A 98381-nucleotide genomic window follows, 5' to 3' on the forward strand; every position below is an offset into this window, starting at 1 on the left:
TACTCATCGGGCCGGCGTTCGCGGATCATCACGGAACCATAGATACCTGACTTAGGTGAGCGCTTGATAGCGAAGCTAAGGCGATAAGTGCGCAGATCGGCCTCTTCAAATTCACGTACCAATTGTTGTTTCAATTCCAGGCATGGAGTACACAGATCTTCCACCTGCCAGTTTAACTCGTTGGAGGCGTGCCTTACATTTATGCGGTATTTATTGAGCAGATCGCCCCAAGTAGGCCGGTGTTTCAGTTCGATATTTTTAACCAACAACGATTTCCAAGGACTAACATACAACTGCCCTACCCTTGTTTGCAGGCAGATATTACAGATCTCTTTTAAAAATTCGATATCAAAAAGTTCATTGCGCCGGTAAATGCCCAGCCAATATTTATTGCCCTGCTGCCTGTTGAAGCCCTCATAATAAGGCAGCTGAAATTCGGGAATAACCAGTGATTGCTCGATGGATTGAATAACAAATTTATTGTCGGCCGTTACCAACTCATAAAGCAAGCTGCCATCTGCTTCTGGCTGATCATAAAAAAGCTTGCGGTTATTCAATATAACCTCCTGTACAGCTTTGCCCATAGCAGGAATATCATCCGAATAAACCAACACCGGCCAGCAATACAAGTTATTGGTTTTAGGGAAGCGGATATACAGGTACCAGTAATTACTCACCCCCGAAGAGATGAAATTGAGATTACCCGTAAAAAACGGCGCGAACGTTTGGCTGCTATCTACAATATTGATCTTAAGTTGAGGCTTGTAATTAAACAGATCGAAAATATCTTTATACACCCCTTCCTTCAGCCAGTTATCGTGGTTAAAGATACCATCGGCGATGTACGAGCTGGTGATGTTAGGATACTCATCGGCGGCAATTTCGTAATCTATCCCCGCGCCAAGCACATCAAACTCCAATGATTCAAGATTATCATCATCAGCTTCAAAAAACAACTGCTGTCGGTTGCCGAAACGCACATTTTTTGCGCCCGAGTTTTGAGCGATGATGAGCATCTCGTACAAGTCACCCGCCGAGATTACGCCGCCGGGTAAGTTTATTTTGATCACTTTGCCGCTCATACTATGCTTTTATTAATTGTTGTTGCAAAACTTCATCTAACAGGCGCTTAACCTCCGGCTTACACGATCCGCAACCGGTTCCGGCACCGGTCTGGCTGCAAACATCGGCCAGTTGGGTACAGCCCGAGGCTACTTTATTACGGATATTATCGGCCCCTACGTTATTGCAGCTGCAAACCAGCTTGCCCAATACAGGTTCGGCGGTCTTGCCACTGCGAAGTAGTTTGAGGCGCTTTTCGCTTAGCTCAGTTTTGTTGGCTATCAGCTCCCTGAACTCCTGGAACTCGCCTTTATCACCTATCAGGATGGTGCCCACCAGCCGATCCTGGTGAATGATACATTTTTTATAGTAGCGCTTGGCTTTATCGATGAACACCACTTCTTCATAATCCTTATCGTCCGGGCATTCGGACAGGCCGATGCTGCACAGATCAAAACCATGAATTTTGATGATGTTCATAAACAGGCTGCCTTTATAATAGCTGGCAATATCGCCGTTCATGTAACCTGCAACTACTGCGGCTTGTTGCTCGGCAGCGGCGGTGATGCCGTAAAGTGTGCCTTTAAATTCGGCAATCTCGCCAATGGCGTAAATGTTCGGGTCGCTGGTGAGCAAGTGTTCGTTTACGATTACACCGCGTTTGCATTCCAGTCCGCATTCTTTGGCAATTTCGAGGTTAGGTGTTGTACCTATGGCCAGGATCATGGCATCGCAATCAATTTTGCGACCGCTTTTCAGCCCGATGCCGGTTAGTTTTGAGCGACCATAAAACAGCTGCACCTCATCATCATAAAAAATATCGCAGCCCTGGTCAACCATTTCCTCGTGCAAAAGCCGGCTGCCCAGTTCATCCAACTGCCGGTTTAAAAACCTTGATGTACGCTGAATAACGGTAACCGTATTACCAATTTCCCGCAACGACGCAGCCATTTCAAGCCCCAACAAACCGCCACCCACAATAACTACATGACCGCCTTTAGGCACATGCTTTTTAAAATTATCGGCATCGTTCCGACTGCGCATGCTGAAAATACCGGGCAGCGTGGGTACATTTTTAGGTACAGCGGCGCGGCTACCTGTGGCCAGTAATAGCACATCGTAATAAGTTTTTACGCCACGGCTATCCAACACGTATTTATTGTCGCGATCTATCTTTTCGATGCTTACACCGCGGTGCAGTTTGATGTTCAGTTCGGGTTCTTCTTCGTCGGTCATTTTAACCAATTCCTCCCAGCGTTGTTCGCCGCTGATGTAGTCGGGTAGCATTACCCGGTTATAAAACGGGTGGTTTTCTTTATTGAAGATGATGATCTCATCATCTTTATTCAGCTCCCTATATGAGCGTACAAAACCATGCGCTCCGGCTCCTGCCCCTACCACCACAATCCGTTGAAAAGGCTTTTTAAACTTTACTACGTTAACGGCGCAGTATTTAAAATCAGGTTCTTTCGATATCGGGTCAACCTTATCGTTGGTGATATTATTTACCCGGTGCAGATCGCTGTTCAGTATCTTGCCCCAGTGCATCGGCACAAAAACAACACCTTTTTTTATTTCGGGAGATAGTTTGGCTTTTACCCTGATCTCTCCCCTGCGCGAGGTGATGATGGTAATATCTCCCTCTTTGAGGCCCAACGCTTCGGCATCAAAAGGATTGATCTCCATAAATGATTGCCTGATGTGTTGGTTAAGTTTATTCACCTTACCCGTTTTGCTCATGGTATGCCATTGATCGCGGATGCGGCCTGTGGTGAGGATAAATGGAAAATCATCATCAGGCATTTCGCTGGTGAGGGTATCCGGTACCGCGCTGATTCGGGCGTTGCCGCTTTCGGTATAAAATTTTTTGTCGGTAAACAGGCGTTGCGTGCCCGGTGCAGGGCTACGTTTTTTATACGGCCATTGCACGGAGCGCTGCTGTTTGATGATCTCGTAACTTAAGCCGCTGATATCGATATTAGTTTTGGCGGTAAGTTTAGCATGTTCGGCATAAATTTCAGAAGCATCTTTAAAATCGAACCCTTTATAACCCATTTTTTGGGCGAAACGGCAAATGATCTCGCTATCGGGCAAAGCCTCGCCCGGTGGATCGAGAATTTTATCGAGATAGCTGATGCGCCGCTCGGAGTTGGTCATGGTTCCCTCCTTTTCGGCCCAGGCAGCGGCGGGGAGTATCACATCTGCATAAGCCAACGTTTCAGGTTTGTTGCTGATCTCCTGTACCACCACAAATTTAGCTTTTTTCAAAGCCTCCTCGGCCATGCGCACATTAGGCAAACTGGTGAGCGGATTGGTACACATGATCCAGATGGCTTTTAACCTGCCATCATTCAGCGCCTCGAACATTTCGGTAGCGGTAAGGCCTGGTTTTTCGGCAATTTCAGCACCTCCCCAAAACTTCTGAACCTCGGCACGGTGAACCGGATTATTCAGGTTACGATGCGCCGGCAACAAATTAGCTAAGCCACCCACCTCGCGACCGCCCATGGCATTAGGCTGCCCGGTTAATGATAGCGGACCAGAGCCGGGTTTACCTATATGTCCGGTAATTAAATTAAGGTTGATGAGACTTAAGTTTTTATTCACCCCCACCGCACTTTGGTTAAGCCCCATTGTCCACATCGAAATAAAACCTTTGGCCTCGCCAATATAAAGTGCGGCCAAACGGATCTCGCTTTCGCTCACACCGCATATCAATGCAGCCTCGGCAACCGTGCGCTCGAAAACAATTTTACTGTATTGTTCAAAACCATCGGCATGATGCGTAACAAAATCGGCATCGATATCGCCGTTCTCTATCAGTACCCGCCCAATAGCATGGTTAAGTGTGATATCAGTTCCAGGATTGATTTGCAAGTGCAGATCGGCAATGCTACAGGTATCCGTAGCCCGCGGATCAACCACAATGATTTTCACATTGGGGTTGGCAGCTTTGTGCGCCTCCACCCTTCGCCATAAAATAGGATGGCACCATGCCGGGTTGGCACCGGTAACATAAAAGCAATCGGCCAGTTCAATATCTTCATAACAAAGCGGTACGGTATCCTCGCCCAAAGCAATTTTATAAGCGGCAACCGCGCTGCTCATGCAAAGTCGCGAATTGGTATCGATGTTATTGCTGCCGATGAAACCTTTAATGAGCTTGTTCACCACGTAATACTCTTCGGTAAGGCATTGCCCAGAGGCATAAAACGCCACCGAATCGGGACCGTATTTGTTGATAAAAGTTTTAAAAACGGCGGCTGTACGCTCCAGGGCCTCGTTCCAGCTTACCCTTTGCATGGGCATGCTTTTATTGTAGCGCATTTGAGGGTACAGCAGCCTGTCGCTTTTATCGTTGGCGGTATGGTGCAGATTAAGCCCCTTGCTGCAAAGCATGCCTTTGTTTACGGGGTAATCCTTATCGCCCTCAAGCGTGATACTGCCGTTTTTTTCTTTATTAATTACAACGCCACAACCCACCCCGCAATAACAGCAGGTGCTTGTAAAAGTATTTTGTTGTGAGCGCTTCATTTTTTGAGCTTTAAGCTAATTCTCCGGCTAAAACAACTTCTTTAGCAGGTTCGGTAACTGTTTGTTTCTGAAAACGGGTTACAAACACAATAAGCGATACCACCATCACTGTGATACCGATATAAGTAAATGCCTGCACATAAGTGATCGATTCTGATTTGAATAGGAAGCCAAACAGCATCCCGCCAAGGTTACCGCCCGCGCCAACTATGCCGCTTACCATACCTACATTTTTTGAGTTGATAAATGGCACTATACCATAAGTAGCCCCGTTAGACATTTTGAGGAACAGCGCGAACGACAGCATCGAAACAATAGCCGCCGTTAAGTTGCCCGAGCTGGCAAACAGTATCAAGCCGATACCTTCTAATAATAACACACCTGCCAGCAACAATCCTTTGCCTCGCATACCAAATTTGCCACCTACCTTATCAGATACCATACCCCCCAAAGCCCTTGCAAACAGGTTCATGAACCCGAAAATGCCAGCCCAAAAGCCAGCCGAACTTTGTGACAAGTGGAAAGTATCAACAAAATGCAGGGAGGCTACGTTATCAAAAGTGATCTCCATACCAAAGCACATGGCGTAGGCCATGGTAAGCGCCCAGATACGCCAATCGGTTAATATCGACCAATCGGTTTTTGATTTGGTGGCCGAGCGGCCTATCTCGTCGTAGTTACCATCCGGGGTATCTTTAGTAAACTTTTGGTACAACAACGCGATGAGCAGCATCATTACGCCGGGTACGATCATGGCATAGCGCCAGGCTTCGGCTTTGGTATAGCCAAAGCCTACTATGGCCGCGAATATCAGGGGCATTACCATATTGGTTACGCCGCCGCCCAGGTTGCCCCAGCCGCCGGTTACCGCATTGGCCGTACCTTTTATGTTGGGCGCAAACATCATTGAGGTATGGAACTGGGTAATTACAAACGATGAACCTATTACGCCAATAGCCAGCCTGAACAATAAAAACGACGTATAATCGTGCGCTAAACCAACAAAAAATACCGGTAACGAGCCAACGAGGAGTAACCTTACGGCGGTTTTACGAGGCCCCCAGCTATCGCAAAGCTTACCTATTATAAGGCGGGCCAAAATTGTTGCCGCTACCGAGGCAATGATGGTATTACCCACCTGGGCTTTGGTTAAATGCAGTTCGGCACGGATGGTTGGCATCAGCGGTGCCAGGCCAAACCAGCCGAAAAAGCACACAAAGAACATTAACCAGGTGATATGGAAGGTGCGCATCTGCACACCTTTTAATGAAAATATGTTGAGTTTGGTAAGTTGTTTCATTTTTTTAAGCTTAAAGCTCAAAGCCGAAGGCTGAAAGCTTTTGTTTTACAATTAATTCTCTTCATTTACCAGCTTAGCCTTTGACTTTGAGCTGTCTGCTTATACTCTTGCTTTCGGCTTTGAGCCTTAAGCTTTCAGCTCAATTCAAAAACTCGGGTTTGATATTGAGTTGCAGGTATGCCCACACGGGGTTCAGCTTATTGTTGCCCGGTGTTAAAGCCTTAGCATATTCCATACTATGCGTTGCAGCCATGTAGGATAAGCCCAAATCAACATTGGTAAATTTGTTAAGCTTGTAGCCGGTGGAGAGGTCGAACTCCGTACCGAGATATTTGCCTATGGCTTGCCCGTCTGTCCCCTTTTGATCTTTAGCTAACAGGAAATAATGGTTAGCCAGTTCGGTGCTGAAACGTTTGTTGTCTGAGGTATATTTTATTTTAAGATAAGGATTGCTTAAACCTCCGGTTGGCGATCCGCTGCCTGCATAAAAATAATCCATGTAGCCCCAAAACTTGTGTGGCGTGCCATAAAGCGGATCAAATCTGTGATTGGTTTTTGAGGTAGAAAACGCATCATTACCTGATAAATAATCCCAGCCACCGGTGTAACACACATTGCTGTTTTTGTAGGATAGAGATAGGGTGTAAGTATAGGCGCTTAAGTCGGCACCATCGCGGTCATGCCCGCCTTGATAGTAAAAACCGCCGGTCGCGGCCCACTGATCTTTGCTGCCCCAAACTGGGTTTAATAACAGGCCTGTTGTGTAGCGGGTATTTACGCCCGGCTGATTATACCTGCGGCCATAAATGTAACCCACATCCTCTCCCGCGGTATTCTTTACCGAGTCGAGCTTGTATTTGGCAAACTGATCACTCAAAACAAGACCGGTCAGCTTGGTTTTATTAATTTTTTTGGCGAAGTAGAGATATTCAAGTGCTTTATAGTTTTGGTTTTGCCCGTTGGTGCCGGGCGGGTTTAAAAATGAAGGGCTTCCTGTTTTTGAGCTTACGCCTGATGCATTAACCAGCGGTATAAACCCGGCAGGCGTATTGGCCAAATTACCTTTGCTATCTTTTATGGTAGCGGGTACGTTGGCTGGTGTGTAATAGGTACCATTATAATTAATAGCATCCGAACTTTGGTTAAAAGCCGCACCAACATCAACCTGCCAGCCCGATTGAACAAGTTTCAGCACAATGGCATCATGGCGGCGGGCCTGCTGGATCCAGTCGGTAGCGCCAAGGAGGCGTTCATCGTCATAACTAATCTCTTGTCGACCGGCCTTGATGGCGAAATAATCAACAGGCGAAATTTTGAAGGAAGTATCTTTTTTGTTGGAGAGGATGAGCTCGGCCCAGGCTTCATGAAGGCTTAAACGACTACCATCATTAATGGTAATGGTTGAGGCATCCTGCCCCCAAAGCCTTACATCCTGTACCGATGTTTGAAAAATAAGCTTGCTGCTTTTGTAATTGAAGGTGAGCCGCGTTCGTTGCGATACGAAAGCCGCGTTTTTGTTACCTATTGGTTCTAAAGTTCCATAACCATCACGTAATTCGCCCCTTGTTTTGATCTGCCCGGTTAAACTGAGCTGTGCTGAGGCGTTATAGGATACAAAACATGATATAATTAATAGAATTTTTCCAATAGTGTATTGATTACATACATTTTTGTACATTTGAATTGGTTTTTTATTTGTTAAAGCGATTAAAAACTATCTAACCTCGTCTGGGAATGCGACCTCCCGACGGGGCTTTTTATTTATATACTTTTCAGTTTCACCATAGGCTCTCTGTTTTGATCAATTAAATGCATTTAATTATCATAAATATATCTCAATTAACAAACAGATACAAATTTTTTAGTTTTTAAAGTGAATTTTTGTGATTAAAATCATAAATAAGTTAATTTTTTATAGAAAATTCAATTTTAACACGGTCAAAAATTACCAAAATATCGATTTCACAATTACTTAACAGAAATTTCAATAATATCAATCATAAAAAATCGCAATAAAATCAAAAAACACCAATCAAAAACATGATTAATATCAAAAAATAGACACAAAAATCAAAAATCAACACAAAAACATCTACATAAAAAACAAAAAGCATTTAATTTTTACACCAAATGCTTTTTATTGGAACATATTACCAGAAAATTTACATTTAAAAATCAGGGCGTTGCCTGCGGCCGGGCTATCCATTCCAAGTCCTCGCCTTGCCAGCGCACAATCCCCACTTGCGCTCCGGGCTTTCCATTCCTATCCCTAACGCTTTTGTCTGAACCGAAATTTTAGGGAATTAAAGAATTACCAGAATACTAAGCAAATTCAAAAAATTCTAATAATTCCCCCAAATTCGAGTTCAGACAAAACTATCCAACCAACGTGCTGCAATACCCTACGCTACCCAATCCCCACAAAAACTTTCCCTTCAGATACCATAACCGGATATGTTTTAATAACCAACTCTTCTTCACCCAAACACTCGCCAGTTAACAACGAAAATGCTTTTTTATGAAACGGACAAGCCACCTTTGGCTCACAATTTTCGCCCGAACTACCGATCATGCCGCGCGATATAGCCATTTGCTGTTTATGCGGACAAAGATTTTGCGTTGCATACCACTCACCCCGGCGGGTAAAATTAAAAATAGCTATCTGCTCATCGCCATGCTTGATGCATGAACCACCATTTTCAGGCACATCATCTACATAACAAGCCAATACCCAGTTTATTGCTACTGTTGCTTCCATTGTAATTTCTTTAAAATACTTTCGATTAAAAACTTACTTGAGACTACCGACTTAAAACTTCAGGCTTAAAAATCTACCACTCCTTAGCCCGCACCTGGTCGCGCATAGGCACAAATTCAGCATGCGGATCTTTTTCTTCGGGGGCGTTAATAAAATGCGCGAAGCGTTTGCGCATAGCCGGGCTTTCAATTACTTCCTTCCACTCGCAGTGATAGGTATTTACCAGCGCCTGCATTTCCTCTTCTAACTGAGCGGCCAAACCCAAGCTATCGTTCACTATTACGTTTTTGAGGTAACTCATGCCGCCGTCCAGTTTATTTAACCAGGTAGCGGTACGGGTAAGCTGATCGGCAGTTTTAATGTAAAACATCAAAAACCTGTCGAGGTATTTTATCACCGTTTCTTTATCAATGTCCGTAGCCAGCAGCTGTGCGTGCTGCGGTTTGGAGCCGCCGTTGCCGCATACATATAAATTCCAGCCTTTTTCGGTGGCTATTATTCCAAAATCTTTCGATTGCGCTTCGGCACACTCGCGCACGCAACCACTCACACCACCTTTAATTTTATGCGGAGCGCGGATACCTTTATACCTATCTTCTACCTCAATGGCAAAGCTCACACTATCGTGCAAACCAAACCTGCACCAGGTACTCCCCACGCAACTTTTCACGGTACGCAAAGCTTTACCATAAGCATGCCCGCTTTCAAAACCGGCATCGATAAGCTCTTCCCAAATTATGGGCAGATCACTCAAATGCGCGCCGAACATATCAATCCGCTGACCGCCGGTAATTTTTGTGTATAGTCCGTATTTTTTAGCTACCTGACCAATCACGATCAGTTTATCCGGTGTAATTTCACCGCCCGGAATCCGTGGCACTACTGAGTAAGTGCCGCCTTTTTGAATATTTGCCAAAAAACGATCGTTACTATCCTGTATGGTTTCCTGCTTTACAATTACATCGTTCCATAAACTGGAGAGGATACTGGCAACTATCGGTTTGCAAACCTCGCAACCATCGCCTTTGCCGTAATGATCAAGCACCAGGTCGTAGTTTTTAAGTTGATTGATTTTTACCAGGTCAAAAAGTTCCTGGCGCGAATAATCAAAGTGCTCGCAGATCACATTTTTAATGTATTGCCCGTTCGCCTTCATGGTCCCAGCAATCAGGTCTTTTACCATCGGCACGCAGCCACCGCAACCGGTACCGGCTTTGGTACATTTTTTCATCCCATCAATACCTGTAACACTCTGCTCATTCACTGCTGAGCAGATCGCCGCCTTGGTAACCGCCTCACACGAGCAGATCAACGCATCATCGGGCAAATTCATTACGCCTGCACCTTCGGCAGCCGCGCCACCGCGCGAGCCGAGGATCAGATCTTCAGGATCGGGCGGCAATACAATTTTATTATTTACCGTTTGCAGCAGCATATTGTAAGCATCGGCATCGCCAATTAAAATACCGCCCAAAAGCTGTTTGCCATCGTTACTGATATTTATGCGTTTATATATCCCCTTATGCGTATCCTCAAATAAAATAGTACGACAATCCGGTTCGGTTATAAAAGCATCGCCAAAGCTGGCTACATCCACACCAATCAACTTAAGCTTGGTACTCATATCATAGCCGTAGAAAGATTTCGCACCGCTTGTTAGGTGCGAGGCCACAATATCGGCCATTTCATAGCCCGGAGCTACCAGGCCGTAAATCATACCCTCGTAAAGCGCACACTCGCCAATAGCATAAATATTTTCATCGCTGGTTTGCATTTGCGGGTTCACTATAATGCCGCCACGGGTGCCTACATGCAGGTCAGCCAAACGGGCCAGCTCATCGCGCGGACGGATCCCGGCCGAGATCACCAGCATGTCAACCGCCAGCTTACTCTCATCATTAAAACGAAGGGATTCTATTTTACCATGACCAACAATTTCGGCCGTACTTTTATTTAAATGGATATGCAAGCCCAACTGACTCAATTTCATCTGCAGCATACTACTACCTGCCGAATCAATTTGCCTCGGCATTAACCTCGGTGCAAATTCAATTACATGTGTTTCATGAATGCCGAGATCGATAAGGGCTTTAGCCGCTTCCAAACCCAGCAAACCGCCACCTAATACTGCACCCGATTTAGCATTAGCCGCGCAGGCCTTGATCAATTCCAGATCTTCAATAGTGCGATATACAAAAACACCTTCCTTTTCAATCCCAGGCACATCGGGCACAAAAGCCGATGAGCCGGTAGCCAAAACAAGATAATCGTATTTAAGGGTGATACCTTTTAAAGAATGGATAGTTTTTTCGGCGCGGTTTATTTCCTGGATAGCATCGCCGAGGTGAAGTTGAATATCATTTTCATGATACCATGATAACGTAGAAAGCGAAAGATCATCGGCAGTTTTGCCATTAAAGTATTCGCTCAGGTGAACCCTATCGTAGGCATGACGCGGCTCTTCGCCAAAAACAATAACCTGAAATTGTGATGATTTGGCTAAAAGTTTCTCGCAAAACTTATAACCCACCATTCCGTTGCCCGCTACAATGACAATTGGTTTCGACATACCGTAATTTTTTAAGTGTTAAAGCAATTTCAAACTAAAAACAAACCCAAATGCGACCTCGAATCCGTTTTACATCACAATAATAACATTAAAAACTATCAAATGAAAGTTTTTATTCAATTTTTTATTAAATAAATCATGTTAAATAGATTTTAAATTCATAAATTAGACATATTAATATAATTTAAGTCATTTTTATTCGATATAAAATTTAATTTTTTAGATATTTTACAAAATCAATCAAAATAAAAAGACTTAAACAGACATTTTTCAACATTTAAATTGAAATAATGATAAAAAACAATACCAAACCGCAATTATTTGTACTTGGAGCAGGGCCAGGAGACCCGGAATTGATAACAGTGAAGGGTTTTAAGGCATTACAACATGCAAAAGTTATACTATATGATAATTTAGCTAACAAAGAACTGTTAGACATTGCCGGCGATGATTGCGAAAAGGTATACGTTGGCAAACAACCTTACGGCGATTATACCCCGCAGGAAACCATTCACGAACTGATAAAACAATACGCCTTTGAAAAGGGCAATGTAGTAAGGCTGAAAGGCGGCGATCCTTTTATATTCGGCAGAGGGTTTGAGGAGATCATTTACGCGCGCGAACATGGTATCGAAACTCATTATATCCCTGGCGTTACCAGCGCCCAGGCTTGCGGACTGGAAGATATCCCCCTAACCCACCGCACTGCCAGCGAAAGCGTATGGATGGTAACCGGCACCAAAAAAGACGGCCGCCTAAGTGCCGACCTTACCTGCGCCATGCATAGCAACGCCACCGTAGTTATATATATGGGCATGAAAAAACTGGCCGAAATCGCCAAAGCATACATAGACAACGGCAAAGGTGATACCCCGGCCGCTATTATTCAACATGCATCGCTCCCCAATCAAAAATCGGCAAAAGGCAGGGTTCAGGATCTGGTAGCCATAGCCGAAACAAATAAACTCACCTATCCAGCCATTATTATTATAGGCGATGTGGTTAACGTTAAAAACTAAACAAATATGAAGATCAGGATAAAAGGCAATTCGATACGTTACAGGCTCACTAAAACCGATGTAGCCAATTTTGACAGAGATGGATATTTGGAAGAGACAACCAGTTTTGGTACTCAGGTTTTTAAATATGCCCTGCAACGCTCGGCAAATTCGGAACTAACAGCAGGCTTTAACAACAACTGCATTACCATATACATGCCGCTGGATATGGCTTATGAATGGACAAATACCGAACGCATTGGCTTTGAAAGTAACGATCCACAGCTTTATTTACTTATTGAAAAGGATTTTGTGTGTTTGGATAATGTTATAGAAGATCAAAGTGATAATTATCCGCATCCGGCGGGAGTGTGCTAAAAAGCCTATAAAACAGCAAAGCCCCGATATTGCTATCGGGGCTTTGTACTCCCGGACTTAGTCAGGTCGAATCAATTTATTGAAGATTTAAAGCGAATAGCCAACATCCCAATAAAAACCAATGCAATAATTATGGATAATTAAAATTCTGTTTTATCAAGCACTTTAATTATGGAGTCAAAAAGCACAGTGTGTTTTTTCTCATCAACATCTTTAAATTGATATTTCAGATTTGGAAGCATGTGACTGAACATATTTTGGTAAATATCAATTACATGCTTTTTTATTATATCATAATCTTCCAAATCTATATCTAACAGATTATTATACTTTATTTCTAAAAGCTGATAATCTAATTTCCAATCCTTGAATAATATTAGTTTTTTGTTGGGATTTACAAGCGAATGCAAATAAGCTTCATGAACGAGATTATGTTGAGGAAACCCATATAAAGATCTAAAAAGAAAATTATGAGCATTTTCGGTGTTGTTGTCATCCGGAAAAACCTCCTTGTATATTCTTTTAAAGTTATCAGCAACTTTGTTTCTTGTCAAAGTGTACGCAGGTAAGCGTTCGTGTAGTAGACTGTTAAATTTAACTTCTAAGTCTTTAACTTTTGGTTTCCATTCATCTTTTGAAGTCTTTTCGATCATCTTGTAAGAGTAATTAGTATAGGTTATGCTACCGTCACTACATCTTTCAGATTCGAACTCACCAGTCCAGATTTCTAATTCGCTTGACGAAATTAAATCAACGTATATCCAATCATCAATATAATACTCGATAATTTTTAAGGGATTATTTGATTGAATGTGTAATTCGTAATGTAAATCTTCATTGAAATCGTATTGTGGAAATCCATTCAAAATGTAATATCCTTCATTTATTTCAACGATATCATTTAAGTAGAATGGTTTATAATCCTCATCCTTCATTTGAAATACTCAATTAGAATAGTAAAACTATGAATTTATCAAATTAATGTGAGTTGGAGTCGAACCAAAATATCATGTTATAGAAGAGAAACAAGATTAAAAAATCGGCTAAATTAAAAACCCTCTCTAAAGTACTTTAGAGAGGGTTGTACCCAGAGCCGGAGTCGAACCGGCACGGTTTCCCACAGGTGTTTGAGACCAGCGCGTCTACCAATTCCGCCATCTGGGCATTTTGTAAGTTGATTCCCTTACAAGCGGGCTGCAAATGTAGATAAATACTTTACAAGTGCAAACGTAGATGCATGAATTATCAAAAAAGTTTTTTTGTATCTGCTATTTCAACTCATCCCGTTCGCTATCAACAATCGTCCTGATCTCATCCGCGGTTAAAGGTTCTTTATAAACTTTCACCTTATCTATGTCTCCATGAAAAATACGTTCGGATGGAAATTCTTCATTACGGCCTAAAGTCCATTTATTATTGATGGAGAGATTGGCTAAGGTTTCAACCACGGTTGTACCGGCAAGCACTCCGTCGATGTATAGATAAAGCGTTTTGCCGCTGCAAACACCTGCTATATGGTGCCACTTATCGTTCCAGTCGGCAGGAAGGTTAACGGTGCAATCGCCGCGGCCCCAGCCTCCGGCAAAAAAAGTGAGGGTTTTATGGTCGCTTACCTGCAAAACATGGCTGTCGCCCTTGGTGATCATATCAACCAATCCGCGTTCATTTCCGGTTGGGTAAACCCAGCCCATCATGGTGATGGTTTCACCCATATTATCCAGTGATGGGGCGTTGGGCACTTCAATAAAGGTATTTTCGTTGAAACTCAGCTTACCTGCAGGGTTCGACGAGGTGATGATATGGCCATTATTTTGATAGCCCGATGCATCTTTTATTATCTTATCTGTAGTATAATTTACGGGGGAAAGATCGAGCAGCAACGAAGCTTTATTATCCCGGTAAACCTTATAAGTAAAATGAGCTTCACCAACCGAAAGTTTTTGAAAACCTGCTGAAGCAGCATTGGCTGAATGTTTAATCAGTTGCTTTTCGCCTGGCAGTAATTCAACCGTATCGGTAAAAAGCAGCGTATCGTTTTTGGTAACCGGGATTTGAAAGGATCGTTTTACACCGCCAATGTTTTGCACCAGGTAACTGATCTGCTGTTGCTCATTTAGCCTTATCATGGGCACAGCGGCCAGTTCTGTAATTTTAAAGGGTTGGGCCGGAGCATTTGCCGATGGTTTTACCTCAACTACTGTAACGGGCATGCCTTCCAAAGTCAACGTTGTTTTACCTAAAGGATAAAGGCGGCAAACTATCGAATCTTTTTTCACCTCACCCGAAGCCACCATGCAATTTTTATAAGCGTACGGCTTACCGTTTACCAATAATCGTACAATTTTAACACCGGAAGCTCCGGCATTGCTTATTGAAAAGCGAACTGTAAAAGGCTGGTTAACCCTGATATTTTTAGTTGATAAAGTATAATCGAGAACCTTAAACTTTGGATCCCGCATGGTTTCGGATAGCACAACCGGATTTTTATCTAACGGCCATTGGCTGGCTTTATTAGTCATATCGAAAGTCATTGAGCCGCCAGATACCAACACCGCGTGCGGCAAGGTTAATTGCTGCAAGGATTTGCCGTTGATAGCTACGCTTTTTACATAATTGTTTTCTAACGATGAACCATTAGCATTAATGGTAAAATTTTTACCGTTAGGCAGGTGGAGGGTTACCGATTTAAACAATGGCGTGCCGATAGCGTAATATGGTCTGCCGGGACAAACCGGGTAAATGCCCATGGCACTAAACAAATACCAGCTTGAAGTTGAACCCAAATCATCATTACCCGGCAAACCACCGGGGCTGTTGCCAAAGCGCTGCAGCATAATTTCGCGCAGCCATTTTTGGGTTAATGATGGTCTGCCTGCCTGGTTAAACAGGTAAGGCACGTGAAATACGGTTTCGTTATCAAAGGGGATAGCATCCGAGAGAGCTGAATCTAAACGGGATGAAAACTGCGTGTTTCCCCCAGTAATATTGATCAGATCTTTAGTATTATGCGGAACGAAATAGGAATACACCCACTTGTCGCCTTCTTTATAACCCGACATCCCCGGATCATGTTTAAACTCATCGTTATTCCGGGGCAGCATTAGTAACTGATCTGTATTGAGCAGATTGCGGTAGTTGAAACCGCGCTGTTGCAATAACTTATAGTCTTTATCATTATGGATCACCTGCTTTGCAAACTGCGATAGTGCCCAATCATCATAAGCATACTCAACCGTGCGGGTAACCGACTCGGAGCGGGTGAAAGGAATGTATCCCTGCTTGTTATAGATCTCCATATCGGTTTGTACAAATGGAGGTTCTAAAATGCTTTTTTTCATAGCAGTGTAGATCAGCTGCTTATCAAAACCGGTAACACCTTTCAAGTAGCTATCAACAATAATAGGAATAGCGTGGTTGCCCGTCATCGATTCGGTTGGTAAGTGACCAGTTTGCTTGTAGATATCAAGCATGGATAATATTACGTCTTTCTGCTTATCAGGATAAAGAAGTGTTAACAATGGATGCAAGGACCGAAAAGTATCCCATGGCGAAAATGCCCCATACTGGTTAGTACCAGATTTTTGATGAACCTTACCGTCTGCGCCTTTGTACCTGCCATCAGCATCGTCAGTAACCCATGGTATTAAAAGCGCATGGTACAGTGCGGTGTAAAAAACAGTTTTGTTTTGTTCGTTGCTATCGTTAACATCCACCACCGCTAATTTATGAAGCCATTCACGCTCTGCACGGCTATGAATTTCATCAAATGATGCTGTGCCAACTTCCTTGTCAATATTGTTTTGTGCACCATCGTGATCGATAGATGAGGCGCTTATTTTAAGGCCGATAGTAGTACCGTTGCTTGATTTGAAAGTGAAGAGCCAGCCACCTTCAACCTGTTTTTTATCGGTATAAGCTTCGGTGAAATTGATTACAGCATTGTTATTGGAAGCCTTTAATTGCCTGTTGTTTATTACGGTAAGTTCTCCGGCATCTGAAATATAGATCTGCGGGGTTACCTCTACTGGGAAAGCGAAGCGGAACAGACCGGTTCTTGTGGTTGCGGTAGCTTCAACCGTTGTGCCATCGTCATTAAACTTTACTTTGTAATATCCGGGTGTGGCGGTTTCATTGGCATGCGAGAATTTTCTGCTAAATGTACCATGCTCCATTTTATCTGTAGCATTAACCGGCATGATATGAAAACTGCCCGCCGAGCCTTCGGGAAAACCACTCATGTGCCTGAAGCAGCTGAAATAGCAAATACCGGTATCGGCATAATTGTAACCTTTACCGTTGCGGGTTTCAGGACTTAATTGGATATATCCCGAGGGTACAACCGCACCGGGGTAAGTACCGCCCTCGCTACCCCATTTGGTAAATACATTGCTTTTGCCTGTGCCTATAAATGGATTTACGTGTTGCAGATGGTTTGCCAGCTGGGCAACAGTCTTATTGCTTAGTATAAGCGATAGAACGGTGAATAAAATTAGTGGGAGATGCTTTTTCAAATCAGTTTTCTTTTAAAAAACAATAATTGCAGGAAACCCCACAACAATTTTATCTTCAGCGAGGCAGAGTTTCCTCTTAATAAAAGCCAGGGGCTGTGCGATTCCCCTCTTGAGAGGGGCGGCGGGGTGTGTTTCTGCTTTGACAAATCAATCGTATAACACACCCCAGCTACCGCTCTTTCCCCTTGCGCCCCCTCTCAAGAGGGGAACTTAAAAAGTCTTAATAATTATATCTTAATATAAATCTTCCGCTTATCCAACACATAAGCCACCGCCCAGCACAACATCATATAACAAATGGCAAAAACCAGCGTACCCAGCGGCCCGGGGAATATCCGCTGATAAAACACCTGGTTTATCCAATCGTAAAAACTCAGCTGTGGTGCCACCCAAATGGTTTGCAACACGGTAAGCAGTAATTCGGATAGCAGATAAATTGCCAACGAGTTACGGCCGAGGATGAGGAAGAAATTAGTGCCGTTTTTAACTTTCTCAATTTCGATAACAAAGATCAACAAGCCCAAAATAGCAAGGTCAATACCTATGGTTAGCAACGAGAAAGTGCTTGTCCACAGTTTTTTGGCTACAGGGAAAAACTGACCGAAGAACAAGGCCAATACAATCAGCAATCCACCGAAGATGAATAGCTTGGCCACAGTTTCGTAAGTTTTGCCTTTGCGTTGGATGAAAGCACCAGCTAAAAAGCCGCCTATTACGTTTACAATACCGGTAAGTGTACTCAACAAACCTTCGGGATCGAAGGCTATCGGGCCGCCTTTATCGTGGTATAAATGATCATTACCCATTATAACAATATCAAGCTTTGTACCTGCATTGCCCAGCATGGTAAACTCTTTTCCCAGTTCGCCAAACATCACCAGGAATAACCAATAACCTAATAATAATACCACCGAGATCATCACCGCCGTTTTCTGACTGCAATAATGAACTATCAGCGCACCGAAAAAGTAACACAGCGCTATGCGTTGCAGCACGCCCATAATACGGGTATGGTTTAGCGGGTTAAATGCCCAGCCATCGGCAGTACGATGGAAAAACGGGAACCAGTACATCAGGTAGCCCAACAAAAAAATGATCACCGTGCGTTTCAGGATCTTGCTGATGAACGCAGCATCGGTTTCAAATTTCTTTTTAGAGAAACTCAGCGCATTACCCACCGCGAATAAAAACGATGGAAAAACGAGATCGGTAGGTGTAAAGCCAAACCAGGCGGCATGATCAAGCGGTGCCCATACCGTGGCACCCGAGCCGGGGGCATTAACAATGATCATGAAACAGATGGTCATCCCCCTGAAAATATCTAAAGCAGTAAAGCGTTCGGTTGCTATTGCCATTTTGTATTAATTAAGATCTGCGTTTTGTTGTGTTATTGTGCGACCGGCAGCTTGTTCGGCCACAATGGTTGATTGGGTAGGTTGCTTACCGTCCTCATCATAAATCACTAATTGATTTAAGCCGTTATTAAGCCAGCACTCCGGAATATATAAACTTGATACCGGGATTTTTTCAGGATAGCGGCCAATATTATGCCCGTTAACCCAAACGGTACCATGTCCTAAACCTTTAGGGTCAAACCTCCATATTAGCGTTTTACCTTTTACCTGCGAAGTAGTGAATGATGAACGATAGAAATGCGGGCCACTGATTGTATCTTTCTTCACAACCATCTTTTGCCAGCCGTTTTTATCCGCCGGATTGCCGGAACCGCCTTTCATTTGCCAGTTGGTTATTGCCGGCGCATCGCCAATTGCATTGATTTTTACAGGTTGATCAATGCCGCCTTCGTTCGAGTAGTTTTCGATAAATACACTTAGGGTTATCGGAGCTTTTAATGTAGCTGCATCTGTTAACTCTACCTGGAAAGGTTGGTTCCAGCCCACATGATGAAATACTTTTTTGCCGTTAATAAACACCGTTGCATTTTCATCAACACTTTTAAATAACAAGGTGAGTTTATTGGTACCGGCGGGTTGTTGCGGAATAACGGTGAGGAACCAGGCATACCCTTCTTTGGTGTTGAATACATCGGTGCCGATTTTGTACTTTTTGAACTTAGCGGTATCAAATACCGGTGGCCCCTGGCTTACATCGCCTTTTTGAGCTGGCGCATAATACCAGTTGCCTAACTCGCTAATAAACGGCCCGCCTTTTTTAATAAGCGCTTTGCCGAAAATGCCTTTATTGTCAACCTGATCAACCGGACCAATGTAAGCTGCAAGCTTATCCCGGCCATCATGCCCCGCGAACACTGCCAAAGTATGCTTGCCCTTCTTCAGATCTAAAGTAAGTTCGCCGTTGTTTAATTTCCATTTTGCAGCTGGTTTACCGTCGATAAACGCTTGTCCCCTGCCCCCAACGTTTACCTGTAATGTGTATTTACCTGTTTCGGGGATGTCGAGCGATGCCCTGTACCATGCATCCGGACTGATATCGCCATCTGCACCCATTGGCTGTGGATTGGCAGATTTAATCCAATTGATAGCCTTGTAATTTGTATTTGCAAAAACGGTGGCATCCTTAGCCATCCAATTATTTAACGCTATTGATGATGCTTGCTTAAAGGTATTTTGTCCACCTGACTTTAAAAGCTCTGATTTTTTATCAGAGTAAAGCCAAATGGCAGTGCTTTCTGTTGATAGCAGCGGGCTTTCAATTTGAGCAGATAGTTGATTGTTTTTTATTGTTGAGTTACTGATATAACCCGCACCACTTAAAATATAATTCTGGCCATTAACTTCGGTAACAAAGGTTTTATCAGTCCACCGCCTGTTCATAGCCAGTACGCGGATGGTTTGGTCGCCAGCCTTGAAAAGATATTCTGTCGGCTTTTCGATGGCAGGCATCGTTTCGCTAATATTTACCAACGAGCCGTTAACTTTTACTGCCGAATTGCTTGCAGACGGCGAGCTTTTGGTATTGAAATGCAGATCGATCGCTTGTCCCTGTTCAGCATCAACTATAATGGTTGTGGTGTTGCCTTGTTTTACAATGGTAAATACTCTTGTTAATGCCCAATCAAGCGTAACTTCATCATTAAGTTTAAAGTTATGGATGAGCGGGTAGATCTCGCCGGGCAAAACGGTAAGTGATTTTTTGCTATCGCCGATATTTAATTGAGCAGAGATGGTCTTCTTCCCAGAGTTATCAATAAACATAATATCACCCGCCGGGCTTTTACGAGCTGTTACTTTTAAAGCTGTATCAGCAATCCGTTTATTATAAGATGAATCGGCAGCGCTGTTTTCTAAAATATCCTGAAAACTGCGGGCAAATAAGGCTGCGCGTTTAAAGGCATAGTAAATCGGCCTTAAGTCACCAGCCTGACCAATGGCGGCACCGTAATCATAAGAAGCCGCGTCTTCATCGTTATTGGTATAGCCAAAATTCGATCCTCCGTGAACCATGTAATAGTTATAACCGTTGCCACCATGAGCAATGATTTTCCAGGTGCGGCGATCGTACAAGGTATCGTCGCCGGGTTTAGCGCCGTATTGAGAGTACCATACGCTCCAGAATTCGGTAGAGAACCATGGGTTAGGGCGCTTTGCATCGTCCAGTTTTCCATCGCCGGCTGGGTCACTTGCATGATGCAAGCCGCTGAAAAAATAAGGTACCTGGATGCCTGCGTCCAGCGCTTTGGTTTGTAAATGTTTAAAATAGCTATCCGGCATCGCGGTTCCCCAGCCGTTAGGGTGTTCGTTTTCCAGCTGTACCAGTATTACCGAGCCACCTTTATTAATTTGGTTGGTTGTTACGATAGGCAGCAGGTGATCAAAAAAGCGATCAACATATTTTTCAAACTGCGGGTTGGGTTCCCTTACCTTCAGCCCCGGTTTAAATTTAAGCCAGATTGGATAGCCGCCAAAATCCCACTCGGCGCAATAGTACGGGCCTACACGAACGATGGAATACATACCCAGATCTTTCACCATTTTAAGGAAAGCGTTCAGGTCACGGTCGCCGGTAAAATCAAATTTACCTTCTGTTGGTTCGTGAAAATTCCAGATGGTGTAGATCTCGATGCAATTAAAGCCGGCACGTTTTATCTTCAGTAACCTATCATACCAAAGCTGATGCGGGATACGGGCATACTCTAAACCTGCCGAAACGATGAATGTGCGTTTGCCGTTTACGAGGAAACCTTTGCTATCAAAATCGATGTAGGGTTTGGCTACCGCTGATGCAGGGAAAATATGATCGTTAGAGGATTGACTGTACGTGGTTGTACAGATGGATAAAAGTATTCCTGTTAAAAACAGGTGTAAGATTTTCTTCATAACTGTTGCAAATTCGTCATTGCGATTATGTAAAAGCCTGTGCCTCTGAAGGAGTATATGATATATCCCCTCACCGTCATGCCGAATTTATTTCGGCATCCCACAGGACAGGTCGCCGCTTTGCATAGCATGGTTGCTTAGCGAGTGGGATGCTGAAACAAGTTCAGCACGACCTTAATTTTTTATTATGTCATTGCGAGGTACGAAGCAATCGCGAACTATACAAGGCGGATCTGCTAATTGGGGATTGCTTCGTACCTCGCAATGACGAATTTTATATTTTTTATCGGATTAATAAGCATGCTTAACAACATCATTATACTTAGCAAACAAAGCCTTAGCCTGCTCAACCGGGTTGCCCTTCACAGCATCAGTATAAGCATTATCATGGCGGTTAACCCAGCTCCACTCCCAATCTTTTACCTGCTTATCAAACGCCTTTTCATCAAAAGCTGTTCCGGTTGATAGCGATTTATTCAACTGCGTAAAGTATAACTCCCAGCGTGGTTTGTAATAGCCTTTTATTAAACCAGCCCATTGCCTGTTGGAGTATTCGCGCAGGCCGCTTTCTTTATCGCCCCAAAGGGTTACCAGGTCGCGGGCATTAAATTCGTACAGGTTCTTTTCTTTATCGGTGATGCCATTGGCGCGGGCTTCATTGATCCATTTACCCAGCAGGAAATCTTTGCGGGTGGCCAGCAGCGCGTCCATATCATCCATTAGCTGCAAAAAGGCTGTGCTGTACTTTTTAAAATCTTCCTTATTGCCGCTTTTGTAAGCAGCAGCCATTTTTTGCTGCAGCGGACTTGCGTAGTTTGCCAATACCTGGCGGGTTACATCTACCAGATCGTATTGAAAACCATCGCTCTGTTTCAGGCTATCGGCAGATGCGATGAGCAATTCCCATGCTTTATTTAGTTTTTTCGGATCATAGTCCAGATGAGTTAAAACACGATCTATTTTAGGAAGCATGGTTGGCCTTGCTACTATGATAGATTCCGGACCGCCTTCTGTAAGTCCGCTTGCATAAACTGAATTTAGCAAAATGTGCCAGGCTTCAGAGGCGTTGGTATTTACCCGACCGTACCTGCGTTTTGCATAATCCTGGATCCAGGCATCGGCATCAATCGGGGTATCGCGCCAAACGTTTTCCAGCATCAGGGCAAAAAGAGCGGGGTTTTGTTCAATACCCTCGGGAGTAATCCCTATCCCCTGCATATTTTTTGATTCAGGATCATGCAAGGCAATGGCAGGGTCAGCAGCCACATGGCGCATTCTACCGAACAAACTAATGTTACCACCAAAGTTTTGCAGCATGCTCCAGATCCAGGGTTTGCCATAGTAAGCTTCGGTACGGTTCCATACCGGGTGGGCATCGCTGTATAAGTCTAACACAATCATGTGTTCATCTGGCACCGCGTTCAATAAAGCTTTGATCTGCGGCTGGCCCCAGAATTTACCGTTGTAGTGGAACATCCAACCCTGCATTACCCAAACGGCTTTAGGATCGGCAGCGGCCATCGAGTTGAATACCTTTTTGCTCATGCCATCCAGGTAGGTTGAATCGTTGGTTGGCGGCACATTCTCATTAAATGTATCGGCCGAGTAAAGGTGATCTGTTCCAAACTCTTTGGTTTGGGCTTCAATGTATTTTTTGCCGATAGTTTCAAACAACTCATCGTCCGGATCAAGGATAAATACATCCGGGAAACCGGCATCCCAATTGGTGCGCTTCACTTTGGCCTTCGGAAACCTGTCTTTAAACGACGGCGGCACATGACCTGTAAATGATGACAACACCGGTTTCATCCCAAATGAACGTTCACGCTCCAGGATCTTTTTCTGCAATTCTTTATGCGAATCCTTCCAATGCTGTGGCAGCGGACCGCCCCATGCATCGATGTTACCCATCCAAAACCACGAAAAATATGCCGGACCGCTAAAAAAGGCATCAAGCTCCTTATCGGTAAAACCCATGCCTTTGTAAACATCCTGCCAAACAGCTTCTTCGCCGGTAATGGCAAGCGGCATGTTGATACCATTCAAAGCCATCCAATCAATTTCTTTTTGCCAGCGTGCCCAATCCCACCAGGCCATGGTGTAATTGAATGTGCAATAGTTAAGATAGTACCTGTATTGATATGGTGTGTTTTTATGAATAAAACCTTTTACCATCGGTAAACTGGCAGGCAGGTTTAAGTTGGTACCATTCCAGCCGATATCGGCATTGCAATAATTTTTGAGGTAGTAATTTAATGCCGAAGCAATGGAAAGGCCGTTATTGCCTTTCAAAACGATCTTCCCATCGTGGCTGCTTAACTCAAAAACATCTTTACCATTTTCTTGCGGAATAGCTTCAACAACAAACGAAACCGAACGGCCAGGGATCACCCTTTCAATAAAATCATGACTGGCCTTTTGGTCAACCTGGGCCTGGGCGCTAAAACCCAATGCAATAACAAAAGCTGTAAGTATGCCTTTTTTCATCAATATTACCGGTATAAATTAAGGGATGTAAAATTCAATAAAAAATGCCGGTAACAGCATAAACTGTGTACCGGCATTTTATCATTATAGCTTATTTAAAGTTAGGGTTCTGGATCAGAACGCCTTTACTTTTATCAATTTCCTGCTGTGGTAGCGGGAAATAATAATTTTTAGGGCGGATAAAAGTTATCGTTTTTGATTGATCAAGAGGCGCTTTTGAAACCGGGAGGTTATAAATAGCTGCAATATCAACAATGTTCTTTTTATCCCAACGCATTAAATCCTGGTGACGCTCGCCTTCGCCGGCAAGTTCTACACGGCGCTCGTGAATAAGCTCTTTCATGCCTGCACCCGAAACCGGAGGAAGCGATGCTGATGCCCTGCGCCTGATCTGGTTAATCAGCGCGTCTCCAGCACCTGCACCTTGCGTACGAATCAATGCCTCGGCAACTAAAAGATAAATATCTGCAGAGCGCAACAAAGGCACCGCATAACTATGATCTACACCTCCATCATTTGTTCCGTTTGGTGGGTTAAATACCGCGTATTTCCTGAAAGCAAAGCCTGTAGCCGAAAGATCGGCCGTAAATACGCTTTGGCGGGTGCTAACTAAACCTATATCTATAATATCACCAACGGCTAATAACGTAGCTTTTTTTCGTGGATCATTAGCCTCAAATTCATTGGCAAGTCCTTGTAGCGGCTGGCTAAAACCATACCCGCCCCACGGCCTTGGAATGTAATAAACGGTAAAGTCGTTTTGAACTACATTTTGTAAAGCCTGAATTGAGAAAAGCAATTCTGTGCTGTTTTCATTGGCGCGGGTAAAGTTATCAGTGTAATTGGCCGCCAACGCGTAATGGGCGTTGTTGATCACCTTTTGCCCCGTAGTAATAGCCTCAGGCAATTTTTCCCAGTACATGTACAGTTTGGTTAATAATCCCAACGCGGTACCTTTGCTTACGCGTCCCCGGTCTGATGGGCCATAGCTTTCCGGCAAGAGGTCAACAGCTTTCAGCAAATCGCTTTCTATTTGTTTCCTAACCTCTTCAATAGGCGATTTTGGTACGTTAAACAACTGCTTGGCGTAGTCCTCATCGGTGATGATCGGCACATCACCGTGGATCAACATTGCACGCCAGTAGCCAAAAGCCCTCAAAAAGTAAGCCTCACCCATACTACGATTTTTAACATCGGCAGAAATTGCTGTAATTTTTGGGATATTAATGATACAGTTAGTAGAGCGGTTTATCTCTTCATAGCGCCATTTATAGGGGTACCTGATAGCAGGGTTTGAAGCATCGTATGTTAAATTCTCAATGGCCTCATCTTCACCATGGTCACCTGAGCGCCAGTAATCATCAGATGGTGTATCAAAAGTTGATTCGGCGTGGCCTATATAATCTTCCTCTTCTAAAAGGCTGTAGATCCCGCTTACCGCGTTAACTGCGTCAACCTCGTTCCTGAAATAATTGTCAGAAGTATAAACCCCCTGCTGCTTCAAATCCAACGCCTTTTTACAGCCGCTGTTAAATAAAGCCAATCCTATCGCTATATATAATATGTTGTTCGATTTCATGATTTTATAATTTAACTGTTACACCGAAAGTAATTGTGCGTACCGAAGGGTATTGGGCAACGTCAACACCGCGCTGTAGGTTACCATCGGTATAACCTAATTCAGGTGTATAACCTTTGTATTTGGTTATATAAAAGATATTTTGACCCGATGCATAAAACCTTACACTTTTCAACGCTGCCTTTTTTGACCATGTCATTGGCAAAGTATAACCGAAGGTTGCATTTTTAAGACTCACGTAGTTTCCGCTTTCTACAAACAGATCAGACGTGCGGTAGTTGTCGTTAGGGCGATCAAGCGATAACCTTGGGATAGTGTTGCTTGTTCCAGGGCCAGTCCAACGGCCTAAAGTTTCGGCATAAAGGTTAAATGGATAAGTTGGGTCGATACCTTGCATCCTGTCCGCGTTGTACAGGCTTACACCAAATACACCGGTAATATTAGCCGAGAAATCGAAACCTTTATAAGATAAGCTACCCTGTATACCTGCTGTAACATTAGGATTAGGGTTGCCAAGGTAAGTACGATCGTTACCATCAATAACACCGTCATTATTGATATCTACAAAACGTACATCGCCGGGGCGAATGCTACCTTTTCTTGAGTCATTTTTTAGCGCCGGATCATTATCAATATCGGCCTGTGTTTGGTATAAGCCATTGGTTTTCCAACCGTAAAACGAAGCGATTGGCTGACCTTCATAAGTACGGGAAATTTCCTGACTTGAGCGACCGTAAACCACAGATCCGATGAAAGCACCTGGACCATAAAGCTTGGTAACTTTATTTTTAATAAATGAAGCATTCGCACCAATAGTGTATTTCAATTTATTACCGCCCTGATAGTTAACATCAACCTCAATACCATGGTTATTCATGTTAGCTATGTTTTTATCCGGAATATTTACGCTACCCACCGTAGAAACCTCAGATGATGGAACCAACATTTTTTTGGTTTCCTTATTGAAATAGGTTACCGTTGTATTTAATTGGTTATTTAAAAAACCGGCTTCGAGCGTGATGTTTGTCATCGCTGTGCGTTCCCAGGTAATATCGGGGTTGGCAATACTGGTAACAGCGGCGCCGCTTACTCCCTGACCGCCAAAAACATAGCCTCCGTTTTCATAAGTGCTGCCAATTTTTATTAAACTAAGATATTGGTAAGGATCAACGTTCTGGTTACCCAACTCGCCGTAACCACCTGTTAATTTCAAGTTGCTAAGCCATGTTATGTTTTTGATAAACTGCTCGTTTGATAATCTCCAACCCAATGAAAACGCAGGAAAGTAACCCCATTGTTTGCCCGGAGCAAATTTGGATGATCCGTCTGCACGGAAGGTAACTGTTGCCAGGAACCTGCTATCGTAATCGTAAAACAACCTCGCAAAACCCGATTGAAGTGAAGATGGCTGAACTGGCAAACTTGAATTAAACTGTGCGTTACCGGTGCTAAGCACACGTTGATCAAAAGCAGTATCGTCATAACCAACTCTTTGAGCATTAAAACCATAGTCGTTAAAGTTTTGGTATGAATAACCACCGGTAAACGTTACGTGGCTTTTACCAAACACCTTATCATAAGTAAGAAACGATTCAAGTAACTGTGATGATACTTCCTCTTCACTTTGTGTTAAGGTAGAAAAATTATTAGGCCTTACCTGGTTTACATCAGCTATGCTAAAATTATAATTACGGATAAGTGCGCCATCAAAAGCGTAGTTAACGCGTAATTTAAAATCTTTTAAAAATGATACTTCGGCAAAAGCGTTAGCAAGCATGCGATATTTTTTGGTGTATTTATCCGTTTCTTGAATGGTAGCATACGGGCTGTTGATATCGCCCAACTGGCCGTTAGCTTTGGCTGTACCAAAAGTACCATCAGGATTAACCAGCGGTATTGCCGGATTAAAACGTAAAGCCGAAAAAATTAAACCTGTTTGCGAACTCCTGTTATCAAAGCCGTTTTGGTTGCCGTAGGTTAACTGGATGTTTTCGCCCAGTTTTAACCATGATGATACTTTATGCTCTGAATTAACACGGGTGCTGTAACGCTTAAAGTTGGCTTTATCAATAATACCATCCTCATTGTAAATAGACTGCGAAAAGTAATAGTTCGACACATCATTACCACCTTGTATATTAACATCGCCGTTGGTTACATGCCCTGTACCCATAATAGCGCGTTGCCAGTCGGTACGTTGAGTAGCATAATAAGTATCGTTCCAAAGTGGATCTATAGTTTGCCCGTCGTTGGTGTAGCGTTCCCTTTTTAGGGTATACAGATCGGGCGCGGTCAATACTTTAAGATATTTGGTAGTGTTAGAGAAACCGTTGTAAAAGTTTACCGTAGTAGCTAATTTTTGATTGTAAGTACCTTTTTTAGTAGTTACCAAAACTACGCCATTGGCAGCCCTTGTACCGTAAATAGCGCTTGAAGAAGCATCTTTCAAAATGTCGACCGAAGCGATGTCATTAGGGTTGATATCACTCAATGCATCCGGGTTACTGGTAGGTACACCGTCAATTACAATAAGCGGGTTAGCATCATTAATAGTACCGGTACCGCGAATACGGATGCTTGGCGCAGCCCCTGGCGAACCATCATTACGCACAATGCTTACGCCACTTGCACGGCCATCTAAAGCCTGAGCAGCCGAAGCTACAGGCAGGTTCTGAATATCGCCACCTTTTACACTTGCAACCGAGCCGGTAACATCTACTTTTTTACTGGTACCATAACCAACTACAACAACCTCGGTTAAAGCTGCAGGCAGTGGAGCAAGTGTAATGTTTAATGATTGCGCACCGTTAACAACTACGGTCTTTTTCTCATAGCCAATGTAGCTTATCTCCAACACAGCCTTATCAGGCGCATTCAGGCTAAAATTACCGTTAACATCAGTCGTTGTACCCTGGTTTGTTCCCTGCACTTTTACGTTTACGCCGATCAGTGGCTCCCCCTTGGCATCGGTAACTTTACCTTTCACAATGATAGGATTGTTGCCTGCCTCGGGGGTTGAAATGATAACCACATGATCATCAGCTATTTTATAGGGGAGTTTATCGTCAATTAGCGAGCCTAATATCTCGCTGATGGAAGCGTTTTTAACATCCAGATCAACCTTGCCTAAACCTTTAATGGCGGCATAGTTGTAAAAGAAACGGTAATCGCTTTGTTTTTGAATTTTAGTAAGTATGGTACTTACATCGGTTTGCTTAACACTGAGCGTAAACTTTTGCTGCGAGTAAACACTTGCAGAAGCTTGCATGCAGGTAGCCAATATCACAAAGAAAACTGCTTTCATTAGCAAGATAACTTTAAGGCATACGGGGGCACCCGGAATAGCAAATGCCCTTCTTGTTTTTTTCATTACATTTGTTTTGAAAATTAATGGATAGAGTAAGCTCGGTTCCAACTCGCTTACTCACAATGATAAATCCCAGATTTTTGCGGGGAAGAGTTGCACCTCTTCCCTTGTTTCTTATTGGATTTTCAGGAATCTGATAAGTAAATATTTTTCCTCATGCGTTTTGTTTAAGTTAGTATTGATGGTTTATTATCTCTTTGTTTTATAAGCCAGGTAAACTGTATCGCCCTCCATTTTGGTTTGCAGGGCTACTATCTGTTTTAAATAATTAATAGCCGTTTCCAGGCTTTCATTTTCAAGCACACCGCTTAGCTGCTCTTTTTTTAAGGCCTCATCAGTAAATACGATATGCACATTGTATTTGCGTTCTATTTGCAGGGCTACATCTTCAAAGGCACTGTTGGCAAACATGATCTTATTTTCTATCCAGGCGTTTTCAGGAAAAGTATCGCCCGTACCTACAGGTAGGGTTGATACCTCATATTTTACCTTAGCCGCTATTACCGGTGCCTGCTGCTTACCTGCATATTGGCGATTGTTAATGGTCAGCTTTTCGTGCGGCGACAGGATCACTTTCTTTTCCGGATCGTCGGCAAACTCCACTTGTACTTTTCCTTTTAACAGCGTGGTTTCAGTTTCTTTATCATCCCTATAGGCCTTTACATTAAATACTGTACCCAATACTTTTACCGTAAAACCTTCGGTATGTACCAAAAAGGGTTTCTTAGCATTTTTAGTTACCTCAAAAAAGCCCTCTCCTTCCAGATCCACCTCGCGTTGCGCACCTATAAAAGCCGATGGATAACTGAAGTGGCTACCGGCATTCAGTTTAACTGTACTGCCATCGGGCAAAGTAACCTGGGCCATATTCCCTAAAGGCACATCTACCTTTTTTATAACCACGGCCTCTAATGGTTGCGGCGCGCGCTTATTATAAAACCAAAATCCAACCAAAGCGAATACAATTACTGCCGCTGCCCATCCTATCCATTTACGGTAACCTATCGGCCTTACATTATCTTGCAGATGGTTGGCATCGGTTTCATCGTACTGTTTAATTTTAGACCATAGTTCATCAAGGTTATTGTTTATTGATGCGTCGGATAAAACGGTTTTGTTATTTTTAAACGTGCCTGTTAAAGCATCGGTAACCTGCTCATTTTTTTTATATCCGGGATGCTGATCTAAAAACACGTTCAGCTCGTTTAGCTCCTCGCGGGTAGCCGAACCATCCATCTTTTTAGCCATAAGTTCATTAAACCTCGATTTCCCCATTTTTATATTGTTCTGCTGTAAGGACACATCAGCATTCGCTTTTTCCTAAAAGAATTTAAAATTTTTTTTGGGGGAGATATCTTCGGAGTAAAGGCTGTAGTTTTTGTACTCAAACAGATTTAAAAACAGATTTGATAATGTGTGTAATTAGATGGAAATTGCTTTAAAACTTCTGCACTATAACAATAACCTTCTACTTATATAACTATCCATTTTTAACCATACAAATATTAAACTATGAAAAAGGTAACCGGCATTGGCGGCGTGTTTTTTAAAAGCGATAACCCAAAACAGATAAACGAATGGTACACCAAAAACCTTGGCCTGCCAAGCAGCGCTTACGGAACAACTTTTGAATGGCAGGAAGCCGATGACCCGTCGAAAAAAGGATCAACATCGTGGTGCACTTTTCCGCAGGATACCAAATACTTCAACCCATCAAGCAAACCTTTCATGATCAACTACCGGGTAGAAAACCTGGCTGAGTTGCTGGCCGAATTACAAAAAGAAAACGTGACCATTGTTGACGAAATTGCCGAATATGATTACGGCAAGTTTCTGCACATCCTTGATCCGGAAGGCAATATCATTGAGCTTTGGGAGCCGAAGGATTGAGGCAGATAGCTTGAAAAACGCGAAGACTTACGAAGTTTTTAAAACTTCGTAAGTCTGGGCTCTACGGTGCCTTTACGTAAAAGCAAATCTACCCAATAACGCTCTCCAGCTTTTTCAAAGCGATAACCAACTGCGCGAACACAGTTTTGTGCGATAAATTAAGAATAGCCGCAACTTCCTTACACGATAGCCCATCCTGCTTAACCATTTTAAAGATAAGCCTGCACCGGGGCGGCAGGTTATCAACGGCGCTTAAAATTTCTGATTGCAGCTCTTTACTGATCAATAGCTGCGCGGGATCAACAGAAAGATGAAAATAATATGATTCGGCTATGTTTACCTCTTTCAGTTGCCTGGATGATGTGCCCCTGATATGGTTAAGGCAGGCGTTTTTAACCGTTATATACATATATACCTGCATATTGCGGATATTATCCAGCGATGCGCGGTTTAGCCAAATTTTCAGGAAAACATCATTAACTATCTCTTCGGCGGGTTCTTTATCACCTAAAAATGAATATGCAAACTGGTAAAGCTTATTTACCTGCAAGCGGTAAAGCTGATTGAAGGCAGCCTCATCATTATTAAACTGAATAAGATGTACAAGCTCCTGTATATTCAAGGTGACAGCCAATTAAAAAGATCAATACAGAATACCGCGACAAATGTAAAGAAAAAAATACATAACGGGAGTTCGATCCTCTTCATACAAAATCCTCCTTCTATTCGTTACAGCGGCCTTTTCAGGCTTCATATTATCCTCATTTATTATCCTTAGCTTTGTTTAACATAATTTAACTATCATTCATTTGCTGTTTCGCGTTTGCTTTCTTTTATTTATAAGCGTAATGCTGGCTTCTTTTTTTAAACTCAAAACACGCAGGCTGTTACTTACAGGCCTGTTTTTCTGCTTTTTACCGTCGATGCTTTCGGCGCAAAGTCTGTTTCTTCAAAAAATAGATTATTGTCAATCGGCTCAATTCTGCGTTGAGTGTGGCGATCCGCGGGCTTACTGCGATCAGCTCACGCTTGATTTTGTGGCCGCGAGGATCAATACGCGCTATATGCTCAGGGACGCCCAGGGTTCCATAACCTTCCAGGTATATGTTGACGAACGGGGATTTGCCTGTGTACTTAGCCATAACGATGCTACCAAAAGCCCCCTCACTGCCGAGTTGATCACCTATCTTAACGGCTGCCCATGGAAACCAGCGATGGTTGGGGGTAAACCTGTAGCATCATCGGTAAACGTGATATTCCGCTTTATAAGCGGTGGTATATATGGCCAGATGGCAAGGATGGATTTAAGCGAACAAACCCCTCCGGGCGATCCGGTGATCTATAACAAGAACGCCTACGCTAACCTCTCGCTAAAAAATTACGAGTTTACTACCTGGACAAAGTATAACTCCCCCCTACCCGATAACATTAGCCAATCGTGCGCTATCGATCAATCGGACATGTTATGGTATGCTACCGCTAAGGGCATGACCCGCTTTGAGGGAACAACCTTTATCCCGGTTACGGAATACAACTCGCCGTTTGCAACAGATGCTGCTATTAAAGAGGTATTGATTGATAAAGACAACAACAAGTGGGTATATGCCAACAACCAGGTATATCTATATAATCAAAGTGGTTGGCAGCAGTTTGATTTTAAACAGTTTTTGTCGCGCGGGGTTACCCAGATCCTGAACAGCCGCAACGGCGAACTGTTATTTGCCACCCAAAATGGCCTTGTGGTAAAACGGAAGGACAAAGTGGTGGTACTGAACAAAAAATCGATGCCAGAACTGCCATCAAGCAATGTTGTTTTTGCGTATGTTGATAAGTATAAACGACTGTGGATAGGTACATCAAAAGGAACTATCATGATTGATGGCACTATCATTACCTCATACAATAACTTAAATACACCGTTAAAAAACACCTGTATTACCGGTGCTGTTGAAGATGAGGCCGGCAACGTTTATTTTTCATTGCAGGATTGCAACCAACAATCAGCAACCGAAAGCGATAAAGAAGGCCTTGCTGTGATCAATGCACGCGGCAAATGGGCCCATTATAATGATGTTAATTCGGGCTTGCCATCAAACCGGGTTAACTGTATGCTGTATGATAAGTTTGAGCATGTGCTTTGGTTAGGGACTGATCAATCGGGCCTGGTAAGGTTTAACCTTACTGATAGCTGGGAAAACTATCATAACACCAACTCGCCAATGCCGGGTTTTAAAATTTACCAGTTACTACAAGACTCAAAAGGTACTATTTACACCACAACCGCCAATGGTTTAGTAAGGGTAAAGAAAAAAACAGGGGCATAATTGTAATTTTCAGCCCGGGGTTCTAAAAATTTTCGGGCTGAAAATCAAAATCTTAAATATTTACTGTGTGTATTTTTTGTTAACACACTTTTAAATAGCCGGGATTTTATATCTTTGCACCACCAAAAAATGATACACACAATGTATCACTACTGCGAAAGTAGCTCAGTTGGTAGAGCACGACCTTGCCAAGGTCGGGGTCGCGAGTTCGAATCTCGTCTTTCGCTCCAAAAGCCTCTCTGTAAAACAGGGAGGCTTTTTTTGTTAACCCCAATTCCCTGCTCCCCCCCCACCAAAGTGGCGTACAATTACGCTTTATAACTTTTGAGTATTTATACGCATACCCAACTCGTAACACCAGCCTATTTTTACTAAAATTTTGAAAGGTATCGATTTGCTTTGCGCAACCTAAAAAGTAGTCAAACTCCTTCAAATAGTTAACAACGTATATTTAGTACCCCCAACATATCATTTATCTTATCTATTTACTATTTAAATAATATCCCTAACTTTCCTACTCACTAAAACCTATTTATATCATGAAAAAACACGACCCTCGTTTCTTCAAATTGTTTTACCTAATGGCCATGGCAGGCTCGTTGCTGTTTATGGCATCGTGCAAGCAACCTACCAAATTTGCGCAGGTAAAATACACGGCGGCCCAGGTTAACCACTGGCTCGACACCTCAAAAACCGACAATTTTATCTTCCAGTTTTACACGCCCGATGTTGGCGATGCAAAGCATCCTTACCAGCTGGTATCGTACGTGATTGATACCGCGGGCAGCTACCTGAACGCATTACACCCGGATACGCTGGCCATTGCTAAAGACACACTGGTAAACCTTACCGGACCGGCTGTTTTAGGTAATACCTATCTTACCAAAAAAGCTATTATTGCTATCATATCTACAGATGCCGGTAAAAAACGCGATTATGATTACCTTGTATTTACACCTAAAATATTAGCGTCAAACCAGCACGTAGTGTATGCTATTGGCTTGGTGAAAAATGGCTTATATATTAATTACGGCGATTCGGATTCGGCAAGCAATATCGATTCAAACCCATCGCCCCCGGCAAAGTTACCATAGTACTAAACACTGCTTAACGTGGTTGAAATTATACAAAGTATAGCCGACTGGTCGGAGGTTTGGGCATTGCTCATTCCCCTGACCATTCTTGTTTTAAAAAAGAAGCAACCGTTTTTCAGCAAGCCGGTTGTAGTTTATATCTGGGTAGCACTCGCCATCAATATCACCGTTGATACTGTGTGGAAGTTAAAGCTGGTGTTGCCCCGTCCGTATAATACCAATAACTACCTTTATAATGTTCATTCAGTTATAAGGCTATTGTTGTTCAGTGTGTTTTTCATCAGGCTAAAACAGCCGTTTTTGTCGCGCGCAAAAAAGATAGCACCGTTCGCGTTTCTGGCTTTTGTGCTGATCAATTTTAGCTTTTTTCAGGATTTTTTTGATTACGGCCAACTGAGCAGTCGCCTGCTCTCGTTAGAAGCCGTAATTATGATGTTTTACTGCATGCAGTATTACCTGTATAAAATAACCGAAGATGAAGAACCTGGTAAAAAACAACCCGACTTTTGGATAGTTACCGGTTTGGGGATATATTATACGATAAACTTTTTTATCTTTCTGCTTTACAACCAGTTAACATTCAGGCTACATAACTTTGCCATAAGCCTGTGGAACATCCACAACTTTACATATACTGTTTTATGTATATTTATCGCAAAAGGCCTTTATGAATCAAACGAACGATGATATTAAGCTCCTGCTTTTTATGGGGATAGCAGTTATGCTTTCGTTATTCGCGAGTATTTTGCTTATTTTTATTTTCTTTCAGCGTAAAAAATATCAATACCACCAAAACATACAAAAGCTGCACCAAACGCAGCAAAACCAATTAATTGAAGCCGCTGTACGAAGCGAAGAATCTGAACGCCACCGCATTGCCGAAGAGCTGCATGATGAAGTTGGAGCCATACTTTCATCGGCCAAACTTCATTTTCAGGGTGTAAAGATCAACGCTATTGATAAAAATAACATACCCCGTTACGATAAAGGCCAGGAGCTGCTTGATGGTGCCATAAAACAGGTTCGCGGTATCTCGCACAACCTGCACTCGAGTATATTGAAAGAGTTTGGTTTAAATGAAGCGATAAGGCATTTCACCGAAAAAATTGGTTCGCAGGATGTGATCAGGATCACCGCGCAACTGGATAGTACTTACAACCAGCAAACCAGTGAAAACGACATGAGCATATACCGTATGGTGCAGGAGCTAATGAATAACATTATTAAACATGCCGTGCCAAAAAATATAGGTATCACCTCGGTGTATAAAGATGGCTCGCTTCATATCAGTATTTTTCACGATGGTAAAGGCCTTGCCCATGATGAGTACGAAGCGTTTAAGTTTAGCAAAAGCGGCATGGGGCTAAAAGCCATACAAACCCGCATTATTTTATTAAAAGGAGAACTCAAATTTTCAAAAAAGTACGAGGGATATTATGTTGATATCGATATCCCCGCTTAGTTAAAAAACATTTACTATTCAATACTTAAGGCGATGAAAAACATTAAAATAGCCATAGCCGATGATTATACCATATATAGAGATGGCCTGAAGGTTGGCATGGCCACCGACGAAAACCTTGAAGTAATACTGGAAGCAGCCGATGGCGAAGACCTGGTAAAAGGCATTGAAACCAACAGGCCCGACGTAATTATCATGGACCTGAAAATGCCGGTTATGGACGGCATGGAAGCCACCAAGATCATTAAAAAGAAATACCCGGATATAAAGATCGTAGTGGTAACCATGTACGATGATGAAAAATTTGTGATCCACCTGATGGAAATTGGCGCAAACGGCTACCTGCTAAAAAACGCCGATGCCGAAGAGATCAGGAAAGCGGTTTATTCAGTATATGAAACCGGCTATTATTTCAACAACGTGGTAAGTAACGCGCTACTTAAAAAGCTGGTAATAAAAGGGAACATAAAGCCATCATTTAACGAAGGCGTTCAACTTACCGAACGCGAGCAGGATGTTTTAAAATTGATCTGCGCCGAAAAAACTGCCGCTGAAATGGGACAACAGCTTTTTCTTAGTCCACGATCTGTAGAAGGCATCAGGCAGCGGCTTATTGATAAGGTTGGTGTGCGTAACACCGCCGGATTGGTGATGTTCGCGGTTAAGAATGGGATGATATAGATGCTTTCCCATCTTTACTTTTATAAAATCAAGGGCATCTTATTAAAATATGCCCTTGATTTTATAACCAATTTTCAAACAACCGCAGGCTTATATCTCAAAATCTATAAATTTCTCAATAAAAAACAAAAATAAGAGCCATATAAAACGCCATTAAAGCATAAAAAACCTTTCTAAAAATCAATTTTTATTAAATTAAATCACAAACAATCAATTAAAAGCAAAAATATTACACTAAAAACTTATAAAAATTGCAATAATTACAATATTCATTGATATTTTTACATCTTAAGTTGACAAACACGGGTAATTTTTAATGAAAAAAAACATCCAATGCGACAATAACACTTGTTTTTTATGCAAAAGCTGCATTAAGGAATGGATTCCGGCAATCGCGGCCAATAAAAAGAATTTTGCAGTTAAAAAAGGTCAGGTTATTTTCAGTGAAGGCGATCCGGTGACGGGGATTTATTTCGTTTACGAGGGCAACGTGAAGGTGCACAAAAAATGGGGTGCCGATAAAGAACTCATTATCCGCTTCGCTAACAAAGGTGCCATTTTTGGTCACCGTGTGTTGGGCAAGCATGCTACCCACTACCCTATTTCGGCCACAGCGCTGGAGCCGGGGATTATCTGTTACGTAGATATGGAATTTTTTGAGGCTACTTTAAAAGTAAACCCTCAATTTACCTACGAGTTGATGCTGTTTTTTGCCGATGAACTACAGGAAGCAGAACGCAAAATGCGCAACCTTGCCCACATGCCGGTTAAAGGCCGCGTAGCCCAAGCCTTAATATCTCTTAAAGATCAATTCGGTACCAACACCGAAGGCCATATCAATGTTGAACTTACCCGCCAGGACCTGGCCTCATACGCCGGTGCTACTTATGAAACCGTTTTCAGGGTGGTAAATGAATTGATACAGGAAAAACTGATCAATACCAATGGCAAAAAGATAACTATTGTTAATTATGATGGGTTGTTAGCGCTGACTTTGGATACGGATTTGTAACCCCTAACCCACCAAATTTCTAACCTCCACCGGAGATAACGCCGTTTGCTTTTTAAAAAAGTTGGAAAAATGAGAAAGTTGTTCAAAGCCTAAACTGTAGGCTATCTCAGAGATATTCCAATCAGTCTGCCTCAATAAAATGCGCGCTTCCTGGATGAGGCGGGCGGCGATGTGCTCGGTAGTGGTTTTGCCGGTGCTTTCTTTTAATACTTTATTGAGGTGGTTGCTGTGCACAGCAAGCTGATCGGCATAGTCTTTAGCTGTGCGTAATGCTATTTTTTGATCGGGCGATGCTATTGGGAATTGCCTTTCCAGCAGTTCGATAAACAGTGATGATACCCTTGCCGAGGCATTATGCGAATTATTATAAGTTGTTAGCGGTTGCAGCTTTTGGCCGTAGTGGATCAGCTCGAGCACGTAGTTTCTGAGCAGATCATATTTATAAAGATAATCGGAAGCTATTTCCTGCTGCATTTTTTTGAAGATGGCGGCTATTTCTTCGGTTTGTTCGTCGGTGAGTAAAAACACGGGGCAACCGCCCGGGCTGAAAATAGGCAGGGCATCCAGCACCACGCCGCTTTTTGATTGCACCAAAAACTCATCGGTAAAAATGCAGAAACTGCCTGCCTGGTTCAGGTCCTGAGGTTGCCAGCTGTAGGGGATTTTTGGGGTACCAAATAACAGCGCGCTTTTTTCAATGTGGATTGTTTTATCGGCGTACTCGGCAATGTTGTGGCCCTGCACCAGGTTAATTTTATAATACAGGCGACGGTTGTAGGGCACATGCGATGGATCCTTCTTTATCCGCTCAAAGATCTCCTTAACATTAAACACGTTAAAGTGCCCTATCTCCTTGTTGATGCCGGCTGGCAATAACGATTCGACAGTGGTATTGCCAAATGCCGCAGCATTTTTATAAAAGTCTTCTACAGTGATCATTTTCATACACTACCCCTTATTGATACTAACAAAGCTATCGATTAAAATATGAAATATATAAAAGGGCAAGTCAACCGCAAGTCACATCACTATCAGACATCTCACTAAAAAACAGCCAATTATTAAAAAACTCCTTGAATTAACGACCGCCGAATGATTTGAATTTGATAAACAATGGATTGATATTGATAAACGGTGACTTATCCCTGTTCCTACCTTTATCGCATAAAATTTCAACAATGAAACTCAACAATAATACCATCCTGATAACCGGCGGAACAAGCGGTTTCGGATTCGAATTTGCATCTAAATTATTAACATTAGGCAATACCATTATTATAACAGGCCGTAACCAGGCCAGGCTTGATGAAGTAAGCAAAAAACTCCCCGGCATTCATACCTTTCAAAGCGATGTGAGTGATCCCGAAGCCATCAAACAGATTTACAATGAAATAAGCAAGCAATTCCCGGCACTTAACGTATTGATCAATAACGCGGGTGAAATGCGGGCTATCAGCCTTAATGATGCCTCAACCGGATTACAAGATCTTACCCGCGAGGTTGAGATCAACCTGATGGGGCCTATCCGCATGATACAACAATTTTTACCCCTATTAAAACAACAACAAGCGGCCGCTATTATGAACGTAACATCGGGAATTGCGCTGATGCCTTTCCCGGTTTCTCCAATTTATGGGGCTACCAAATCGGGCTTACGATCATACACCAAATCATTAAGAGTGCAGTTAAAAAATAGCGCGGTTAAAGTTTTTGAACTGGTGGCACCGGGATCAAGCACACCTTTAAATGATCAGTTTGGCGATATGGACGGCTTTGATCCCAAAATGATGATGGATCCGGGTAAGCTGATTGATGAAGCAATAGCAGGTTTGCGAAAAGACAAATTGGAGATCTATCCTGGTTTAGCCCGCGCAATAAAAGTAATGAGCAGGCTTGCGCCGGCTATTTTGCTTAAGCAGGCGGGTAAGGTTGGGGCGAAGTTTATGGAAACGGGAGGGTAAAGCTATTCTAAATCAGAAAAAATAAATAGGAACGTCATTGCGAGGTACGAAGCAATCCCAAACTATACAGGGCGGCTCTGTAAGTTGGGGATTGCTTCGTACCTCGCAATGACGTCTTTTTTTATCATCGACTTAAAGCCCGTTGGATGTATTCTATTTATGCAACTTCTTATCCCTCAAATACTCAATCATCAGCTTCGGCCTATCGGTTTGAATAATAGTAGCTCCGTGGGCTATGATCCAGTCCCAGCTATCTTTTTTGTTGCCATCCTCAACAGCTGTATCATCATCATGCCCTGCGTTGAGCGATGCCCATAGCGAATTGATCCAAACTTTTGCGCCTGTTTTAGTAATGAATTTATTATCCTTCAAAACAGCCGAAGTATCTTTAGTAAAGATAAGTTCGAAAGCATAAGGCTTCATGTTTTTCAGGTAATCAACAATGATCTGTTTGGCTTCGGGCTTATCCAAGCTAACTACCGGCATATAGGTAATACTATCAAGCAGCTGCGGGTAGCGGGCTTTCAATTCCGGATAGGTTACTTCCGATTTAAATATGGCTTGTTTCAGTGTACCGGTTTCTTTCAGTATCGCGTAAGCTTCGTTGTAAACATCGTAGCTTTTATCAAGGTTTACTTTTACTCCGCTACCTTTAAGCGCCAGCATCACTTCTTTTAGTGTTGGGATCTGGTTATTGGTAACCCTGCCAAGGCCGTTGCGCAAACCAAACTTTCTGATCTCATCAAAAGTAAAATCGGATGCTTTGCCTTTTCCGTTGGTGGTACGGTTAATGGTTTCATCGTGCATGATCACGATAACGCCATCTTTAGTTTTCTTTAAATCTAATTCAACAATGTCAACGCCCATCGCCGCGGCGTATTGAAACGCGCGTACCGAGTTTTCGGGGGCATTGCGCCAGTCGCCACGGTGGGCGGTTACCTGGATCTTGTTTTGGGCACTCACCGATAGTGATATGGTTGAGGCCAGGATCAATAGTTTTAGTTTCATGTGTTATTAAGTTAGATATCCTTAAATATGTTATTGTGACATCAGGCAGGCGGGCCTGTCACCCTGAGCTTGTCGAAGGGTCGCGCGCCGAGGCCCTGCCCACCATGCTTCGACAGGCTCAGCATGACACCCATTTTAAACATGTCATTGCGAGGTACGAAGCAACCGCATACTTTACAGAGCTCTACTTCCGTGCGGTTGCCGCGCTGCGCTCGCAATGACATGTTTTTTTAAATTTCTATTACTTCATCTCAATACCCGATACCCACTGCTCACTCACCCCAAACTGCTCATTAGGCTTATCAGCCGCGGTGATCACCAAGGTACCGCCCTGCATAATTTCCTGTTGTGTAAGCCAGTTACGATTAAGCTTTTTGCCATTCAATGTTACCGACTGGATATACTTTCTGCCTTCAACATAATTAGGCACCGTAATATTGAAAGTTTTACCACCCGGCCATGCAAAAGTTACTTGCTTAAACAGCGGCACATTTAAATAATAAACCGGCCAGCCAACACAAGCCGGCGAAATACCTGTAGCGGCAAAAACAAACCAGGCCGACATAGCACCGGCATCATCATCCATAGTACGCACATAAGTATCCGGCTTGTTTTGATAGATCACATCGACAAAGGGATCAATACCCCGGCTGTTATCATTAAAGTAATATTGCACTACGGTATCGACAGCGTATTTATGTACCATAGCCTGCGATTTCCAGGGTTCTGCCGAGGCATTGTACATGTAAGGCACCTGGATATCCGGCTCGTTGGCGTGGTTATAATAATCGTTATCAAAAAACTGATCCAACTGGCGGATGTATTCTTTCTGGCCGCCTATCAATTCCGTTAACCCTTTAATATCAAACGGAACAAACCAACGGTATTGCCATATGGTACCCTGGTAGAGTCCACGGGCAGATACACGGTCTACGTCGTTCTTAGTTACATCTTTAAAATCCTTGTTCCAGTATTCTTTATAAGCGAGTGCTTTTTGTTTGTACTGATTGCTCAGTTCCGTTTTACCCATGATAGACAGGATCTGCGAAAAGGCCCAGGTATCATAACTCGATTCCAAAGCTTTATCCGGGTGTGAAAAATCAAGTTTATCAACATCGGCTTTTAACGAATCGGCAATGGCCGCAAAATCAACCGGGTAGCCTTTGCGGTAGGCATCCAGCAATACTACAATAGCATGCTCCGTGCGTACAGTGTTTGATGGCTCATGTTTGGTGGCATAATCTTTTTTGCCGAAACGATAAAGGTTAGCTACCGATGTGGTGATCGACTTATACCTATCCGGATATAAAATAGAAAGCAACGGCAACTGCGTACGGTAATTATCCCAAATAGCCCAGCCATTGTAAACGCTGTCTTTTGTTTTTTGCAGGCTGCCATCTGTAGCACGGAAACTACCATCCGACTCCGAAACTACATAAGGCGATTGTACAGTACGGTACAGCATCGAATAAAAAAGCTTCTCCCTTTCAGGGTTGCCTTTTACTTTGATACGGCTTAAAACCTGGTTCCACGCCGCGCTGCTTTGAACTTTTAATTGTTCGATGCTTTGCTTTGTGACAGATGCTTTGGCATGCTCAACATCTACAGATGATACCGCTACGTTTACCCGTACCTGTTGCAGGTTATTAGCAATAGTAGCGGTTAGTTTATGCTCATCGCCCGGAACAAACGTTACGGGCTGGTTAAATTTAATACAATAGTAAACGCGGTAAGTGCCTACGTTACATGTAGTGCGCGAATCAACCCAGCCGGTAATTTCATTATTACCAAACGTGTGTTCTTCGGCAACAAAACGATTAGCCAGGGTATGGCTCAAATCGATATAAAAACCTTTTTTACCTTGCGGGAAAGTATAACTCTCGATTCCCGAATTTTTATCAACAGCTACCTTGACCGCTATATGATTATCAAACGATACATTATAATAGCCCGGCCCGGCAGACTCAGTCGATTTATTTAAAATGCAGGCTTTGGCATCATCGCCCAAAAATGGTTTAATCAAAATGTTACCACCGCTGCCCTGGCACCCAACGCCTTCAAAACGATTGTGCGTAAAACCCAGAAACACTTTGGCCTTATGCTCATAACCCATATGCAGGTTAGGATAAGTTTGTGGCCCGATGCTCAGCATACTGAACGGTGCCGATGCCGCGGGCGACATCTGACCATGATCGCCGGATGAACCTACAAATACATTTACCATATCGGCAGGTGTATTAGTAGCTTGTTTTTTTATTTGTGCCGATAGGTTGGATGTTACGGCTGAAAAGAGTAGAAAAGAAAAAGCGATGAATGATTTTTTCATGGCGGCAAAATAAAAAAAGGAGGGGTTAAGCCCCTCCTTTTCAATGTAACATAGCTATTAATAACCCGGGTTTTGATACATTTTAACGGGATCAAGTTTGGTCTCGTCAAATGGGATCGGGAAATAACGATCTTTAGTAGTAAAGTTAGCTAACGAAGCCAAACCAAAATCAGTTTGCTTTTTCGCGTGGAAGTAAGCAACCAGGTCAGCATCGTTAAAAGTACGCAACAGATCAAACCAGCGGTGATGCTCAAATGCAAGCTCAACGCGGCGCTCATGTAAAATAGCCAATTTTAGTGTTGGATATTTACCAGCATAATCACTGTTGGTTAACGAAGCGGCGTAAGTTGGCATACCGGCACGTACACGCACCTGATCAAGGAAGCTGATAGCAGTTGCCTGATCGCCAAGGTAGTTGTTAACTTCGGCCAATGAAAGGATCACATCAGCATAACGCATCAGGATCCAGTCGTTACCGCCGTAACCGTTAATACCGGCCGCGGTGCTAACATCTCTAAATTTGGTTACAAACCAATCTTTTACAATAGGGTCATTAGCAAATTTTACAGAAAATGCCATACGTGGATCAGTAGTTTCGTACTCGTTGATCAAATCGTGAGTAACGTTATAACCGGCACCTGTTGATACTTTTTGCGAGTTAACAGTTTCTCCTTTAGCCTGGAAGTTAGCAGCTATAGATGAACTGTAGTTCAAATCGCCCTGGATATTTACGATCTGGAAGATCAACTCCGGGCAGGTTGCTTTTTTAGTAACATCAAAAACATCGGTATAAGGAATGGTGTTCAAGGCACCAAAAGTGCGCATGTTGTAAACATTCATTAAATATGTTTTAGCATTGGTAAGGTTAGCCTGGCTATTTGCCTGATCTATTGTGGTACCCATGGTAAGGTAAACCTGACCTAACAAAAAGTTGGCAGCCGCTTTTGAAGCACGACCGGTTGAAGCCTGCAGGTTAGGCAGCGGGCTATTCAATACATCTTTCAGGTCAGCAATGATCTGCTGGTAAACAACCGCTTGCTTTTCGCGGAATGTTTGAGCCGAAACCTCACTTGCCGATGATAAAGCTTTAGTTACCAAAGGCACATCGCCCCAGGTACGCACCAGATCAAAATAAATAAAGGCGCGTAAAAACTTAGCTTCAGCAGCATATTTCAGCTTAACATTATTATCAGGAAAAGAAACCCCATCAATGTGTGATAACACAGAATTGGCGCGGCTTACTGTTGTATACATTGATACCCAGTGGCTTTTAAGATAAGTGTTGGTTGGCAGGATAGAGAAGTTACCAAACTGAAACGGTTCGCCCGAGTTTGATTGGTTATCCTGGGTACCGGTATCATCCGAGCGCTGATCTGTCCAAAGGTCACTGCCTTCGCCAACGTTGTTACCGCTGCGTAATGATTGGTAGATACCGTTTACGGCTAACAAAACATCATTAGGCGATTTGTAACTCGCATCAACAGATATGGCATTGGGATCGCTTTCGTTCAAAAAGTCTTTTTTACAAGACGGGGCTATGGCCACAACGGCCGCAAGGCAGGCCATGGCTATAAATTTCTTATTCATCATCTATATCTCTTTAAAAAATTTATTAAAAAGTAACGTTAACACCTAAGTTGTATGACCTAACCAGCGGATAAGTACCATAATCGATACCAGGAGCAAGGTTAGGGTTTTGAGTGCTGTTTGAAGCGGCACCAGAGTAGTTGTAATCAACATCAGGGTTATAACCTTTATACTTGGTGATGGTAAACGCGTTAACTACGCTTGCAAATACACGTGCTTTGCTGATACCCAAAGTATTTTGCAAAAAGGTAGGCAGTGTGTAACCCAAGGTCATGTTAGTACAACGCAGGTACGAGCCGCTTTGCAGGTAAAAGCTTGATAAACGGGTACTGTTACTTTGTGTACCGGCACGTGAAGCGCGGTAAAATGAACCATCGCCCGGGTCAGCTTCGTTACGGTAACGATTTGCTACGTTAGCATATTGGTTACCAGAACCCTCTCCGTTGTACAGGTAGTAATCCTGGCCATCAAGGATCTGGTTTCCGTACGAGCCATTGAACGCTGCCGAAAAATCAAAACGTTTGTAGGTACTGTTTAATGCGAAGCCGTAAGTAAATTTAGCGTATGGGGTACCGATAATGGTTTTATCAGCATCGTTAACAACACCATCTTTATTGGTATCAACAAACCAAAGGTCGCCTATTTTAGCAGGGTTGGTTTGTGCTGCCGATGGAGCTGTTTTACCATAGTTTGACGCATTGATTATACCACCAACTTTAAAGCCATAAAACATACCGATAGGCTGGCCTTGAGTAGTGATGCTGGTAAGGTATGAACGCTCAGCACCGTTAATGATCAGGGTGTTATTTGCCGGTAGCCTTACAACCTTGTTACGGTTTAACGAGATGTTACCACTTGCGCCAAAAGTAAAGTCTTTGGTGTTGATGATCTTACCGTCTAACTGCAAATCGAAACCGGTGTTACGGATCTTCGAATCGCGGAGGTTGGTAAGGATGGTTGTACTACCAGATATAGCAGATATTGGCTGATTGTACAACAGGTTGTATGAATAGCTCAGGTAATAGTTGGCAATAATTTGTAACCTGCCGTTAAATAAACCTATATCAGTACCAAGGTTGTACTGCGAAGTAGTTTCCCACCTTAAGGTATTATCTTTAAGGCCACCAGGGTAAGTAGCTGTTACAGCGCTGTTACCATCAAGCACTACACCTGTAGGGCTTGCCAGTGTTTGTTGGATATTGTAGTTACCGATATTGAAGTTACCGCTTTTACCCCAGCTTGCACGGATCTTAACTGTTGATTGATCGCCAAGGAAGTTGTGATAGAACGACTCGTCGGATAGGTTCCAGCCTGCTGCAACCGAAGGGAAGTAACCATATTTATTTGCCGGACCGAAACGTGATGAACCATCAGCACGGAAAGAAACGGTTAAGAAATACTTACCTGCGTAGTTATAGTTAGCACGACCCAGGTATGATAACAAAGTGTAGGCATTTTTGTAGGCCGAGTTTAAGCTGAAGTTAGCAGCCAAAGCACCTTTGTTTGATATTTCGGGGATATTATCATTCTGGAAACCATCGGCCCTAACGCTAATATAATCGTTAGTGGTGCGTTGAGCGGTATAACCGGCCAAAGCGTCGAAATGGTGTTTACCGATCTGTTTGTTATAGTTTAAGGTAAACTCGGCAAGCCTGTCAACAGTTGTTAAGTTTGATGCCTGCGCGTTAGCAGCCAGTATTGATTGTTGCGATCCCGGAGCGAAAGTACCGCTACTTAATGTAGTTGGGTAGTAGTAATCGTATTTTTCGGTATAAGTTTGGGTACCCAGGTTGGTTTTAAAATTAAAGCCAGGCAAAATGTTGTACGTTACGTTTGCATTGTAAGTACTGCGGTAACCTTTACGGTTAAGTTTAACACGTTCGGCAAGTGCAACCGGGTTTTCAATGCCCTGGTAACCGTACTGGCTTGAACCTGCAGCTTCAGCATTGGTTGCTAATGAACCATCGGCATTATAAGCCGGTAAATAAGGCATGTAGATCAAAGCGCCCAAAACCGGACCATGGTCAAAACGGCCTTCAGGTATTTCCTGGTTGGTATTTTGAGTGTATGATATATTAGCACCTACGTGGATCCGTTTGCTAACATCACCATCAATATTGGTACGGAAGTTATAACGTTGCTGACCGCTTGAAACGATAATACCCGGAGCATTTTGGTACGAACCGCTAACATAATAACGGATACCGGTTGCACCGCCAGAGAACGATAAAGTGTGTTTCTGGAAAATTGCGTTACGGTATAATTCGTCTTGCCAATCGGTATTTACAGTTTGTTTGATCGGGGTTTGAGTAGCAAAATTGTATAAACCATCAGGGATACTCACGCTACCGGTGTTACCAACATTAGTAACACGTGTTGCGTTATTATCAGAGTACATGGCATCGTTCCATGTGTGGCCACTGTTGATCCAAAGGTCATGATAAGCGTTGTTACGGCCATCAATAACCAATAAAGCAGCCTGATCGGCATTTAACAATTTCACTTTATGCGCAAGCTGGTCAACACCGGTTTGTACATCGTACTCAAAACGGCCTTTGCCTTCTTTACCTTTTTTGGTTGTGATCAATACCACACCGCCAGATGCACGTGAGCCGTAAATAGCAGCCGAAGCAGCATCTTTCAAAATGTCGATACTTTCGATATCATCAGGGTTGATGAAAAGGTCATTACCAGCAGGGTAACCGTCAATCACATACAAAGGATCAGAACTGGCGTTAAGCGAACCAACACCTCTTACCCTGATCTTGGTGCTTGTATATGGTGCACCACTGGTTTGAGAAACCTGCACACCCGATACTTTACCAACCAAAGCCTGCCCTAATGATGGAGCAGATAGGTTCAGATCGCTTGATTTTACGCTGGCGATAGAGCCGGTAACATCGCTTTTACGGATAGATTGGTAACCGATGGCCACAACCTCGTTCAGCATGTTTGCTTGTGGTTTCAGTTTTACGTTGATAGTTGTTGAATTACCAACAGTTACTTCCTGGTCCTCGTAACCTACAAACTTGAAAACCAACACTGCACCTTCGTCGGCACTGATAGTAAATTTACCGTTGGTGTTGGTGGCGGTACCTTTATCGGTACCTTTTATGCGTACAGATACGCCTGGTAAAGGAAGGTTGGTTTCATCTACAACTGTACCAGTTATCTGGGCTACAGCAACATGCGTATTACTTTTGACAGACGCGTTTGAGATAAAAGGTTTTAGCAAAACCAGAGAAAATAATACAGGAATTAAAAAAAACCTGCTCAAAAGATTTGGAATAATCTTTTTATTCATATTTTTAAAATTGATTGTTGAAAAAAATGACTTAAAGCCTTGGACCGCTTATGAGTTATTTGACAATTGCCCGGACCAGGTGAGTGTTAGCGCATTCACCGGTTCTTGATTTTATCGCCGAGTTCGATATTACGTTGTTGATAATGTTACATAGGCGAGTATTTTAATGAATGAAAGAAAATATTAACGATTTAATAATTACTATTCAATTATTATAAAACAATATCAATAAGCAGTTATTATTATTGTAATAATGACAACAAAACTAAACCAGCTATCTTAAGAAAAGGATATCTGAATGTTAATTTTATATTAACAATAAAGTAAAAAAGCCCGCCCAAATGCGGGCTTTTTTACTTTAAGCAGCTTTTAGCTACCATGAAGTACTTGTAAAGTTCACATTGTTTTTGTGCGAAGAGGTAACGGCGATACCTTTTTCATCGCCACCTAAAAACGCGAACCCTTCCAGCTCATCTCCCCTATCAATACTATCAACTTCGCTGATAACTACCTGCTTGCCGCTTTCGATAGATTTTTTCAGATCAACGTAAGTGAACTTCCACTGGCGGCCTTCCTTTTTATTTTGAATAAGCACCAAAACACCTTTATCTGCTTTCCAAAACAGGTTTTGAACCCAGGGTGTGCATGTAAACTTTTTGTAAAGCACGCCAAGCTCTTTGGTGCTTTTAGCTTTAGCCAGTTTTTCGGGGTCGTACAGGCGTACTTCGTTGCCGTGGTCGCCATAGTCGGCAGTGGCTACATACCACTTATTATTATATTTAATATACTCGGGGCGGGTGCCTTGAATACAGGCATCGTCTTCAATAGTATTGATCAAATTGCCATCCAACGTACCGGTTTTAAGCAGGCCATCCCAGTTTACGTTGTAAATAACCGCGCGCCATTGTGAGCCTGCCGCGTTTAAACGAATAGAATTACCTATAAAGGTTGGGCTGGTACCATTGTAAGCTATGCCGGTTGGATGGTTAATTACATCCTGCCCGTTTTGGGTTAGCTTATATTCTTTATGCTGATACATGAGGCTATCATGCTCCAGCTTAAACTCGCGAATCATCCCTACTTCCCTATCGCCATATAAAAATATGCGACCGTTTTGGTACGAGATACCCTGGCAGGCACCTAACGAATCTACGGTAATGGCTTTATCTAATTTTTGTTCAATTGTCCCGGTGGTGATATTGCCAATGCCCACTATTGCGGTTATGGCAAGTGCAGATAAAGTAAATCTTTGCATGGCTGTTTTATTTAGCGAGGGTCAAGCGGTTCGTCGTTATCAATTTGTTTGGCTTCTTCAACTGGGTAATATTCAACCTCAGTTTCCGAGTTGCGTTTGGCCAGTTTGTAAGGCACATAGTTCAGCTCTTTTTCGCAACGGGTATCCATGGTCATGATAAAATCAGTTTGTGATTTATCAGTAACCACAATACCAGGCTTACTTGCAGGGAAGCCATATTTATATAGCAACCTCGCGGCGTTACGCATATTGGTGGTGGTGTGGCGGGCATGCGGCTCAATGATCACCACATTTTCGGCTATGTGTAATACATCAACCAGGTAACGCTTCATCTCTTCGGCCTCGTTGTATTTTGTTTTGTAAGGATGTACCCTACCGCCCGATACAATGATAAATGGCGCTTTACCGGCGTTGTACTCCTGCACAGCCAACCTGCAGCGCAACATACCCTCGCCACTTAATGGCGATGTAAGGTTATCCGGCCCGGCGCCCGGTACCATGATATTTGAGTACGGATAGCTGGCCCATTTAATAGTTTTTACCCTATCAAAGGCAGGTTTGTTAGCCCTCGCTTCCATTGGCTCATACTCTGCCGGGTTTTGGCGTTCGTTAATTTGCAGGTATAACAAAGCAGCCTGCATTGATGGTTCAAAAAACAGTTTGGTGTTTTTAACATCGCCTGCCAGCGTAGCATTTACATCATACATTAAAGTATAATATGCCCTTGCTTTAACATTATAACTGATAGAATCTATCTGCGGATAGTTTGGCTTTTTACCCTCGGCATAAACGCCAATGGTATAGTTGATACCGTTGGCATCCTGCTCCCAGGCTTTTACCAATAATTGCGCTGGGGTAACGTTTTTATATAAGCTGTAGCAGCCCGAAGGGATCAGTTTTGTTTTTACCAAACGATCGAGCGCGTTGCCGGTTTTGTACAATGCCGTTAAACGTGTGCTAACTGCCGAGATCTCATCGGCAGATAATTTTACTGTACCGCTAAGGCATGAGGCATCTTTACAATTAGTAAGCGACGCGTTTAAATCGTTTAATTTTTTTTGCGTGAACTGAGCCAGTTCGGCATCGCCTTTTAAAATGGCGCTAACCTCGGTATCCTGTTCAAAAAGGCTAAGCAGGTAGTAGTTTTTAACCTTTACATAATCAACGGCCTGCGTTTTAACAACGGCCTTGCCCGGAGCCTGGGCAAATAAACAGTGGCTACTTAAACAAAGCAGCATTAATAGGGGTAACTTTTTCATAACTGTTTTTTCAAGGCGCAAAGAACGCCTACGCACGTAAACTCAAAGTTAACATCTGGTAACTTTCCGATTACAAAACAATACGTTTCTATGGATTTAAATCGATTTATCAACAAATGTTGTAAAGAATAAAACATATCGTTAGCACGTCATTGCGAGGCACGAAGCAATCCCCTCCTTACAGGGCGGATTTGCTTAACCCCTCTGCCTCATGGGATTTATTTGCTGTTATACTGAGGTGTTCAATTTTTCAAAAAACGGGTGTTCAATTTTTGAGACCTAAAAAATATAAACAACTGATTATCAATACAAACTTGTTCAATATGGCATTTCATGGCAATGCCCATACGCTCCAAATGCTTAACAATCAAATAGTTGCAAATTCAGAAAAACACAAAGTGTTTACACTTTAAAAAATTGAACACTTGTAAATTATACTGTGGCTTCCGTTTAATTATTCCACTCCAATTTTGAATATTTGCAACAACTGGCGTACAAAGCCACAAAATGCCCTATGGAAAACGCCGCCCTTTTAAAAGCCATCATCCAAAACGCCATCGACGGCATCATTACCATTGATGAACGAGGCCATATTGAAACTATCAATCCATCGGCTTGTAAATTATTTCAGTACACACCGGAGGAGGTTATCGGCAAAAATATCTCTATGCTGATGCCCCAACCATACAAGGCAGAGCATGACCATTACATCAATCGTTACCAACAAACCCACAACCCTCATATTATAGGTATAGGCAGGGAGGTTACCGGCTTGCGTAAAGATGGCAGTACTTTTCCGTTCAGACTTGCGGTGAGCGAGGTTAAGTTTTTAGGCAGAGATGTGTATGCTGGTTTTATTCATGATCTGAGTCGCGAAAAAGAAGCCGAAGACCAGCTTAAAGAATACGCCACCCACCTGGAAGAACTGGTGGAAGAACGTACCCTCTCCCTAAAAAGATCGGTGCTTGAATTGCAAAAGGCCAAGGAAGAGGTGAGCCAATCTTTAGAAAAAGAGAAAGAACTCGGTCAGCTGAAAAGCCGCTTTGTATCCATGGCCTCTCACGAGTTTCGCACGCCACTGAGCGCGGTACAACTATCAGCATCGCTTATCGATAAATATGCCGAGCCTTTTGAAAGCCCCAACATCAGCAAGCATGTAGGCAAAATAAAAAACGCGGTGGGCAACTTAACCACCATCCTCAATGATTTCCTCTCGCTCGAAAAACTGGAAGCCGGGCGGGTTGAACTCTCCTACTCTACTTTTGATATTGTAAAAATGGGCGAGGAAATTACCGAGGAGATGCAGCTGATGGCCAAGCAAAACCAGAATATCATTTACCAGCATACCGGTACCACCAGCATGGTAAACCTTGATGCCAACCTGCTTAAAAACTGCATCATTAACCTCATAGCCAATGCCATCAAATACTCCGGCGAGGATAGCTTTATTGAATTTAATACCGAGCTGAACAAAGATGCTTGTATTGTTACCGTAAAAGATAACGGCATAGGCATTCCCGAAAGTGATCAGAAGCATTTGTTCGAAGCCTTTTTCAGGGCGCACAATACAGGCAATATTCCGGGCACTGGGCTTGGGCTTAATATAGTAGCCCGCTATGCCGGACTAATGAACGGCACAGTAGGTTTTGAAAGCCATGTAAACCAGGGCGCAACATTCACTATTTCATTCCCCGTACAATGAGCCAAAAGATCCTCATCATTGAAGATAACAACGATATCCGCGAAAACGTGGTGGAAATATTGGAACTGGCAGGCTATACCGTTTTCGATGCGGACAACGGTAAAACAGGCGTTGAGGTGGCTGTTAAAAATTTACCCGATGTGATCCTCTGCGATATCATGATGCCCGAGCTTGACGGTTACGGTGTTTTATACCTGCTGAATAAAAACCCCGAAACCGCTGCCATCCCCTTCATATTTTTAACCGCCAAAGCCGAACGTATTGACCAGCGGAAAGGTATGGAAATGGGCGCCGATGATTACCTCACCAAGCCTTTTGATGATATTGAACTACTGAATGCCATCGAAAGCAGGTTAAAGAAAAAGAACGCCCAGCAAAGTTTCTACAGCCAGTCGTTAGATAGTTTAAACAGCCTCATCTCTAAAAACAATGGCCTTGCCGAACTGAAACGCATTATAGGCGAACGCAAAGCCCGGCACTTTAAAAAAGATCAGGTTATTTATTATGAAGGCGATAAAGGCAACGGCATTTACCTGGTACTGCAAGGCAGGGTAAAAACCATCAAAATGGCTGACGATGGTCGCGAACTGATGACAAGCATTTATAGCGCCGACGAATACCTCGGCGTAACTGCCATGCTGGCCAACGAGGCTTATAGTGATACCGCATCGGCGCTGGAGGATAGCCTGCTTTGCCTCATCCCCAAAGATCAGCTGGATGAACTACTCAACTTATACCCCGAGGTAGCCCGCGAGTTTATCAAACTGCTCTCAAACCATATCCGCGAAAAGGAGGAACAATTATTACAGCTGGCTTATAACTCGGTACGCAAGCGTCTGGCTGATACTTTAGTGCGCCTCCATAAACAACAGGGCGATAATTTCAAGATCTCGCGCGAAGACCTTGCTGCCATGGCTGGTATAGCTACCGAAACTGTAAGCCGTACCCTATCCGATTTTAAGGATGAGGGCCTGTTGGAAAAAAAGGGAAGCAACATCAGCATACTTGCACCCGATAGGCTTGCCAAAATGAAAAACTGACGCTCGTCACTTTTTTGGGTGATACTGCTCATTCATTGACAGTGTGCATAGCGATAGCTTTGTAGCCGGTTAATAAATATGCCGCTAATGAAAGCGATAGCCTACAGTATAAAGCCCTTCGAAAAAGAATTTCTGGCGATTGCCAATCGTAAAAAGCACGAGATCACACTGATCTCAAACCCACTTGGTTTAGAAACAGCCATCTTCGCGGCGGGTAAGGATGCGGTGATCGTGTTTACCAACGATGATGTTTCGGCTCCGGTTATCAGTATCCTGGCCGGGTTGGGGATAAGGTATATTGTTACCCGGTCGTTAGATGCTTCCCATATAGACAAAGCAGCCGCGGCACAATTTGGCATTAAACTATCCAACATTCCCTCCTACCCTGCAGAAAACATTGAACCGGATGAGGATACCCTACAACAAACAGCCGATCAAATTATCCGCAACCTCGATCTGTGGCAACTTAACAAATGCGTAGGCAAAGCCTGTGTTTGTGCCGGCGGATGTAAAGCTGCTGTGTTGGAAGAGGTCTTGAAGTAGATAATTTCACACGAAGGCGCTAAGCCGCAAAGGGTAAAATCTTGCGGCTTAGCGTCTTCGCGTGCTTAAAATCGTAAACAAGCAAGGTTGCCAACAAAAAAGCCATTGGCATAACACCAATGGCTTTATATACGAATTAATAGGGGCTAAATAAGCGATGTTATAATATAAACACCAACAACATAGTGATGTGCACCAACACACTAAAAGCGAACAAACCAAGCAGTGTACGAATACCTGAGCCACCCATGCCGGCAATAATATTAGCGAAAAACAGCACCAGTGTTACGGCCAGTATAATGATTGGTGCGGCATAGTAATAAAGCAAAAAGGCAGGGATCGGTAAAAACAGCACACCTTGTGATAACAGTGAAAACATGAACCAACCGGTACGATTAGGTGCCTGGCTATCGGCAAAGGCAGTTAATTTAGTCCACGTGCTTTGTTTGGTTTTAGCGGTAGTAGTAGCACTAACATTCTGGGTATTTGCGGCGTTCCATTCAGGAGCATTTATTTTTAGAGTTGCCATGATTGATATCTTTTAATGATACAAAGATGGCCTGTACGGTCCGCCTTCACCATGACGGGGCAGCGTTAAAAAAGTGATGGTCATCACTTTTTTTGAGTGTTTTTTAGACTCATAATTATCAATCATAAGTTTTGTACAATTTACTTGATTTTATTTTCAATATTTTTTGAAAATTCAATAAAATAAGTACATTTGTTTATCATGAGCATTCAGTCAATCATTCGTTTAGCCGGCCTTGCGCAAATTGGGTTGGTTTTGGGCAGCCTCGCCGTACCCCGTGTACTCAACTGGCGGGGCGAGTTGGCAAAAGTTCAGCCCCTCATTAAGCAAATGTTCTGGAATTATGCGGCATACATTCTGGTTATTAACCTGTGCTTTGGGCTTGTTTCGATGTTTTGTTATCGGGAATTGAGTAACGGCTCAACATTAGCTATGCTACTTACCGGTTTTATTACAGCTTATTGGATATCGAGGGTCTTGGTACAATTCTTTTATTTTGATAGGGCCGCCTTCCCTACCGGAATATGGCATAAGGCTGGTGAAACGGTATTGGTTACACTTTTTGTTTTTCTGAGTATTGTTTACAGCAGTGCAGCATGTATTAACTTTATTCAAAATTGAGCTATGCAAAATATCCTTGTTCATATCGCTTACTTTTTAATGATCAACCTTGCGTTGGTATTATTAGGCTACATATTTGTAAAACAAGGGTTAGTTTGGCTGGCGTGGTTGTTTTTACCAATAACAATAGTAACCGTGTACTTTATTTTTAACCACTCCCACCCTGTATTAAAAATGCTTGGCGTAATTGCCACCACGTTTACTATGATGAAAGTGATCACCGCTGCTGTTGATTACCATGGTAAACAATCGAAATTAAAGCTAATACCCTGGCTGGCCTTTGCAGCTGGCTGGGCAGGCATGCGTGCGCAACCATTCGAAACTTTAGGTAACCCAACCTTACCCAATGGATGGACGATGATCAGGTTTGGAGTAAGCCGTGTAGTTGCAGGTTTACTACTGATAGGTCTTGCCCATGGCATTGTATTCTTGCATCTAAATACAGATTTAACATATGCTTTGGTAAGCCCGCTGCTGTTGGTTGCGTTGAGCCTCGTTCTGCATTTTGGTTTGCTAAGTATTGGGGCCGGACAATGGCGGTTAATGGGTGTAAATACCTATTATCTGTTTAAACAACCTGCAAGGTCCATGAGCCTAACCGAGTTTTGGGGCAAACGATGGAACCTGGCTTTTATCGAGATGACATCGATAGCTATTTTTCGCCCGTTACGTGGAAGACTTGGCAAGAGCGGTGCTCTGGCTGTCGCCTTTCTGTTTTCGGGTTTACTGCATGAATTGGCGCTAAGTGTACCGGTTAACGGCGGCTACGGCTTGCCCATGTTGTATTTTGTAATTCAGGGTATTGTATTAATTATTGAGAAGAAGTTGATGCAGCAAAACGCTCAATTTTTAAAGCACCCCGTATGGGCAAGGATTTGGATTTTCTTTTGGTTGGTACTACCGATGCCTTTACTGTTTCACAAGCAGTTTATTAAGCTTGTGGTGTGGCCATTGGTGGGGCTAAACTTTGATTTATAGGATTTGATGATTGTCAGGATATTTATCTGAACCGTGATTTAGGGGATTTATTTGATTCCTTTTATCTGAACTCGAATTTGGGGGATTTTTTCGAATTTGATTTGTATTCTGTTAATTTCTTAATTCCCCCAAATTCGAGTTCAGACAAATAAACAGGCCAAAAACAAATCCTAAAATTCTTCAATCCCATTAATCACGGTTCTGCCTATAAATTACCCCTGCAATCAACAAAAAATAACATCTACTGTCAATTTACGGTAAATATAAATTGCGCGTAAAGTAGATGTTTAAACATTCTTAATGTGCCTGCTTAGCTGTAAAATCATCATTCTAAATCGATTATATTATTGTGTTAAAGTGACATAATAAAGCTTTTATGTTAAAAACATTACAATTGAAGCCTTGTTAGTTGGTTTAATTATTTTGAGTTTTGCCAATCATTTAACATTAATTGTTACGTTACTTAACAAATGACCAATTTTACCGAACTGACTGAGGATGATTTGATGGCGTTGCTGAAGCAGGATAAGCTTAGCGCCTTCAGAGAAATTTACCAGCGGTATTGGAAAAAGTTATACAGTGATGCTTACAAACGTTTAAAAAACAAGGAACTGTGCGAAGAAGTTGTGCAGGAAATATTTTCAAACCTTTGGCATAAAAGGCATACCCTGCAAATTAATACTACCATTGGCGGTTACCTGCACCTTGCGGTTTTAAACCAGGTAGTTGATCAGTACCGTAAGCAAACCATCCGCGCAAAACACACCGAAGCTCTTAAATTATTAAGTACCGAGACCGATACCGGAACCGAAGATGCCATTATGCTTCGGGACCTTACCCATACCCTCGAAACCGAAATTAGTCACCTGCCTGATAAATGCCGCTCGGTTTTTGAGTTGAGCCGTAAAGAATATAAAAGCAATAAGGAGATAGCCCAATTGCTTGGCATTTCAGAAAAAACAGTTGAAAACCAGATAACTAAGGCCATTAAGCGTTTGAGGTTGAGCTTAAGCCATCACCTGCTTTTAGCACTTGCCACCCTGCTGCATAAATTTTTTTAAAAAAATATCGCATAGGTGTAGGGGGTACACTATCCCGCATACGTCACATCATTTATAAACCGGAATTATATTCTTTTTCATGAAAGAACCTATACGCATTGATCTGCTTGAAAAATACATTAAAGGCGATTGCACCGAGGCCGAGATAGCATTGATAAAACAATGGTACCTGAGCTTTGAGCATGAAGACGATCATGTATCGGCTCTTTCGTCTGCCGAAGAGAAGGAACTGGAAGAGCGTATGTATTTCAGTATCGTCAATAACCTTGACCTTGCCGATGCATATGTCGATGCCGAAAAACCCGCTAAAGTTATTTCATTCCGTAAGTGGTATGCTGTTGCTGCGGCAGCAGTTGTGGTCCTGGCGCTTTCGGCCATAGCCCTTATCTACACACAAAAAACAAATACTCAGCAATTGGCTGTTGCGCCGGTTAGCGATGTGCATCTGTTTAATGTAACTAACAGTACCCCCCATATTTATAAAGTTACCCTGCCCGATAGCAGTTCGGTTTGGTTGCATCCATCGGCAAAAATCAGTTATCCTAATGTGTTCGCGGCAAATTCGCGCCAGGTTAGCATATCTGGCGAGTGCTTTTTTGAGGTGACTAAAAACCCTAAACGGCCTTTTATAATCAGCAGCAGATCGATCATTACCAAAGTTTGGGGAACAAGCTTTTTGGTAAGGGATGATGAGCAGAGCAACATGGCCGATGTATCGGTACTTACCGGCAAAGTTTCGGTGAGTATGAAGCCTTCTGGAAACAACAGCGAGATCTCTACCAAGCTTACTAAAGATGAGGTGATGATCTACCCGCATCAAAAAGCGGTGTATCTGAACAATGAGCATTCGTTAACAGCAGAACAGGTTGAAGCTACTTCGGCCGTGAAACAATATCGCAGGCTGCACCTTGTGTTTGAAAATAAACAGCTACGAAACATTATCCCGGTACTTGATTCGGCTTTTAATGTTGATATCAGGGTGAGTAGCGAAAAACTCAACCACTATATCCTGAACGCTGATTTTGAAGGCTTTAACCTGCCGGATGTACTTGATGCGATGAAGAAATCGCTTAATGTAGATTATACGATAGCAAATAACCATATCGAGCTTAAATAACCAACCATATTAAACTCTCAAAAATTATCAGATGTACCAAAAACTACAAACCTAAAAGAATCCTACCGAATTAGATCTGCATAAAAAAAACTTAGAAGTGTTACGAGCACCTCTAAGTTTTAAGGATCAAAGCCCGTTCCGCTAAGAACACCTCAAGGAGGTGTGCGGGCTATTAATTGTCTCATTTTTAACAAAGAAACATAACAAATATATGAATTTTCGTTTACGAAGGCCCATCCCATGGGGTAAAATCATGAAGATCACTTTCAGCCAAATCCTGATAGCAATAATGGTAAGCAGCATCACTTATGCGAGCCCAATTAAAGCGCAGGGAATATTAAATAAAAAGGTAAATGTAACGCTGAGCAACACCACCATGCTCGAGGCTTTACAATACCTGCAAAAAAACAACGATGTTAAGTTTATTTACAGCGCCAGTTCATTGGATGCTGATAAACACTTTTCATTAAACATTACCGATCAAACTTTAAAAACGGTATTGGATCAGGTGTTTAAAAACAACGGCATCAATTACGATGTAATGAACGATAGGATCGTGCTTGAAAAATCGGCCGCAAATGCCGCTACTACAAACACTCCTATAGAAATTGTTGCAGCAGCCCAAACACAAGCCAATGTTACCATTACCGGTAAGGTAGTTGATAACACAGGTCAGCCTGTTCCGGGTGCAACGGTTACCGAAAAAGGCACAACCAACGGCATCACCACTGGTGTTGACGGAGGCTTTAAACTTTCGGTTGCCGGTCCACAGTCTGTATTGGTGATCCAATTTATCGGTTTTACAAAAAAAGAAGTAGTTGTTGGCAGCCAAACTGTAATTAACGTAACACTAACCGAAGATGTTAAAACCATTAACGAAGTTGTAGTTGTAGGTTACGGAACCCAAAAACGTACTACTGTTACCGGTGCTATCAGCAGTGTTAAAGCAACAGACCTGCAAGACCAGCAGGTTACCCGCGTTGACGATGCTTTACGTGGCCGCGTTACCGGTGTTAGTGTGGTACAAAGCTCAGGCTCACCTGGCTCATCACCACAAATCAGGGTTAGGGGTATCACATCAAGGCAAAACAGCGATCCGTTATATGTGATTGACGGTATTGTTGTTGATAACGGCGGCTTAGATAACGTAAACCCTAATGATGTAGAATCGATTGATGTATTGAAAGATGCTTCGGCCGCTATTTATGGTTCACGTTCATCAAACGGTGTAATTATCGTAACCACTAAAAAAGGTAAAAAAGGCGATGCGCAAATTACTTACAATGGCTATGTTGGTGTTCAATCGCCTATAAGCAAGCCTCAATTAACTAACGCAACCCAATACGCTACTTTAAGAAACGAATCATTAACCAATGATGGCTTAGCTGCAAAATTTGCTAACCCCGCATCATTTGGTACCGGTACAAACTGGCAAAATGAAATATTTGATAGTAATGCTATCATTCATAACCATAACTTAAGCATCAGCGGTGCTTCTGATAAAGCAAATTACTATACTTCATTTGGCTACCTTGATCAGCAAGGTGTGATCATGCCTGAAATTTCGGGATATAAGAAATTTAACTTTACAGTTAACACCTCATACAAACTTAAAAAGTGGTTAACAGTAGGTGAAAACTTCACTTATTCGTATAGTAAAAATAAAGCCTTTGGTAATACCAACAGCGTATTTGGCGGCCCGTTAAGCTCTGCCTTAAATCTTGATCCTATTACACCAACTACGGTTACCAACATTAACGGACAACCAAACGTTGGCGATTACAACAATGCAAACGCTGTTCGTAACGCACAGGGTACGCTTTATGGTATTTCGGGCTATGTTGGCCAGGAAATCACCAACCCCTTGGCTTACAGGCAAACACAATTGGGTAATTATAACGATGCCACTAACCTGTTAGGTAGTGCTTTTGTTGAGATCGAGCCCATAGCTGGTTTAAAGATCCGTTCGCAGATCAGCGCTAAACAAGCATACTACGGTTCTGACGGCTTTACGCCGCTGTACTACCTAAACTCAAGTACATCAAACACCACTACATCGCAGGTAACGGCTTATAACAGGAACCTTACCTGGAACTGGGATAATACCGCTACTTACAGCCGTTCGTTTGGTAAACACAACCTTACCGCTTTGGTAGGTACAAGTGCTCAGAAAACCACTTCATCTGGTTTGCAGGGAACTTTTTTGGGCGAACCTGTAAATTCGATTGATGATGCTTCGATAAACTTTGCTTTACCTGCGGCTAACAGGATCGCTGCAAGCGCGCTTGGTTTAGATGCGGTACAGCCACACACTTTGGCATCATACTTTGGCAGGGTAACTTATGATTACGATCAGAAATACCTTTTCTCTGGTATCATCCGTCGTGATGGTTCATCAAAATTTGGTAGCAACAATGTTTACGGTGTATTCCCTGCCGGCCAAATTGGTTATGTAATGAGCCGTGAAGATTGGTTCCCTAAAAACTCGTTTGTTGATTTCTTTAAACTGCGTGCTTCATACGGTTCGGTAGGTAACGAAATGGCGCTACAGCCGTTTAGGTATGCCGCAACAATTGGTAGCGGTCGTAACGCCGTATTTGGCGATCAGGTTTATATTGGTTACAGCCCTAACGCGCCGGCCAACCCTAACCTTAAATGGGAAGAAACCCACACTACCGATATTGGTTTTGATGCAACCTTGTTCAGCAACCTGAGCGTTACTGTTGATGTATATCGCAAACTTACCAAAGGTATGTTACAGCAGGTATCATTGCCATCGTATGCCGGTTTCTCAGATCAGCCTTATGATAACGTAGGTGATATGGAAAACAAGGGTATTGAGTTAAGTCTTAACTATAATAACAAAATTGGCGATCTTACTTACAGCTTAGGTGGTAACATCTCGTACAATAAAAATACCGTTTTAAGTTTAGGTAACCAGATTGATCACTTTACACTTGGTAACGTACAAAGCACCACTTACGAAATTGGCCGCATCACTCCGGGACAACCCCTGGGCGAATTTTATGGCTTTAAAGAGTTAGGTGTGTTCCATTCGCAGGCCGAAATTGATTCGTATTCAAAAAATGGCCAGCTGATACAGCCTAATGCTAAACCAGGCGATTTTAAATGGCAGGATACTGATGGCGACGGTAAAATAACCCAGGCCGACCGCCAGTTTTTAGGTAACCCGTTGCCAACTTTCACTTATGGTATTAACCTGAGTGCCAACTACAAAAACTTCGACCTGAAATTATTTGGTCAAGGTGTTTGGGGTAACAAAATTTACCAGGCATACCGCAGGTTAGATATCCCTGCTGCCAACTACCCAATTGCAGCGCTTGATGCCTGGACACCTGCAAACACGGGAAGTAACTACCCACGCTTAAGTGATGCCGATCCTAATAACAACTTCAAAAACCCATCAAACTTTTACCTGCAAAACGGTGCGTATTTCCGTATTAAAACTTTGCAGTTAGGTTATACACTACCTTCAAACTTGTTAAAATCAGCTGATATTAAAAGGGTTAGGGTATTTGTAAGCAGCAATAACCTGGCAACTATTACAGGCTACAAAGGATATGATCCTGAAATAAGCGGCGGTATTGATATGGGTATTTACCCTCAGGCACGCACATTTATGGCCGGTTTGGATATTACGTTATAACAGAAATTACATTATCATGAAATCGAAACATTATCTATATACAGGGATTGTTTTAGTAGGAATGGGTACGATGGTATCTTGTAAAAAATCATTCCTTGAACTTGACCCTAAAGGACAATTTTTAGAGTCCAACTATTACTCTACCCCCGATGAGGCACTTACCGCGGTTGTAGCGGCTTATGACCCATTGGTTACTGAAACCGGCGGTATTGATAACACCTATTCAAACCCGCTTGGCGCGCTTAACTCTGCATCTGATGATTGTTATGCAGGTGGCGGTAGCTCGTCTGATATGCCAACCTGGCAAGCCATCAACAACTATACGCTTACCCCGGCCTTAGGCCCGCATAATGAGTTTTGGGCAATTAACTTTCAGGGTGTTAACCGTACCGACGTATTGCTTGCAAACCTGCCAAAAGCGGTTGGTTTAAGCGCCGATGTGTTGAAACGTTACACAGCCGAAGGACAGTTTTTACGCGCGCATTATTATTTTGACCTGGTAAGGTTATTTAAAAATGTACCGCTTATTTTAAACACCCTTACTATTCAAAACGTGTACGACCAGCCACAGGCAACTCCCGAAGCTGTTTACGCGCAAATTGAACTTGACCTTAAAGCCGCTATAGCCGGCTTGCCAACCACTGTACCGGTTACTGAAGGTGGCAGGGTTACCCAAGGTGCTGCTAAAGCGTTATTAGGTAAAGTTTACCTGTACGAGAAAAAATGGGCAGATGCGGCCGCGATGTTGAAGGATGTTAATACCAATTACGGCTACAAGCTATTGCCTAATTTTGGCGATGTATTTAGCCCGAAAAATAAGTTTAACAGCGAATCGATATTTGAACTGGTACACTCAGGTTCACAAAGCTATACATGGAGCAACTGGAACCAATTTAAATCGAATATCTACACGCAAATGATCGGCCCGCGTAGCTATACCGGCCCGATATATTACGGTGGTGGTTATGGTTTTAACCCTCTTACAACTCAGCTGGTAACCGCGTTAAAAGGTGATCCGCGTTATGGTTATACTGTTGCCAATATTGATAGCTTAAGTAAAGCTACCAATACAACCTATTCGCCAAGCTACCAAAACACAGGTTATTTCATCCAGAAATATGCCCCTATCCTTGCCAATAAGGTAACAACAGGTACAACCGATTTGAACTGGCCTAATGATTACATCGAGATCCGTTTGGCCGACACTTACCTGATGGAGGCCGAAGCGCAGTTGAATGGCGGTGGCGATCAGTCGCGCGCGCAAACTTTGCTTGATGCTGTTCGCAGCCGTGTTGGCTTACCTTCAAAACCGGCTACCCTGCAAAATATTTATGATGAGCGCAGGCTGGAACTGGCTACCGAAGGCCACCGTTGGTTTGACCTTGTACGTTGGGGACAAGCGCCAACCGCACTTGCATCAAAAGGCTTTAAAGCAGGTGTGAACGAGATTTTACCTATCCCGTTAAACGAAACACTTAACGGTACCAAGCTTAAACAAAACCCAGGCTATTAATACGCCAAACATTTTATAACAAAAGGCTGTCATGTTACATGGCAGCCTTTTGTGTTTATATAGAGAGGGATGATATTGCCTTTTATTACCGGATATGTTTAAGCAACGCACCTTGTTTTTGGCTTTATTGTTATTGGTACCACTAAGCTTTATGCTGGTGCAATGTTTTAGCGATAAACCGCAGGATCCCCGCGCCGAGATCTTTGCCGGATCTGCAAGTTGTGTTAAATGCCACAAGGATGTTTATGACAGCTACCTGCATACCGCGCATTACCTAAGTTCAAAACCAACTTCTCCGGATGATGTGCATGGTAGTTTTAATGTCGATAACAGCATTAAATATGCAGATGGAACTGTTGTAAAAATGGAGAAGCGGAATGGTGGCTTATACCAGGTTACTTACGCTAATAATAAAGAGACGGCTGCCCACCGGATGGATATTACCTTCGGTGTAAATAAAGCCCAAACCTATATGTACTGGCAGGGTGCACAATTGTTCGAGTTGCCGGTATCTTATTACGATAAAGTGCATGGCTGGGCCGGAAGTCCGGGATACGATGGTAAAACCCCCGATTTTAACAGGCCGATATTGCAACGTTGTTTTGAGTGCCATAGCTCATTTATCAGGCAGGCATCCCAACAAAATGTCGATTTTCAAAACCGCAAGATTGAGTTTGAGCCTGCTTCCATTATTTACGGTATCGACTGCGAACGCTGCCATGGCCCTGCCGCAAACCACGTAAACTATCACGAAGCTTACCCCGACGAAAAACAGCCGAAATATATTACCCGCTTTGCCTCATTAACACGTGCTCAGAAAATGGATGCCTGCGGGGTTTGCCATTCCAGCAGTAAACAGGCATTCCAGGTATCAACCTTTAAGTTTAAAATGGGCGATACATTGGCCCGATTTAAAGAGCCGGACTATTTAAACACCCAAACCAATAACGCCTCGCTTGATGTACATGGCAACCAGAACGGTTTACTAACCGCCAGCAAATGCTTTATGATGAGCAATATGGATTGCAGTACCTGCCACAATACGCATGTAAACAACAGTGCAAACCTTGCGCTGTATTCGCAAAAGTGCATGAGTTGCCATAACGATGCTAACCATAATATTTGCAAGGTAGCGCCAAAGCTGAGCGCACTGATGAAAAACAATTGTATTGATTGCCACATGCCGCTTAAGCCATCAAACACCATCTCGGTAAACGATACCGCAGGGAATAAAAACTCACTGTATCTGGTACGTACTCACCGCATCGCAATTTATCCGGAAGAATCGAAAAAGATATTGGCTTTTGTGAACGGGAAGCAGGATGGCAAATAGTCAATTTATCCCAGATAATGCTTAATGACAATTAAACAAACACAATCATATTCAATAAATTGCGAGTAATAAATAAAAGCGTTAGCCTCTGAAGGGTATATGACATTTGGCGGGCGGGCCTGTCACTCTGAGCTTGTCGAAGAGTCGTGCGCAGAGGCCTACCCACCATGCTTCGACAAGCTCAGCATGACCCACTTTTTAATTATGTCATGGGTACGCTGCAACATCTGAAAGAAATATGGCATTTTACCATTTGTCATGCTGAGGCACGAAGCATCTTCTTCGCCCTGTGTAGCGGCCATGCTTGTTGAAGAAGATCCTTCGCTATCGCTCAGGATGACAACCATTTTTAAACCTTTACCCGTGCGGATTGATTTCCAGCCAAATCAATTGCATTCACACTCAATCCACTCCCCTTCTCCACCACAAAATAATTCAACGGTGTAAAGCCAATACGCTTACCATCCCGATAAATATTATATCCCAACACGCGTTTATTATCTGTACTCGACTGCCATTTCAAAATACCATTTACCAACTTCACTTGTTTAGGTGCAGATGGTGGCGTTTTATCGGGATCAAGCTGCATTACGCAATTCATTAAAGCCCGGAAAGTATGGTAAGTTCCCTTCCAGATCTGGCCTTTTAGCGCCATTTTGTATTGAGGCTGTTTGTCTAAGCCGCCCTGGTACCAATCGCCGTGTTCATGATCAATAAGGTAGGTTTGCGTGTACTGCCACAAGGTTTTAAGCTTATTAAAGTACTGATGCTTATCCTGCGGATAACGTGCTGCCATAATGAGCAGGGTGTTCAGGCCTTCTGCCTGCGCCCACCAGTTTTTGGTATCTTCGGTAATGGTAACGCCGGGTTTATCTTTAAAGTAGTAACCCTCATCGTAAAACCCGCCGACTTTGTTATCCCAACCATGCTCCAAAGCATCATCTACCATCTTTTTGCCTATCTGCAGGGTTTTGCTATCGTTTTCCAAGCCTAAAGCATGCGAAGCTTCGAGCATTAAATACGCGGTCTCTACATTATGCCCGTATGAGATATGATCAAGCGAGTGATGCTTTTTATACACCACTAAACTTGAATCGCGGTATGATACCGGTGTCCAGTCGGGTTTAAAAAACAATGTCAGGTTTCCGTGGCTGTCGGTGATCTTATCGCGGACAAGCAACAGCATTTCGGCAAGGCGGGTTTTGAGCAGCTTATCTGGCCAAACACCGTACAGCTCGGTAAATGATTCGAGCAGGTGGATAGATGAGTTTTGATCTTTATAACCTGTTTCGGCGGTTGTTTTTACTGTTGAATCGCGCATTATCGGAGTGCCATCAATTTGCATATGCTGGTAGTAGCCTTTATAAACAGGATCATGCGCGTGTTTTTCCAGCCACCAAAAACCTTGTTTGGCCAGGTTAAGCGCACTGGTATCGCCCGAAGCTTGATAGTAAGCTGCCAAAGCATAAATAGCGAAGGAGTTACCATAGGCTTCTTTCGCCGCGAAGCCGCCTTGTTTGGGATTACCTTGCTTATCGGTAAAAGTATAAAAGCCGCCATATTGCTTATCCCAAAGCTTATCGCGCAGAAATTCAAAACCATGGCGGGCACCTTCCAGGTAATATTTTTTATCGGGGAAAAGTTCCGCGGCCTTGCTATTGCTCCATACATGGCGGGCCTGGGTCACTATCATTTTATCCTGGTTGCCTGTCGGTTTAAAATCGTAAGTAAAAGCGCTTAAAAAACCACCGTCGGCGGTATCGATGGCTGCAGGGTACCAGGGTTTAAGCAATTCGCCAACCATGGAGGTTTGCATTTGGTGGGCTATTTTCTGCTTTTCAGTGCGATTGGTTTGGGCCGATGCAATTATGCAATTGCCTATTAAAGCCGAAAGCAAAATGATCTTTAATTTCATACGCTTACTTTTTATTTAAAACATGATCGGCCGCTAAAACCAGGAACAGGTAATCGGTTGTACCTCCACCTAAAACGTATTCCCCTTGTTGCCACAAATAAGGCCAGTTCAGCAACTCCGGAAAATCCGGACGGATCAACGCAGTGCCCGAAGTTATCCCGCCTGGAATATATGATCTATCTGCCCTGTTAAACCCATAAGCCGTAGTCATCGACCGTGAACCCACGCCCGATACAAACGATGCAGTATTTGATCCCGGATGACAACCCAACACAAAATCAATAGCGTTCAGCATATAGGTACCACTAAACACCGATGGGAAGCCGGCATACAGAAAATATTGCTTGTAGCCAAAGTTTTGAATACCCCAGCCAGCGCCCCAAATATTGGGTTCGTAAGGCACACCATAAGGTGTTTTTTTACCTTGCTCCTGTATTTTGGCGTAAAGCTTTTTAACGGCTTCGGTTATTTTAGCGTGATAATTTGCATCGTTAATAAGCGGCATTGTACGGCCTACCAGCCAGCCTGTATTATCAATACTGTTAGCTATCGCATCAGTATTGTTCAGCAAATAATCAGAGTAGGTTTTATCTTTTGTGGTGATGAACAGTTCAACAGCTAAGGCTATCCGGTGGCGTAAAGTTTGATCAGGTGTGTTTTTCCAGACCTCCTTTGCTATCTGCAAACACTGACTTGAAAGCGTGTCATTATATCCCATCATTACGCGGCTGGCGGCAGCAAGGGATGCGGCGGTTTCTAACGAGCGGCCGGGATTATCTTCGGTAAATACCCAACGGTCATCGGCGGCGGCAGGCGTTTTAAGTATAGGGTCGATATTAGTTGCTTTGGTTACAAAAGGCTTGTTATCGGTAATGTTAGCTGCATCGCCTAAAATAGTGTACTGCCTGATGGTTGGTTCAATAACTCCGCGGTAAAAACGGCCCATAGCCTGGTAACCGCCGGTAATGGCCAGCAAGCCGTGCTCAATTTGTTGCAGCATATCAGGTTTGCCATCGGGCTGGTGGATCTCTACAGTATGATTTTTTTGATCGATAGTGGTGTTATCGTACTTCACATCAAAAGCCTCATAAGCCAGGGTAAGCCCATGCACTGTCTCGGCTTGTGATTCAACCCTGAGGTCGAAATCACCGGCATCGTGCCAGGCTCCCCGGTCAAGAAAAGGCACATTATCGCCCGGTTTATATTTATTAAGGGTGCTATGCCCTTGTATGTAACCGTCGAAATGATTTGAGTCGATAGGTGCCATGCGGGCATCATCCATGTGGCATAAGCCATGCCATACCCGGTATTTTTCGTTAACACGCATGTGGCACATCTGGATAGGCAAAAAGTATGATAAAGTAGGCTGCCATACATCGTTTTTAAATACATCGGCACTGATCTGGAAAGGTTCGGTTTGGTAGTTGCCGTATTTAACCACGTACATGCCCGACCGGGTTATTTTTGTAAAATCGAATTGCAGATAATGGTATCTTAAAAAATCGCCCCAATTAGTTGGGATAACCTTTAAAGCGGTTTCTAATCCGCCTTTTTCATTGATGCGTAGTAGCGATACCGGCAGCACCCTCCTATCATTTTTATCCAGTTCAATAACCGCTATTTTCTGTTGTGCCGGATGATATCCTACCTGCGATACCTGTACCACCGGTTCAGATTGCCAGCCATCTACCGCGTTGGGCGTTACCAGCCACTCAATGGCATTTTTTGAAGCGCCTTTGGCTATTAATGAACGTACTACAAACCAGCCGTTGTTGTGCTTTGCCCGGCCATCCAATAATTGCAGGTTACCAGACGAAAGGTTTTGGATGGTCATCTGTTGCAGGGCGGTTTCCGGTGAAATGGTAAGGCTTTTGCCCTCCGCCATCGGTGTAACCTGTATCTCACCTTCTGCATCGGTATAAGTTTGCCCGTTAGCCTGCTGCGGAAAAATCCCGAACTGTTTATCCATATAATAGGATTTGCCAAACAAGATCCCCGGATATAGTTCGATATTAAAACCCATCTTGCCTATCCAGCCATCGGGCAGTGGCTTATCCAAATCAACAATAATTTTAAAAGCTTTGCCGACAGGCAGCACCCGGATATTATAGGCGAAGTTTAGATCCGGGTAAATAATAGGGTTAAAACCATGCCTGTTCATCTCAGGGTTTGGAAACTCCATTCGTACACTTACCTCCCCGGTAGCTCTGTTAACCACCCGCTTACCAACTTTGGGTGTGGGCGACCATTGCCCCGGCGTTGGTTCCAGCCGGATATCACCATTGGTAGCTACCCGCTGGCCGTTTTGGATCACTCCTACCCCTCCCTGGTGGCCTTCGGGGTAAAAATCATGCGCAAGCATTACGTTAACACCTTTATACTCCAGGTATTCCTGCGCGTTAAGTGTCATGGCATCCTTTTTCGAAGCTACCTGTGCATCAGAAAACTGGGTTAATAAACAGCATATAGCGATTGCCGCGAGGGAGGTAAATTTAGATTTCATCAGGATATTTTTAACCGTTGGATACGGGTGGTACTCAACGGTTAAAAATAGCGCCTACCCTTTGGCCAGGTATAATGAAATATTAACCTTTTATAGACTATTTCAGCATGGTAATAAGGCTTTTACAAAACCCGACACCTATGTTACCTCGCTAAAAACTCATTGATCAGTTTAAACTCTTTCTCCGGCTCTTCAACCTGCGGATTATGTCCCGATTTCTCGAAGATCACAAATTGGGCCTGCGGGCAATATTCTTTGTATTTAATTGCCATCCAAGGCACAGCTACCCTATCAAACCTGCCTGTTACTATAAGTACCGGCATTTTCAAATCTTTTAATTGTTTACGGTAGTCAAAATTGCCGATATCGCCACCTACTATAAAATCGCCATCTTTACCTACCATCTGGTAATAAACTTCGCTTTGATGCGAGTTTGGATAATACCTGCGTGTCCCGGCTTTGGGCTCAAAACGTGCCGGGTTGTAAGCATATAAAAAACCATAAGGCACTTCGCCATAAATAGCCTGGTGTTCCACATCGCTTGATATTGCGCCTTGCTCCCTTATCTTCATTAACCGCTCCCAAACTTCAGGGTAATTGGTTTTTATTTCGCGGTTGGAGTTGTCATCATTTTCCTGCCACATCACAAAGCTGTGAAAAGTATCGGCCAGTATTAAATGACTTAAATGAGCGGGGTATTTAATAGCATAGCCCTGTGCCACAACTCCACCATACGAGTGGCCCAAAACGGTGATCTTATCCAGTTTTAAAGCAACACGCAAGCCTTCAATATCATCAATATCGCGCGCCAAACTATATTCAGTAACATTTTTAGCCGAATCAGATTTACCACGGCCAAGCGCGTCAAAATAAATTAACTGGTGATGATTATTAGCCAGCGAATCAAAACTGCGTAAACCAACATGCGTGCCGCCGGGACCACCTGCAATAAATATTATAGGATCGCCCTCGCCTACGGTTACTACCCATAGCTTGGCGCTGTTAACGGTTATGTATTTGCCATCGGTAAAGCTATCTACCGGTTTGGTTTGGGCTTTAAGATTAACGGAGATAAACAGGGATACAATGGCAAGGAATAAATGCTTCATTCTTTTGAGGTAAAAATCGAAGGTAGTGATATTTAAAATTGACGGAAAGAAAGTTGTAAGCGAATATCACCATTCAGAAAGCAGTATTTATCCTGCCTCCTTTATAAAAAAACAGCGCCCCGGATCTCACCCCAGGGCGCTTCATAGTATTTAATTATACTATTCAACTAAATCTCAATTTATCATTGAGAATCGGTCTGTAAATTTTTCGTCTTAATTCACCCTTCTGAAGTCGATATTGGTGATCTTGATGCCACTGGTACCCAGACTTGAACCACCCGAACGCATCAACATATAAACAGTACCTGCAGTAGGGAATGTTACAATGTTGCCGCTACCAGCGCACGACATTGACGACAGCAAAGCGTTAAACGGCGATTTACCGCAACCATTCCAGGTGTTTAAGGCAATACGGGTACCGCCATCAGCATAATCGCTTGATTCTGAAGGTACACCTTTACCAACATAAACTTCAAACCAGCAATCGGTAGCGCCAGAGCCGGCTACGTTCATGTCAATTTTGTATTTTTTGTTGGCACGTACTTCAACAGCCTGTACAATACCTTGCTGGCCCCAGTTCCCACCGGTTGCCAATACGCTTCCATCGGCATTTACAGTAAAAGTTACACCATCACCACGGTGATAAATTTGCCATTTGGTATTATCTATCATGTTGGTTTTAGGGGTGATAGCATCAATCAAATCCTCAACGCTGAAATAAATAATAGCTTTATTCATGTCAGTATTAACCTCGCGGGTTGATGCATTGGCAATTTTGATACCCAACGCGGCAATTTTGCCCGCGTATTTTTCAAGGCTTGCAATTTTAATTTTCGGGGTGATAGTACCCTTCATAATGTTATTGTTCTTGCTTACGGTATCCTTTGCAGCCAGCGTAAAATCGGCCGGATCGAGGGCTACCGTGTTAGCAGGAAGTTTACCGGCAGTGATCAAACCTGCGATGGTGCTGTTATCGGCACTCACATCAACAGTAAGGGTTTCAAAATTTGATTCGCCCGCGCGGTAAACCGGGATCGAAAAGTTAACTGTACTGGCTGCGCTATCTACCTTAAGTGTGCTACCCGCCATCACATCAACCAAACCATCTGGCTTTTCGGCATCGGGAAGGTAAACTTTTACCGATGGGTTGGACTTTACACCGTTCATGTGCTCCTGTTTACAACCCGCAACTCCCAGCAGCAGGCAAGCTGCCGAAAGCGTTAGTAATGATGCATTAATTTTCATAAAAATACTTTTTATCTTATTAATTTAAATCATGTAAGTCCACTGCCTTTAACAGGGCAGTGGACCTGTTATTTTTACCAGCCCGGGTTTTGTGTCCAGCCTGTTTTTGAAATTTCTGCCTGTGGGATAGGGTACCAATCCATTTTTTGAGTAAACACCCTGTCTTCCAGTTTTTTCACGCTATAAACACCAGCACTTGTGATATCAATACGATTGGCCGGTTTGCTGAAATAGGTTGTACCTTTTTTCCATCTGCGCACATCCCATAAGCGGTTGTTTTCGAAGCTTAGCTCCACATTACGCTCATGTTCTATGGCGGTTTGGTTTAATTGTGCAGCAGTAAGAGCAGGCATGGTTGAACGTGCCCTAACCCTGTTGATAGCCTGTAACGCAGTCATCCCGTAACCTTGCGGATCGGCATCGGCACCATAAGCATTGTTCATAGCTTCGGCATAACCTAACAAGATATCCGCATACCTGAAATAGATCCATGAGTGAACTGTGGTGGTAGCGTTAACCAGATCGACAGATTGGTTAACCCATTTTGACAGGTAGTAGCCGGTTTTGGTAGCATTTTGCCTTGGCAAGCCACTGTTGCCCCCAAAAAAGGTTTCGATAGTGGTTGATTTAAATGAGGCACCGTTATACACTACTGTAGCTGCAAAACGAGGATCGCGATTTGCATAAGGAGCTGCAGCGTGGGCCGGGTTATTCCAATCAAACGGTACAGAACCTGTAATAGTTCCACCCGATTTGGTCAATACCTCAAAATCGTTAACCAGGTTTTCGGTAGGAGTTACGCTGTTACCGTTGGCGTTTTGAAATACGATAGGGAAGTTATTATACTCGATGTTGTTGGTAGCACCATAACGGCGGTAAAATATTACCTCACCAGATGTTGTGTTATTAGAACCAAACAGGTTTGAATAATTACCATCAAGCGAATAGCTGCCCAACGCGATCACATCATGCAAAGCAGAAGCAGCCATAGCCCAGGTAGTTGTTGAGCCGTTGCTTGTAAATAACGGACTTGCACCATACAACAACGCTTTTGCTTTTAAGGCTTTAATTGCACCCTGCGTAACACGACCGGCATCATACCATGAATATGAAGACAGGTTGGCCGGAATAATAGCGGCAGCTTTATCACACAATGAAGAGATGTATTTAACACACTCATCGACCGAATTACGCTGAACGTTTTTCCAGCTGGCCGCGTCGTTATAATCAAGCGGCTGCTCAAAAATTGGTACGCCGCCATAGCGTTTTACCAATTCAAAGTAAAAATAAGCTTTTAAAAACAGGGCCTCGCCTTCCATAAACTTCACATTGTTACGCGCGTTGAAGTAAGTGGTGGAATCTGTAGAGGTGATCTTATCTTTGATATAGTTGATATCAATGGTGCCTTTATTTTTCAGAAAAAGGTTTGCCTGACGGATACCATCGAAGTTTTTCGCCCAAACATCATCGGGATTAGTGTACTGGTTCCAGGTACCGTAGTTAAAGGTTTGCACCCTTTCTACCGAGTTTGTTGCTTCAGCTTCGTCGGTTGCCGCATCCAGATCCAGATCGGCAAAACCATCGGGCAGATAGCTATATGTGGTCCACATTTGCTGCTGTACGTAAGTATAGTTTGAGTACAGCTTATCTGTGGTAATGTCGGCCTTAATGGTTTGCACCTCCAGGTAATCATGTTTACATGATGAGTAAAGCACGGTACCCAGGGCCAGCATTGTTATGATATATCGATTTCTTTTCATTTCCTTGTAATCAAATTTTAATACTACAATTTCACTTTCATACCAAATGTTACCGCTTTTACCAAAGGATAGCCCATTGAAAGGCGCTCGGCCTCAAGGTTTTCTATCTTATCCCAGGTAAACAGGTTGGTGCCGTTCACAAATACCCTTACAGCGTCAATTTTCTTTAAGAAACCAACCTGAGGGATGGTGTAACCCAACTCAACACTACGCAGTTTCAGGAAATTACCGTTGCGCATCCAGAAATCAGACTGCTGATCATTATTCGGGTTTGCCAAAGTTGACAAGCGCGGCGAAGTAGCGGTATTTGCAGTTTGAGGAGTCCAGGCATTGTTCGAAAACTCAGAGATGTTATTGTTATACACGAACGGGTGGGTATAAGTGTAAGCATCATCCAACAGGCTCACAGTACGGTGTAGCACACCTTGCAGGTAAGCATCGAAATCAAAACCGGCGTATTTGAAACCAAGGTTAAAGCCTAAAGTAATTTCGGGCAGTTTGTTGTAATTCAATGGCACTTTATCATAATCGTTAATGATGCCGTTACCATCCTGATCTTTAAATTTCAGGTCGCCTGGTTTTACGTTGGTGTATGATGATGCAACTATACCTTGTTTAAGGGCACCGTTAGCATCAAAATCTGATTGCTGATAGAAGCCCTGATAAACCAAACCTTTCATCTGGCCAATTTCATAACCTTGGGTGTACAGGTAATTGTACGGCTGAGGGTTTTCAGAGCGTTTGGTTATTTTGTTACGAGCATAAGCTATTGAACCACCTAAGTAGTATTTAAACTTGCTGGCGTTTTGCTCATACCTTAATGAAGCCTCTAAACCTTTGTTCTGAACCTCGCCGGTGTTAGCATATTGCAGGTTAAAACCGGTATAATCAGGTACACTTGCCGATGGAATCTCGAGGATGCCTTTACGTTTTTCGGTAAACACATCTAAAGTACCCGACAGATTTTTCCACAAGGTGAAATCAACACCAATGTTTAAGGTTGTCTTTTTCTCCCATGCAAAATCAAGGTTAGCAAACGGGCCTTCAATTAAACCATTGTGGTAAGTGTTTCCGCTGCCGGTAAACCAACCATTTGCACCAGTAGCAAATTGCTGGTATAAAAAGCGGTAAGCCTCATTAATATTACCAACTGTACCGTATGATGCACGCAGTTTCAGGAAGTTGATGGTCTGGTTATCTTTCAGAAAATCTTCTTTAGATGCGATCCAGCCTAAACCTACTGCCGGGAACCAACCGTAACGGTGACCGGGAGCAAAATCGGCCGAGCCACTGTATGACCCTGAAAGGTCGATGATGTACTTTTTATCATAATCATAAGTTACGTTACCGGCAATACCCTGCGTACGCACCTGGTAAACAATACCATCGTGCGTATAACCTTGCCTGCGGGCCTGGATCATACCAGTGAAGGTTGATTTGCCAAAAGTACGGTCATAATCAAAACCCAACCTTACCGATGTACGGTTCCAGTGTGCGCCACCACCATCACTGCTTGATTGGCTGATAGGTGTTACCGGGGTTGCACCGTAAATGGCATTACCGTTGGCATCCTGACCGGTAATTTCGAAAGAGTTTACCGAGAATTGTTTTTGGTAGATACCAACATACTGATTAGCAAAAGATACTTCACCTTTTAAATCCAAACCTGGTGTTAACTTATCCAGCTTTTGCAAAAAGCTAAAATTGGTTTGCAGGTTACGGGTGTGTGATTGATAAACACCGTTTTGCTGTAACAACTGTACCGGGTTAAATTTATAAACCGAGCTGTTGCCCCATGTACCGTTAGGATTTTTAACCGGAAAGGCTGCAGCAGGGATAGCCATGATATTGTTAAATACATCTGAAGCTGTAAAACCAGACGGAGTATTCCTATCTTCAGTAATACCGCTGATGTTTGCCGTTACAACCAGGTTTTTATTAAGTTGCAACTCAATGTTTGCCCTTAAATTTAACTTGGTGTATTTTGCATTGGTACCAAAATCCTTATCAATAACATCGGCATTTTTGTACATACCTTCAAAGTTGGTATAGTTCATCAGCACAAAATATTTGGCTGTGTTATTACCACCACGGAAACCGAAGTTATAATCCTGGATAGCCGAAGTTTTTTTCAGCAACTGATCGTACCAATTCACATTGGGGTGGAAAGGATCATTAGCTGCTTTGTACAACTCAGGGTTGGCATATTTAATTGGCAAACCATCGTTGGTAAGCGCTGTGTTATAGTTTGTAGTATAGCCATAAGCATCCATCACCTTAGGCAGATCAATAGGGCTTAGTATCCCGTATTTACCGTTGATGAACACCTGTGTTTTTTCAGAAACTACACCTTTTTTAGTGCGGATGCTTAGCACACCTGCACCACCTTCCAAACCGTAAACAGCTAAGGCGGCGGCATCTTTCAATAAAGAAACCGATTCGATCTCATAAGCCGATAAGCCTGTAATAGCCCCCATATCAACCTGAAAACCATCCAAATAAATCAATACCTGGTTGCCCTGGATATTCCAGCTGCTTTGGCCACGCATGTAAAAAGTAGGGTTATCATAACCAGGCTCGCCAGATCCGGTTACCACGGTTAAACCCGGGATCCGGCCTTGCAGGGTATTGAGCAGGTTACCAGATGTCATACGGGTTAAGTCCTCGCCCGATAGGGTAAAAACCGCGCCTGTGTTGCGCCATGATTTCTGGATCCTTAAGCCACCATCAACCACATCCTTATATGAGCTATTCGCCTTTTTTATAGTATCAGCCGGTGTTGTCGTAGCAGTTTGGGCATTAACCGCCGAGTAACTGCAGAACGCAAGCATCCAGGCCAAAAAGTTTTTATAATCTTTTTTCATTGTTTCTCACTAATTGTTAATGTGTAAAAGCCTGTTACCAACCTGGGTTTTGTCCGTCCCAGTTACTGTTACCCAAATACCTTAAACTGATCTCGGTGCTTGGGAACGGAACGTAATAATACTTGGCAGGGAATACCCTTGTAACAAACGGCACGGTTGTCCATGTACGTTTCAATTGTCCGCCAACGTTCCTGGCAGTTGTCTGGATACCGTGTAAAACAGTATTCAAAACGGTTTTGGCTTTTAACCAGCGGTTCAGGTCGTTATAGCGGTGGCCTTCGTAAGCAAACTCAATAGTTTCTTCGTTTTGTACCGCGTCCCTGAAATCCTCAATAGTGGCCGGGTGTTTATCGGGCATACCGGCTCTTTCCCGTATTTTATTTAAGTAAGTTGCAGCATCAGCGCTCGGGCCCTGGTATTCGTTCAGTGCCTCGGCATAGCCCAGGTAAAACTCGGCTAAGCGGAAAACCGGCCATGCAAAATGATTATCTGTCATGTTATCAACACGGGCCACAAACTTGTAGGTTTCGGTAGCGTAACCGTCAACACCGGCATCGCTTGATGCAAGGCTGCCATCGGTGCTGTAATCACCTTTTTTGTAGTAAGCCAGGATACCACGCTGAGCGCTATAGTATTTACCATCATAAGCAATGGTTTGGTAAAAACGTGGATCAAGTTTCCAATCGGCAACATCAGCAGGTAAATCGGCACCGTTTGCAGGCATAGTCCATTTGGTACCATCACGTTTTTCGTATTGTTGGATAAACTCAATTGGTACGTTGTTTTTAACACCCCACTGAGCCAAACGCAGTTTTGATGACAGGTACTGGCCCCAGGCCGAACCATCGCCCCAACCGCCGTTAGCACCCGGAACCTGGTTTGAGGTATTTACAAGGATCAACTCCTGGTTAGCAAATACATTCCAAACCGACTCATAATCACCAAGCTTGTCATAAGTTTCGCCCGAGGTTTCGGCATGCCCTGTATTCAGGATCGAAACACCTCCGCCTGCTGCATTATCAATTACATCTTTAGCGGCTTTGGCAGCACGGTTCCAACGCTCTTTATCGTAACTGGCGTAAGCTAATACAGTATCGCGGCTATCATTAAATCTTACACCGGCAACATCACCTTTCATATTTGCAGGTGTGTTGTAAAGCGGGCTTGCTGCATATAACAGGATCCTTGCTTTTAATGCCAGGGCTGCCAATTTAGTAGCGCGACCAAAATCTGCCGAAGGACGTGTGGCAGGCAACATTGATGCTGCCTGATCGCACCATTTAACCACACTATCAACCACCGATTGTACCGAACTACGTGGAATGGCAATTTTCACGGTTCCATCAAGCGGTTTGTTTACGATGGGAACACCACCATAATACCTGAATAATTCGTAATGCTGTAAAGCGCGGCAAAATAAAGCCTGGCCTTTGGTATCGGTTTTCCATGCATTATCGGCATCAATAACTTTATCAATGTTTTTTAACACAAGGTTAGCCTGGCGGATACCTTTATAGTGCCAGTAAAAACCTGCACCGTTATCCTGACCGAAACCGTAATCGCAATTGTTATCGGCACTCATGTTACCGGTAATGTACGAGCCTGTGTTAATGGTATTTGAAGCCCAGTCATAAGCCGGGTGAATGATATAAAGCTGATCTGTTAATGCTTCAGGACGGCAGCCATCATACGTTTGCGGAAAATATCCCCTTACACATAACATATACATTTGCGCCACCGCATATTGCGCCTGGTTACGGGTATCAAAAATGGTATCAACCGTTACAGCACCCCCCTTAGGCTTTTCAAGAAAAGTTTTTTTACAGCTTGTTGAAAGCATACCGCCTATAAAACAAGCTACAAGCAGTATAATAATATTTGTTCTTTTCATCATTGCTATACTTTATGATTAAAAATTAACATTAACGCCTACGTTGTAGGTACGGGTAAGCGGATAACCGATATAACCTAAGTTTTCAGGATCGCCCCAGATCTTGTTTGGCGACCATGTGTACAGGTTGTAACCGTTGATATAAAAACGGGCCGAACGCACACCTATCCTTTTTAAAAGCTCAGGCTTAAGCGTGTAACCTATCTCGGCGTTTTTCAACCTTACAAAAGCGGTGCTTTTCAGGAAGAAGGTGTTGTAAGCTGCATCCTGGTTGTAAGCAGCTATCGGGAAATCGATCCGCTCGCCATTGTCATAACGCTCTTGCGTAAACCTGTTCAAATCCACATCAAACAATGATTGTTGTTTGTTGAAGTGAAGCTCTTGCATAGCATATTTAGCCACACCTGATTGGCCTTGCAATAAGGCCGAAAAATCGAACCCGTGAGTATTGAAACCGAAAGAGAAGCCGTAGCTTAAAGTAGGCAGATCGGTTTTGCCCGAACGCATATAATCTTTCTCGTTCACAATACCGTCGCCGTTAACGTCTTTCAGCCTAACCTCGCCCGGTTGTACCGGTGCACCTGCATAACCCAGATCTTTTTGGTAAACAGGGTTGCCGGCAGCGTTGGTGTATGGTTTGCCATCTTTGCCAACCGCCAATACAGGCTGTGAAAATATCGGGTTACCGTTACCATCAATGCTGTAAAGCTGCGACCATGAAGTGTACAAACCATCAGCCTGCAGGTACGAACCTTGATTAATAGGGCGACCTGTTGATGCCTGGTACTCTAAACCCGGCGCGATAGCCTCATCCCTGAAAAGGATCTTGTTATGGTTGGTTGAGGCGTTACCTTTAACCCACCAGGTAAATTTACCCGGCTTGCTGTTATAGGTTAGCTCGATCTCATCGCCCCAGTTTTTAACCTCGCCCAGGTTGTACGGTGGCAAAGTTGCCTGTACTATACCAGGGATGGTACCTTTGTACGATAAGATGTTTTTACGGTGCTCGTTGTAGTGATCATAAGTAATGGCAAGGCGCTCGTTAAACAGGTGAGTTTCCAAACCGATGTTTGATTTGGTAGCGGTTTCCCAAGTTACGTTAGGGTTACCCAAAACGTTTTCCTGTGCACCCTGGATCCTGTTCCTGTCGTTCAAACCACCAAAGGTGTAACCACCGCCGGCATTGTAGCCATTTACATATTGCCAGGTATCCGGCAGGTACAGGTAGCGTGCACCACCAATGTTATCATTACCTACTTTACCTAATGATCCACGAACTTTTAAATAAGTGATATAATCTGTTTTAGGAAAAAACGACTCGTTACTGGCAATCCAGCCTGCTGAGTAAGCCGGCAAGAAACCAAAGCGTTTACCTTCGGGGAAGTTTTCAGATCCGTTGTAACCCATGTTGTACTCAACCAAATAACGGTCGCCGTAGTTGTAGGTTACCCTTCCGGATACTCCTTCATAAGCGTGAGGAAGATCGTACAGTAAGGTTGGATCATATTTTTTCTCGGCATTGGCAAGGATCAAAGCAGTAACAGTATGTTTTTTAGCAAAAACATGGTTGTAGTTGATCGAAGCCTCGCCGTAAACTTTACGCCATTTACCGGTGTAAAAATCTGTCCAGCGGGCAGGTGCAACATCATTTGTTAACTGCACCAGGATAGGATCAAGTTTGTTACCGTTAGGATTTTCGCGCAAACCGTATAGTAACGGAGTGTATTTACCACCTGTACGGCTTTGGAAATAGCTATCATAAGCACCACGCGCGTTAATAGATAAGCCCGGTGTAATATCATCCAATTTATAAGTTAACCTGATGGCCGAGTTTAAAGTACTGTTGGTGGTGATGTTATAGTTGTTGCTGTTGGCAATAGCATACAGCGGATTTAACTGCTCATTCTGGTTAGTGAACGGAACAACAAATTTGCCGTTAACCAAGCCAGGAGAACCCAGTGGTGACGACCAAAGGATACGTTTTTCCCAGGTATAACCATCATTATCCATACCGGTAATGGTTACGTATTGGGTTGATACATCTACCGATACCCTGAAATCTGAGTTCACATCAAAATCGAGGTTGGAACGCAGGTTGTAACGTTTCTTTTTAAATTGCATCTCGTCAGAGAAAGGCATGTAATCGGTATTGAACAAACCGCCTTGCGCCAAATAACCTAATGATACAAAGTATTTGGTTGCTTTTGTACCACCGGTAATGTTGGCGTTTACCTGTGTTTGAGGAGCAAACTTATTGAAGATCTGTTTTTTCCAATCCTGATCGGGGTGGCCATACGGATCATAATATTTGTTTGGCTGCCCGTTGATGGTTGGCGTGTGCGCGTTCTGATAATATTTCAGATCCTCCGGAGAGTAATAGATGGTCGCGTCTTTAATCCAGTTGGCATCACGTTTTGCTGCAAAATCATTCCAGGTTTTAACGTCGGCATCTCTTGAGTGCTGGATCCAGTAGTTTTCATAGCTCTGCTCGTTTAACAGTGTAGCATACTGATACGAGTTAACAAAGTTAGGCATGCTTGTAAACTGCGAAATAGCAGTTTGGAAGGTAGCGTTTACTTTTGGCGCGCCTTCTTTACCACGTTTTGTAGTGATCAGGATTACGCCGTTTGCACCACGCACACCGTAAACCGCCGTAGCCGAAGCATCTTTCAAAATACTGATCGATTCAACCTCGTTAGGGTCGATATCGTTGTAGCTATCGCGGGCAATACCGTCAACCATAATGAGCGGAGCTGTTTGGCCGGTATAGGTACCAACCCCACGCACATATAAGGTTGCACCGTCAGAACCAGGTTTACCACTGGTTTGTGTAACGGTTAAGCCTGATAAACGGCCAGCCAAAGCGTTACTTAAGTTAGCAACCGGCGATTGTACCAGATCTTTAGTACCGATAGAGGTAATAGCGCCTGTTACGGTTTCTTTCTTTTGAACACCGTAAGCTACTACTACAACCTCTGTCAAATCCTGAGGGGCATCCTCGAGGGTAACGTTAATATCAGCGCGGCCGTTAAGGGCAACTTCTTTGGCCCTGAAGCCCACAAACGAGAAAACCAACGTAGCGTTAGGTTCGCTCACGTTGATGCTGAAGTTACCGTTCAAATCGGATACGGTACCCGCCGTAGCGCCTTTTTGTTTAATAGTTACCCCGGGTAAAGGCAAACCTTTATTATCAACCACCTTACCGGTAATTTTTTTAGGGGCGTTGTTTTCCGCTTTTTTACGGATAAGAATAGTTTTATTCTCAATAGAATAGGTTAACGACTGATTGCTTAAACAAAGGTCCAGCACCTCGTTTATGGAAGCATTATTCAGATCGACAGTTACCGGTTTAGCCAACTTTAAGTCTTCCGAATTGTACAGAAAATCATAATTGGTTTGATTTCTGATCTCTTCAAAAACTTCTTTTAAAGTTGTCTGTTTAACCTTCAGTGTAACTTTCTGTGCATAAGTTGCGGCAGACACCTGTAAAAAGGTAACTGTAAGCAAAATAAGAGTTAGTTTCATAATAAGCACAGGTTTATATAGGCGCCCACGATGTTTGCCGCAAGTAAATGCAGTAAAATTTTTATACATTTGAATGTCAGTTTGTTAATAAGTGGTTGTAATCGCTGCAATTAGTTTTACTATCTGGCATTGCCATACGGCTTAGGCCAGGGGCGGTCCGAAACGCTCCTGGTTTTTATTTTTTTATGCTGATAGATAATTGGTTGTGGAGATAGAGAATGTAGATTTATTGCATAACTGTGATCCTCCTTCCTGTAATTTTAAAATGCACTTTGCCTATTTGTTCCAGGTTTTTCAATAGTTCGGCTATGCTTTTTGAGCGGGCAAATGTGCCCCCAAACCGCTGCCCATCAAAACTGGCTTTATACTCAACATCGGCATTGTACCAACGCGAAACTTTTTTCATTATAGTGGCGATATCCTCATCCTCAAATACAAAATATCCGTTTTTCCAGGCTACCGCCGTGTTTGTATTTACTTTAGATACTGCAATGTTATCGGCACGGTTATCAACCACAGCCTGCTGACCAGGTTTTAACAATGCTTGTTTATTGTTTTTACTAACCTGCACCGAACCCTCGAGCAGGGTGGTGGTTATCGCGCTATCATCGCTATAGGCCGATACATCGAAATGCGTACCCAATACCCTGATCTGAGTATTGTTCATCTCTACATAAAAAGGCTTGTCTTTATTTTTGGCTACTTCAAAGTAAGCTTCGCCGGTTAGTTTAACCCTGCGCTCGTTGCCGGTAAACTCGGTTGGATAACTTAATGCTGATGATGAGTTTAGCCAGACCTGCGTACCATCGGGCAATACCACCTGGTACTGGCCACCAGGCGGAATAGTCAATGTATTATACAAAACCGCATTTACGCCTGCATGGGCCGCGCCCGGCAGTGCATCATAAACCAGTTTGCCATCGCCTACTTTATTAACCTGGCTTTTGCCGGTGCTGGCTAATGCGCCATTCTCAGCGCTATCAAGCACAATACTTTTGCCGCTTGCCAATGTTAGGATAGCTTTATTGCTACCCGGTAAAATTTTGGCAGGTTGAACGGCAGCAACCTCGTTTTGACCGGCTGCCTTTTTATACTTCTGAACAAAATAAAAACCAACTGTACCGAAAACTAAAACGGCGGCGGCAATTTTGATAAACGCGGCGTATAATTTAATTGAACTTGCTTTGGCTACGATTGGTACAACTACGGCTTCGTCTTCCTGAGTTTGTGTGAACCTTGCATCAGCTTTAATACCTGCCAATACTTTTTGGGCCTGGATATTATCAAAAGCAGGCGCTGCATCTAAATTTAAAACATTTTCGTCAACAGCGTTAAAAACCTCCCCGGGGTTATCGTTCAGGTAATTGAGCAGCTCCCGGCAATCATCACTGCCGATAGTATCGTTAAAGTACTGTTCAAGTAAAATCCTGAGCCTTTCGTTGTTCATATTATTGGTTTATACGGTGCCGCCGGGAGGGGGCATTTATGTATAGAACACAGAAGTTGAGGCATAGGACTACCAGGGATTGAAAAAAATTTAAAATATTTTTAGAGTCTATATTCTCTCCATTAAACTCCCGCAGCTAATTAATGTAAAATGTAGAAAATAATTAATATATTTGACAACTCAAATATAAATCAACCATATGTCAACCATAAACAATTCCTTAAAACTGCTCATGAACCTGGCGAAGATACAGGCGGTAGTTTCCCGCAAATTCGATAGGCTATCGGTTCACGGAATAGGCTTCAGCGATTTCTTGATATTACATCTTTTACAGCAGGCTCCGAACGAGCAACTTCGCAGAACTGAACTGGCAGAAAAAATAGGCCTAACCGCCTCGGGCATCACCCGACTACTGCTGCCTATTGAAAAAATCGGCTTAATAACCCGTGAAGCCAATGAACGTGACGCAAGGGTAAGCTATGCGAAGTTGACCCCGGCTGGAAAACGGATCTATAGCGAGGCCCTGCAAACGGCTGATGCTATAGCCGACGACATTATCCCTAAAACCTATTTAGAAAAAGAGCCGCCGATAGCCGATTTATTACTCATGCTTGGCGGCAACATTAATTAGACTACCATGAACTTTTTTGATATTATTCCTCCCGATAGGGTACAGTCTGTTCAGCTCGCCTTACGGGAGACTTTCGGCAATTCCGCAGTCACAAACTTTTCGGTGTTAGCCGGGGGGCTTTCTGCAGCATCTACCTATCGGTTTACTGTTAGTGAAAAGTTGTATGTACTAAAACTTACCGAACCTACTTTCAACGAGATCAACGTTAGCACCGCTAATTTGTTGCTTGCTGCAGGAGCAGGTATTGCGCCCGCTTTACATTATTTAGGTAACAGCAACGGAATCTCCATTACTGATCATATCACCAACCAACCGTTACGAAATATATTTGAACCGGATGAACTGATAGCAAAGCTGGCCTCCGCGGTAAAAACAATTCATGCTATTCCTTCAGATAATGATGGACCATATTTATTTGATACTGTCGACACTTTGATCAATGAGTTTAAAAAAACAGCGATACTATCCGGGCCGGCATTTGATGAATGTTTCGCTAATTACGAAACACTTAAAAACAGACTTCAATTACCGCTATCGGACAAAGTATTTAGCCACAATGATCTTAACCCCAACAATATATTATGCGATGGTGAAAGGATCTGGATAATCGACTGGGATACCGCCAATCTGAATGATCGATACATCGACCTGGCCAACCTCGCTAACTTTTTTGTACATACTGAGGATCAGGAGAACGCATACCTGGCCATATACTTTGGCGCCGCAGTAAATGAATATAAAAAGGCCCGCTTTTTTACCATGCGCCAGGTTTGCCGCATAGTTTATGCTATGCTGATGTTTAAACTGGCCGGGCAGCAAAAGCCTGTTGATCATATTCATAACCAGGAAATGGATGGGATTGACCTGGGAGGATTTTTTGCTTTGATGGGAAAGGGTGAACTATCATTGGGTACTTACGAAGGTCAGTTGATGTATGGGAAAGCATTGTTAAATACAGCCGTTCACCAAATGCGTTCGGATAGGTGGCAGGCCTCGCTGACACAGTTTAATTAAAAGTTCGGCGAGAATAAAGGCCAGATTTACGAAATTTCAAAAACTTCGTAAATCTTATTCTTCACCTAAACCGGCCTTTTAAACAAAACATCTTAGGTCTTTTAAACAAACCTGCCTATAGCTTTTTGAATGGATTTTTGCATTGTAAAATTTAAAGCACAATGACAACAACAAATTCAAACAATAACACAACCGTGTTGGTAACAGGCGGCTCGGGCTTTATAGCCGCACACTGTATCATTAAATTAATAGAAGCCGGCTACCACGTAAAAACCACCGTACGCTCATTAACCCGCGAAGGCGAAGTGCGCGAAATGCTACGCCACGGCGGCGTTGAGGCTGGCGACAAGCTATCATTTGTAGAAGCCGACCTGAGCGATGATAAAGGCTGGGTAGAAGCTGCAAGCGGCTGTACCTATGTGATCCACCCTGCATCCCCTACCCCGTTAAAAGGCTTTAAACACGAGGATGAAATGATCATCCCCGCACGTGAAGGTGTATTGCGTGTACTACGCGCCGCCCGCGATACAGGGGTTAAACGTGTGGTGCTTACTTCAGCCTTTGGTGCAGTTGGTTTCGGACACAAACCGGGCAAGGAACCATTTACCGAAAACGATTGGACGCCGATAAATGACAACACTCCCGCTTACCAAAAATCAAAAACACTATCAGAAATGGCCGCCTGGGATTTTATTAAAAACGAAGGCGGCGGTCTTGAACTGTCAACCGTAAACCCTGTGGCAGTTGCAGGCCCCATTTTAGGCGCTGATTACTCGCACTCGATATCTATTATTCAAAACATGCTTTACGGTAAAATGCCGGGCTGCCCCCGCATCAATACCGGCTTTGTTGATGTACGTGACGTGGCTGACCTGCACTTACTCGCCATGACCGATCCAGCTGCTAACGGCGAACGCTTTTTAGCCATAGCAGATGAAAGCTTGTGGATGGTTGATGTAGCCAAAATTCTGAAACGCCGCCTGGGTGATAAGGCCGAGAAAATTAAAGCGAGAAATATCCCCAACTGGGTTATTAAAATGGCAGGCGCTACCGATCCTGTGGCTAAAGAAATTTCGCCTATGCTTGACAGGAACATGAATGCTACAAGCGAAAAAGCACAACGCTTATTAGGCTGGAAACCACGCAGCGCCGAAGATGCCATTGTAGCTACCGCCGAAAGCTTGTTTAAATTCGGAATTATTAAATAACTAAATTTACGGTGATGGAACAGAACGGAGCCGACAGCCGGGCAATGGTATTTGTATCGTGCAAACGAGAAAAGCATTACAGCAGGGAAGTGATCCTACCCTGGCATGCTTTGGTACGGGTTTATGCAGGCGAAATGCGCATTGTATCCGCCGACCGCTCCTTTATTTTCCGCCCCGGCGATACCGTGCTGCTGCCCCGCAACCAGTTGGGGCGGCTAAGCAAGGTTCCGTTTAATGGCGAGGCTTTTAAATCGGTTTCCGTCTGCTTCCCGCAGCAGATGCTGCAAAAATATTATACCTCGATAGCGCAACCTGTGATTGTACCCGAGCCACCCTATGCCCGATTGTTAACCAAACATCCCCTGCTCGAAAGCCTGTTCAATTCGTTGCTCCCTTATTTTGACCTCGCCGATGAACTGCCGCAGGAAGTAGCCGATATTAAGGTGAATGAAGCTATCGCGGTTCTTCGCTCCATCGATAGGTCGGTAGATAATGTTTTGGGCCACTTTGAAGAACCCGGCAAAATCGACCTTGCCGATTTTATGGAGAAGAACTACATGTTTAACCTCACCGCAACACGCTTTGGCTATTTAACAGGCCGTAGCCTCACTACTTTTAAACGAGATTTTAAGAAAGCATTTGGAGATACGCCCGAGAAATGGCTCACCCGTAAACGCCTCGAAACTGCCCATTACCAAATTGTAGAGCAAAAGCGCAAACCATCCGAGGTTTATTTTGAAGTGGGATTTGAAAATTTATCGCATTTTTCGTTCGCGTTTAAAAAGCTGTTTGGGTACAACCCGACGAGTGTGGTGGGTAAATAAACCTATGTAGAAAATTTGTATATTTATTCAGGGCTATGAAAACGATAACTGATCAAGAGTTTAAAACGAATTTTGCCGAAGTGATTAGTCAGATCAAAGCGGGTGAAAGTTTTGCGATTAACAGTTATGAAAACAAAGAAGTTATCGGCTATCTTTTGCCTAAAGAAACTCCACAAAAAGCGAAACGCCAATTGGGCCTTCTCGAAGGGAAGGTCAAAATTGAATTTAAGCCTGATTTTAAGATGACCGACGAGGAACTTTGTGGCCTTCCGCCAAAAGTATAAGTAATGCCGAAAAAGGTATAATTTATCCCCGCTGCACCTCCCCACCTTTGCATTGTATTAAAACTTAAAACAATGTCAAATACCATATTCATTACCGGTGCATCTTCTGGCTTAGGAAAAGCCACAGCCTTATTATTTCAAAGTCGCGGCTGGAATGTTATCGCCACCATGCGCTCACCAGAAAAAGAACAGGAACTTTCAAAACTTCCTAATGTAACCTTACTACCGCTGGATGTTACCCAACCCGCTCAAATAGCCGATTGCGTTGCACGTGCAACTCAAATAGCTAAAATTGATGTAGTTTTAAACAACGCGGGGCATGGCCTGTATGGCCCGTTGGAGAGTTATACTGATGATCAGATCACCGGCTTGATCAATACCAACCTGCTGGGTGTGATCAGGGTTACACAGGCTTTTATACCCTACTTCAGGCAGCAAGGCGGCGGGTTGTTTATCAACACCTCATCCATGGGTGGGATGACGGCCTTCCCGTTCAGTTCTATGTATCATGCCACCAAATGGGGGCTCGAGGGCTTTGCGGAAAGTATGTACTTTGAGCTATCAAAATTTAACATCGGTATAAAAAACCTTTTGCCAGGCGGCATCCGGACAGATTATACCGGCCGCTCGATGAGCTATGGCAAGGAAAACATCGATGCTTATCAAACCATACTTAACCAGGCCGACGAGGTAATGAGCAAGCTGCTGATTCCCGAAAACCTCACTCCGCCCGAAAACATTGCCGAGGTAATATTTGAAATGGCAACCGACGGCAAAGATCAACTCAGGTACATTGCCGGCGACGACGGCAAACAGCTCTTCGATGCCCGCCAAAGCATGGGTGGCGAGGCATTCCGCAAACATTTTGATGGGATGTTTTTTGGTAACTAACAGGTTTCATATTTTTATAGCATGGGAAACAAGCTGATCAATATCGCTTCAATAAATGAATTGCACCGCTTTTACGGCTGCGATAAACCCAAACATCCGCTTGTTTCTGTTATCGATCTTAAAACCATCCGCCCCGAACTTTTTGATGAACCCTTAGCTTATCAAATGGAGCTTTACATCATATCATGTAAAAGCTTTAAGGGTACTATCAAATACGGCAGGCAGCCTTACGATTTTGACGAAGGCTCCCTGCTGTTCACAGCACCCAACCAGGTGCTAAGTGCCGAGCCGGATGTAAAGCTGGAAGAAGGCTGGGCGCTGTTTATCCACCCCGATTTGCTCAGTAGCACATCACTTGGGAAAAAGATGCACCAGTACTCGTTTTTTTTGTATGACACCAATGAAGCATTGCATATTTCGGATGATGAAAAGCAGATCTTGCTGGATTGTATCGCCAAAATAAAACGGGAATATTCGCAAAACATGGATAAACATACCCATGGGCTTATAGTGAGCAATATCGAATTGCTGCTAAACTATTGCGATCGCTTTTACGACCGCCAGTTCATCACCCGTAGCAAAGCTAACCACGATATTGTGCAACGCTTTGAAACCCTGCTGAACGAATATTTTGCAAACGAAACGCTGATACAAACCGGTCTGCCTGATGTAGGCCACTTCGCCTCGCAGCTTAATATCTCGCCTAAATACCTATCCGATGTTTTAAGCAAACATACTGGCAAATCAACCCAGGAACATATCCACCTAAAGCTGATTGAGAAAGCAAAATTGCTGCTCTGGGGCAACAACCAATCTATCAGCCAGATTGCTTATCAGCTTGGCTTCGAGCATCCTTCGCACTTTACCAAACTATTCAAAACCAAAACGGGGTCAACACCGCGGGAATACAGAAATTTAAATTAACGCTATTACGTAGCATGACAACCTCTACACGTTAAGTGTATCGGAATCGCGAGAGGCAGTAAAATTGGAAGTAGAGGTAGATGTATTTAGCAAAAGGCGGATCAACCGATCCAGAAAAACAAGGCAAGCATAAAAATCAGGTCGGAATACTGAAGTTGCGACCGTAAGGTTTTAAGGGCTTCAACCATATGGTTTTTAACCGTATTGGGCGAGATCTGCAACTGATCGGCAATTTCTTTGTGCGAGAGGTGTTCAACCCTGCTCAGCCTGAATATTAATTGTTGCTGTCGCGGCAGTTTATTGATAATGCGCTCGGTATACTGCTCAAGGTCGCTCACCAGCATTTCCTCTTCAGTATCGTTATGTACCGTAGCAATATGGTTAACCAGTTTATCAGAAAGCTCGCGCGACTGGCAAATTTGCCTTAATGAATTTAATGAAAGGCGTTTGGCTATCACATACAGGTATAGCCACATGTCGCCTTCGGCATTTAGCCGTTGGCGGTTAGTCCATAAATTAATGAAACACTCCTGCACAATTTCCTCGCTCTGCTGCCCGTCTTTTAAAAAGCGGTAGGCCAGCCTGTAAACCTTGCTGCTGTATGCCTCATAAATCGCATCGAAAGCAGCCTCATCGCCTGCTATCAATTGTTGGATATGATTGCTGTTAATACTCTTACCCACGTTAGTTTAATATAATTGGTGAGATAAAAGTAAAAAGTAAATTTTAAATTAACATAGCAAAAACAAGATAATAAATTGAAGTAGTGCTGTTGTAGTGGTACTTTTTTAACAAAAAAAGATGCTTTACAAGCACAAAAAGGTAGATAAAACGATTAAGCAAGCCCTAAAAGTTTTTTACTGGCAGGCGCACTTTGTTGAAAAATATTAACGGCTAATAGCGGGTTTTATTATTTTACTGTACAAAAAAACGCAAATCAGATAACAAAGCCGCTCAGATCAAACTTTATAAACCGTTAGTGCAGCAAAATAAGTGCGCTAACCGCGGCCGGCCTTTAATCACAAGCCCTGCCCGTTATTGATTATCCAACCTGCGCAAGTCCGCCCTCAACAGCAAAAAGTTGAGTTTTGATTTGGGTAGTAAGTAAATCAAAAAAATCAACATCAAGCGCGTTGGCAATCAGCATCAGTCTTTCTACGGTTAAATCCAAACTGCCCGATTCTATTTTACTGAAGGTGTTTTGTGATATATGCATCATCGCCCCGCATTCTCCCTGCGAATATCCCTTTTTGATGCGTATTGAGCGGATATCCGATAAAATAGCCTGAACACGGCTATTTATAGTTTCAACATTCATTGATCAATGGTTTAAATTATAACAATATACGGATGCTTAACCTCCAAAGTTTCAGTATAAATATGATTGTGTAGTAAAGCGTGAAAAAAAATGTACGCAATTGTACATTCCAAAGCAAACACAACACAAATAACTAATAATCAACATTTTAAACAGGATAAGAAATAATGTTTTATAAAGATAAAACGCGATACCGGGGACGTTAAAAATTTAGTATAGAGCATTTAGCTATATTAGCCGTCATATCTAAATCTGACCTGATGACCAAAACCCTTTTATATATCGACGACAACCACGTGGATATTGCAATTATAAAAGCTATGCAGGATAGATATCCGGCTTTTGGCTCTATAACTTATAGTACAAATGCCGAGCAATCAATAAGTTACATTAAACAAAACCTGCAAAACCAGGAGGCCCTGCCCGATGTAATATTCCTGGATATTTATATGGCGCCTTTTAGCGGCTGGCACTTTTTAGATGAGTTTAATGATATGCTGCCTCAGATTGGTAAAAACATCGAGATCTATATCGTATCATATTCGATACTGCCGAAAGATATGCACCGGTCAAAACAATACGACACGGTAAAATCATACTTTGCCAAGCCGGTAAGTAAAGAGGCATTTATGAGTTTTAGGGTAGGAAGCAATTGAGGCAATAAGTACTAAATTAATTTAGTGACCCAAAAAAGGGGAACAAGCTGACAAAAAACAACCGGTTATTTTACAGGTATAGTAAAATTAACCTCGTCGGGAGGTAAACAATGCTTATCATTACAAACCAAAAAGTTCACCGTACCTTTCACAACAGCCTTTGTACTTTTTAATTTTATTTTTTGCTGAAAAACCACCGACTGCTCAAAATATTGCAATGTTTGATTTAATAAAGGTTCGAATTTACTGATGGGCATAGGCTCGGTTATTTTCCCTACAAGACTGTAGCCACCATCTTTTATAAAATTAAACCTTGTTTTTATTGGCCCAGTTGCCTGCTGCGAGTAGATATGCCACCCTTTATCAAGGTTGGCTTTTACAAATAACATGGCTTGCTTATTATCGATCTTTTTTGAGGCGTACGACCATTTGATGGGTGTTAATACCTGGGCATGACTGTAAAAGCCTATCACAACAAAAACCAATAGTATTAATATTTTCTTCAGCATGTTATTACAGATCATTGAAATACCTCCGCTATTTACTAAACATAAACCCTATCGATTTCACCTCTTCCTTCTTCATCACCACACCTTCAATAAAAAGCTGACCATCTTTTATTTTATAATCCAACGATCGTTCGTCAACTTTATAATCATCTTCATTAAAAAGATCTTTCAGTTTATTGAGCAGTTCTTTACGGTCAAATACCGGGCTGGTGCTTAGAAGGTCGTTAACCGGGGCAAGCACAATACCATCAACTTTGTATGAAAATATTTTCGAATCCATTTTATAAAGATAAGTTTTCTGGTTGAGTGATAACTATCAATTACCAATCGGAAGTTGAGCCGCCACTGTTTGAAAAACTACCGCCCGATGATGACGATGAGCTACTCCGCCTTTTATCGTCGTCGCTGTCATCATTATCAGATGAACTACCCCAATTCCCCCAATTAGATGGGCGGTTATCATCATCGTCGTCGTCATCCCTGCTTGAACGAGTTGATGACTGGCTTTCATAATAGTTGTTAGTAGTGTGATAATAATGATCATTTCCCCAGCGGTTACGATAACGGCGACGGCTAAAAAAGCTACCTCCCGATGATGATGACGAGTATAAACCAGCTGCCCTATTCTCGCGCACGTCCCTTATCATCCGTTTTATCACGTAAATTATCAGCCAAACAAACGCTACCACCATACCAAGAATAAGAAATAACGGCCAAATCACTGTTTCCTCCGGTTCGGCAGGTTTTGCTTTTTGGGCTACAGGCTCGGCACCGAGTGCTGGTGGAGGTGTAAGATACTTATTTAATTGCTGGGTTAAGTTTGTGAGGCCACCATAATAGTCGTTTTGCTTAAAGTATGGTTTAATATCATTGAGCAACCACTCCTGCTCTAAAGACGTTATCTTTTGCAGGCTGGCACTATCCAGTTCAATACGTTGTTTGTGCTGGTTGATCGCCGCAACGTACACAATTCCGTTATGCGCTTTACCCACATTCCATTTACGCCCTATCTGTACGGCAAACTTATCAATGGTGTATTTGGCGGGAACAGTTTTTACCAGCACAATAGCTACTTGCACGGTAGATGCCTTTTCAATAGTGTAGATCTGTTTGTTTAAGCTATTAACCTGATCTTTGCTCAATACATGCGCAAAATCATTTACATAGGTGTTTTTTTGAGGTTTGGGGATTTGGGCAAAAGTGTATTGCGTTAGCAGCAACAGTGCAAAAAGGGATATTCTTTTTATCATGACAAGGCCGGTATAAAATAGCGGTTCACTAAGGTAAAAAAGAAATTGGTTTAATAAACCTCACTTTTTTGAATATCGTTGCCGGGCAGGATATTTTTTATGATAACCATACAAGCTGTTATGGGGTAAAGCTTGTGACTGGCTGGCATCCGTTTGCGCATGATTGTTACTTTCAGCACCATCATTGCTTTTGTAGGCTTCAGGCACCCACTCCGGTCTTATTTTGCAGCCATTGTTCATTTGGTAAAAATTAGAAGCGCGATCTCAAAAAATGAATAAAACCGCTACCCTGTAAGCATTGATCGAACTATATAAAGATCACAAACATCATTTATATAATCCGATCAACTACATTAAAATCTATCCTGATTACGCCAACGCGTCGGCGGCAAACTGGCGGCAGATCTTCACTTCTTTAACCGCGTCAGATCCATCCGGGATCTTGTATTCCAGCTCGATAGTTGCCGGGAATTTGTATTTATTGGTTTTAAGCAATTGCAGTACTTCTTTTATCGGCGTATCGCCTTGTCCCCAGGGTTGGTTGGGGCCATCGTGAAACTTGCGGTCTTTAATGTGCATACTGGTGATCCGATCATGATATTTTTCGATAAACGGAACGGGACTGCTGCTGGTACCAGACACATAATGGCCAATATCAAGGTTAATACCATTATATTTTGATTGGCTAAGGGCTGTATCCCAAAGCGTTGGAGTTGCCTGGGTATGGGCATGGTAGCCTACCATCATTTTATGTTTGGCGGCAATATCACCAAGGCGTTTGGTCTGAGTTTCGTCTGGCAGTTCTACAGTAACGTGGCTTACACCAAGGGCTTTGCCCGCGTTAAATGCATAGTCAATCTCTGCATCAGTATTTTTAGCGCCCAGGGCATTAGGTTTCCAGGCGTAAATGGTTACCCCTGCATCGTTATACATTTTACGGATCTCTTTAAACTTATCCAAAGAAGCACCAGCCCGCCATTCGGCTATCTTTTTGCTAAAAGCGTCCCAATCTTCACCCGCTTCTTTTTTAGGCGCGCCGGCATAAGCTTCGGCGGCATCGCCCATCAGTTCAATAGCGTTAATATTACAATCGATACAATATTTCAACAGATCGTTAATAGTACCCGGCATGCTCCTGAACGAGTAAGTGATCACCCCTATTTGCACCCCGTTGATCCTGGAGTTGGGTTTATCGGCTCCAGACAACAACTGGCCGGCGAACGAGGATTTGGAAAGCACTAAAAACGCTGCCGCTGCAACCGAGCTGTTAACTATAAAGCTACGCCTTGATAAGTTATGCTGTTTCATTTGGTAGATTGTTAGGTTTGATGTTAATAATGGTTAATACCAAAGTTATCAATTAATTAAAATTGGCAAATTTTGTATTGAAAGTGTTACGAGTTGTAGCGCTTGGGCAATTGCAGGCGTAATAGCTATTATAACCTCACAATTATGAAAAAGATTCTGCTGCTTATAAGTGCCTTTAACCTTTTATTTGGATGCTCAAAAAATAATGACACCATTAACAATACATCACTGGTTGGAAAATGGGAGTATCGCGGCATGAGCTGCTACTGCACACCTGTTAAAGATAGCAGCACCGTAAAACCGGGCAATGGCAATATCATCGCTTTTACTGCTACCACTTACAAACACTTTAAAAAAGATACACTAATAAAAAGCGGAACCTACCGTACTCGCAGGTATGATAACACCCATGAGCAAATCATTTACGATAACGATACATCAAGCACCAACCCAATATTTTTCAGGACAGATAAGAAGGTACTTACTTTTTATGGCACTGCGCCGCTTGCTGCCGATGGGCCGGAGTATCATTATGAGAAACAGTGATGCGTTGGCTATTCAACAGGCCAATGAAAGCACAATAAATACCCATCGGGATCGAGCAAGTATATGGCTTTCCAGCCATAACCTGTTATTTCCGGAGCTTTGAGGTGCATTCCTTTACCTGTTAAATAAGCATACAAACCGTTGATATCCGGGTTGCCGAAATACAATGATGTATCGGCATGCGCCAAACTTCGTTGCTCATCGGGTTGCGGTGGGCGGTTTGGCTTTTCATAAGCTGTATTTAGCATTAGTTCGATACTGTTCAGCTTAAGCAGCACCCAATCTACATCGTCGCCTTCGCCAGATGATCGGACAATCCTAAAGCTCAACACATCGCGATAAAACTTTAAGGCTGTAGGCATATCAAAAACCTGTAGCAACGGCGCAAGGCCTTGTGTTTGGTTGGGGACATCGTAAATCATACTTTAAAGTTATGTATTTAAAACGCTGCACGAAAACGTACGTTCCGTGTATCAAACCGATGCATATCCCTCAAGCCAAAAACAACACAAAACATTAATAATCAATAATATAAATTCATGGCATTTAATTTGAGTTAGTTATATCAGTAATTGAGTTAAACATGAAACACGGCAAACAACTGGAAAGGCGCACTTTTAACCAGGACCGTTTTGAGATACTGATAAAACGGCAAAAATCCGGTAAAGCCACTTTTAACGAACTCACCGAGCTTGATGAGATCGTAAACCGGGATCCCGACATCCGCGAGATAGTACTGGAAGAAATGCAGGATACCGATGCTCCCAAGCCCCCGGATAACGAGCTACCATTTACTGTTGAAAAACCGGCAGCTAAAAACCTTTTCGAAAAAATAAGAGCTTTCATTAACCGGTTATTCTACTCACAAGGTACCGGGCTTAATCCATCCGTTGTGTCTTAAGTAGACAAATTTTAATTTTCGGGTATATTGGCATAAAAACGGAACGATGTTTATAGATATGTTTGCATCATCGCTATAAATACCACTGTTTATGAAAATATTTCAGCAAATGTTGCAACTCAGGGAACGCAGAAGGGGGTTTCACCTCATTACAGCCGAAGTTGCTAATGCCCTCCCCCAGATATCTGAAATTAAAACAGGCATTTGCCAGGTTTTTATCCAGCACACCTCGGCCTCATTAGCCATTAATGAAAATGCCGACCCAACCGTACGGCAGGATTTTGAAATGTTTTTCAGCAAAACGGTACCCGAAAATGATCCTGATTATCTGCACGATGATGAAGGCCCCGACGATATGCCCGCGCATTTAAAAGCAGCATTATTAGGCAGTTCGGTAACTATTCCCATCCGTAATGGCAGGTTTGCATTAGGTATGTGGCAGGGTATTTATCTTTGCGAACACCGAAACTATGGCGGCAGCCGTACGTTGGTTATCACGGCCTGGGGCGAATAAAATTATTCCAAAGCACAATTATTTATTGTAAAAAATACAATTAATTTACACTTTTGAAAAATTAATGTAATTTGATACTCTTTTAACTTGTATAAGCCCACAGGTTAGGAACTTATATCAAATGTTGTTCTATATTTGTTTTTCATCACAAAATATCAAGGTTATAAATGCTCAAGTATTCTAAGCAAACAAGGTTATTATTGGCCGTAGATTGTATAATTTTTGGTTTCGACGGCGAGGTTTTAAAAATATTGCTTATAAAACGCGGTTTCCAGCCCGAAAAAGGTAACTGGAGCCTGATGGGCGGTTTTGTACAGCCCGAAGAAAGCCTTGATCAAAGCGCCAACCGCATTTTGAAACAGCTAACAGGTTTGGAGGGCGTGTACCTCGAGCAGCTGTACACTTTTGGCCAGCCGCAGCGTGATCCTATTGAACGGACAGTTTCAGTATCGTATTTTGCTTTGATCGATATCCACAAATACGAAGCCCAGATAAGTGATGATTACCAGGCCGAATGGTTTCAGCTTAAACGTGCGCCTAAGCTGATATTTGATCAGCAGGAAATGGTTGAGCAGGCCCGTAAACGCATTCGCTACAAGGCGGCTATGCACCCTATTTTGTTCGAACTTTTGCCTACCAAATTCACCATCCCACAATTGCAAACGCTATACGAGTGCGTGTTCAATACCACTATTGATAAACGTAACTTCAGCAAACGGGTATTGGCAACGGGCTTACTTATTAAACTGGCCGATAAAGATAAAGCCGGTTCAAAACGCGGCGCTTATTATTACCAGCTTAACATGCAAAACTACTACGCCAAGTTTCAGGCGTTCATGAACTTTATCCCTAACCCGGATACGTTGTAGGCGATATAAAATTTAGACACGAATAACTTTTCTACTCTATTACATTTAATCGAATTACACGAATTATCTAATTACATCAATAAATAATTCGTGCAATTCGCTAATTCGAAAAAATTAGTGTGAAAATTTTCGCGCCAGCAAATAGGCTTACCTAAGTTCTACCGTCCTTTTCTATTTTGTTTTCTTGTTAGTTAACTATACGATATTTTATCCGTATAATGGTACCAGGCTATTCTAAACCGTAGTACCTGTTTGTACAACCATTATTAATGAAGAGATCTGTAAGCTTTTTGGTATTGCTTTTATGTACCATATCCGTATGTTTTGGCCAGTTAAAAGAGGTTAAGCAATTAAAAAAGGCTTTGCCTTTAATTAAGGATAGCATACAGTATGTAAACACGCTTAACCGCCTGGGTTTGCTGATGTACGAACGCAACATCGATAGCGCCTTTCACTATGCAAAGCAGGCCAGGGCCATTGCCGATCGCCTTAACTACAAACAAGGCAAAGCCGATGCGCTGAACGCTATTGGTATTGTGTATGATGTGAAAGGCAACCTGCAGCTTTCGTTGCGCTATTATAACGAAGCTTTTAATTTATATAAAGAACTTGGCGATACATCAAACGTAGTACAGGGACTGATGAATATTGGCCTGGTATTTAACGAAAATAAGGAAGATAAAAAGGCCATCAACTTTTTTAAACGGGCTTTAAACATCGGCAAAACTTTGCAGCGCGATTCGATCATGTCATTACTGATCTGCAATTATATATTATTGTACCCGAATCAACTCTCAAAAGATTCGACAGAGTTTTATCTTGAAAAGGCAAGACAGATAGGTAACAGGTTTAATGATAAACGCACCCTGCTGGAAGCCGACCAAATTCAAAGCCTCATATACCTGCAAAATAACGAGCGCGAAAAAGGTATAGCGCTCCTGCAAAAAGCCATCAACAGCGGCCTGTCTATGGAATTGTACTACCTGAGCCTTGATATGGTCATTAACCTTGGCGATCTGTATTTTGCTACCGATACATCCAAAGGTATTACCTATTACAAACAAGGCCTCAGCATTGCCGAAAAAAGCGGCTATCATTACTATGAAAAGATCTTCGGCAAAAAGCTTTATGATATTTACATCGCCCAGAATAACCTGCCCGAGGTACAACGATACAGCGCCAAACTGTTAAAACTGTACGACGACGAGGAAGTGTACACCAACACATCAGGCTTTGATTATATCGACTACGCCCTGAAAGATCAGCAACTTGAGGCCATCACCATCCGCAGTCAAAACCGGCAGGTATTAGCCATTGTAGCCGGCATTTTATTTATCATCACTGCTATTGCTGTTATTTTTATTTACCGCCTGTACGCTTTAAAAAAGCGGCACGGTAAAACGCTCGAAGAGCTGAACCGCAAAGTGCAGCTCCGCAACGAAAAGCTGGAAGTTGACCATGAATTTAACAATAAGCTGGTATCCATCCTCGCCCACGATTTCAGGCAACCCATAGGCGCGCTCAAAACACTGGCCACAGTTTTAAAAGATGCCGACTCATTTACCCGCGACGAGTTGATGGACCTGGTTGATACCATGGAGCATTCATCAAACATCTCGCTTGAGATTTTTGAGAATATCCTGCATTGGATCAAGCAACAACTATCAGGTTTTGAATACCAGGCTCACCCGCTAAACTTAAAAGATTTGGTAGAAGAATCACTGCAGCCATTTATGCTGATGGGCGAAGAGCACCAGCTTCATTTTGTGAACGAAGTTGACCCCACAATTGTTGTTTATGCCGATAAGGAATTGGTGCAATTTATCCACCGCAATTTTATCCACAACGCTATCAAATTTTCGCCCGATAACTCAACCATTACCATCACAGCCAAAGCCGGTGATGGCAACACTACGCTATGTGTAAAAGACGAGGGCAAAGGAATCTCGCCCGATAAGCTGCAACTGTTGTTTAACTTCCAAACCAATATGCAGTACAGCAACGAAAAGGAAAAAGGCGCGGGTGTTGCATTGATGATATGTAAGGATTTTACCGAAAAAATGAACGGCCGAATCTGGGTGGAAAATAATGAAGTTAGAGGGGCGGCGTTTTGTTATTCATTGCCTAATCCGAAGTAAGAGGGCTATATACCGCAGAGTTTACTCACCCGGTCTACGCTTCGCTGGACCACCCTCTCTAACCTGCGGTTAAAGAGGGTATGAAAAATTAAGAAATTTAAAAATCCCCCTCTTTACGCACAGCGTAGAGAGATTCTGTGTTAATTATCAAATAAATTCTAATTTTGTTTACTTAAGGCGGCTCTATGCCAGCCTGTTTAGGGCGGTATGACTTCGGGTTATATCCGCC

73 protein-coding genes and 2 tRNA genes (1 of these 75 cut by a window edge) are annotated in these 98381 nt (G+C 43.0%); 34 read left to right on the top strand and 41 right to left on the bottom strand.

Features of this window, described 5'->3' with window-relative positions; genetic code table 11:
* The 6 genes from AAFN85_RS27660 to nirB form a co-directional block, all read right to left on the bottom strand.
* Nucleotides 1-1082: the 5' portion of a rubredoxin gene (locus AAFN85_RS27660; protein ID WP_347531207.1), read on the bottom strand. 367 nt of this gene lie to the left of the window's left edge; the window shows 1082 of its 1449 coding nt (coding positions 1-1082); it begins with the start codon at nucleotides 1080-1082; its stop codon lies beyond the left edge, outside the window.
* Nucleotide 1083: 1 nt separating this feature from the next.
* Complete coding sequence (locus AAFN85_RS27665; protein ID WP_347531208.1) at nucleotides 1084-4596, bottom strand: molybdopterin-dependent oxidoreductase; 3513 nt, start codon at nucleotides 4594-4596, stop codon at nucleotides 1084-1086.
* A gap of 10 nt (nucleotides 4597-4606) precedes the next feature.
* Complete coding sequence (locus AAFN85_RS27670; RefSeq protein ID WP_347531209.1) at nucleotides 4607-5896, bottom strand: MFS transporter; 1290 nt, start codon at nucleotides 5894-5896, stop codon at nucleotides 4607-4609.
* 139 nt (nucleotides 5897-6035) lie between these two features.
* The gene (locus tag AAFN85_RS27675) at nucleotides 6036-7574 is read right to left on the bottom strand and encodes an alginate export family protein (RefSeq protein WP_347531210.1); all 1539 of its coding nucleotides are present in this window, start codon (nucleotides 7572-7574) and stop codon (nucleotides 6036-6038) included.
* Between the two features lie 729 nt (nucleotides 7575-8303).
* Complete coding sequence (nirD, locus tag AAFN85_RS27680) at nucleotides 8304-8654, bottom strand: nitrite reductase small subunit NirD (RefSeq protein WP_347531211.1); 351 nt, start codon at nucleotides 8652-8654, stop codon at nucleotides 8304-8306.
* Between the two features lie 73 nt (nucleotides 8655-8727).
* A complete protein-coding gene (nirB, locus tag AAFN85_RS27685; protein WP_347531212.1) occupies nucleotides 8728-11223 on the bottom strand; it encodes a nitrite reductase large subunit NirB in 2496 nt (831 codons plus the stop codon).
* Between the two features lie 290 nt (nucleotides 11224-11513).
* On the opposite strand from nirB, the gene cobA reads away from it, so the two are divergent.
* Complete coding sequence (gene cobA, locus AAFN85_RS27690; protein ID WP_347531213.1) at nucleotides 11514-12242, top strand: uroporphyrinogen-III C-methyltransferase; 729 nt, start codon at nucleotides 11514-11516, stop codon at nucleotides 12240-12242.
* A gap of 6 nt (nucleotides 12243-12248) precedes the next feature.
* Nucleotides 12249-12599, top strand: a complete 351-nt coding sequence (locus AAFN85_RS27695; RefSeq protein ID WP_347531214.1) for a hypothetical protein — start codon at nucleotides 12249-12251, stop codon at nucleotides 12597-12599.
* 140 nt (nucleotides 12600-12739) lie between these two features.
* Here AAFN85_RS27695 and AAFN85_RS27700 read toward each other — a convergent pair whose 3' ends face one another.
* The 9 genes from AAFN85_RS27700 to AAFN85_RS27740 form a co-directional block, all read right to left on the bottom strand.
* Entirely contained in the window at nucleotides 12740-13534 is a 795-nt protein-coding gene (locus AAFN85_RS27700) for a hypothetical protein (RefSeq protein WP_347531215.1), read from the bottom strand.
* A gap of 149 nt (nucleotides 13535-13683) precedes the next feature.
* Nucleotides 13684-13763: transfer RNA gene (locus tag AAFN85_RS27705), tRNA-Leu, on the bottom strand.
* A 104-nt stretch (nucleotides 13764-13867) separates the two neighbouring features.
* Nucleotides 13868-17110 carry a GH92 family glycosyl hydrolase gene (locus AAFN85_RS27710; protein WP_347531216.1) on the bottom strand — a complete coding sequence of 1081 codons (3243 nt, stop codon included), beginning with the start codon at nucleotides 17108-17110 and terminating at the stop codon, nucleotides 13868-13870.
* 227 nt (nucleotides 17111-17337) lie between these two features.
* Entirely contained in the window at nucleotides 17338-18465 is a 1128-nt protein-coding gene (locus AAFN85_RS27715; protein ID WP_347531217.1) for a heparan-alpha-glucosaminide N-acetyltransferase domain-containing protein, read from the bottom strand.
* A 6-nt stretch (nucleotides 18466-18471) separates the two neighbouring features.
* Nucleotides 18472-21408 carry a beta-galactosidase gene (locus AAFN85_RS27720; RefSeq protein WP_347531218.1) on the bottom strand — a complete coding sequence of 979 codons (2937 nt, stop codon included), beginning with the start codon at nucleotides 21406-21408 and terminating at the stop codon, nucleotides 18472-18474.
* 291 nt (nucleotides 21409-21699) lie between these two features.
* Nucleotides 21700-23895 (bottom strand): alpha-N-acetylglucosaminidase, encoded by a 2196-nt coding sequence (locus tag AAFN85_RS27725; protein ID WP_347531219.1) that lies wholly within the window; start codon nucleotides 23893-23895, stop codon nucleotides 21700-21702.
* A gap of 91 nt (nucleotides 23896-23986) precedes the next feature.
* Entirely contained in the window at nucleotides 23987-25474 is a 1488-nt protein-coding gene (locus AAFN85_RS27730) for a RagB/SusD family nutrient uptake outer membrane protein (RefSeq protein WP_347531220.1), read from the bottom strand.
* 4 nt (nucleotides 25475-25478) lie between these two features.
* Nucleotides 25479-28844 carry a TonB-dependent receptor gene (locus AAFN85_RS27735; protein ID WP_347531221.1) on the bottom strand — a complete coding sequence of 1122 codons (3366 nt, stop codon included), beginning with the start codon at nucleotides 28842-28844 and terminating at the stop codon, nucleotides 25479-25481.
* A gap of 186 nt (nucleotides 28845-29030) precedes the next feature.
* On the bottom strand, nucleotides 29031-30089 hold the full coding sequence (locus AAFN85_RS27740; protein ID WP_347531222.1) for a FecR domain-containing protein: 1059 nt from the start codon (nucleotides 30087-30089) through the stop codon (nucleotides 29031-29033).
* Nucleotides 30090-30353: 264 nt separating this feature from the next.
* On the opposite strand from AAFN85_RS27740, the gene AAFN85_RS27745 reads away from it, so the two are divergent.
* Complete coding sequence (locus AAFN85_RS27745; RefSeq protein WP_347531223.1) at nucleotides 30354-30731, top strand: VOC family protein; 378 nt, start codon at nucleotides 30354-30356, stop codon at nucleotides 30729-30731.
* A gap of 88 nt (nucleotides 30732-30819) precedes the next feature.
* Here AAFN85_RS27745 and AAFN85_RS27750 read toward each other — a convergent pair whose 3' ends face one another.
* Nucleotides 30820-31353 (bottom strand): RNA polymerase sigma-70 factor, encoded by a 534-nt coding sequence (locus AAFN85_RS27750; RefSeq protein ID WP_347531224.1) that lies wholly within the window; start codon nucleotides 31351-31353, stop codon nucleotides 30820-30822.
* Nucleotides 31354-31579: 226 nt separating this feature from the next.
* Between AAFN85_RS27750 and AAFN85_RS27755 the strand changes: the two genes are divergently transcribed.
* The 7 genes from AAFN85_RS27755 to AAFN85_RS27785 all read left to right on the top strand — a co-directional run bounded on the left by AAFN85_RS27755 (nucleotide 31580) and on the right by AAFN85_RS27785 (nucleotide 37304).
* Nucleotides 31580-33055: a two-component regulator propeller domain-containing protein gene (locus AAFN85_RS27755; protein WP_347531225.1), complete on the top strand. Its 1476-nt coding sequence runs from the start codon at nucleotides 31580-31582 to the stop codon at nucleotides 33053-33055.
* 154 nt (nucleotides 33056-33209) lie between these two features.
* Nucleotides 33210-33285 (top strand) — tRNA-Gly (locus tag AAFN85_RS27760).
* A gap of 309 nt (nucleotides 33286-33594) precedes the next feature.
* On the top strand, nucleotides 33595-34149 hold the full coding sequence (locus AAFN85_RS27765; protein WP_347531226.1) for a hypothetical protein: 555 nt from the start codon (nucleotides 33595-33597) through the stop codon (nucleotides 34147-34149).
* Between the two features lie 18 nt (nucleotides 34150-34167).
* Nucleotides 34168-34836, top strand: coding sequence for a hypothetical protein (locus AAFN85_RS27770; protein WP_347531227.1), 669 nt, complete (start codon nucleotides 34168-34170; stop codon nucleotides 34834-34836).
* The gene (locus AAFN85_RS27775; RefSeq protein ID WP_347531228.1) at nucleotides 34817-35611 is read left to right on the top strand and encodes a histidine kinase; all 795 of its coding nucleotides are present in this window, start codon (nucleotides 34817-34819) and stop codon (nucleotides 35609-35611) included. The genes AAFN85_RS27770 and AAFN85_RS27775 overlap by 20 nt, the downstream gene beginning before the upstream one ends.
* A gap of 33 nt (nucleotides 35612-35644) precedes the next feature.
* On the top strand, nucleotides 35645-36292 hold the full coding sequence (locus tag AAFN85_RS27780; protein WP_347531229.1) for a response regulator transcription factor: 648 nt from the start codon (nucleotides 35645-35647) through the stop codon (nucleotides 36290-36292).
* A 316-nt stretch (nucleotides 36293-36608) separates the two neighbouring features.
* Nucleotides 36609-37304: a Crp/Fnr family transcriptional regulator gene (locus AAFN85_RS27785; RefSeq protein WP_347531230.1), complete on the top strand. Its 696-nt coding sequence runs from the start codon at nucleotides 36609-36611 to the stop codon at nucleotides 37302-37304.
* A 3-nt stretch (nucleotides 37305-37307) separates the two neighbouring features.
* Here the strand turns inward: AAFN85_RS27785 and AAFN85_RS27790 are convergent, their stop codons facing one another.
* Nucleotides 37308-38249, bottom strand: a complete 942-nt coding sequence (locus AAFN85_RS27790; RefSeq protein ID WP_347531231.1) for a helix-turn-helix transcriptional regulator — start codon at nucleotides 38247-38249, stop codon at nucleotides 37308-37310.
* Nucleotides 38250-38482: 233 nt separating this feature from the next.
* Between AAFN85_RS27790 and AAFN85_RS27795 the strand changes: the two genes are divergently transcribed.
* The gene (locus tag AAFN85_RS27795) at nucleotides 38483-39265 is read left to right on the top strand and encodes an SDR family NAD(P)-dependent oxidoreductase (RefSeq protein ID WP_347531232.1); all 783 of its coding nucleotides are present in this window, start codon (nucleotides 38483-38485) and stop codon (nucleotides 39263-39265) included.
* 153 nt (nucleotides 39266-39418) lie between these two features.
* Here the strand turns inward: AAFN85_RS27795 and AAFN85_RS27800 are convergent, their stop codons facing one another.
* The 6 genes from AAFN85_RS27800 to AAFN85_RS27825 all read right to left on the bottom strand — a co-directional run bounded on the left by AAFN85_RS27800 (nucleotide 39419) and on the right by AAFN85_RS27825 (nucleotide 50004).
* Nucleotides 39419-40273, bottom strand: a complete 855-nt coding sequence (locus AAFN85_RS27800; RefSeq protein WP_347531233.1) for a glycerophosphodiester phosphodiesterase family protein — start codon at nucleotides 40271-40273, stop codon at nucleotides 39419-39421.
* A gap of 241 nt (nucleotides 40274-40514) precedes the next feature.
* Complete coding sequence (locus tag AAFN85_RS27805) at nucleotides 40515-42599, bottom strand: glycoside hydrolase domain-containing protein (protein WP_347531234.1); 2085 nt, start codon at nucleotides 42597-42599, stop codon at nucleotides 40515-40517.
* A 57-nt stretch (nucleotides 42600-42656) separates the two neighbouring features.
* Nucleotides 42657-44189 carry a RagB/SusD family nutrient uptake outer membrane protein gene (locus AAFN85_RS27810; protein ID WP_347531235.1) on the bottom strand — a complete coding sequence of 511 codons (1533 nt, stop codon included), beginning with the start codon at nucleotides 44187-44189 and terminating at the stop codon, nucleotides 42657-42659.
* Between the two features lie 22 nt (nucleotides 44190-44211).
* The gene (locus tag AAFN85_RS27815) at nucleotides 44212-47490 is read right to left on the bottom strand and encodes a TonB-dependent receptor (RefSeq protein ID WP_347531236.1); all 3279 of its coding nucleotides are present in this window, start codon (nucleotides 47488-47490) and stop codon (nucleotides 44212-44214) included.
* Nucleotides 47491-47863: 373 nt separating this feature from the next.
* Nucleotides 47864-48745, bottom strand: coding sequence for a hypothetical protein (locus AAFN85_RS27820; RefSeq protein WP_347531237.1), 882 nt, complete (start codon nucleotides 48743-48745; stop codon nucleotides 47864-47866).
* A gap of 11 nt (nucleotides 48746-48756) precedes the next feature.
* Entirely contained in the window at nucleotides 48757-50004 is a 1248-nt protein-coding gene (locus tag AAFN85_RS27825) for a YdcF family protein (protein ID WP_347531238.1), read from the bottom strand.
* Between the two features lie 514 nt (nucleotides 50005-50518).
* On the opposite strand from AAFN85_RS27825, the gene AAFN85_RS27830 reads away from it, so the two are divergent.
* From AAFN85_RS27830 to AAFN85_RS27840, 3 genes are all read left to right on the top strand, one after another.
* Complete coding sequence (locus tag AAFN85_RS27830) at nucleotides 50519-51706, top strand: PAS domain-containing sensor histidine kinase (protein WP_347531239.1); 1188 nt, start codon at nucleotides 50519-50521, stop codon at nucleotides 51704-51706.
* Nucleotides 51703-52746 carry a response regulator gene (locus AAFN85_RS27835; RefSeq protein WP_347531240.1) on the top strand — a complete coding sequence of 348 codons (1044 nt, stop codon included), beginning with the start codon at nucleotides 51703-51705 and terminating at the stop codon, nucleotides 52744-52746. The genes AAFN85_RS27830 and AAFN85_RS27835 overlap by 4 nt, the downstream gene beginning before the upstream one ends.
* Nucleotides 52747-52833: 87 nt before the next feature.
* On the top strand, nucleotides 52834-53289 hold the full coding sequence (locus AAFN85_RS27840) for a lactate dehydrogenase (RefSeq protein ID WP_347531241.1): 456 nt from the start codon (nucleotides 52834-52836) through the stop codon (nucleotides 53287-53289).
* 160 nt (nucleotides 53290-53449) lie between these two features.
* Here the strand turns inward: AAFN85_RS27840 and AAFN85_RS27845 are convergent, their stop codons facing one another.
* Nucleotides 53450-53818 carry a hypothetical protein gene (locus tag AAFN85_RS27845; RefSeq protein ID WP_347531242.1) on the bottom strand — a complete coding sequence of 123 codons (369 nt, stop codon included), beginning with the start codon at nucleotides 53816-53818 and terminating at the stop codon, nucleotides 53450-53452.
* 201 nt (nucleotides 53819-54019) lie between these two features.
* Between AAFN85_RS27845 and AAFN85_RS27850 the strand changes: the two genes are divergently transcribed.
* The 7 genes from AAFN85_RS27850 to AAFN85_RS27880 all read left to right on the top strand — a co-directional run bounded on the left by AAFN85_RS27850 (nucleotide 54020) and on the right by AAFN85_RS27880 (nucleotide 64108).
* Nucleotides 54020-54439: a hypothetical protein gene (locus AAFN85_RS27850; protein ID WP_347531243.1), complete on the top strand. Its 420-nt coding sequence runs from the start codon at nucleotides 54020-54022 to the stop codon at nucleotides 54437-54439.
* 3 nt (nucleotides 54440-54442) lie between these two features.
* A complete protein-coding gene (locus AAFN85_RS27855) occupies nucleotides 54443-55417 on the top strand; it encodes a membrane bound O-acyl transferase family-domain-containing protein (protein WP_347531244.1) in 975 nt (324 codons plus the stop codon).
* A gap of 470 nt (nucleotides 55418-55887) precedes the next feature.
* Nucleotides 55888-56478, top strand: a complete 591-nt coding sequence (locus AAFN85_RS27860) for an RNA polymerase sigma-70 factor (protein WP_347531245.1) — start codon at nucleotides 55888-55890, stop codon at nucleotides 56476-56478.
* Nucleotides 56479-56557: 79 nt separating this feature from the next.
* Nucleotides 56558-57595, top strand: a complete 1038-nt coding sequence (locus AAFN85_RS27865; protein WP_347531246.1) for a FecR family protein — start codon at nucleotides 56558-56560, stop codon at nucleotides 57593-57595.
* A gap of 211 nt (nucleotides 57596-57806) precedes the next feature.
* Nucleotides 57807-61262 (top strand): TonB-dependent receptor, encoded by a 3456-nt coding sequence (locus tag AAFN85_RS27870; RefSeq protein ID WP_347531247.1) that lies wholly within the window; start codon nucleotides 57807-57809, stop codon nucleotides 61260-61262.
* A gap of 16 nt (nucleotides 61263-61278) precedes the next feature.
* A complete protein-coding gene (locus tag AAFN85_RS27875) occupies nucleotides 61279-62775 on the top strand; it encodes a RagB/SusD family nutrient uptake outer membrane protein (protein WP_347531248.1) in 1497 nt (498 codons plus the stop codon).
* Nucleotides 62776-62869: 94 nt separating this feature from the next.
* Complete coding sequence (locus AAFN85_RS27880; RefSeq protein WP_347531249.1) at nucleotides 62870-64108, top strand: cytochrome c3 family protein; 1239 nt, start codon at nucleotides 62870-62872, stop codon at nucleotides 64106-64108.
* A 349-nt stretch (nucleotides 64109-64457) separates the two neighbouring features.
* Here the strand turns inward: AAFN85_RS27880 and AAFN85_RS27885 are convergent, their stop codons facing one another.
* From AAFN85_RS27885 to AAFN85_RS27925, 9 genes are all read right to left on the bottom strand, one after another.
* Nucleotides 64458-66023 (bottom strand): AGE family epimerase/isomerase, encoded by a 1566-nt coding sequence (locus AAFN85_RS27885; RefSeq protein WP_347531250.1) that lies wholly within the window; start codon nucleotides 66021-66023, stop codon nucleotides 64458-64460.
* Between the two features lie 4 nt (nucleotides 66024-66027).
* Nucleotides 66028-68526, bottom strand: coding sequence for a glycoside hydrolase family 9 protein (locus AAFN85_RS27890; RefSeq protein ID WP_347531251.1), 2499 nt, complete (start codon nucleotides 68524-68526; stop codon nucleotides 66028-66030).
* Nucleotides 68527-68669: 143 nt separating this feature from the next.
* Nucleotides 68670-69635, bottom strand: a complete 966-nt coding sequence (locus AAFN85_RS27895; RefSeq protein WP_347531252.1) for an alpha/beta hydrolase — start codon at nucleotides 69633-69635, stop codon at nucleotides 68670-68672.
* Between the two features lie 213 nt (nucleotides 69636-69848).
* The gene (locus AAFN85_RS27900) at nucleotides 69849-70880 is read right to left on the bottom strand and encodes a DUF1735 domain-containing protein (protein WP_347531253.1); all 1032 of its coding nucleotides are present in this window, start codon (nucleotides 70878-70880) and stop codon (nucleotides 69849-69851) included.
* A 74-nt stretch (nucleotides 70881-70954) separates the two neighbouring features.
* Entirely contained in the window at nucleotides 70955-72640 is a 1686-nt protein-coding gene (locus AAFN85_RS27905; protein ID WP_347531254.1) for a RagB/SusD family nutrient uptake outer membrane protein, read from the bottom strand.
* Between the two features lie 23 nt (nucleotides 72641-72663).
* Nucleotides 72664-75504 (bottom strand): SusC/RagA family TonB-linked outer membrane protein, encoded by a 2841-nt coding sequence (locus AAFN85_RS27910; protein ID WP_347531255.1) that lies wholly within the window; start codon nucleotides 75502-75504, stop codon nucleotides 72664-72666.
* Between the two features lie 34 nt (nucleotides 75505-75538).
* On the bottom strand, nucleotides 75539-77398 hold the full coding sequence (locus AAFN85_RS27915; protein ID WP_347531256.1) for a RagB/SusD family nutrient uptake outer membrane protein: 1860 nt from the start codon (nucleotides 77396-77398) through the stop codon (nucleotides 75539-75541).
* A 15-nt stretch (nucleotides 77399-77413) separates the two neighbouring features.
* Nucleotides 77414-80920 carry a TonB-dependent receptor gene (locus tag AAFN85_RS27920; RefSeq protein ID WP_347531257.1) on the bottom strand — a complete coding sequence of 1169 codons (3507 nt, stop codon included), beginning with the start codon at nucleotides 80918-80920 and terminating at the stop codon, nucleotides 77414-77416.
* Nucleotides 80921-81146: 226 nt separating this feature from the next.
* Nucleotides 81147-82367, bottom strand: coding sequence for a FecR domain-containing protein (locus AAFN85_RS27925; RefSeq protein ID WP_347531258.1), 1221 nt, complete (start codon nucleotides 82365-82367; stop codon nucleotides 81147-81149).
* Nucleotides 82368-82566: 199 nt separating this feature from the next.
* Between AAFN85_RS27925 and AAFN85_RS27930 the strand changes: the two genes are divergently transcribed.
* From AAFN85_RS27930 to AAFN85_RS27960, 7 genes are all read left to right on the top strand, one after another.
* Nucleotides 82567-82998, top strand: a complete 432-nt coding sequence (locus AAFN85_RS27930) for a MarR family transcriptional regulator (RefSeq protein WP_347531259.1) — start codon at nucleotides 82567-82569, stop codon at nucleotides 82996-82998.
* A gap of 6 nt (nucleotides 82999-83004) precedes the next feature.
* A complete protein-coding gene (locus AAFN85_RS27935) occupies nucleotides 83005-84012 on the top strand; it encodes a phosphotransferase (protein WP_347531260.1) in 1008 nt (335 codons plus the stop codon).
* Between the two features lie 161 nt (nucleotides 84013-84173).
* Nucleotides 84174-85220 carry an aldehyde reductase gene (locus tag AAFN85_RS27940; protein ID WP_347531261.1) on the top strand — a complete coding sequence of 349 codons (1047 nt, stop codon included), beginning with the start codon at nucleotides 84174-84176 and terminating at the stop codon, nucleotides 85218-85220.
* A gap of 14 nt (nucleotides 85221-85234) precedes the next feature.
* A complete protein-coding gene (locus AAFN85_RS27945; RefSeq protein WP_347531262.1) occupies nucleotides 85235-86044 on the top strand; it encodes a helix-turn-helix domain-containing protein in 810 nt (269 codons plus the stop codon).
* A 35-nt stretch (nucleotides 86045-86079) separates the two neighbouring features.
* Nucleotides 86080-86328, top strand: a complete 249-nt coding sequence (locus AAFN85_RS27950; protein ID WP_347531263.1) for a prevent-host-death protein — start codon at nucleotides 86080-86082, stop codon at nucleotides 86326-86328.
* A 72-nt stretch (nucleotides 86329-86400) separates the two neighbouring features.
* Nucleotides 86401-87219 (top strand): SDR family oxidoreductase, encoded by an 819-nt coding sequence (locus tag AAFN85_RS27955; protein WP_347531264.1) that lies wholly within the window; start codon nucleotides 86401-86403, stop codon nucleotides 87217-87219.
* A 21-nt stretch (nucleotides 87220-87240) separates the two neighbouring features.
* Complete coding sequence (locus AAFN85_RS27960; protein WP_347531265.1) at nucleotides 87241-88143, top strand: helix-turn-helix domain-containing protein; 903 nt, start codon at nucleotides 87241-87243, stop codon at nucleotides 88141-88143.
* A 101-nt stretch (nucleotides 88144-88244) separates the two neighbouring features.
* Here AAFN85_RS27960 and AAFN85_RS27965 read toward each other — a convergent pair whose 3' ends face one another.
* Together AAFN85_RS27965 and AAFN85_RS27970 are read right to left on the bottom strand one after the other, a co-directional pair.
* Nucleotides 88245-88826, bottom strand: a complete 582-nt coding sequence (locus AAFN85_RS27965) for an RNA polymerase sigma-70 factor (RefSeq protein WP_347531266.1) — start codon at nucleotides 88824-88826, stop codon at nucleotides 88245-88247.
* Nucleotides 88827-89185: 359 nt separating this feature from the next.
* Entirely contained in the window at nucleotides 89186-89461 is a 276-nt protein-coding gene (locus AAFN85_RS27970; protein ID WP_347531267.1) for a helix-turn-helix transcriptional regulator, read from the bottom strand.
* Between the two features lie 260 nt (nucleotides 89462-89721).
* Here AAFN85_RS27970 and AAFN85_RS27975 point away from each other — a divergent pair, with 260 nt between their 5' ends.
* The gene (locus AAFN85_RS27975) at nucleotides 89722-90117 is read left to right on the top strand and encodes a hypothetical protein (protein ID WP_347531268.1); all 396 of its coding nucleotides are present in this window, start codon (nucleotides 89722-89724) and stop codon (nucleotides 90115-90117) included.
* Between the two features lie 65 nt (nucleotides 90118-90182).
* On the opposite strand, the gene AAFN85_RS27980 is transcribed toward AAFN85_RS27975, so the two are convergent.
* From AAFN85_RS27980 to AAFN85_RS28000, 5 genes are all read right to left on the bottom strand, one after another.
* Entirely contained in the window at nucleotides 90183-90626 is a 444-nt protein-coding gene (locus AAFN85_RS27980) for a protein-disulfide reductase DsbD domain-containing protein (RefSeq protein ID WP_347531269.1), read from the bottom strand.
* A 28-nt stretch (nucleotides 90627-90654) separates the two neighbouring features.
* On the bottom strand, nucleotides 90655-90906 hold the full coding sequence (locus tag AAFN85_RS27985) for a hypothetical protein (RefSeq protein ID WP_347531270.1): 252 nt from the start codon (nucleotides 90904-90906) through the stop codon (nucleotides 90655-90657).
* A gap of 40 nt (nucleotides 90907-90946) precedes the next feature.
* Nucleotides 90947-91876, bottom strand: a complete 930-nt coding sequence (locus AAFN85_RS27990; RefSeq protein ID WP_347531271.1) for a TPM domain-containing protein — start codon at nucleotides 91874-91876, stop codon at nucleotides 90947-90949.
* Nucleotides 91877-91936: 60 nt separating this feature from the next.
* Nucleotides 91937-92116 (bottom strand): hypothetical protein, encoded by a 180-nt coding sequence (locus tag AAFN85_RS27995; protein ID WP_347531272.1) that lies wholly within the window; start codon nucleotides 92114-92116, stop codon nucleotides 91937-91939.
* Between the two features lie 129 nt (nucleotides 92117-92245).
* Nucleotides 92246-93184, bottom strand: a complete 939-nt coding sequence (locus tag AAFN85_RS28000) for a sugar phosphate isomerase/epimerase (protein ID WP_347531273.1) — start codon at nucleotides 93182-93184, stop codon at nucleotides 92246-92248.
* Nucleotides 93185-93328: 144 nt separating this feature from the next.
* On the opposite strand from AAFN85_RS28000, the gene AAFN85_RS28005 reads away from it, so the two are divergent.
* The gene (locus tag AAFN85_RS28005) at nucleotides 93329-93730 is read left to right on the top strand and encodes a hypothetical protein (RefSeq protein WP_347531274.1); all 402 of its coding nucleotides are present in this window, start codon (nucleotides 93329-93331) and stop codon (nucleotides 93728-93730) included.
* A gap of 8 nt (nucleotides 93731-93738) precedes the next feature.
* On the opposite strand, the gene AAFN85_RS28010 is transcribed toward AAFN85_RS28005, so the two are convergent.
* A complete protein-coding gene (locus AAFN85_RS28010) occupies nucleotides 93739-94152 on the bottom strand; it encodes a VOC family protein (RefSeq protein WP_347531275.1) in 414 nt (137 codons plus the stop codon).
* Nucleotides 94153-94313: 161 nt separating this feature from the next.
* Here AAFN85_RS28010 and AAFN85_RS28015 point away from each other — a divergent pair, with 161 nt between their 5' ends.
* From AAFN85_RS28015 to AAFN85_RS28030, 4 genes are all read left to right on the top strand, one after another.
* Nucleotides 94314-94631 (top strand): hypothetical protein, encoded by a 318-nt coding sequence (locus tag AAFN85_RS28015; RefSeq protein WP_347531276.1) that lies wholly within the window; start codon nucleotides 94314-94316, stop codon nucleotides 94629-94631.
* A 91-nt stretch (nucleotides 94632-94722) separates the two neighbouring features.
* Entirely contained in the window at nucleotides 94723-95145 is a 423-nt protein-coding gene (locus AAFN85_RS28020) for a secondary thiamine-phosphate synthase enzyme YjbQ (RefSeq protein ID WP_347531277.1), read from the top strand.
* Nucleotides 95146-95312: 167 nt separating this feature from the next.
* Nucleotides 95313-96014 carry an NUDIX domain-containing protein gene (locus AAFN85_RS28025; protein WP_347531278.1) on the top strand — a complete coding sequence of 234 codons (702 nt, stop codon included), beginning with the start codon at nucleotides 95313-95315 and terminating at the stop codon, nucleotides 96012-96014.
* A 269-nt stretch (nucleotides 96015-96283) separates the two neighbouring features.
* Nucleotides 96284-98152: a tetratricopeptide repeat-containing sensor histidine kinase gene (locus AAFN85_RS28030; RefSeq protein ID WP_347531279.1), complete on the top strand. Its 1869-nt coding sequence runs from the start codon at nucleotides 96284-96286 to the stop codon at nucleotides 98150-98152.
* Nucleotides 98153-98381: the final 229 nt, after the last annotated feature.

It is taken from the genome of Mucilaginibacter sp. CAU 1740, assembly GCF_039839285.1.
In the GTDB taxonomy this organism is placed as follows: Bacteria; Bacteroidota; Bacteroidia; order Sphingobacteriales; family Sphingobacteriaceae; genus Mucilaginibacter.

Coding starts and splice junctions, on each gene's coding strand:
- AAFN85_RS27665 (WP_347531208.1), bottom strand. CDS start 4,596: ATGAAGCGCTCACAACAAAATACTTTTACAAGCACCTGCTGTTATTGC.
- AAFN85_RS27670 (WP_347531209.1), bottom strand. CDS start 5,896: ATGAAACAACTTACCAAACTCAACATATTTTCATTAAAAGGTGTGCAG.
- AAFN85_RS27675 (WP_347531210.1), bottom strand. CDS start 7,574: ATGTACAAAAATGTATGTAATCAATACACTATTGGAAAAATTCTATTA.
- nirD (WP_347531211.1), bottom strand. CDS start 8,654: ATGGAAGCAACAGTAGCAATAAACTGGGTATTGGCTTGTTATGTAGAT.
- nirB (WP_347531212.1), bottom strand. CDS start 11,223: ATGTCGAAACCAATTGTCATTGTAGCGGGCAACGGAATGGTGGGTTAT.
- cobA (WP_347531213.1), top strand. CDS start 11,514: ATGATAAAAAACAATACCAAACCGCAATTATTTGTACTTGGAGCAGGG.
- AAFN85_RS27695 (WP_347531214.1), top strand. CDS start 12,249: ATGAAGATCAGGATAAAAGGCAATTCGATACGTTACAGGCTCACTAAA.
- AAFN85_RS27700 (WP_347531215.1), bottom strand. CDS start 13,534: ATGAAGGATGAGGATTATAAACCATTCTACTTAAATGATATCGTTGAA.
- AAFN85_RS27715 (WP_347531217.1), bottom strand. CDS start 18,465: ATGGCAATAGCAACCGAACGCTTTACTGCTTTAGATATTTTCAGGGGG.
- AAFN85_RS27720 (WP_347531218.1), bottom strand. CDS start 21,408: ATGAAGAAAATCTTACACCTGTTTTTAACAGGAATACTTTTATCCATC.
- AAFN85_RS27725 (WP_347531219.1), bottom strand. CDS start 23,895: ATGAAAAAAGGCATACTTACAGCTTTTGTTATTGCATTGGGTTTTAGC.
- AAFN85_RS27730 (WP_347531220.1), bottom strand. CDS start 25,474: ATGAAATCGAACAACATATTATATATAGCGATAGGATTGGCTTTATTT.
- AAFN85_RS27735 (WP_347531221.1), bottom strand. CDS start 28,844: ATGAAAAAAACAAGAAGGGCATTTGCTATTCCGGGTGCCCCCGTATGC.
- AAFN85_RS27740 (WP_347531222.1), bottom strand. CDS start 30,089: ATGGCTAAAAAGATGGATGGTTCGGCTACCCGCGAGGAGCTAAACGAG.
- AAFN85_RS27745 (WP_347531223.1), top strand. CDS start 30,354: ATGAAAAAGGTAACCGGCATTGGCGGCGTGTTTTTTAAAAGCGATAAC.
- AAFN85_RS27755 (WP_347531225.1), top strand. CDS start 31,580: ATGCTGGCTTCTTTTTTTAAACTCAAAACACGCAGGCTGTTACTTACA.
- AAFN85_RS27765 (WP_347531226.1), top strand. CDS start 33,595: ATGAAAAAACACGACCCTCGTTTCTTCAAATTGTTTTACCTAATGGCC.
- AAFN85_RS27775 (WP_347531228.1), top strand. CDS start 34,817: ATGAATCAAACGAACGATGATATTAAGCTCCTGCTTTTTATGGGGATA.
- AAFN85_RS27780 (WP_347531229.1), top strand. CDS start 35,645: ATGAAAAACATTAAAATAGCCATAGCCGATGATTATACCATATATAGA.
- AAFN85_RS27785 (WP_347531230.1), top strand. CDS start 36,609: ATGAAAAAAAACATCCAATGCGACAATAACACTTGTTTTTTATGCAAA.
- AAFN85_RS27790 (WP_347531231.1), bottom strand. CDS start 38,249: ATGAAAATGATCACTGTAGAAGACTTTTATAAAAATGCTGCGGCATTT.
- AAFN85_RS27795 (WP_347531232.1), top strand. CDS start 38,483: ATGAAACTCAACAATAATACCATCCTGATAACCGGCGGAACAAGCGGT.
- AAFN85_RS27800 (WP_347531233.1), bottom strand. CDS start 40,273: ATGAAACTAAAACTATTGATCCTGGCCTCAACCATATCACTATCGGTG.
- AAFN85_RS27805 (WP_347531234.1), bottom strand. CDS start 42,599: ATGAAAAAATCATTCATCGCTTTTTCTTTTCTACTCTTTTCAGCCGTA.
- AAFN85_RS27810 (WP_347531235.1), bottom strand. CDS start 44,189: ATGATGAATAAGAAATTTATAGCCATGGCCTGCCTTGCGGCCGTTGTG.
- AAFN85_RS27815 (WP_347531236.1), bottom strand. CDS start 47,490: ATGAATAAAAAGATTATTCCAAATCTTTTGAGCAGGTTTTTTTTAATT.
- AAFN85_RS27820 (WP_347531237.1), bottom strand. CDS start 48,745: ATGCAAAGATTTACTTTATCTGCACTTGCCATAACCGCAATAGTGGGC.
- AAFN85_RS27825 (WP_347531238.1), bottom strand. CDS start 50,004: ATGAAAAAGTTACCCCTATTAATGCTGCTTTGTTTAAGTAGCCACTGT.
- AAFN85_RS27830 (WP_347531239.1), top strand. CDS start 50,519: ATGGAAAACGCCGCCCTTTTAAAAGCCATCATCCAAAACGCCATCGAC.
- AAFN85_RS27835 (WP_347531240.1), top strand. CDS start 51,703: ATGAGCCAAAAGATCCTCATCATTGAAGATAACAACGATATCCGCGAA.
- AAFN85_RS27840 (WP_347531241.1), top strand. CDS start 52,834: ATGAAAGCGATAGCCTACAGTATAAAGCCCTTCGAAAAAGAATTTCTG.
- AAFN85_RS27845 (WP_347531242.1), bottom strand. CDS start 53,818: ATGGCAACTCTAAAAATAAATGCTCCTGAATGGAACGCCGCAAATACC.
- AAFN85_RS27850 (WP_347531243.1), top strand. CDS start 54,020: ATGAGCATTCAGTCAATCATTCGTTTAGCCGGCCTTGCGCAAATTGGG.
- AAFN85_RS27855 (WP_347531244.1), top strand. CDS start 54,443: ATGCAAAATATCCTTGTTCATATCGCTTACTTTTTAATGATCAACCTT.
- AAFN85_RS27860 (WP_347531245.1), top strand. CDS start 55,888: ATGACCAATTTTACCGAACTGACTGAGGATGATTTGATGGCGTTGCTG.
- AAFN85_RS27865 (WP_347531246.1), top strand. CDS start 56,558: ATGAAAGAACCTATACGCATTGATCTGCTTGAAAAATACATTAAAGGC.
- AAFN85_RS27870 (WP_347531247.1), top strand. CDS start 57,807: ATGAATTTTCGTTTACGAAGGCCCATCCCATGGGGTAAAATCATGAAG.
- AAFN85_RS27875 (WP_347531248.1), top strand. CDS start 61,279: ATGAAATCGAAACATTATCTATATACAGGGATTGTTTTAGTAGGAATG.
- AAFN85_RS27880 (WP_347531249.1), top strand. CDS start 62,870: ATGTTTAAGCAACGCACCTTGTTTTTGGCTTTATTGTTATTGGTACCA.
- AAFN85_RS27885 (WP_347531250.1), bottom strand. CDS start 66,023: ATGAAATTAAAGATCATTTTGCTTTCGGCTTTAATAGGCAATTGCATA.
- AAFN85_RS27890 (WP_347531251.1), bottom strand. CDS start 68,526: ATGAAATCTAAATTTACCTCCCTCGCGGCAATCGCTATATGCTGTTTA.
- AAFN85_RS27895 (WP_347531252.1), bottom strand. CDS start 69,635: ATGAAGCATTTATTCCTTGCCATTGTATCCCTGTTTATCTCCGTTAAT.
- AAFN85_RS27900 (WP_347531253.1), bottom strand. CDS start 70,880: ATGAAAATTAATGCATCATTACTAACGCTTTCGGCAGCTTGCCTGCTG.
- AAFN85_RS27905 (WP_347531254.1), bottom strand. CDS start 72,640: ATGAAAAGAAATCGATATATCATAACAATGCTGGCCCTGGGTACCGTG.
- AAFN85_RS27910 (WP_347531255.1), bottom strand. CDS start 75,504: ATGAAAAAAGATTATAAAAACTTTTTGGCCTGGATGCTTGCGTTCTGC.
- AAFN85_RS27915 (WP_347531256.1), bottom strand. CDS start 77,398: ATGATGAAAAGAACAAATATTATTATACTGCTTGTAGCTTGTTTTATA.
- AAFN85_RS27920 (WP_347531257.1), bottom strand. CDS start 80,920: ATGAAACTAACTCTTATTTTGCTTACAGTTACCTTTTTACAGGTGTCT.
- AAFN85_RS27925 (WP_347531258.1), bottom strand. CDS start 82,367: ATGAACAACGAAAGGCTCAGGATTTTACTTGAACAGTACTTTAACGAT.
- AAFN85_RS27930 (WP_347531259.1), top strand. CDS start 82,567: ATGTCAACCATAAACAATTCCTTAAAACTGCTCATGAACCTGGCGAAG.
- AAFN85_RS27935 (WP_347531260.1), top strand. CDS start 83,005: ATGAACTTTTTTGATATTATTCCTCCCGATAGGGTACAGTCTGTTCAG.
- AAFN85_RS27940 (WP_347531261.1), top strand. CDS start 84,174: ATGACAACAACAAATTCAAACAATAACACAACCGTGTTGGTAACAGGC.
- AAFN85_RS27945 (WP_347531262.1), top strand. CDS start 85,235: ATGGAACAGAACGGAGCCGACAGCCGGGCAATGGTATTTGTATCGTGC.
- AAFN85_RS27950 (WP_347531263.1), top strand. CDS start 86,080: ATGAAAACGATAACTGATCAAGAGTTTAAAACGAATTTTGCCGAAGTG.
- AAFN85_RS27955 (WP_347531264.1), top strand. CDS start 86,401: ATGTCAAATACCATATTCATTACCGGTGCATCTTCTGGCTTAGGAAAA.
- AAFN85_RS27960 (WP_347531265.1), top strand. CDS start 87,241: ATGGGAAACAAGCTGATCAATATCGCTTCAATAAATGAATTGCACCGC.
- AAFN85_RS27970 (WP_347531267.1), bottom strand. CDS start 89,461: ATGAATGTTGAAACTATAAATAGCCGTGTTCAGGCTATTTTATCGGAT.
- AAFN85_RS27975 (WP_347531268.1), top strand. CDS start 89,722: ATGACCAAAACCCTTTTATATATCGACGACAACCACGTGGATATTGCA.
- AAFN85_RS27980 (WP_347531269.1), bottom strand. CDS start 90,626: ATGCTGAAGAAAATATTAATACTATTGGTTTTTGTTGTGATAGGCTTT.
- AAFN85_RS27985 (WP_347531270.1), bottom strand. CDS start 90,906: ATGGATTCGAAAATATTTTCATACAAAGTTGATGGTATTGTGCTTGCC.
- AAFN85_RS27990 (WP_347531271.1), bottom strand. CDS start 91,876: ATGATAAAAAGAATATCCCTTTTTGCACTGTTGCTGCTAACGCAATAC.
- AAFN85_RS27995 (WP_347531272.1), bottom strand. CDS start 92,116: ATGAACAATGGCTGCAAAATAAGACCGGAGTGGGTGCCTGAAGCCTAC.
- AAFN85_RS28000 (WP_347531273.1), bottom strand. CDS start 93,184: ATGAAACAGCATAACTTATCAAGGCGTAGCTTTATAGTTAACAGCTCG.
- AAFN85_RS28005 (WP_347531274.1), top strand. CDS start 93,329: ATGAAAAAGATTCTGCTGCTTATAAGTGCCTTTAACCTTTTATTTGGA.
- AAFN85_RS28010 (WP_347531275.1), bottom strand. CDS start 94,152: ATGATTTACGATGTCCCCAACCAAACACAAGGCCTTGCGCCGTTGCTA.
- AAFN85_RS28015 (WP_347531276.1), top strand. CDS start 94,314: ATGAAACACGGCAAACAACTGGAAAGGCGCACTTTTAACCAGGACCGT.
- AAFN85_RS28020 (WP_347531277.1), top strand. CDS start 94,723: ATGAAAATATTTCAGCAAATGTTGCAACTCAGGGAACGCAGAAGGGGG.
- AAFN85_RS28025 (WP_347531278.1), top strand. CDS start 95,313: ATGCTCAAGTATTCTAAGCAAACAAGGTTATTATTGGCCGTAGATTGT.
- AAFN85_RS28030 (WP_347531279.1), top strand. CDS start 96,284: ATGAAGAGATCTGTAAGCTTTTTGGTATTGCTTTTATGTACCATATCC.